A 112,620-nucleotide genomic window follows, 5' to 3' on the forward strand; every position below is an offset into this window, starting at 1 on the left:
CGGGCTTTTCCCTTCGGTCTTGCGTTTCCGACTCTATCAGACCGTTTCCCGATCCGATTTCCTCGGTGCTTTCCAGGTTTCCGCTTCCGCGTTTCTCTTTCCGGCGGTTCCGACTCTATCAGATCCTTTCGGGCCTGACTCCCAGTCAGCGGGTTTCGCCTTCGCGGCTGTTGGGCCGTTCGGACGAGTGAGACTTTAGCGGATTCCTCGGCCCTGAGCTAATCGGGGCCCTCGTCCTTTCGAACGCGGATTCCTCATTTCGCAAATACGCATGGCAATACGCACGAAGGCGCACGACGACGGGTCGTCGAATGCTGCTGAGTACCTGCGGAATGGCTGTCCGGGGACCAACCGAGGTCGGCTCTCACGTCGGACAACTCGGAGAACACTACGGACGAGGCCAGGGTGTGTCAACTCCCGCCCGGACCGAACCCCTGAGGCGTACCCTTGGCCCCATGATGACGCGTACGTACACCCAGCAGTGGTGGGCCGCCTGACGGCGGCCGGACTGACGTATGCGTTCAACGGCCGCCGCCTCGGCGGCCGTTCTTGTTTCTCCCTCCGGAGCTCCAGGGGGCGGCCCGCCGGGACGACGGTGTCGACCAGGAGCGGACGAGGAGTGGAGAAGAGATGACGCGGGTCTTCAGTGGGGTCAAGCCGACCGGGCATCTGACGCTGGGGAACTACCTGGGAGCCATGCGGCGGTGGGCCGACGTCGATCAGCACCGGGCGGACGCGCTGTTCTGTGTGGTGGACCTGCACGCCCTGACCGTCGAGCACGACCCCGCGCGCGTGCGGCGGCTGAGCCGGCAGGCGGCGACGCTGCTGCTGGCCACAGGGCTGGATCCCGAGCTGTGCACGGTCTTCGTACAGAGTCATGTGGACGAGCACGCGCGGCTGTCGTATCTGCTGGAGTGCGTGGCCACGGACGGTGAGATGCGGCGGATGGTCCAGTACAAGGAGAAGGCTGCGCGGGAGCGGGTGCGGGGCGGGAGCGTGCGGCTGTCCTTGCTGACGTATCCGGTGCTGATGGCGGCGGACATCCTGGCGTACGGGACCGACGAGGTGCCGGTGGGGGACGACCAGACTCAGCACGTGGAACTGGCGCGGGATCTCGCGGTGCGGTTCAACCAGCGGTACGGGCAGGCCTTCGTAGTGCCGCGGGCCACGCATCCCTCGGTGGCGGCCCGGGTCATGAATCTTCAGGACCCGGCTTCGAAGATGGGCAAGAGCGAGGACGTCGGGCCCGGGATCGTCTATCTGCTCGATGAACCGGACGTGGTGCGGCGCAAGGTGCTGCGGGCCGTCACGGACAGCGGGCGGGAGGTCGTCTACGACCGGGAGGAGCGGCCGGGGGTCGCGAATCTGCTGGACATCCTCGCGGCGTGCACGGGTGGGAACCCATCCGAGCTGAGCGGTGTATACGAGTCGTACGGGTCATTGAAGACGGACACCGCCGAGGCCGTGGTCGAGGTCCTCAGGCCCGTGCAGGAGAGGCACAAGGAGTTGTGCGCGGATCCTGGTTATGTGGAAGGAGTGCTGCGGGATGGTGCGGAACGTGCCAGGGCGATGGCCCGGCCGGTCGTGGATGCCGCGTATCGGGCGATCGGGCTGCTGCCGGCGGTCTCGGGGGCGGATATCGGGGTGACCGCCTAGGACCTGCGGGTGCCGCCCGTGGGGGGCGGCACCCGGAGTGGTCAGCTGTTGCCGGAGGCCAGCTCGCGGCTGCGGTCGCGGGCGGCTTCGAGGGCGGCGATGAGTGCGGCGCGGACGCCGTGGTTCTCCAGCTCGCGGATGGCGTTGATGGTCGTGCCCGCGGGGGAGGTGACGTTCTCGCGGAGCTTGACCGGGTGCTCGCCGCTGTCGCGGAGCATGATGGCGGCGCCGATCGCGGACTGGACGATGAGGTCGTGGGCCTTGTCGCGGGGCAGGCCCAGGAGGATGCCGGCGTCCGTCATGGCTTCGACCAGGTAGAAGAAGTAGGCCGGGCCGGAGCCGGAGAGGGCCGTGCAGGCGTCCTGCTGGGACTCGGGGACGCGGAGCGTCTTGCCGACGGCGCCGAAGATCTCCTCGGCGTGGGCGAGGTGCTCGGCGGTGGCGTGGCTGCCGGCGGAGATGACGGACATGGCCTCGTCGACGAGCGCGGGCGTGTTCGTCATGACGCGGACGACGGGGGTGCCCTCGGCGAGGCGCTCCTCGAAGAAGGAGGTGGGGATGCCCGCGGCGCCGCTGATGATCAGGCGGCCGGCGGGGATGTGCGGGGCGAGTTCGTCGAGGAGGGTGCCCATGTCCTGCGGCTTGACCGTGAGGATCAGGGTGTCGGCGTTCTTGGCGGCCTCGGCGTTGGTGACCGGGCTGACTCCGTGGCGGGTGCGGAGTTCCTCGGCCCGTTCCGGTCGGCGGGCGGTGACCAGGAGGTCGGCGGGGGCCCAGCCGCCTCGGATCATTCCGCTGAGCAGGGCCTCACCGATCTTGCCGGTGCCGAGGACTGCGACTTTCTGGGTCATGGCTGCGGGTGCCCTCCGGGGTGTGCGTCGTCCGGGGTTCATCCTCGCACCGGGGAGGGGTGCGGGGCGCGGCTGTCCGCTGGACGGGATGCGGAGGACGGGTGAGTGACGGGGGCGGGTGAGTGGCGGGCGGGTCGGTGAGGGGGGTCACTGGGTGCGGCGCCTGAGGGTGGCCGCTCCGAGGCCGAGGACGAGCAGGGCGCATCCGGCGACGATCAGGACGTCGCGGACGAACGTGGCGGTCATGTCGGTGTGCCTGAGGACCTCGTTCATGCCGTCGACGGCGTAGGACATGGGCAGGACGTCGGAGATGGCCTCCAGGACGGGGTGCATGTTGTCGCGCGGGGTGAACAGGCCGCAGAGGAGGAGCTGGGGGAAGATCACGGCCGGCATGAACTGGACGGCCTGGAACTCGGAGGCGGCGAAGGCCGAGACGAAGAGGCCGAGGGCGGTGCCGAGCAGGGCGTCGAGCAGGGCGACCAGGAGGAGCAGCCAGGGGCTGCCGATGACGTCGAGGCCGAGGAACCAGACGGCGAGGCCGGTGGCGAGGGCGGACTGGACGATCGCGAGGGCGCCGAAGGCGAGGGCGTAGCCGGCGATGAGGTCGCCCTTGCCGAGGGGCATGGCGAGGAGGCGTTCGAGGGTGCCGGAGGTGCGTTCGCGCAGGGTGGCGATGGAGGTGACCAGGAACATCGTGATCAGCGGGAAGATCCCGAGGAGGGAGGCGCCGATGGTGTCGAAGGTGCGCGGGCTGCCGTCGAAGACATAGCGGAGCAGGAACAGCATCACGCAGGGGATGAGGACCAGCAGGGCGATCGTGCGCGGGTCGTGGCGGAGCTGGCGCAGGACCCGGGCCGCGGTGGCGAGGGTGCGGGAGGCGTTGAGGGCGCCGGTGGGGACCGGGGTGGTGGTCGCGGCGGCCGGGGTGGTGGTCATCGGGTCGGCTCCTTGTGGCGTCCGGCTGCGGCTGCCTCGTCCACGAGGTGCAGGAAGGCGGCTTCGACGGTCTCGGAGGCGGTGCGGGTGCGCAGGGCGTCCGGGGTGTCGTCGGCGAGGATCTCGCCCTCGCGCATGAGGAGGAGGCGGTGGCAGCGCTCGGCCTCGTCCATGACGTGGGAGGAGATGAGGAGGGTGGCGCCGCGCTCGGCGGCGATGTCGTGGAAGAGCCGCCACAGGTCGCGGCGCAGGACGGGGTCGAGGCCGACGGTGGGTTCGTCGAGGACGAGGAGTTCGGGGGCGCCGAGGAGGGCCACGGCGAGGGAGACGCGGTTGCGCTGGCCGCCGGAGAGGTTGCCGGCGAGGGAGTCGGCGTGGCTCGTGAGGTCGACGTCGGCGATGACCCGGGTGACGTCGGTGTGGCGGCGGTCGGCGGCGGCGCGGCCGGGGGCGAGGATCGCGGCGAAGTAGGCGAGGTTCTGGCGGACGGTCAGGTCGTCGTAGACGGAGGGGGCTTGGGTGACGTAGCCGATGCGGGCGCGGAGGGCGGGGTGGCCCGCGGGGTGGCCGAGGACGTCGAGGGTGCCGGTGACCTTGGCCTGGGTGCCGACGATCGCGCGCATGAGCGTGGACTTGCCGCAGCCGGAGGGGCCGAGGAGGCCGGTGACCTGGCCGCGCGGGACGGTGAAGCCGATGCCGCGCAGGACGGTGCGGGGGCCGCGGGCGACGGTGAGGTTCTCGGCGTGGACGGCCGGACCGTCAGCGGTGTCAGGGGTGTGGGAGGCGTCGGGGTCGGGGTCCGCGTCCGGGTCCGGTTCGGGGAGCCGGGGCGAGTAATTCATCATGCGATGAATAATGCTCTCGCGGACAAAGGCCGTCAAGCGAGGTGCGCACGGCGGCGCAGGCGCGCGTCGGTGTGATCGGAAGGGTCCGGTCCGGTACCCGTGCCCCCGGATGCCTCCACCGGCGGCGGGAAGGGGCTGCGCGATCAACTTCCTTTCCTGACAATGGATTTCAGTGCCGTGTACTCCCCCGACGCGGCACCCCACGCATCTCCCGACCCGAACCACTCGGCCGGATGGGCCGGATGGGCCGGACCGACCGAATCCGTTCATGGCTTCACCTGCCGGAGGTGCTCCGCTCATGCGCTCTGTCGTGCCCAAGGACGATCTGCTCGCTTCTCTGGTCGTGTTCCTCGTCGCGCTGCCGCTGTGTGTGGGCGTGGCGATGGCGTCCGGTGTGCCGGCCGAGCTGGGGCTGGTGACCGGCATCGTCGGCGGGCTGGTCGCCGGGGCGCTGCCCGGCCGCAGCCTCCAGGTCAGCGGGCCGGCGGCCGGGCTGACGGTGCTGGTGTACGAGGCCGTGCACCGGTACGGGATCGAGGCCCTCGGGGTGCTGGTGCTCGCGGCCGGGCTGGTGCAGCTCGGGCTGGGTGCGCTGCGGCTCGGGCGGTGGCTCAGGGCCGTGTCGGTGGCGGTCGTGCACGGGATGCTCGCCGGGATCGGGCTGGTCCTGATCGCCGGTCAGGTGTACGCGCTGGGTGACGCGACCGCGCCCGGGGACGGGCTCGGGAAGCTCGCCGGGCTGGTGCGGCTGCCGGGGCTGCTGGACCCGGTCGCGTTGTCGGTGGGGGGTGCCACCCTGGTCGTCCTGCTGCTGTGGCCGCGGTGGCGGCGGGGGGCCCGGCTGGTGCCCGCGCCGCTGGTCGCGGTGGGTCTCGCGGCGGCGGTGACCGGGGTCTTCGGCCTGGAGGTGCGGCGGGTGGAGGTGCGCGGGCTGCTGGATGCCGTGCGGCTGCCGGAAGCGGCGGACGTCGGGCGGCTGGCGGACGTGGGCGTGCTGGGGACGGTGGTGGCGTTCGCGCTGATCGCGTCGGCCGAGTCGCTGTTCAGCGCGGCGGCGGTGGAGCGGCTGCACGACGGGCGGCGCACCGACTACGACCGTGAGCTGATGGCGCAGGGCGCGGGCAACACGGTGTGCGGGCTGCTGGGCGCGTTGCCGCTGACCGCGGTGATCGTGCTGAGCGCGGCTGGCGGTACCCCCTCCGGGGGAGTGCGGGCAGGAGCGCGGACGAAGGCGTCCCGGGTGCTGCACGGGGTGTGGCTGCTGCTCTTCACGGTGGTGGTGCCCGGGGCGCTCGGGGTGATCCCGGTGGCGGCGCTGGCCGCGCTGCTGGTGCACGCCGGGTGCAGGCTCGTGCCGGTGCGGGAGGTGCGGGTGCTGTGGCGCGGGCATCGCGGGGAGGTGGTCGTGCTGGCGGTGACGGCGGTGACGATCGTCGCCGGGAACCTGTTCGAGGGGGTGCTGGTCGGGTTGGCGCTGGCGGTGGCGAAGACCGCGTGGGACGCCAGCCATGTGCAGGTGGAGACGGAGGACCGGGGCGCGGCGGGGCTCGTCGTACGGGTGCTGGGGCATGCGACGTTCCTGCGGTTGCCGAAGCTGCTGGACGCGTTGGAGGCGTTGCCGCGGGACCGGGAGGTGCGGTTGGAGCTGGGCGGGCTGCGGCATCTGGACCATGCGTGCGCGGCGGCGCTGGAGGGGTGGGCCGCGAAGCGGGGTCAGGCGGTGATGGCGACCAGCAGCTCGACGTCGTAGATCTCCTCGACGGTTCCGTCCGGGAACGTCTCCAGCAGGTGGCGGCGCTCGTCGGTGAAGAAGACGTCGGCGCGTTCGGGGCCCGCGACCAGGAAGATCGAGTGGCTGGCGAGGTTGGCGAGGTGGGTGTCGAGGGGGACGTGGCGGCTCCAGCGGACCAGGCGGTGGGCGAAGTCGAGGGTGCCGGTGGGGTCGGCGAGGGCGGCGCGGGCGCCGTCGCCGTTCAGTTCGACGGTCGGCAGGCCCCCGAGGTCGCCGAAGCCCGCGGCGATACGGCGTGCCTGGTCGGCGATCCACGGCACGTCGAGCGGGGAGGTGTTCCACCACAGGGCCAGCGCGCCGCCGGTCCGCAGCACCCGCCGGGCCTCCGGGACGGCCCGGGCCGGGTCGGTCCAGTGCCAGGCCTGGGCGTAGGTGAGGACGTCGAGGGAGGCGGCGGCCAGCGGCAGGGCGTCGCCGGTGCCGCGCACGATCGGCAGGCCGGGGTGGCCGAGGCGGAACTGGGCGGCCATGCCGTCACCGGGCTCGACCGCGATCACGTCCGCGCCGCGTTCCTGGAGCAGGGCGGTCCCGATGCCCGTGCCCGCGCCCACGTCCGCGACGCGGGCGCCGGTGAGGGGGCGGCCCGCGAGTTCCTCGATCGCGTCGAAGAGGGCCGGCGGGTAGGAGGGGCGGTGCGCGGCGTACTCGGCCGCGGCGGAGTTGAAGGACTGGGCGCGGGAGGTGTGGATACAGGAGGTGCGCGAGACGGCCGTCATACGGCCATGGTGGCCGAGGTGGCCGCGGGGTGCGGTGAGATTTCGGTGAGAGCCGGCAGGGCCGCGAGGTCAGGAGGGGCGGCGGCGCTTCTTGGAGGGGTTGCCGGTGCGGCGGGCTCCGCGCTTCTCGTACTGGCGGACGGCGGTCTCGTACTCCTCGCGGCGCAGCTTCTCGCCCGGGGCCTCGGTGAGGGAGCGGAAGAAGTAGGCGAGCAGCGAGCCGACGAAGCCGATGGCCAGCAGGCCGCGCAGGGACGCCTGGCGGTCGGGGTCGGGCCGCTTGCCGAAGCCGTCCCAGGTGTGGCGGAAGGCGAGGGCGCTGCAGATCGCGAACATCACGACCATGAGGACGGTGACGAAGCTGCCGATGTCCGCGAGGGCGAGGCCCTGGTAGGCGAACCTGAGCACGAGGCACGCGGCCACGGCCGCCGCGAGGGAGCCCACGGAGGCGCCGACCCGGCGCAGCGGGTAGCGGCCGTCGTGGTGCAGCCAGGTCGTACCGAAGAAACGCAGGGGTTCGGGGCGGGGGCCCGCGACCGGATCCGGGGTGCCGTTCGTCTCGCTCACGCTTCGATTATGGCGGGCGGGTGGGCGCGGGCCCCTGCGAGGTCAGAAGGAGCAGCGCGGACGGATGTAGCCGTCGCTGCCCGTCTGGATGTACGCGTCCGAGACGAACTCGCCGTCGTCGATGTTGTCCCAGATGTTCGAGGTGCCGTAGGGACCGGTCACGGTGGTGCCGGGCGCCTGGCAGAAGATCGGCACCTGGGCCCCCGCGAGGAGGACCCGGACGATCGAGTAGCCGGTGCCGGGGCCGCTGCGGACGTTCAGCTGGTATCCCGGGGCCACCGGGTAGTAGCGGACCGACTCCGCCTGGGCGACCGGTGACAGGGCCAGGAGAAAGGCCCCGGTGGCAGCTGCGAGCAGAACGGACCTACGTCTCGGAGACGTCATGGGATTCCCCCGGTGTCGGGTGGGCAGGAAGCGGATCAGGCGCAGCGGGACGCGACGTATCCGTCGCTTCCGGTGAGCACGTAGGCGTCCGAGACGTACTGGCCGTCGTCGATGTTGTCCCAGATGTTCGACGTCCCGTACGGACCGGCGACCGACTGGCCCGGGGTCTGGCAGTAGATGGGGACCTTGGCGCCCTCGGGCAGGACGCGGACGACCCGGTAGCTGGTGCTGGGACCGCTGCGGACGTTCAGGCGGACGCCCGGGGCGACCGGGTAGTAGCGCACGCTCGCGGTCGCGGCGACCGCGGTGGTGACGCTCTCCGCCTCGGACACGCTCTCGACGTCCTCGGTGCGTTCAACAGACATGGAAAATCCCCCCGTTCGGATCCCATGAGCGCCTCCAGCGCCATGGGCCCCGTTGATTCCCTCAAAGCACGACATGAAACACATGTACGCAACTCGCGCAGGGACACTAGCAAGTCGCCTCTGTCTCGCACGGGTAATCGACTAGGCTCCGTGCGTCGCGCGCGCGGACGAACAGCACGGGGGTGGTCCCATGGCGCCACAGCGGAACACCGGAGCGGGCGCGGAAGCGGAACTTCCCGAGTACGCCGGTCACTACCGTCTGGAGTCCCGTCTGGGCTCCGGCGGCATGGGAGTCGTGCACCTCGCGCGGAGCACGTCCGGGATGAAGGTCGCGGTCAAGGTCGTACACGGCGAGTTCGCCAAGGATCCCGAGTTCAGGGGCCGGTTCCGGCAGGAGGTGGCCGCGGCACGAAGGGTCAGCGGCGCCTTCACCGCCTCGGTCGTCGACGCGGATCCGGAGGCGGAACGGCCCTGGATGGCCACGCTGTTCATCCCCGGACCGACGCTGGCCGATCATGTGAAGCGGAACGGGCCGATGGACCATGCCCAGTTGCGCCGTCTCATGGCCGGTCTGGCCGAGGCGCTGCGGGACATCCATCGGGTCGGTGTCGTGCACCGGGATCTGAAGCCGAGCAACGTGCTGCTCGCCGAGGACGGGCCGAAGGTCATCGACTTCGGGATCTCCCGGCCGAAGGACAGCGAACTCCGCACCGAGACCGGAAAGTTGATCGGCACGCCGCCGTTCATGGCGCCCGAGCAGTTCCGGCGCCCGCGCGAGGTGGGGCCCGCCGCCGACATCTTCGCGCTCGGGTCGGTCCTGGTGCACGCGGCCACCGGGCGTGGACCGTTCGACTCCGACAGCCCGTACATCGTGGCCTACCAGGTCGTCCACGACGAGCCCGACCTGACCGGCGTACCGGAGAATCTCGCGCCGCACATCGAGCGCTGCCTCGCCAAGGACCCGGAGGACCGGCCCACTCCGGACGAGTTGATGCGGGCGCTTCGGTCCGTGGCGGCCTCGTACGACACCCAGGCGTTCATACCCGCCCAGCGCACGGGCGACGACATCCTGCCGGAGCCGCCCGCCGCGGCCCCGCCACGGCGGTCCCGACCCCGCTTCGGCAAACGGTCCGCTCTGATCGCCGGGGCGGTCGCGCTGATCGCGGGAGGCGCGTTCGCCTCGGTCCAGGTGCTCGGCGACGACGAACCCGCCGCGGCGGGCTCCCGACCGGAGGCGACGTCGTCCGGGTTCACGCCCTGGCAAGCCCCCGCGGTGGCCGAGGGCGGAGGCACCCCGCAGTGTGCGTACGGCGCGGGAAAGCTGTTCTGCGCGCAGTCCGGTGTGCTCTACGCGCTCTCGCCGGCCGACGGCACCCTGCTGTGGCGGCACCCGGTCGCCGAGTCGCTCAGGAGTGAGCCCCCGGTCGTGGCGGGCGGACTCGTGCTGATCACCGCGGACGAGGAGAAGCGGGTCGAGGCACTCGACACCGGTTCGGGTGAGACCCGCTGGGAGCGGACCCTGCCCGCCCATCAGGCGATGGGGTACTCGGACGGCATGCTGCTGCTCGCCCACGCCGACGGCAGGATCACCGGCGTCGACGCACAGTCGGGCGACATCGAGTGGAGCAGCCGGATTCCGGGCCAACGTGCCCCGTATCTCGGCTCGTTCGCCGGGGACCGGCTGCTGTACGCGACGACGGTCTCCGACGACCAGTCGAGCACCGAGGTCTCCGCGGTGGACCCGGCATCGGGCGCGGTGCGGTGGGCGGCCCGGCTGAAGGGCTCTCTCCAGCCCGTAGGCTCCCACGGCGGATCCGTCTTCTTCCTCGCGGCCGGCAAGGCCTACGACGACACGGCCGCGGTGGTGCGCTACTCCCCGCGCTCCGAGAAGTCCCGCCGGGTGGCACTGCCCCTCCCGCGCCAGGCCGTTCACGCGTCCGTGGCGGGCGACCGGGTCTATCTGCTGGCCGTGGGCGGCTCGTTGGAGGTGATCGACCTGGGCACGGGCAAGCAGCTGTGGAATCTCGAGACGGCGGTGTTCCGCGGCTCGGTACCGGTCCGTTCCGGCGAACACGTGTACTTCAGCGCCCCCGACGGACGGCTGCTGGCCGTGTCCGCCGACGGCGGGAAGCTGCTGGGCCAGACCTCACCGCGGCTCGGTGCCGCTTCGGACCGGGTCGCGGGGTCGGTCCCCGAACCGCTGGTCGTCGGAGGCCGCGTCTACGCCACCGCCCCCGACGGCACCGTCTTCGCTCTCGACGCCCGCAGCCCCGCCGCCTGGTAAGGCCCGCAGCCCCGCCGCCTGGTGAGGCCCGTAGTGCCGAAGCCCGTTGCGGCCCGGTACGGCGAAAGGGGCCGCCCCCGTCGGGGCGGCCCCTTTCGGGTGTGTGGGTCAGCCGAGCTTGGAGACGTCCCGCACCGCGCCCTTGTCCGCGCTCGTCGCCATCGCCGCGTAGGCGCGCAGCGCTGCGGAGACCTTGCGTTCGCGGTTCTTGGGGGCGTAAACGCCGCCCAGGGCGGCCTCGCGGCGGGCCAGTTCGGCGTCGTCGACGAGGAGTTCGATCGTGCGGCCCGGGATGTCGATGCGGATGCGGTCGCCGTCCTCGACGAGGGCGATGGTGCCGCCGGCGGCGGCCTCCGGGGAGGCGTGGCCGATGGACAGGCCGGACGTGCCGCCGGAGAAGCGGCCGTCGGTGACCAGGGCGCAGCTCTTGCCGAGGCCGCGGCCCTTGAGGTACGAGGTCGGGTAGAGCATCTCCTGCATGCCGGGGCCGCCCTTGGGGCCCTCGTAGCGGATGACGACGACGTCGCCCTCCTTGACCTGCTGGGTCAGGATCTTCTGGACGGCCTCCTCCTGCGACTCGCAGACGACGGCCGGGCCCTCGAAGGTCCAGATGGACTCGTCGACGCCGGCCGTCTTCACGACGCAGCCGTCGACCGCCAGGTTGCCCTTGAGGACGGCGAGGCCGCCGTCCTTGGAGTACGCGTGTTCCGCGCTGCGGATGCAGCCGCCCTCGGCGTCCTGGTCCAGGGTGTCCCAGCGCTCGGACTGGGAGAACGCCTCGGCGGAGCGGACGCAGCCGGGGGCCGCGTGCCACAGTTCGACGGCCTCGGGCGAGGGGGAGCCGCCGCGCACGTCCCAGGTCTTGAGCCAGTCCGCCAGGGACGGGCTGTGCACGGAGTGGACGTCCTCCCGGAGCTGGCCCGCGCGGTGCAGTTCGCCGAGCAGGGCCGGGATGCCGCCGGCGCGGTGCACGTCCTCCATGTAGTACGTGCGGTTCTTCGCGACGTTCGGGGCGACCTTCGCGAGGCACGGCACCCGGCGCGAGACCTCGTTGATCTCGTCGAGGCCGAAGGGCACGCCCGCCTCCTGGGCGGCGGCCAGCAGGTGCAGGATCGTGTTGGTGGAGCCGCCCATGGCGATGTCGAGGGCCATGGCGTTCTCGAAGGCCGCGAAGGTGGCGACGTTGCGCGGCAGGACCGTCTCGTCGTCCTGCTCGTAGTAGCGGCGGGTGATGTCCATGACCGTGCGGGCGGCGTCCTCGTACAGGCCCTTGCGCGCGGTGTGCGTGGCGAGGACCGAGCCGTTGCCCGGCAGGGAGAGGCCGATGGCCTCGGTGAGGCAGTTCATCGAGTTGGCGGTGAACATGCCGGAACAGCTGCCGCAGGTCGGGCAGGCGTTCTCCTCGATGCGGAGGATGTCCTCGTCCGAGATCTTGTCGTTCACGGCGTCGGAGATCGCGTCGACCAGGTCGAGGGTGCGGACCGTGCCGTCGACGAGGGTGGCGCGGCCGGACTCCATGGGGCCGCCGGAGACGAAGACCGTCGGGATGTTCAGGCGCAGGGCCGCGTTGAGCATGCCCGGGGTGATCTTGTCGCAGTTGGAGATGCAGATCAGGGCGTCGGCGCAGTGGGCCTCGACCATGTACTCGACCGAGTCGGCGATCAGGTCGCGGGAGGGCAGGGAGTACAGCATGCCGCCGTGGCCCATCGCGATGCCGTCGTCGACGGCGATCGTGTTGAACTCGCGCGGGATGCCTCCGGCCTCGACGATCGCCTCGGAGACGATCCGGCCGACCGGCTGGAGGTGGGTGTGGCCCGGCACGAACTCGGTGAAGGAGTTCGCGACGGCGATGATCGGCTTTCGGCCGATGTCCGCGCCGGGTACACCGGAGGCGCGCATAAGGGCGCGGGCGCCCGCCATGTTGCGGCCGTGGGTGACTGTGCGGGACCTCAGCTCGGGCATCGTCGCTCGCTCCTTCAGACAGTTGTGGCTGCTATCGAGCGTACGCCCGTCATCCACAGGCCGGACAGGGTGTCCGGAATCCGGGACGCGCGTCTCGCGACCGGGCCGGCTGACGGACCCGGCGGGGCTCAGGGGTTCGTCAGGGTTCAGGGGTTCGTCAGGTGGCCCTGCACCACCGGTGCCACCCGCGCGACGATCTCCTCCGCGTCCGCCGACGCGATCGGCTCGATCTTGATGACGTACCGCAGCATCGCCACCCCGACCAGCTGCGCCGCCGCCAGCTCGGCCCGCAGCTCCGCGTCCGGTACGTCCAGCTCGGCGGCGACCCGGCGCATGAGCTGGGCGGAGATCAGCCGCCGGAAGACGCTCGCCGCGGCGTCGTTCGTCACCGCCGAGCGGACGACCGCGAGCAGCGGGGCCCGGCTCACGGGGTTCTCCCACAGGCCGAGGACGAAGCGGGTCATCCGCTCGCCGATCCCGTCGAGCGGCCCGTCGAAGGCCGCGTCGCGCACCTTCACGGCCGGGGCGAACACGACCTCCACGGCCGCCTCGAAGACCTGCTCCTTGGTGCCGAAGTAGTGGTGAACGAGCGCCGGGTCGACCCCGGCGGCCTTCGCGATGCCCCGCACGGACGTCTTGTCGTACCCGCGCTGGGAGAACTCCTCGCGGGCCGCGCCCAGGATGCGGTCCCGGGTGTCCGCGGACTCGCTGCGCGGGGGCCGCCCCCGGCGCCGGGAGGTGACGCCGGTCACGGCCGGGGCACCTTCAGCGCCGACGCGAGATGCAGCCGCGTGAAGGCCAGCGCCTCGGCGAGGTCGGCCTCACGTTCGGCGCTGGACATCGCGCGCCGGGTGTTGACCTCGATGACGACATGGCCGTCGAAGCCGGACAGCGCGAGGCGTTCGAGCAGCTCGGCGCAGGGCTGGGTGCCGCGGCCCGGGACGAGGTGCTCGTCCTTGGCCGAACCGCGCCCGTCGGCGAGATGGACGTGGCCGAGCCGGTCGCCCATGCGGTCGGCCATCTCCATCGCGTCGGTCCTGGAGGTCGCCGCGTGGCTGAGGTCGATCGTGAAGTGCCGGTAGTCGTCCTGCGTGACGTCCCAGTCGGGGGCGTAGGCGAGCATCTCGCGGTCGCGGTAGCGCCAGGGGTACATGTTCTCGACGGCGAACCGCACGTCCGTCTCGTTCGCCATCCGCCAGATCCCCTCGACGAAGTCGCGGGCGTACTGGCGCTGCCAGCGGAACGGCGGGTGGACGACGACCGTGGACGCGCCGAGCTTCTCGGCCGCGGCCTGGGCGCGCTGGAGCTTGACCCAGGGGTCCGTGGACCACACGCGCTGCGTGATGAGCAGGCAGGGCGCGTGGACCGCGAGGATGGGGACGCGGTGGTAGTCGGAGAGGCGGCGCAGTGCCTCCATGTCCTGGCTGACCGGGTCCGTCCACACCATGACCTCGACGCCGTCGTAGCCGAGGCGCGCGGCGATCTCGAAGGCCGTCGCGGTGGACTCCGGGTACACGGAGGCCGTCGAGAGGGCGACCTTCGCGTCCGGGATCCGTACGACTGGTTCTGCCACGGGGACAGGTTACGGCGTACGGACGGGGTGCTGCGGGGCGCCTATGCGCCGTTGTGGTGTTCGCCACGGGCGGGTGCGCGTACGTCCTCGCCGTTCACGCCCCCCGCACCGGCACCTCTCCCCGCGCCGTCGCCCGTGTCCCCACGCCGTCGCCATGTGCCCTCTACGCCGTCGCCATGTGGTCCAGGCGGCGCCATGTGCCCCTACGCCGTCGCCATGTGGTCCAGGCGGCGCAGGATGACGCCCTCGCGCAGCGCCCACGGGCAGATCTCCAGGTTCTCCACGCCGAAGAGGTCCATCGCGCCCTCGGCGACCAGGGCCCCCGCGAGGAGTTGGCTCGCGCGGCCGTCCGAGACGCCGGGCAGCTCGGAGCGCTGTGTCTCGGTCATCCCGGCGAGCCTCGGCACCCACGCCTCCAGCGACTCCCGCTTCAGCTCCCGCTGGACGTAGAGGCCCTCCGCGGAGCGCGCGGCACCCGCGATGCGGGCGAGCTGCTTGAAGGTCTTGGAGGTGGCGACGACGTGGTCGGGCGCCCCGAAGCGGCTGAACTCGCCGACCGTGCGGGCGATCTGGGCGCGGACGTGCCGCCGCAGGGCCCTTATCGCCTCGGGGTCGGGCGGGTCGCCCGGGAGCCAGCCGGCGGTGAGGCGGCCGGCGCCGAGCGGGAGGGAGACGGCCGCGTCGGGCTCCTCGTCCATGCCGTAGCCGATCTCCAGGGAGCCGCCGCCGATGTCGAGGACGAGGAGCTTCCCGGCCGACCAGCCGAACCAGCGGCGGGCCGCGAGGAAGGTGAGCCGGGCCTCCTCGGCGCCGGTGAGGACCTGGAGCTCGACGCCGGTCTCGGCCTGCACGCGCGCGAGGACGTCGTCGGCGTTGCTGGCCTCGCGCACGGCGGAGGTGGCGAACGGGAGCATCTCCTCGACGCCCTTGTCCTCGGCGGCCTGGAGGGCCTCCTGGACCACGGCGATCAGCTTGTCGACCCCTTCGGGGCCGATCGCCCCGCTCCCGTCGAGGAGTTGGGCGAGGCGCAGCTCCACCTTGTGCGAGTGCGCGGGCAGCGGGCGCGCGCCCGGGTGTGCGTCCACCACCAGCAGATGCACCGTGTTCGATCCCACGTCGAGGACACCGAGTCTCATGTACGGAACGCTACTGCCAGCGGAGCCGTACGCCGTCCCCGAGGCTGTCCTGGGCGCTTTACCCTTGACCCGTGCCAAAGACGAATAAGGCAAACCTCGATAAGGCGCCCAAGCCGGCCAAGGGCGCGACGGAGGCTGTCGACGCCTTGCAGGGGAAGTCGACGGTGATGACGGAGGTGGCGTCACCGAAGAAGTCGAAGAAGGCCCGGGCCGCGGACGAGAAGGGGCTCGACTTCGTCCGTGCGTGGGCGGAGTTCCCTGATCCCGCGGACGACGAGCAGGTCTTCCGGTGTGATCTGACATGGCTGACCTCTCGCTGGAACTGCATCTTCGGCAGCGGCTGCCAGGGCATCCGGGCGGGCCGGGCGGACGACGGGTGCTGCACGCTGGGCGCGCACTTCTCCGACGAGGACGACGAGAAGCGGGTCGCGGGCCACGTGGCGCGGCTCACGCCGGAGATCTGGCAGTTCCACGACGAGGGCACCGAGCACGGCTGGATCTCGGAGGACGAGGACGGCGAGCGCCAGACCCGTCCGTACAAGGGCTCCTGCATCTTCCAGAACCGCCCCGGTTTCGCCGGCGGCACGGGCTGCTCGCTGCACATCCTGGCCATCAAGGAGGGCCTGGAGCCGCTGGAGACGAAACCGGACGTCTGCTGGCAGCTGCCGGTGCGCCGGACGTACGAGTGGATCGACCGGCCGGACGACACCCGGGTCCTCCAGGTGTCCATCGGCGAGTACGACCGCCGCGGCTGGGGTCCGGGCGGCCACGACCTGCACTGGTGGTGCACCTCGGCGACGTCGGCGCACGGGGCGGGCGACCCGGTGTACGTGTCCTACCGCGCGGAGCTGGTCGAGCTGATGGGCAAGGCCGGGTACGACCGGCTGGTCGAGCTGTGCGAGCAGCGGCTGGCCTCCCAGCTGCCGCTGCTGGCACCTCATCCCGCGGACCCGGTGGCCTGACCGCCCCGCGGCTGTGCGCCGGTCACGACGAGGCCGGGCTCGGGTCGCCGCTGCCGGGCGGCGGCGAGCCCGCCGGGTCGGACGGGCTGTCGCTGGGGCTGCCCGAGGGCGGGTCGGACGGGCTGCCCGAGGGGGTCCCGCCGGGCGGGTCGCTCGGGGTGGGGTCCGTCGGGGTGGGTTCGGGGTCGGAGGGCGGCGGGTCGCCGGGGGTGGTCGGGCCGGGGTCGGTCGGGGTGCCGGTGGCGGTGCCGTAGCCCTCGATGGAGACGACGGCGCCGGCGGGTGCGATCGCCACCCGTGCGCTCCAGTAGCCGGACGGCTCGCGCAGGTGGTCGACGTACACCTTGATCGTCAACGTCTCGCCGGGGGCGAGGGTTCCGGCGGAGTGGCTGAGGTAGAGCCAGGACGCGCCGGTGGTCGCGGACCAGCGGACGGAGGCGTCGCCGGTGGCGGTGAGGGTGATGAGCGTGGTGTCGCCGCTGTGTCCGGCGCTCACCGCCAGATGGCCCGCGCCCTTGCGGCCCGCGCCGGTGACGCTGACGACCTCCACGGACACGTCGGCCTTGCCGCCCTCGGTGAAGCGGTCGCCGGGGCGGGTGCTGGCGTTGCCCGCGTTCTCGTACCCGCCGCCCGACTCGCCGTCCAGGGTGCCGGAGCCCTGCTCCTCGCCGGCGGAGGTCGCCCGGCCGTCGGCGCCCTCCGCCGTGGGGGTGGCCCGGTAGGCGGCCCACAGGGCGAGCACGGGCGCGGCGACGACGGTGGCGACGACGGTCGTCGTGACGGCACGCGCGCGGAGGCGGTCGCGGCGGGCCGCGCGGTCCTTGGGGTCCATCGGGAAGCCGCGCCGGTCGAAGCGGGGCGCGGTGGCCCGCGAGAAGGAGCCCATCGCCGTGCACAGCCCCGCGCGCGGGGCCTCCAGGACGGGCAGTTCGGCGGGGGTGACGGCGGCGCCGGGCCAGTGGCCGGGGACCGCGCGCTCGGCGGTGCGGCGGCAGCGCGGGCAGTCGTCCACGTGCCGGACCAGTTCACGGCGTACGGCGGAGCTGAGGACCATCTGGTGGTCGTCGGTGAGCCGGGCGACGCTCGGGCAGGTGCCGGTCTCGACGACGGCGAGCGCGGCACGCGTGCGTTCGACCTCGCAGGCGGCGGAGGCGAGCAGTTCGCGGGCGGCGGCCGGCTCCAGGCCGAGGACGGCGGCGACCTCGTGGGCGGCCAGCTGGTGGCGCACGGCGAGTTCGAGCGCCTCGCGCTGCTCGGGGGTGGTGCCGGCCGCCTCCGGCCAGGCCAGCAGGGCCAGTTCGCGGCGCCGCTCCTGCTGGGTGTGCTCGGGGACCGGCGGCTGCTGGGGGACGCCGGGCCGGCCCGCCGCGTGCGTGGCCTGACGTTTCTGCTTGGCCTCGGCGAGCTTGCGCAGGCAGGCCCAGCGGGCCAGCGCGTACAGCCAGGCCCGGCGGTCACCGGCCGCGTCCGGGCCGTTGCGGCGTTCGGCGAGGGCGAGGACGTCTCCGAGGGCGGCGGTGGCCGCGTCGTGGTCGCACAGCACGGACAGGCAGTAGGTGAACAGGCCGTCCAGATAGGCCTCGTAGCGTGCGGGAGGCCGTTGTGCGAGCGTGCGCGCGGCACCACGGTCACGCGCCTCCCGGTGCGCCCGGTGTGCGCCGGTGGTGCGGGTCGGGGTCTGCGGACTGCTGCTCTTCACTCGTGGACCGTAGGCCGCCCGCGTCGGCCCCTTCCCGCACCTTGAGGACATTTACTCCGTACGGGTGAAACGATCCCTCATAAGGGGACAGGAACGCCGGGCAGCCGCGCCCTGGGTGTGACGCGCACCTGTTCTGAGTAGCGGTACTCATGGCGTGGCCACAGCCCCGGCACAGACTTCGGACATGAGTCGAACGCGTGGGGGAAACCCGCTGAAGAGCGGGCTGTCGGTGGCACTGGCGGGGCTGTGCGCGATGGCGCTCGCCGGGTGCGGGACCGAGCGGGCCGGTGGCTCCGGGGCCGGGCCGGAGGCGTCCGCCGCGCCCCGCGCGCGGGCCGAGGCGGCCCGGCAGGCCGAGGAGTCCGGGAAGGGCGACGACGCCTCCGGGGGCTCGGAGTTCATCGCTTTCATGGAGCTCCTCAACGAGGTCGCCGAACCGTGCCTGCCCGACCTGCCCGCCCCGCCGCCCCCGGCCGCGCCGGAGGGGGAGGGCGCGCCGGAACCGGGGACCTTGGACCCGGAGGCGCTGGAGAAGGGACCGCGCGAGGCGCCCCTGCCGGAACTGCCCGCGCTCCCCGAGGAGCCTCCGCCCGGTGGCCCCGTGGACCCGCGCGCGGAGGCCGAGCTGAGCTCCGTCGAGGAGTGCGACGCCCGTCAGCACATCCGCCGCATCACCGCGGAGCTGGACGGTACGGCCGACCCGGCGCCCGGCGAGGTCGGCGCCGCCCTGCGCCGCCTCGGGTACATCGAGGAGCGGATCGAGGGGCCGCGGCGGTCGGGCGGGGGCGTCGCGTTCACCCTCGACCTGCGGCTCATGGGCGGCCGGTTGTGCCTGGACGGGACCGCCACCGCGGGCCGCACGGTCGTCGAGCCGTACGGCGCGGGCCCCGACGCCGACTGCTCCGGGGTCGCGCGGTAGCCGGGGCGGGGACACGTTGTCAGTGCGGGCGGCTACGGTTCTCGGCATGGCTGCCCGTACGAAGACCGCCAAGGACCGCCCCGCCTACCGCTGCACCGAGTGCGGCTGGCAGACGGCGAAGTGGCTCGGCCGCTGCCCCGAATGCCAGGCCTGGGGCACGGTCGAGGAATACGGCACGCCCGCCGTCCGCACCACGGCCCCGGGCCGGGTCACCCACTCCGCCGTGCCGATCGGCCAGGTCGACGGCCGGCAGGCCACCGCCCGCACCACCGGCGTGCCCGAACTGGACCGTGTCCTCGGCGGCGGTCTCGTCCCCGGCGCGGTCGTCCTCCTCGCGGGCGAACCCGGCGTCGGCAAGTCGACGCTGCTGCTGGACGTGGCGGCGAAGTCCGCGAGCGACGAGCACCGCACGCTGTACGTCACGGGCGAGGAGTCGGCGAGCCAGGTCCGGCTGCGCGCCGACCGCATCGGCGCCCTCGACGACCATCTGTACCTGGCCGCCGAGACCGACCTGTCCGCCGTGCTCGGTCACCTGGACGCGGTGAAGCCGTCCCTGCTGATCCTGGACTCGGTGCAGACGATCGCCTCCCCGGAGATCGACGGCGCCCCCGGCGGCATGGCGCAGGTGCGCGAGGTGGCGGGCGCGCTGATCCGCGCGTCGAAGGACCGGGGCATGTCCACCCTGCTGGTGGGCCATGTCACCAAGGACGGCGCGATCGCCGGCCCCCGTCTGCTGGAGCACCTGGTGGACGTCGTCCTGCACTTCGAGGGCGACCGGCACGCGCGCCTGCGCCTGGTCCGGGGCGTCAAGAACCGCTACGGGGCGACGGACGAGGTCGGCTGCTTCGAGCTGCACGACGAGGGCATCACGGGCCTCGCCGACCCGAGCGGACTTTTCCTGACGCGACGTGACGAACCGGTCCCGGGCACCTGTCTGACGGTGACCCTGGAGGGCCGCCGCCCCCTGGTGGCCGAGGTCCAGGCGCTCACCGTCGACTCGCAGATCCCCTCCCCGCGCCGGACGACGTCCGGTCTGGAGACCTCCCGGGTCTCGATGATGCTGGCCGTCCTCGAACAGCGGGGCCGGATCAGCGCCCTGGGCAAAAGGGACATCTACTCCGCGACGGTCGGCGGCGTGAAGCTGTCGGAACCGGCGGCGGACCTGGCCATCGCGCTCGCCCTGGCCTCCGCGGCCAGTGACACCCCGCTGCCCAAGAACCTCGTCGCGATCGGCGAAGTGGGCCTGGCGGGCGAGGTCAGACGGGTCACCGGAGTGCAGCGCAGACTGGCCGAGGCGCACCGGCTGGGCTTCACGCACGCGCTCGTCCCGGGCGACCCGGGCAAGGTCCCGGCGGGGATGAAGGTCCTGGAAGTCGCCGACATAGGAGACGCCCTGAGGGTCCTTCCGCGCTCGCGTCGCCGAGACGCCCCACGGGACGAGGAGGAGCGCCGGTAGACTTTGCCCTGGTCTCGCCCGTCCGTACGAACCGAAAGTACGAAACGGGAGCGTCCCAGAACCTGCGACCGGAGGAGTGCAGTGGCAGCCAACGACCGGGCAGCAGCTCCCGGAAAGTCCGGTGGGAGTGCCGGTTCCGATGGCCTGATGCGCGCCTCCCTGAGCGCCGTGGCACCGGGCACCGCCCTGCGGGACGGCCTGGAGCGGGTGCTCCGCGGCAACACCGGCGGTCTCATCGTCCTCGGCTCCGACAAGACCGTCGAGACGATGTGCACGGGCGGTTTCGTCCTGGACGTCGAGTTCTCGGCCACCCGTCTGCGCGAGCTGTGCAAGCTCGACGGCGGCATCGTCGTCTCGTCCGACCTGTCGAAGATCCTGCGCGCGGGCGTCCAGCTCGTGCCGGACCCGACGATCCCCACGGAGGAGACGGGCACCCGTCACCGCACCGCGGACCGGGTCTCCAAACAGGTCGGCTTCCCGGTGGTCTCCGTCTCCCAGTCGATGCGGCTGATCGCCCTGTACGTCGACGGCCAGCGCCGTGTCCTGGAGGACTCGGCGGCGATCCTGTCCCGGGCGAACCAGGCCCTGGCGACCCTGGAGCGCTACAAGCTCCGCCTGGACGAGGTCGCGGGAACGCTGTCGGCGCTGGAGATCGAGGACCTGGTGACGGTCCGCGACGTCTCCGCGGTGGCCCAGCGCCTGGAGATGGTCCGCCGGATCGCCACGGAGATCGCCGAGTACGTGGTCGAGCTGGGCACCGACGGCCGCCTGCTCGCCCTCCAGCTCGACGAGCTGATCGCCGGCGTGGAGCCCGAACGCGAGCTGGTCGTACGGGACTACGTCCCCGAGCCCACCGCGAAGCGTTCCCGCACGGTCGACGAGGCGCTGTACGAGCTGGACGCCCTCAGCCACGCCGAGCTCCTCGAACTCCCCACGGTCGCGCGCGCCTTGGGCTACACCGGTTCCCCGGAGGCGCTGGACTCCGCGGTCTCGCCGCGCGGCTTCCGGCTGCTGGCCAAGGTGCCCCGGCTGCCGGGCGCCATCATCGACCGCCTGGTGGAGCACTTCGGCGGCCTCCAGAAGCTGCTCGCGGCGAGCGTGGACGACCTCCAGACGGTGGACGGCGTCGGCGAGGCCCGCGCGCGCAGCGTCCGCGAGGGCCTGTCCCGGCTGGCGGAGAGCTCGATCCTGGAGCGCTACGTCTGACCCGCCCGGCGACCCGGCCCGGTGTCACACCGGGGCCGGTCCCCGCCCGGTCACCGGGTTCAGTCGCTCTCCAGCACGAACGACGTCTGCGCCTGGCCGAACCCGGGCGTGGCCAGCTCCACCAGATACGTGTCCGCACCCGCCGTACCGGCCGGGGGCGTCGCGCACTCGGGGGCGCTCGGCTTGCGGTCCCACTTCAGGGTGTAGGTGATGCTGTCGCCGGCGGGCACCTCGAAGAACAGGTTCCCGGCGGTCTTCGGGCAGTCGGCCGACGACCAGTACTCGTCGTCCTCGGCGGCCTGAGTGATCGTCACCACGGCGTTCTTGGGCCCGAGATCGACCTTGCAGGCGGCGCCGGAGGAGTTCGCGGCGGTGATCAGCAGGGTCGGCGTCTCTCCGGGCCCGTAGCCGTTGTGGAGGCTGCGGACCGTCAACTTGACCGCTCCGGGCGTGCAGTTGGCGAGACCGGACCCGGCGGGAACCGTGTCGCCCTGGCCGACGCCGCTGCCGGAACCGCCTCCGGCGGAACCGTCGGAGTCACCGGAGCCCGCGCCCGTACCGGACGTCGATCCGGAACCGTCGTCCGAACCGCCCGAGCCGGAGCCGTCGTCCGAGCCGGAGCCACTTGAGTCGCCTCCGCCGCCCGACTCGTCGCGTCCGCCCGGGGCTTGGCTGATCGCCGGGCCGGAACCCGAGGGACCGGGGGTGATGGAGGAGGCGGGATTCTTGCCGTTCGAACCGTCGGCGCCGTTCTTCCCGCCACCGCCGCCCGAGGTGACCACCCAGGCGATCAGCAGCGCCAACAGGGCGAGCACGGACAGCAGTACGACCCTCCGTCGCCAGTAGATGGAGGAGGGAAGCGGCCCGACCGGATTGCGCATAGATCCCACGGCGCAAACTGTACGAGAGATCGGCGCCCCGACTGCCCCTACCCGCCGCCACGGCGCCAACTTTTCCGGATCATCATCCCGGAAGCACCTTCCGCGGCCCGATTCCGGCCCGTGCGCCCGACGAGCCCCCCGTGTCCCCAGGGGCCCGGCCCGTGCACCCGAGGACTCCCCCTGAGGAGTGGCGCTCCCCCCGCGCGCCGGGTCGGGTCTGGCAGGATCGGACGGAAATGACTGCGCCCACGAAGTCCCCCGACCCCTCCCCGGCCGAGGCCCGGACCGCGTCCCCGGACGGAGCGTCCCCGGCCGGAGACCATCTGCACGCCCCCGTCATCGACTGGTTCGACGAACACGCCCGCGACCTGCCGTGGCGGCACGCCGAGGCCGGACCGTGGGGGGTGATGGTCAGCGAGTTCATGCTCCAGCAGACACCCGTCAACCGGGTCCTGCCGGTCTACGAGCAGTGGCTGGCGCGCTGGCCGCGCCCCGCCGACCTGGCCGCCGACGCACCCGGCGAGGCCGTGCGCGCCTGGGGCCGGCTCGGTTACCCGCGCCGCGCGCTGCGGCTGCACGGGGCGGCCGTGGCGATAACGGAACGGCACGGCGGCGACGTCCCCACCGACCACTCCCAGCTGCTCGCGCTGCCCGGCATCGGCGAGTACACGGCGGCGGCCGTCGCCTCCTTCGCGTACGGGCAGCGGCACGCGGTCCTCGACACCAACGTGCGGCGCGTCTTCGCGCGGGCGGTCAGCGGGGTGCGGTACCCGCCGAACGCCACCACCGCCGCCGAACGCAGGCTGGCCCGGACCCTGCTGCCCGAGGACGAGTCCACCGCCTCGCGCTGGGCCGCCGCCTCGATGGAACTCGGCGCGCTCGTGTGCACCGCCAAGAACGAGTCCTGCCACCGCTGCCCGATCGCCGCGCAGTGCGCCTGGCGCCTCGCGGGCAAGCCGGAGCACGAGGGCCCGCCGCGGCGCGGCCAGACGTACGCGGGTACGGACCGGCAGGTGCGCGGCAAGCTGCTCGCCGTCCTGCGCGAGGCGCACGCCCCGGTGCCGCAGGCCGCCCTGGACCGGGTGTGGCACGAGCCGGTGCAGCGGGCGCGCGCCCTGGACGGGCTCGTCGCGGACGGTCTCGTCGAGCCGCTGCCCGGCGCTCTGTATCGGCTGCCCCTGACCTGACCCAGGGGACATATCACCTCGAACCGGCGCAATTCGGTGCGCCGGTTCACCCCTTTCCTCCTTCCGTTACACAACCGACGGACAGCCGAGTGCCAGCCGCGCGCTGCTCCGCACAGCCCCGTGACAACCGCTCCGTAGCTTCATTGGCGTACCGCACACAGCGCGGGACGCAGACGACGGAGAACCGGCGAGGCCCATGACGGGCGGGCCGGAAACGGGGATGGAGGCGGTCGATCATGGCGCAGGGCGAGGTGGCCGAGGTGCTGGACTTCGAGGAGTACGTCCGCACCCGGCAGGACGCGCTGCTGCGCAGCGCCCGCCGTCTGGTCCCGGACCCCGTGGACGCCCAGGACCTGCTCCAGACCGCGCTGGCCCGGACGTACGGCCGCTGGGAGACCATCGAGGACAAGCGGCTCGCCGACGCCTATCTGCGCCGGGTCATGATCAACACGCGGACCGAGTGGTGGCGGGCGCGGAAGCTGGAGGAGGTCCCGACCGAGCAGCTCCCGGACGCCCGGGTCGAGGACGCCACCGAGCAGCACGCGGACCGCGCCCTTCTGATGGACGTCCTGAAGGTCCTCGCCCCCAAGCAGCGCAGTGTGGTCGTCCTGCGACACTGGGAGCAGATGTCCACGGAGGAGACGGCCGCCGCCCTCGGCATGTCGGCCGGAACGGTCAAGAGCACGCTGCACCGGGCGCTGGCACGGCTCCGCGAGGAGCTGGAGAACCGCGATCTGGACGCACGCGCGCTGGAGCGTGAGGAGCGGGAGCGTTGCACGGCGGCAGCCTGACCGACGACGAGGATCCCTCCTCCGGTCCGGGCACCTTCCAGGCGGCGATGACGGCGGTGGCCGTCCTCGTCGCCGTCGCCCTGCTCGTCTCCGCGTGCGCCACCGGCGGCACCGGCGCCCGCGACGAGGGCCCGGCGCGGGCCGAGACGGCGGCGTCGAGCGGCGCCGAGAAGGCGGCCGGAGCGTCCGTCCCCTCCCCCGACGCCTCCGTCTCCCTCAGCGATGCGGCACGGCTCGTCAAGGACGACCCCTCGGTCTCCGCCGAGGTCAAGAGCGACCTCCGGCCCTGCTCGGGCGACGACTACCCGGTGGACGTGACCTCCGGCGAGCTGACCGGCGGCTCCGCGCGGGACGTCGTCGTCAACGTCGTGACCTGCGGTGATCTCATCGGCATCGGCTCGTACGTGTACCGCCTGGTGGACGGCTCGTACGAGAATGTGTTCAAGGCCGAGGAGTCCCCGGTGTACGCGCAGATAGACCGCGGCGACCTGGTGGTGACCCGGCAGGTGTACAAGAGGGGCGATGCGGTGGCGAAGCCGTCCGGGGAGTACGTGATCACGTATCGCTGGACGTCGGATCGTTTCGTCAAGCGGTGGGACCAGTACAACGAGTACACCACCGGGCTCTCCGCCGAGGCGCCCTCGCCCGCGCCGAGCGCCTGAGCCGGGCGGGGTGAACCGATCGGGCCCCCGGGACCGATGAAGTCGAGACAGCCGGACAGGCACCACGAGGCCCGGACCGGCACCACGAGGACGAGGACAGAGAGCAGCGGGATGGCAGACCACACCCACGTTCTGTTCGTCGAGGACGACGACGTCATCCGCGAGGCCACCCAGCTCGCCCTGGAGCGGGACGGCTTCGCGGTCACCGCCATGCCCGACGGGCTGTCGGGCCTGGAGGCGTTCCGCGCGGACCGCCCCGACATCGCCCTGCTGGACGTGATGGTCCCGGGCCTGGACGGGGTGAGCCTGTGCCGCCGTATCCGGGACGAGTCGACCGTGCCGGTGATCATGCTGTCGGCGCGCGCCGACTCCATCGACGTGGTGCTGGGCCTGGAGGCGGGCGCGGACGACTACGTCACCAAGCCGTTCGACGGGGCCGTGCTGGTCGCCCGGATCCGCGCGGTGCTGCGCCGCTTCGGGCACGCGGGCGGCGGCGACCGCTCCGAGGCCGGCGGTCCGGGGGCCGGTGACGGGGTGCTGACCTTCGGCGAGCTGGAGATCGACACCGAGGGCATGGAGGTGCGCCGGGCCGGGCAGCCGGTGGCGCTCACCCCGACCGAGATGCGGCTGCTGCTGGAGTTCTCCTCCGCGCCGGGCACGGTCCTGTCCCGCGACAAGCTCCTGGAGCGGGTGTGGGACTACGGCTGGGGCGGCGACACCCGGGTGGTCGACGTCCATGTGCAGCGGCTGCGCACGAAGATCGGCCAGGACCGGATCGAGACGGTCCGTGGTTTCGGCTACAAGTTGAAGGCCTGAGCGGAGCGGACATGCGGGGGACTCTTCGACGTCTGCTCCCGGCGCGGCTGGAGCAGACGGGCATCCGGACCGGGCTGCGCTGGAAGCTCAGCGCGGCCATCGCCTTCGTGGGGGCACTGGTCGCGATCGCGCTGAGCCTGGTGGTGCACAACGCCGCCCGGGTCTCGATGCTGGACAACGCGCGCGACCTGGCGGACGACCGTATCCAGATCGCCCAGCGCAACTACGAGCAGATCGGCCGGGTGAACTTCCCCGGCGTCGACCTCAACGACGAGAACCTGCCGGCCGAGCTGCGCGACAAGGTCGACCACGGCCGCCGGGCCACCTTCGTGACCGACGAGCCGGGCGGCAGGCCGGACATCTGGGCCGCGGTGCCGCTCAAGGACGGGAGCGTGCTGTCCCTGCACACCGGGTTCACCGACCGCAGCACCGACATCCTCAACGACCTCGACCAGGCGCTGGTGATCGGCTCGATCGCGGTCGTCCTCGGCGGCAGCGCCCTCGGCGTCCTGATCGGCGGGCGGCTCTCCAGCCGGCTGCGCAAGGCGGCGACGGCGGCGGGGCAGGTCGCGAGCGGGGAGACGGACGTCCGGGTGCGGGACGCCATCGGCGGCGTCGTCCGGGACGAGACCGACGACCTGGCGACCGCCATGGACGCCATGACCGACGCGCTCCAGCAGCGCATCGAGGCCGAGCGCCGGGTCACCGCCGACATCGCGCACGAGCTGCGCACCCCGGTGACGGGCCTGCTGACGGCGGCGGAACTCCTGCCGCCCGGCCGCCCCACGGAACTGGTCCTGGACCGGGCGAAGGCCATGCGCACCCTGGTCGAGGACGTCCTGGAGGTCGCCCGGCTGGACAGCGCGTCCGAGCGGGCGGAGCTCCAGGACATCCTGCTCGGCGAGTTCGTGGCCCGGCGGGTGGCGGCGAAGGACCCGGACATCGAGGTGCGGATCGTCCACGAGTCGGAGGTCACGACCGACCCCCGGCGCCTGGAGCGCGTCCTGTTCAACCTCCTGGCCAACGCCGCCCGGCACGGCCGGCCGCCGATCGAGGTGACGGTCGAGGGCCGGGTCATCCGGGTCCGCGACCACGGTCCCGGTTTCCCCGACGACCTCCTCGCCGACGGTCCCAGCCGGTTCCGCACCGGGAGCGCCGACCGCGCCGGCCACGGTCACGGCCTCGGCCTGACCATCGCCGCCGGCCAGGCCCGCGTCCTAGGCGCCCGCCTCACCTTCCGCAACATCCGCGCGGCAGGAGCCCCTCCCCACCGCCCGGCCGAGGGCGCGGTGGCCGTCCTCTGGCTCCCGGAACACGCCCCGACGAACACGGGAAGCTACCCGATGATGCCGTGAGGCCAGGGCCTTCCTTCGCCCCCGCCGCCCGGTCCTGGCCCGGCGGCGGGTGCTTCTTTCAGCCCCGTCCGACGTTTGAGGACGAGGTCCGCAGGGCCGACAGCGGGGGTCCGAGGGCGGCAACCCCCAGGGACGGGAAGGGGCGGCGGGGGCGGGGGCGGGCAAAAAAGGCGAAGACCCCCGGGGCGGACACCAGCCGGGGGCCTTCGGTTCAGGGTGGGACGCGTCAGGGTGGGACGTGGCTCAGACGGGCTCGGCGACCTGCATCGGCGCAGCCGCCTCGTCATCGCCCTGCGGCCCCGCCCCCCGCAGCGCGACCTCCTTGACGAACACGGCCGCGACCAGCGCGAGCACCGCGACCACGGCCCCGAGCAGGAACGCGGAGTGCGTCCCCGCCGACACGGCGTACTGGTACGCCTCCCGCGCCGCCGCCGGCAGCTTCGCCAGGCTCGCCGCGTCCAGCTGGGCCGACTGCTCGGTGATCTTCGACCCCAGTGCCCCGGCCCGCTCGGACATGACGTCCTGGACCCGGTTGTTGAACAGGGCGCCCATGATGGCGACGCCGAAGGAGGACCCGAGGGTGCGGAAGAGCGTGGTGGACGAGGACGCGACGCCCATGTCCTTCATCTCGACGCTGTTCTGCGCGACCAGCATGGTGATCTGCATCAGGCAGCCCATGCCGAGACCGACGACGGCCATGAACACACCGGAGGTGAACCGCGAGGTCCCGGTGTCCATCGTGGACAGCAGGTACAGCCCGATGACCATCAGCACGCTGCCGACGACCGGGAAGACCTTGTACTTGCCGGTGTTGGTGGTGACCCGCCCGGCGACCATCGACGTCACGAGCATCGCGCCGAGCATCGGCAGGAGCAGCAGCCCGGAGTTGGTCGCGGACGCGCCCTGCACGGACTGCTGGTACAGCGGCAGGAAGAGCGTGGCGCCGAACATCACGAACCCGGTGATGAAGCCGATCAGCGACATCAGGGTGAAGTTGCGGCTGCGGAAGATGTGCAGCGGCACCACCGGCTCGGCGGCCTTGGTCTGCCAGAACACGAACCCGACGAGGGAGGCGACGCCGATGGCGGTGAGCTCCATGATCCGCGCGGAGGTCCAGGCGTACTCGGAGCCGCCCCAGGTGGTGACGAGGACGATCGAGGTGATGCCGACGGTGAGCAGACCGGCGCCGAGATAGTCGATGCGCGCCTTGGCCCGCTTCTTCGGCAGGTGCAGCACGGCGCTGATCGCGGCGAGCGCGACGACACCGAGCGGCAGGTTGATGTAGAAGGACCAGCGCCAGCCCCAGTTGTCGGTGATGGTGCCGCCGACCAGCGGTCCGCCGATCATCGCGAGCGCCATGACGCCGGCCATCATGCCCTGGTACTTGCCGCGCTCACGGGGCGGGATCAGGTCGCCGATGATCGCCATGACGCCGACCATCAGACCGCCGGCGCCGAGGCCCTGGACGGCCCGGAACCCGATGAGCTGGCCCATGTCCTGGGCCATGCCGCTGAGCGCGGACCCGATCAGGAAGATCACGATCGACGACATGAAGGCGCCCTTGCGCCCGTACATGTCACCGAGCTTGCCCCAGAGCGGGGTGGAGGCCGCGGTCGCCAGCGTGTACGCCGTGACGACCCACGACAGGTGTTCCAGTCCCCCGAGTTCGCCGACGATGGTCGGCATCGCGGTGCCGACGATCATGTTGTCGAGCATCGCCAGCATCATCGTGATCATCAGCGCGAGCAGGACGACCCGCACGCTCCGGGGCTGTTTGTCCTCGCCCACGTCGGCTTCCGCCCCCGTCCGCACTGCCTGTGTGTCCGCCATCACAATCCCCACTCCCCGGCCACTTACTTGCCGCCCGGCTAGTTGACTACACTTCGGGAAGGTAGACCCGTAACTAGCCGGGCGTCAAGTAAGTTTTGTTCAAAGCACAGGGGAGCACGAGGATGGGCGGCGACATGGACGGCACCAGGCAGCGGCGCCGCGGGAACACCCGCCAGCGCATCCAGGACGTGGCCCTCGAACTCTTCGCCGAGCAGGGCTACGAGAAGACGTCGTTGCGGGAGATCGCCGAGCGCCTCGACGTCACGAAGGCGGCGCTCTACTACCACTTCAAGACCAAGGAAGAGATCCTGGTCAGCATCTTCGACGATCTGACCCAGCCGATCCTCGACCTGATCGACTGGGGCAAGGGGCAGCCGCACACGCTGGAGACGAAGAAGGAGATCGTCCGGCGCTACAGCACGATCCTCGCGGACGCGACGCCGCTGTTCCGCTTCATGCAGGAGAACCAGGCGGCCGTACGGGAACTGCGCGTCGGCGAGACGTTCAAGGCACGGATGCAGGGTCTGCGCGAGATCATGGTCGACCCGGAGGCGGCACTCGTCGACCAGGTCCGGTACACCAGCGCGATCTTCACCCTGCATGCCGGGATGTTCTTCCTCCAGGAGGTCACCGGCTCCCCCGAGGAGAAGCGCGAGGCGGTCCTGGAAGTGGCGACGGACCTGGTCACCCAGGCCCATCGGGGCAGCGCCCGTCCTTAGACGGTCACGCTCAGACGGTCACACCCTTGGCGCGCAGGAACGCGACCGGGTCGACGGCCGAGCCGTAGTTGGCGGTCGTGCGGATCTCGAAGTGCAGGTGCGGGCCGCTGGAGTTGCCGGTGTTGCCGGACAGGGCTATCTGCTGACCGGTCTTGACGACCTGGCCGACCTTCACCTGGATCTTCGAGAGGTGGGCGTACTGGGAGTACGTCTTGTTGCCGTGCTTGATGACGATGGCGTTGCCGTACGCGGAGCCGTCACCGGCACCGTTGGAGCCCGCCTTCACGACGGTGCCGCCGTGCGCGGCGAACACCTTCGTGCCGCTGGACACGGCGAAGTCCTGGCCGCTGTGGGTGGACTGCCACATCGCGCCGGACTGCGCGAAGCCGGCGCTGAGCGTGTACTTCTTCACCGGGTCGACCCAGGAGGCGCTGCTCCCGGCGGCCGACGCGACCCCGGACCCCACGACGGCCGTGACGCCCAGACCGGCGGCCACCACGGCGGCACGGGTGCGGAGACGGGTCGTACGGGAAGAACGGGACGAGACGCGCTGGAACATCGGAACCTCGGGGTGATCGGGGACAGAGGCGGAACAGAAGGCCACCCGGCGCACGGTCGGCTGCCGGGTGGGCCATCCCTTGGTAACCCCCGGGTCCCGTATCGCCCAAACGTGTGATCTACGACGGAAGCTAGTACTTAAGCCTGAAACTTCCCGCTTCTTGACAGAGGCCCCATCTCGAACGAATCCACCCAAGACGGCGAAAGCCGCATCGAGGTTCCAGGGCAAAAGTCCTTTTTGCCCGCTTGGGCGTATCCACTACCCGCCCTAGTAGGGCCCGCGGGGCCTGTGCGTCATGTCACCGGGGGCGGAGATCGAGAACGGGCGCGATGTGACGGGGGCTACGCCGACGAGGGCCTCCAGGGCTCCGGAACCACCAGATGGACCGACCGCCGGCCTTCGGCCGCCCTTCCCAACTGCCCCCGCGTGTCCAGCCCTTGTCCGTGTGACGCACGTCTCTGGCCACCTACCACCCAGTAACCCTACGGTTCCTCTCCCGCCATCCACGCCGACGAGCATGCCCCCGACAACGGCAGCGCGAGGACGACCCGAGAGGACCCCCACACCCATGAGCAACCGACGCCCCTTGGCGCGCCGCCTGGCCGTCACCGCGGTATCCGCCACGGCACTCGCCGCACTGGCCACGCCGGCCCACGCCGCGAGCACCGAAGACGTCGACTACACCACCTGGCAGACGGACTGCCAGACCGTGATGGACCAGGCACTGCCGTACCTCCAGCAGCGGATCGCCGCCACGAAGCCGGGCGAGAAGCAGGCGATCGTCTTCGACATCGACAACACCACCCTGGAGACCGACTTCGGCTTCAGCTACCCGCAGCCCGCCAACCAGCCCGTCCTGGACGTCGCGCTGTACGCCCAGGAGCACGGGGTGGCCCTGTTCTTCGTGACGGCCCGCCCCGGCATCATCTACGCGGTCACCGACTACAACCTCGACCACGTCGGCTACGACGTCTCCGGCCTCTACGTCCGGAACTTCATCGACCTCTTCAAGGACGTCGCCGCCTACAAGACCGCCCAGCGCGTCGCCATCGAGAACAAGGGCTACACGATCATCGCGAACATCGGCAACAGCGCCACCGACCTCTCGGGCGGCCACGCCGAGAAGACGTACAAGCTGCCGGACTACGACGGCCAGCTCTCCTGATCGACCGGTCCGACCGGTCCAACCGGTCCAACCGGTCCAACCGCGGGTAATCTCAGCCCCGTTCGCACGATCACGGGGGTGAGTCGGATGGACCCGGCGGTACTCGGCAGCAAACTGGCGTCCGGCCTGATGGCCTCCCTGGTCCGGAAGCTCTTCGCGCCGGACGCCCCGGGCGCGGGCCTGGTCGACAGGCCCGTGCGCCTGAAGGCCCTGGTCTCCTTCCGCGGCGAGCGGCGCACGCTGGGCGAGAAGGAGGTCCGCACGCTGGCCCACCACCTGGTGCGGGCGGCGGCCTCCTCCCCCGGCGAACCCCCGTTCCCGCCCGACGAGGAGACCGCCGTCACCGACGCCCTCGCCGCCCGGCTGCTCGCCCTCGGCGACCTCGACATGGACGACGTCCAGGCCGTAGGGCTGGGCCACCTCGCACTCGCGCGGACCCTGCGCGACCGGTCACCGCGGGCCGACCTCTCCACCGACGCCGGCCACTTCCTCGACTCCGCCACCGAGTGGGCCTGCCTGCAGATCCTGGAGTTCTTCACCCGCCGGTCCACCTTCGTGGCCCGCACGCTCGTCGAGCAGACCCGCCACCAGGCCGAACTGATCGCGAAGACCGACGAGTTGCTGTCCCGCACACCCCGCCCGGGCACCGCGGACCGCGCCTTCGAGCAGCGCTATCTGCGCCATGTCGCCGACCGCCACAACCACATCACCATCTACGGCATCGACCTGCGCGACTCCCCCGACCGCTGGCCCCTGGAAGTGGCGTACCTGAGCCTGGAGGCGACGGCCACCGAGGAGCGCCTGCTCCCGGAGGAGGGCCTCACCGGCCCCCTGACCGTCCAACTCCCCGCCGAGGAAGCCCTCCTGACCCACGACAGGGTCCTGCTGCGCGGCGACGCGGGCTCCGGGAAGACGACCCTGGTCCAGTGGCTCGCGGTGACGGCGGCACGGGAGGGCACCCGCATCCCGTACGTCCTCCCCCTGCGCACCCTGATCCGCGCGGGCGCGCTCCCCGCCCCCGCGGCCTTCCTGCCGGCGGTGAGCTGCCCGCACACCCCGCCCGAGGGCTGGACCGAACGCGTGCTGGCCTCCGGCCGGGGCCTGATCCTCGTCGACGGCCTGGACGAGATCCCGGCGCCCGACCGCGCCCGCACCCGCGACTGGCTCGCCTCCCTCGTCCACGCGTTCCCCGGCAACCGCTGGCTGCTGACGTCCAGGCCGACGGCGGTACGCCCCGACTGGCTGGCCGCGGAGGGCTTCCAGGAACTGCTCCTGGCCCCGATGCGCCGCCCCGAGGTCGCCACGTTCGTCCACCGCTGGCACACGGCGGCGCGCGCACCGGAGCTGGAAGCACCCCTCCTGGACTCCCTGCGCACCAAACGCGACCTCGCCCGCCTCGCCACCAACCCCCTGATGTGCGGCCTGATCTGCGCCCTGCACCGCGAACGCCGCGGCTACCTCCCCACCGGCCGCAAGGAGCTGTACGACGCCGCCCTCACGATGCTGCTCGCCCGCCGGGACCGGGAGCGGGGCATGGAGACGGAGGTCGGCTTCGCCGAGGAGGCCCAGCTGGAGGTCCTCCAACGCCTCGCGTACGCGCTGGTGTTGAGCGGTCGCACGGAGATGGACGCCGAGACGGCCGAGTCCCTCGTGGACCGCTGCCTGCCGTCGCTCGCGGTGACGGCCGACGCGAGGACCGCCCTCCAGGCGCTCCTGCTCCGCAGCGGTCTGCTCCGCCAACCGGCCCACGGTGTCATCGACTTCGTCCACCGCACCTTCCAGGACTACCTGGGTGCCCGGTACGCGGTCGAGGAAGGCCACCTCGACGTCCTCCTCAGCCACGCCGACGACACCCAGTGGGAGGACGTCATCCGCCTGGCGGTGGCACATGCCCGGCCGCGCGAACGGGGCTCGCTGCTCCAGCGGCTGCTGGCCCGGGACACCCCCCGGCTGACCCTGCTGGCCCTGGCCTGCCTGGAGCACGTCACTGCACTGGACCCAGCGGTACGGGCGGAGGTCGAGTCCCAGGCGGCGGCACTGATCCCGCCGCGTTCGAAGGACGAGGCGAAGACCCTGGCCCAGGCGGGCCCATTGGTACTGGAGCTGCTACCCGGCCCGGAGGGCCTGACGGACGAGGAGGCCTTGGGCGTCACGGTCACCGCGTCGATCCTCGGCGGCGAGGAGCCAGCAGGCGCATTGGCGGTATTGCGGCGTTTCCGCGAGCACTCCGACTTCGACGTACGGCGTCAACTGGCGGGAACCTGGCATCGGTTCGACACCGAGGAGTACGCCACGGAGGTACTGGACCATCTGGACCGCGACGTTCTCTACCTCGTCTGCGAAACGGCCGAACAGCGCAGAGCCCTCACCAGAATGCGCCCTTGGCCCCGCCTGACCTTCCGAGGCCCGCACGCGATCCCGGACGTCCTCGCCTGTTTGCCCTCGCCGGAGGCCGTGAGGGCGCTCCACCTCCAAGGGAACCCGTTGCCAACCGACCCGAACGCACTGCGGTACCTGTCGGCGCTGCCCCTCACCCACTTCAGTTACGAGGGCCAAGCCTTGCCAGGAACCGACCTCACGTACGCACTGCCGATCGCCGCCTCCCTGGAATTTCTCAATCTGGGAAGCGACAGCATCTCCACCACCGGGCTGCAAGGCGTACAGCACTGGTCCCGCCTGCGCACACTCAGCCTCGGCCGGCTGACGATCGAGCTGACGGTCGCCGACTGGCAGGCAGTCAGTGAACTGCCGCAGCTGCGTTCCCTTCTCCTGAGCGTGAACGTCATCAGGGACTTCCCGCAGTCCATCGAAGCGATGCCCGAACTGCCCGGCATCAACGTCGTGCACATCTTCTACGTGAACGGCACCGAGGACCTGTCCGTACTCGCCACGCGGCTACCGGGACTGAACATGCTGCACCTGTCGGACCAGCATGGCGAGCCCCTTTCCACCGACCTCCACAGGCACCTCTTCCCGGACGTCGAGATCAACCCGGACACCCGTTGAACGACGGAAGGGGCCGGTGCCCAAAGGCACCGGCCCCTTCACCGCGCAATCCCCGAAGGGCTACGCGTCCTTGCTCAGATTCGTAGGCCCGCCCCCGCCGGCCGCCGACTCGATCGGCGGGACGTCCGGCAGTGCCGACTTCTCCTCGCCGCGGAAGGTGAACGTGGCGGTCTCGCCCTCACCCTCCGTGTCGACGACCACGATGTGACCGGGACGCAGCTCGCCGAAGAGGATCTTCTCCGACAGCGTGTCCTCGATCTCGCGCTGGATGGTGCGACGCAGCGGACGCGCACCCAGCACCGGGTCGTAACCCTTCTTGGACAGCAGTTCCTTCGCGGACTGGGAGAGCTCGATGCCCATGTCCCGGTCCTTCAGGCGCTCGTCCACCTTGCCGACCATCAGGTCGACGATCCGCAGGATGTCCTCCTGCGTCAGCTGCGGGAAGACGACCACGTCGTCGACGCGGTTGAGGAACTCGGGCCGGAAGTGCTGCTTGAGCTCGTCCGAGACCTTGTTCTTCATGCGCTCGTAGTTGGACTTCTTGTCACCGGAGGCCGCGAAGCCCAGGTTGAAGCCCTTGGAGATGTCCCGGGTGCCGAGGTTGGTCGTCATGATGATGACCGTGTTCTTGAAGTCCACGACCCGGCCCTGGGAGTCGGTCAGACGACCGTCCTCCAGGATCTGCAGCAGCGAGTTGAAGATGTCCGGGTGGGCCTTCTCGACCTCGTCGAAGAGGACGACGGAGAACGGCTTGCGACGGACCTTCTCGGTCAGCTGGCCGCCCTCTTCGTAGCCCACGTATCCGGGGGGCGAACCGAAGAGACGCGAGACCGTGTGCTTCTCGCTGAACTCCGACATGTCGAGGGAGATCAGCGCGTCCTCGTCACCGAAGAGGAACTCGGCGAGCGCCTTGGACAGCTCGGTCTTACCGACACCGGACGGGCCGGCGAAGATGAACGAGCCACCGGGACGCTTCGGGTCCTTCAGACCGGCACGCGTACGGCGGATCGCCTTCGACAGCGCCTTGACGGCGTCGACCTGGCCGATGACCCGCTTGTGGAGCTCGTCCTCCATGCGGAGGAGTCGCGAGGACTCTTCCTCGGTGAGCTTGAAGACGGGGATGCCGGTCGCGGTCGCGAGGACCTCGGCGATGAGCTCACCGTCGACCTCGGCGACGACGTCCATGTCGCCGGCCTTCCACTCCTTCTCGCGCTTGGCCTTCGCCGCCAGCAGCTGCTTCTCCTTGTCGCGGAGAGAGGCCGCCTTCTCGAAGTCCTGGGAGTCGATCGCCGACTCCTTGTCGCGGCGCACGCCCGCGATCTTCTCGTCGAACTCGCGGAGGTCCGGCGGCGCGGTCATCCGGCGGATGCGCATCCGGGAGCCCGCCTCGTCGATCAGGTCGATCGCCTTGTCGGGGAGGAAGCGGTCCGAGATGTACCGGTCGGCCAGGGTCGCGGCCTGGACGAGGGCCTCGTCCGTGATCGAGACACGGTGGTGGGCCTCGTAGCGGTCGCGCAGACCCTTGAGGATCTCGATGGTGTGCGGGAGCGAGGGCTCGGCGACCTGGATGGGCTGGAAGCGGCGCTCGAGGGCCGCGTCCTTCTCCAGGTGCTTGCGGTACTCGTCCAGCGTGGTGGCGCCGATGGTCTGCAGCTCACCGCGGGCCAGCATCGGCTTCAGGATCGAAGCGGCGTCGATGGCGCCCTCGGCGGCACCCGCACCGACCAGCGTGTGCAGCTCGTCGATGAACAGGATGATGTCGCCGCGGGTGCGGATCTCCTTGAGGACCTTCTTCAGGCGCTCCTCGAAGTCACCGCGGTAGCGGGAGCCGGCGACCAGCGCGCCGAGGTCCAGGGTGTAGAGGTGCTTGTCCTTGAGGGTCTCGGGCACCTCGCCCTTGACGATGGCCTGGGCGAGACCCTCGACGACGGCGGTCTTGCCGACACCGGGCTCACCGATCAGGACCGGGTTGTTCTTGGTGCGGCGGGACAGCACCTGCATGACCCGCTCGATCTCCTTCTCGCGCCCGATGACCGGGTCGAGCTTGGACTCACGAGCGGCCTGGGTGAGGTTCCGGCCGAACTGGTCGAGGACCAGGGACGTCGAGGGAGTGCCCTCGGCAGGCCCGCCGGCGGTGGCGGTCTCCTTGCCCTGGTAGCCCGACAGCAGCTGGATGACCTGCTGGCGGACACGGTTGAGATCGGCACCCAGCTTGACCAGGACCTGGGCGGCGACGCCCTCGCCCTCGCGGATCAGGCCGAGCAGGATGTGCTCCGTGCCGATGTAGTTGTGGCCGAGCTGAAGGGCCTCGCGGAGCGACAGCTCCAGGACCTTCTTGGCACGGGGGGTGAAGGGGATGTGCCCGGACGGGGCCTGCTGGCCCTGGCCGATGATCTCCTCCACCTGCTGGCGGACCGCCTCGAGCGAAATCCCGAGGCTCTCAAGGGCCTTGGCGGCGACACCCTCACCCTCGTGGATCAGGCCCAGGAGGATGTGCTCGGTGCCGATGTAGTTGTGGTTGAGCATCCGGGCTTCTTCCTGAGCCAGGACGACAACCCGCCGCGCGCGGTCGGTGAACCTCTCGAACATCGTTAATCGCTCCTCAGAGCGGTCAGGCAGTGGGGGGAACTTCCCCTCCCTGTCCTTCCGCAGCTTAGTCCCGCAAGCGGGGACCGCTCATTCCAACTGCCGACACCGTCGATGGCCTCCTGACCCGTGACGCCGACATCTGCTCCAACCTGATGGTGCGAGACGATGTTCCCGCAGGCCAGACAGTTACCCCTGTCTCCAGTACGCCGATGGCGAACGTGAGACGGCTCGGCCTGCGTGTCGCCCCCTCCCACTAGGGATGTCTTACCCGCTCGGACTGACAGTCCATGCCGTAGGCCCCCCGTCCCTCCGCTACGGGCGAACAACCTTGCGCCCCGTCACACCTCCGAACGCCCACCGGTTCGGCACTCTGCGCAATCACGAAGGGACTCAGCGTAACTCGCGGGCTCTTCGGGCGGTTGCACTTGGCATGGTTGCCACGGTCCCGCTCCCCCGCCGGCCGCTCGACGCGAGCGATCAGGTCCGCCGGTGGTACGAGAACGAGCTGGGCTGGCCGGTGGCGCCCGGCGGTCCGGGGGCATCGGTCCGGCTCGTGGTGGGCCGCCTCTTCGACGTCCTGGACGTGCCGGCCGAGGCGGGCGGGGCCGCGCTGCGCCATCTGGCGCCGGGCTCTCCGGTGGCCGTGCGGGGCGGGCGGATGCGGCTGCTGGTGGCCGCGGGCAGCGCGGAGGAGGTGCCCGGGGTCCTGGAGTGGCTGGAGTGGGGCCCGCTGGCCCTCGATCTCACGGTGCTCGGCGCGGGCGGTCTGATGGAGGCTCCCGCGCCTCCCTGGGCGGTGCCTGCCGGTGCCGGGCGGCCCGCCGGGGCCGTTCAGGGGGCCGCCGTATGGCTGCGGCCCCCCGGGCCGGGGTGCGAGGTCGAGGTCTCGCTGCCGACGCTGTCGGCGCTGGGGGGCGGTGGGGACGCCCCCGATCTCGTACGACTGCTGGACACAGTGGCGACGCGGTGTCACCGCATGCGGCTGCGGGAGTGTGCCTCCCGGCCGCGCTCGCTCCACTAGCCGACGGGTCGTGCTCAGGCGTTGGCCTTCTCGTATTCCTCGCGGATGGAGGCGGGAACACGGCCGCGGTCGTTGACCTCCAGGCCGTTCTCCTTGGCCCACGCGCGGATCTGCGCGGTGTCCTGGCTGCCGCCGGACGCGGCGCGCGCCTTTCCACGGCCACCCGAAGCGCGGCCTCCGGTGCGACGGCCACCCTTCACGTACGGCTCGAGAAGACCACGCAGCTTGTCCGCATTGGCGGTCGTGAGGTCGATCTCGTAGGTCTTGCCGTCCAGCGCGAACGTCACGGTCTCGTCCGCCTCGCCGCCGTCGAGGTCGTCGACAAGAAGGACCTGAACCTTCTGTGCCACCGGATTTCCTTTCATCGAAACTTTGAGGGCCTGGAGTCCGCGGCGTCCGCCGTTTCGCCGCCCCTTGTTATATGCAGTACTGCAGTACGTCGGAAAGCAAACCGCTTTTGCTGGGAAAACACAAACCCCTGGCGGAGACCGACTGGACACCCACAGCCGGGAAACATACGCGTTTCGGACATAGGGAACCTGGGCAGGGCCGTCGGGCGGAATAGCACATGACGATCACAGATGCAGAAGCATCCGACTGTTGCCCAAGGTGTTCGGTTTCACTCGTTCGAGACCGAGGAACTCCGCGACGCCCTCGTCATAGGAACGCAGCAGCTCCGCGTACACATCGGTGTCGACCGGCGTCTCACCGATCTCGACGAAGCCGTGCTTGGCGAAGAAGTCCACTTCGAAGGTCAGACAGAAAACCCGGCGAACGCCGAGCCAGCGCGCTGTGTGCAGCAACTTCTCCAGCAACTGATGACCGACACCGGCGCCCTTCAGTCCGGGCTTCACCGCGAGAGTGCGCACTTCCGCGAGGTCTTCCCACATGACGTGCAGTGCGCCGCAGCCGACGACCTCACCGTTGTCGTCGCGTTCGGCGACCCAGAACTCCTGGAGGGACTCGTAAAGCGTGACCGTCGCTTTGTCGAGCAGGATGCGGTCACCGACGTACGCGTCCAGGAGTCGGCGCACGGCCGGGACATCGCAGGTGCGGGCCCGTCGGACGGTGATGGCTTTCGCGGTGACTTCGGGACTCCGGGCCGGCGAGCTCTCTGCTGACATGTGCGGACGCTATCGCCCGTCGCCCTCCGGCATCGAATCCGGGGGGACATCAGGGGTTTCCGGTCCTTGGACGATGCGTACGGCGTCGCGCAGCGCCTGTCGCTGTTCGTCGCTCATCATCCCGAAGAAGGCGACGAGAGCGGCGGCGGGGTTGTCGCTCTGCGCCCAGGCGTCGTTCATCAGGGCCGCCGCGTAGGCGGGCCGGGTGGACACCGCCTCATATCGATAGGCGCGCCCTTCGGCCTCGCGGCGGACCCAGCCCTTCTGATGGAGATTGTCCAAAACGGTCATCACCGTGGTGTACGCGATGGACCGTTCCTGCTGAAGGTCTTCCAGGACTTCCCGAACGGTCACCGGGCGGTTCCACTTCCACACCCGCGTCATGACCGCGTCTTCGAGTTCTCCCAATGGGCGAGGCACAGCTCAGCACAATAGTGGGAGATCACTTCAACAGCGACAAAAAGGGCGTACGACTCGTGGAAAAAAGGTGAGTCGTACGCCGATGGTGCGGGCCCCGCGAAGTGCCGGGGCCGTCGTTCTCCAGCCGCCGGCCGGTCAGCCGTCGGTCGTGGCGGGGGCCTTCGGGCCGCCTTCCGCGCGCGCGAGGGCGGCGTCGACGACGGCGTCCTCCTTGGCCTTGTTGGCCCCGCCCTGGGTCTTCACGATCACGCGGATCACACCGATGAAGAACACGGCCATGACGACCGGGGGGAGCAGCGCGGAGACGTAGTCCATGCGGCAAGGGTAGCCACGGGGCCCGATACGTCCCGTACCCGCCCCCCGCGCGGGAGGGGCGGGTGACCGGCGCCGGCCCGCGCGGGGCGGCGTCAGCCCGCGGCGAGCTGCTGCGGCGGGCTCGGCTTGCGGCGCGGGAAGACCTCGCCGGGGGTGGGGATGGGGCGGCCGGGCTTCGGGGCGTCCGGTGCGGGCCGGGCGGGCTTGTCGGCGGGCTCCTTCTCGGGCGCCGTCGGCTGCGGCGGGCGTTCGGCCTCCCGGCCCGCCTCCCCGAGGCCCCCGGGAAGGGCCAGGAGGCGCGTACGGGACGCCGGGACGGCCGGGACGGCCCGCCGGGCCGCGGCGCTCGTTCCGCGCGCCAGACGGGCGCGTACGTCCTGTTCCGCCAGCGTCCAGCAGCGGTCCAGCAGCGCGGCGGCGACAGGATTGCCGCGCAGCGCCCTGAGGGCGGCCAGGTCGTCGGCGTCGGGGCGGTATCCGGCCCCCAGCGCCTCCTCCAGGAGGGTCAGGTAGCCGGCGGCGGTGCCGGGCAGGGCGGCGCGGTAGCGGGCGAGGTCGGCGACCAGGAAGGCGCGCAGCCGGGCCCCCTCGTGCACCGCCTCGTCGAGCGACTCGGCGAGCCGCAGGCAGTCCTGGACGTCTGCGGCCGAGGTCCGGCCGGGGTGGAGGGCGAGGGCGAGGGCGCGGCGGAGCACACGCAGCTCCTCCGCTCCGAACGCCATGCCGCCGCGGGATCCATAGGGCGTGGGCATGCGGCGACGATACGCACTAATCAGACAAATTCGACACCGTGGAGGAGCGTGGCGCGGCCGAACCACCCGGTTGCCGCCGTGGCCTGCCTGCCGGGCCGGCGGGCAGGCAGGCCGGGCGGGCCGGCGGGCAGGCAGGCCGGGCGGGCCGGCGGGCCGGGCCCGCTCCGCCGGCTACATCCGCGACACGTTGCGCTCGTAGACGAGCCGCAGGCCGATCAGCGTCAGCCAGGGCTCGTGCTCGTCGATCACCGAGGACTCCCCCAGCACCATGGGCGCCAGTCCGCCCGTCGCGATCACGGTCACCTCGGCAGGGTCGTCCGCGAGCTCGCGGGCCATCCGCCCGACCACCCCGTCGACCTGCCCGGCGAAGCCGTACACGATGCCCGACTGCATCGCCTCGACGGTGTTCTTCCCGATCACGCTGCGCGGCCGGGCCACCTCGATCTTCCGCAGCTGCGCCCCGCGCACCCCGAGCGCCTCCACGGAGATCTCGATGCCGGGCGCGATGACGCCGCCCACGTACTCCCCGCGCGCGGACACCGCGTCGAACGTCGTCGCCGTGCCGAAGTCGACGACGATCGCGGGCCCGCCGTAGAGCTCGACCGCGGCGACCGCGTTGATGATGCGGTCCGCGCCGACCTCCTTGGGGTTGTCCGTCAGGATCGGCACGCCCGTCTTCACACCGGGCTCGACGAGGACCGCCGGCACGTCGCCGTAGTAGCGCCGCGTCACCTCGCGCAGTTCGTGCAGCACGGACGGCACGGTCGCGCAGATCGCGATGCCGTCGATGCCGTCGCCCAGCTCCTCGCCGAGCAGCGGGTGCATGCCCATGAGGCCCTGGAGCAGGACGGCCAGTTCGTCGGCGGTGCGGCGGGCGTCCGTGGAGATGCGCCAGTGCTCGACGATCTCCTCGCCGTCGAACAGACCGAGGACGGTGTGCGTGTTCCCTACGTCGATCGTGAGCAGCATCGCTCTTACTCCGCCTCGCGCAGGTCCAGGCCGATGTCGAGGATCGGCGAGGAGTGGGTGAGGGCGCCTACGGCGAGGAAGTCGACGCCGGTGTCGGCGTACGCGCGCGCGTTGTCGAGCGTGAGCCGGCCGGAGGCCTCCAGGGCGGCGCGGCCGTCGACGATCGCCACCGCCTCCTCGCACTCGCCGGGCGTGAAGTTGTCGAGCAGGATCAGGTCCGCGCCCGCGTCCACGACCTCGCGCAGCTGGTGCAGGGTGTCGACCTCGACCTCGATCGGCACGTCCGGGAAGGCCTCCCGCACGGCCTTGAAGGCCTGGGCGACGCCGCCCGCGGCGACCACGTGGTTGTCCTTGACGAGCGCCGCGTCCGAGAGGGACATGCGGTGGTTGACGCCGCCGCCGCTGCGCACCGCGTACTTCTCCAGGGACCGCAGCCCCGGGGTCGTCTTGCGGGTGTCGCGCACGCGCGCCTTGGTGCCCTCCAGCGCGTCCGCCCACGCGCGCGTGGCCGTCGCGATGCCGGAGAGCCGGCACAGCAGGTTGAGCGCGCTGCGCTCCGCGGTGAGCAGGTCGCGCGTGCGCGTGGTGACCGACAGGAGCTTCTGCCCGGCCTCCACCCGGTCGCCGTCCTCGGCGTGCCGCTCGACCTCGAACTCGTCCTCGCAGACGACCGAGACGACCGCCTCGGCGACCCTGAGGCCGGTGACGACACCCGCCTCGCGGGCGACGAAGTCGGCGGTGGCGACGGCGTCCTCGGGGATGGTCGCGACGGTCGTCACGTCCACGCCGTTGTCGAGGTCCTCGGCGATGGCCACGTTGGCGATGTCCTCGACCTCGACGGGGTCGAGCCCCGCGTCGGCCAGGAGCTGGGCGAGCGCGGGGTCGAGCCCGCACTCCAGGTATTCCCCGCCGTCGTCCGCGCCACAGGCACAGCCGTCGCCGCAGCCGTCGGACGGGACAAGGGGAAGGTCGTCGGTGCTCACTGCTGTCACTGCTCCTGAGGGGACTGCCGGGTCGGGGGGAAGTCTGCGGTATCGGTGGTGCGCGCCGCGAGTGTGCGGTCGGGATTCAGCCGTACGACGATGTGGCGGCGCCAGGTGGTGTCGTCGCGGTCGGGTGCGTCCTCGCGCCAGTGGCAGCCCCGGGTCTCCTCGCGCCGCAGGGCCGCGTCGACCAGGACACGGGCCACGCACAGGAGGTTGGTGGCCTCCCAGGTGTCGACGCCGGGCTCGGCGGTCTTGCCGTGCTCGTCGAGGGTGTCACGGGCGTCGGCGTACAGCCGTTCGAGGGCGTCGGCGGCTCCGGAGAGCGAGCGTGCCGAGCGCAGGACGCCGGCGCCGCCGGTCATGGTCCGCTGGATCGCGAACCGGGCCTCGGGGGCGAGCAGGGGGTGCGCGGGCCGCTCCTGGTGCTCCACCGGTGCGGGCACGCGCGCGGGGAGGGCGCCGGCGGCGTGGCCCTCGGTGATGTCGGCGGCGATGCGCTCGGCGTAGACCAGGCCCTCCAGGAGGGAATTGGAGGCGAGCCGGTTCGCGCCGTGCACGCCGGTGCAGGCGACCTCGCCGCACGCGTACAGGCCGGGGACCGTCGTGCGGCCCAGGGAGTCGGTGCGCACGCCGCCGGAGGCGTAGTGGGCGGCCGGGGCGATCGGGATCGGCTCGGTGACCGGGTCGATGCCGTGGGTGCGGCAGGCGGCGAGGATCGTGGGGAAGCGGTGCTCCCACATGTCGGCGCCGAAGTGCCGGGCGTCGAGGAACATGTGCTCGGCGTCCTGCTCCTGCATGCGGCGCATGATGCCCTTGGCGACGATGTCCCGGGGGGCGAGTTCGGCCAGTTCGTGCCGGCCGAGCATGAAGCGCACGCCGTCGCCGTCGACCAGGTGGGCGCCCTCGCCGCGGACCGCCTCGGAGACGAGGGGCTGCTGGCCCTCGGCGTCGGCGCCGAGGAAGAGCACCGTGGGGTGGAACTGGACGAACTCCAGGTCGCTGACCTCGGCGCCCGCGCGCAGGGCGAGCGCCACGCCGTCGCCGGTCGACACGGACGGGTTGGTGGTCGCGGAGAACACCTGGCCCATGCCGCCGGTCGCGAGGACGACCGCGGGGGCGTGCACGGCGCCCACGCCGTCGTGCTGGCCCTCGCCCATGACGTGCAGGGTGACGCCCGCCGTCCGGCCTTCGGTGTCGGTCAGCAGGTCCAGGACGAGCGCGTTCTCGAAGGTGCGCAGGCCCCGCGCGTGGACCGCCTCGACGAGCGCCCGGGAGATCTCCGCTCCGGTGGCGTCGCCGCCCGCGTGGGCGATGCGCCGGCGGTGGTGGCCGCCCTCGCGGGTGAGCTCCAGGCCGCCTTCCTCGGACTCGTCGAAGTGGGCGCCGGTCTCGATGAGGCGGCGCACCGCGCCGGGGCCCTCGGTGACGAGGAGGCGGACGGCGTCCTCGTCGCACAGGCCCACGCCCGCCACCAGCGTGTCGTCGAGGTGCTGCTCGGGGGTGTCGCCCTCGCCGAGGGCGGCGGCGATGCCGCCCTGCGCCCAGCGCGTGGAGCCGTCGTCGAGGCTCGCCTTGGTCACGACGACGGTCCGCAGCCCGGCGGCCTCGCACCGCAGGGCGGCCGTGAGACCGGCGACCCCGGACCCGACGACGACCACGTCGGCGTCGATGGACCAGCCGGGTGCGGGGGCGTGGAGGCGGGGGTGGGCGCGCAGCGCTCCCGCTCCAGGGCGGTCGTGGGCGACGGGCGGGCGTATGCCTGTGGTGGTCACGAGGCGGCTCCGAAGGTGAGGGGGAGGTTGTCGATCAGCCGGGTCGCCCCGACCCGGGCGGCGACGGCGAGCACGGCCTCGCCGGTGAAGTCCTCGTCCACGTCACGGAAGTCGGACGGGTCGATCAGGGCGAGGTAGTCCAGTTCGAGCGGCGGTGTCAGCCGGGCCGCGTCGTCGAGGACCAGGCGGGCGGCGGCGCGGACGGCCGCGGGGGCGCCCGGGAGGGACTTGGCGACGGCGTGCGCGTCGGCGGCGGCGCGGGACTCCCCTATGGCGCTGAGCTGTTCGGCACGCGCGTGCGTGGCGGGCACCTCACGGGCGCGGGCGCGCAGCGCCTCCTGCGCGGCGTGCCGGTCGCGGCCCGCGAACAGCGCCTGGGACAGGGCGAGCGCGGTGGTCCGCTCCTTGGGCGAGAGGTAGCGGTTGCGGCTGGACAGGGCCAGTCCGTCCTCCTCGCGCACGGTCGGCACGGCGATGATCTCCATGCCGAAGTTCAGGTCGCGCACCATGCGGCGGATCAGGGCGAGCTGCTGGGCGTCCTTCTGGCCGAACAGGGCGGCGTCGGGCCGGGTGAGGTGCAGCAGCTTGGCGACGACGGTGAGGACGCCGTCAAAGTGGCCGGGGCGCGAGGCGCCTTCCAGGACCTCGCCCATGGGTCCCGCGGTGATCCGCACCTGGGGTTCGCCGCCGGGGTAGACCTCGTCGGCGGAGGGCGCGAACACCACGTCGGCGCCCGCCTGCTCGGCGATCTTCAGGTCCGCGTCGAGGGTGCGCGGGTAGCGGTCGAGGTCCTCGCCCGCGCCGAACTGGAGGGGGTTCACGAAGACCGTGACGACGACCTCGCCCCCGGGTCCCGCGAGTTCGCGGGCGGCGCGGATCAGGGTGGCATGGCCCTCGTGGAGGGCGCCCATGGTCATGACGACGGCACGGCGGCCGTCGGGCACGCGCGCGTGGAGCTCGGCGGCGGTGTGCAGCAAGGTGATCGTCATGCGTCGTCTCCCTCGGTGCCGCGGCTGTCCTCGCCGCCGGTGGCGAGGACGTCGAGGAGGTCCTCGGCGAGTTCGGGCTTGAGCAGTCCGTGGGCCAGGGCCCGGTCGGCGGTGGCGCGGGCCATCGCGAGATAGCCGGCGACGGTCTGCGGGGCGTGCTTGCGCAGCTCGGACACGTGCGCGGCGACCGTGCCCGCGTCGCCGCGCGCGACGGGTCCGGTCAGTGCCGCGTCGCCGGAGCGCAGGGCGTTGTCCAGGGCGGCGCCGAGGAGCGGGCCGAGCATCCGGTCGGGGGCGGCGACCCCGGCCTCGCGCAGCAGCTCCATGGACTGGGCGACGAGGGTGACCAGGTGGTTCGCGCCGAGCGCGAGCGCCGCGTGGTAGAGCGGGCGGCGCTCCTCGGCGATCCACTCGGGCTCGCCGCCCATCTCGATGACGAGCGCCTCGGCGGCCATCCGCAGCTCCTCGGGCGCGGTGACGCCGAAGGAGCAGCCGGCGAGCCGCTGGACGTCCACGGGCGTGCCGGTGAACGTCATCGCCGGGTGCAGGGCCAGCGGCAGGGCGCCCGCGCGCAGGGCGGGGTCCAGGACCTTCGCGCCGTACCGCCCGGAGGTGTGCACGAGGAGCTGGCCCGGACGGACGGCGCCGGTCTCGACGAGGCCCTGCACCAGGCCGGGCAGGGTGTCGTCCGGGACGGTCAGCAGGACCAGGTCGGCCCGCTGGAGCACCTCGGCGGGCGGGACGAGCGGGACGTCCGGGAGCATCGTCGCGGCCCGCCTGCGGGAGGCGTCGGAGACCCCGGAGACGGCCACCGGGCGGTGCCCGGCGAGCTGGAGGGACGCGGCGAGCGCGGGGCCCACCCGTCCGGCGCCGACGACGCCGACGGCGAGCCGCGCGGGACGGTCCCTGGGGTCTGGCTGTTGGCTTGTACTCACGCGACGGCGGCCTTCCCGTTCCAGTCCGCTCCGGGTACCGGACGATTTCTCGTCATGTTAACGCGATCGGTTCCGGGGGCGGTCGGTCGTCCACAGGCTGTGGGTGGGACCTGGGGGTGCGGCGGCACGGAAATCAGGGTGCTCTCGGGGTCGGCCGGGCGGCATCATCCCGGTCATGAGCGATACGGCTGAACAGAGCGACGAGCGGTCCCCGAAGGAGAAGGTGCGCGAACGGCGGCGTGCCGCGTTCCGGACGGCGGACCGGGTCCTGTCCCGCGGCGGCTTCACCGGCACCCTCGGGCAGCGGCTGGCGTCCCTCGCCGAGGCCGCGCCCTCGGTGTACGACCTGGACGAGCAGGCCGACATGTACGGCAACGGCGTGGTGGAGGCCCTGGAGGAGCGGGTCGCCGCCCTGCTGGGCACGGAGGCCGCCGCGTTCTTCCCGACGGGCACGATGGCCCAGCAGGTGGCCCTGCGCTGCTGGGCGGGCAGGACCGGCGACCCGACAGTCGCGCTGCACGCCCTGGCCCACCCCGAGGTGCACGAGCGGAACGCGTTCGGCCAGGTCAGCGGTCTGCGCACGGTCCGCCTCACGAGTGAGCCGCGGCTGCCCACCGCCGACGAGGTGCGCGACTTCGAGGAGCCCTTCGGCGCGCTGATGCTGGAGCTGCCCCTGCGGGAGGCCGGTTTCGTCCTGCCGTCCTGGGAGGAGCTGACCGAGCTCGTGGAGGCGGCGCACGAGCGTGACGCGGTGGTGCACTTCGACGGCGCCCGCCTGTGGGAGTCCACGGTCCACTTCGACCGCCCCCTGGACGAGATCGCGTCCCTGGCCGACAGCGTCTACGTGTCGTTCTACAAGTCGCTGGACGGCTTCGGCGGCGCGGCGCTCGCCGGTCCGAGGAGCCTGGTGGAGGAGGCGCGGACCTGGCGCCACCGGTACGGCGGGATGGTCTTCCAGCAGTTCCCCACCGCCCTGTCGGCGCTGGCGGGCCTGGAGCGCGAGCTTCCCCGGCTGCCGTCGTACGTGCGCCACGCGCGCGTGGTGGCCGCGGCCCTGCGCGAGGGGTTCACCGAGGCGGGCCTGCCGTGGGCCCGGGTGCACCCCGAGGAACCGCACACGCACGAGTTCCAGGTCTGGCTGCCCTACGACAGCGAGGTCCTGGCCGAGACGGCGGTGCGGCAGGCGGAGGAGACGGGCACGTTCCTGTTCGCGAACCCCTGGGACCGCGGCGGGCCGGGCCTGGGCGTCACCGAGGTCGTCGTCCGCGCGGCCGGCCTGGAGTGGACGGCCGAGGACGTGCGCGCGGCGGTGGCGGCCTTCGTGGCCCGGCTGCCGTAGCGGTTCAGGGGCGGATCAACCCCGGCGGACGGATCGCCCCGCCAGGCGGATCGGCGCCGCCAGGCGGATCGGCGCCGCCAGGCGGATCGGCGCCGCCAGGCGGATCGGCGCCGCCAGGCGGATCGGCGCCGCCAGGCGGATCGGCGCCGACGAGCGGACGGTTCGGCGGGCGGACGGTTCAGCGGGCCGGGCGGTTCAGCGGGCCGGGCGCAGGAGGCGGGCGAGCAGCCGCCGGATCCGCCCGTGGACCGGGCGTCCGGCGAGCACCGCGCGGAACTCCCGTTGCTCACGCCACTCGCGCACCACCTGCCAGTCCTGGGAGCCGGGCGCGGGCGGGGCGGGAACGCCCAGCCGCTGCGCACGGTAGGTGTCGAGGAGGTACTGCTGCGTGATGCTCATGACGGATCGCCTCTCGGGACGGGAGGTGGGTCGGGCTCCGCGGTTGCCCCGGTCCTTCCAGGCTGCGCCGGTCCGGCGCCGGCGTCGCGCCGATTGACGGGGGCCGTCAATCGGCGAAGGCGTTGTCGGTGGTGGGGTGCACCATGGGGACATGAGCGTGCGCATCGACATCGCGGGGCTGCGGCCGGAGAGGGTGACCGTCGTGCCCTCGCCCCTGGCCGAGCTCGGCATGGCGCTGCACGCGCTGGCGGAGCCCGGGCACCATCCGGGGCTCCAGGGCTGGGTGACGGGCGTGACCGCCGCTCTCGACCCGCAGCTCGCGGACCGGATGTGCGAGGCCGACTTCCTGTGGCGGTCGACGTTCTCGGACCTGTTCCTGCCGTTCGCGGGCATCCCCGGCGGCGCCGCGCTGCCCGGGGCGACGCTCGCCGAGGAACTGGACCAGCTCGACAAGCTGACGGACGAGCAGTTCGTGGACGCGGCGCTGGAGTTCTCCTGCGCGATGCCCTACGGGGAGGGGCCGAGCCCGCTGGTCGACGCCCGGGTGCGGCGGCGCGCGCTGGACCTGGCCGCCGGACGCGGACCGCAGCAGGAGCGGTTCAGCGAGCTGCTGCTGGCCGATCCGCCGCGGATCCGGGCCTGGCTGCGGCAGTTCCTCACGGACTGTGACGAGATGTTCTTCGCCGAGGCCTGGTCCCGGCTGCGCCCCCAGCTGGTGGCGGACGCCCGGCACAAGACGGACCTGCTGCGCCGCAAGGGCCTGGCCGAGGCGCTGGCCGCCGTGTCACCGGTGGTCACGCTGGACGGGGCCGCGCGGGAGATCACCGTCGACAAACTGACCGTGGGACGCACCGCCACGCAGGACGGCACCCTGCTCCTGATCCCGACCAGCGTCGGCTGGCCCCATCTGTCGGTCCTGTACCGGCGCGGCTGGCAGCCCGTGGTGCACTACCCGGTCGGCGCCCCGGAACTCACCCCGCCCGCCTCCGTGGAGCAGCTCGCCCTGCGCATGACCGCCCTGTCGCACCCCGTGCGGATGCGGATCTGCCGTCATCTGGCGCGCAGCGCCTACACGACCAGCGAGCTGGCGCAGGCGCACGGGATGACGGCCCCGGAGATATCCCGGCATCTGGGCGTGCTGAAGAAGGCGGGCCTGATCACCACGCGGCGCCGCGGCCGGTACGTGCAGCACCAGCTGGACATCGCCGTGGTGGCCCGGCTCGGCAGCGACTTCCTGGAGGGCGTCCTGCGCTGAGCACGGGCGCCGGCCCGGCGGCCGGCACGGGCTCGCCGCGGTCGTCAGCCGTGCCCTCCGGCCCGTACGAGCCCCGTCTCGTAGGCCAGCACGACCACCTGGACGCGGTCCCTGAGCCCCAGCTTGGTGAGGATGCGGCCCACATGGGTCTTCACGGTCGCCTCGGACAGCACCAGCCGGGCCGCGATCTCGCCGTTGGACAGGCCCTGCGCGACCAGCACCATGACCTCGCGCTCGCGGTCGGTGAGCCGCTCCAGCTCCTTGTGCCGCGGCTCCTTGCCCGCGCCGCTCGGCAGCATCGGCGCGAACCGGTCCAGCAGGCGGCGCGTGGTGGAGGGCGCGACGACCGCGTCGCCGCTGTGCACCGCGCGGATCGCGGCGAGCAGCTCGCCGGGTGGCACGTCCTTGAGCATGAAGCCGGACGCGCCCGCCTTCAGCCCCGAGAAGGCGTACTCGTCGAGGTCGAAGGTGGTCAGGATCAGCACCTTGGGCGGGTCGTCCTCCTGGCAGATGCGCCGGGTGGTCTCGACACCGTCCAGCTTCGGCATGCGCACGTCCATCAGGACGACGTCGACGGCGCTCCCGCGCAGCACCTGGAGCGCCTCGACGCCGTCGCCCGCCTCCGCGACGACCTCCATGTCCGGCTGTGCGGCCAGCACCATCCGGAACCCGGTGCGCAGCAGCACCTGGTCGTCGACGAGCATCACGCGGATCGTCATCGAGGGTCCTCTTCCGTCTCTCTTCGGGGGCTGGCTCTTGTGGTCGCTTCGCCGGGGGCGTGACAGGTGTCAACAGAGGGCGTGCGTCGATGTCAGTGCGCTGGTTTGAGCGGGAGCAGCGCACTGATACGGAATCCTCCGCCCGGACGCGGTCCCGCATCCAGAGTGCCGCCGACCATGCCGACCCGCTCCCGCATCCCGATGAGGCCGTGCCCCTGTCCGTCGGCGCCGCCGTCCTCGTACAGCTCGTGCGGCGCGCCCTTGCCGTCGTCCTCGACCAGCAGGCCGAGTCCGTCGTCGAAGTACACCAGCCGCACGCTCGCGCCCGTGTTGGGCCCCCCGTGCTTGCGGGTGTTGGTCAGGGCCTCCTGCACGATGCGGTACGCCGTGAGCTCGACGCCGCTGGGCAGCGGGCGCGGGGTGCCCTCCACCTTGAAGTCGACGGGCAGTCCCGAGGTGCGGCACTGCTCGATCAGGTCGTCGATCTGCTCGACGTCCGGCTGCGGGACGTACTCTCCGCCCTCCTGGTGCTCTCCGGTGCGCAGCACGCCCAGCAGGCGGCGCATCTCGGCGAGGGCCTGGCGGCCGGTGGAGGAGATGGTCTCCAGGGCCTTCTTGGCCTGGTCGGGCGCGGCATCCAGGACGTACGCGGCGCCGTCGGCCTGCACCACCATGACGGACACGTTGTGGGCGACCACGTCGTGCAGCTCGCGGGCGATCCGGGCGCGCTCGGCGGCCACCGCGACCTTCGCCTGCGCCTCGCGCTCCTTCTCCAGCCGGGCGGCGCGCTCCTCCAGCTGCGCGAAGTACGCGCGGCGGGTGCGGATCGAGTCGCCGAGCACCCAGGCGAGCGCGAACGGCACCGTCATGAAGACCGCCTTGGCGGCGTTGCCCAGCGCGCTGCCGTCCTGCGGCCAGCGCAGCTGCGCGACGAGCGCCGCGCCCAGCCCGACGGCCAGCGCGAGCCGGGAGGCCCAGCGGGAGCCCGTCGCGGCCACCGTGTAGACGATCACCAGCATCGCGAAGTCGGCGGCCATCGTCTGGACGTTCAGCACCAGCTGCGTGAGACCGATCCCGATCGTCAGCAGCAGCATCTTCTCCGGGACGCGCCGGCGCAGCGCGATCACCAGGCACAGCAGGAACGCGATCGGGACGACCAGCGCCGGGGAGTCGTTGCCCCGAACCGCCGACGTGGCGGTGCCGCTCAGCAGCGAGATCCCGAACAGGAAGACGGCCCAGAAGCTGTCGACCCCTGTCGGGTGCCTGCGGAGAAAGTCATAGAGGCGCTGCACGTGACCCAGCGTAGGGAAGCGTGATGTGTGCAGGGGTCAACCGGAGGACCGATCCATGCGCCCCCGGCGTACTCCCCAAGGTGGAGGCGGCGTTCCCCGGTGCGCCTACGCTGACCGCGTGAGGGACGACGTGACGGACGACGTGACGGACGGCATGAAGGACGACTGGAGCGGGTGGCGGGCCGCGGCCGAGGCCGCCCTGTACGGCCCTGAGGGCTTCTACCGCCGCCCCGAGGGACCGGCGGGCCACTTCCGGACGTCGGTGCACGCCTCGCCGCTCTACGCCGAGGCCGTGGCCGGGCTGCTGTGCCGTGTCGACGCGGCCCTGGGGCATCCGCCGGCGCTGGACTTCGTCGACATGGCCGCCGGACGGGGCGAACTGGTCACCGGGGTGCTCGCCGCGCTGCCCGAGGAGGTCGCGGCCCGCACGCGTGCGTGCGCCGTCGAACTCGCCTCCCGCCCACCCGGCCTCGACCACCGCATCGAGTGGCTGAGCGAGCCCCCGCGCGCGATCGACGGGCTGCTGTTCGCCAACGAGTGGCTGGACAACGTGCCGGTGGAGGTCGCCGAGGTGGACCGGGCGGGCGTGGCCCGCCGGGTGCTCGTGCGGCGCGACGGCACCGAGCTGCTCGGGGAGGCCGTCGCGGGCGCCGAGGCGGACTGGCTGGCGCGCTGGTGGCCGCTGCCGCCCGAGGAGGGGCTGCGGGCGGAGATCGGGCTGCCCCGGGACGAGGCGTGGGCGGACGCGGTCGCGACGGTCGCGCGGGGGCTCGCGGTGGCGGTCGACTACGCGCACTCCAGGGCCGCGCGCCCCCCGTTCGGCACGCTCACGGGCTTCCGCGGCGGGCGCGGGACGATGCCCGTGCCGGACGGCTCGTGCGACATCACGGCGCATGTGGCGCTGGACGCGTGCGCCCTGCCCGGCGGGCGCGTGCTGACCCAGCGCACCGCGCTGCACGCCCTGGGCGTGAGGGGCGCACGCCCCCCGCTCACCCTCGCGACCACGCACCCCGCCGCCTATGTGCGCGCCCTCGCGAGCGCGGGCGAGGCCGCCGAACTCACCGCGCCCGGCGGACTGGGCGACTTCGGCTGGCTGCTCCAGCCCGTGGCCCTCGCGGACGGGGCCGAGGCCCTCGGGGCGCTACTTGTCGATGTCCCCGACCACGAAGAACAGTGACCCCAGGATCGCCACCATGTCCGCGACCAGCGTCCCCGGCAGCAGCTCCACCAGCGCCTGGATGTTGTTGAACGACGCCGAGCGCAGCTTGAGCCGGTACGGGGTCTTCTCGCCCTTGCTGACGAGGTAGTAGCCGTTGATGCCGAGCGGGTTCTCGGTCCAGGCGTACGTGTGCCCCTCGGGCGCCTTCAGGACCTTGGGCAGCCGCTGGTTGATCGGCCCGGGCGGCAGGTCGGCGAGCCGGTCCAGGCAGGCGTCGGCGAGGTCGAGGGCGTTGTGCGCCTGCCCGAGGAGCACCTCGAAGCGGGCGAGGCAGTCGCCCTCGGTGCGGGTCACGACCTCCAGGGTGTCCTGAAGGTCCGCGTAGGCGAGGTACGGCTCGTCGCGGCGCAGGTCGAAGTCGACGCCGGAGGCGCGCGCGATGGGCCCGCTCACGCCGTACGCGTGCACGGCCTCCGGCGCGAGGGCGCCCACGCCCCGGGTGCGCCCCCGGAAGATCTCGTTGCCGAGGACCAGGTCGTCGTAGACGTCCATGCGCGAGCGCACGGCCGCGACGGCCTCCCGCGCGCGCGTGGTCCACCCGGCCGGGAGGTCCTCCTTGAGGCCGCCGACGCGGTTGAACATGTAGTGCATCCGGCCGCCGGAGACCTCCTCCATGACGTTCTGGAGGACCTCGCGCTCACGAAACGCGTAGAAGACCGGGGTGATGCCGCCGAGCTCCAGCGGATAGGAGCCCAGGAACATCAGGTGGTTGAGGACCCGGTTGAGCTCCGCGAGGAGCGTGCGGGTCCACACCGCGCGCGGGGGCACCTCCATGCCGAGCATGCGCTCGACGGCGAGGACCACGCCCAGTTCGTTGGAGAACGCCGACAGCCAGTCGTGGCGGTTGGCGAGCATGATGATCTGGCGGTAGTCGCGCGCCTCGAAGAGCTTCTCCGCGCCCCGGTGCATGTAGCCGATCACCGGCTCCGCGCGCGTGATGCGCTCGCCGTCCAGGACCAGCCGCAGGCGCAGCACCCCGTGCGTGGACGGGTGCTGGGGCCCGATGTTCAGCACCATGTCGGTGCTCTCCGCGGCGCCGCCGATACCGACCGTGGTCTCCGTCGTGGGAGTCATGCGCACAGTCTGTCGTACGTACGCTGGCCTCATGGAGACGGGGAGCGGGCTGGACACGGTGAGGGCACAGGGCGAGCCGGCGTGGACCGGGCTCCCCCCGCGGCTGCTGCGGATGCGGCGGCTGCTGCTGGTGGTGTGGCTGGGGCTGCTCGCCGTGGGGCTGGCCCTGCTGCTCGGGCTGCTCGCCGGCCCCGTGTGGGCCGCGTTCGCGCTGCTGCCGCTCGCGCTCCTCGCCTGGGGCTGGGTGATGCTGGGCCGCAACTGGGCCTCCTGGCGCTACGCCGAGCGCGCCGACGACCTGCTGATCAGCCGGGGCGTGCTGTGGCGCGAGGAGACCGTCGTGCCGTACGGGCGGATGCAGCTCGTCGAGGTCACCTCCGGGCCGGTGGAGCGCCACTTCGGGCTCTCCAGCGTCCAGTTGCACACGGCCGCCGCCGCGACCGACGCGACCATCCCCGGCCTCGACCCGGCCGAGGCGGAACGGCTGCGCGACCGGCTCACCGAGCTCGGCGAGGCCCGATCGGCCGGCCTGTGACGGCCCCGGGCGTCGACGGCGCGGTGCGCGAGAAGCCGCCCGTCACCGAGCACCGGCTGCACCCCGTGACACCGCTCAGGCGCGCGTGGGCGCCCGTCACCGTGATCATCGGCTGGGCGCTGCACGACCCGGACCAGGCGCAGCGGCAGCTGACACGGCTGACGACCACGACCCTGCTCCTCGCGCTCGCCGTCCTCGTCCCGGCCGCCGCCCTCTACGGCTTCCTCACCTGGTGGTACACGCACTTCGCGGTCACCGAGAGCGAACTGCGCATCCGTACCGGCCTGGTGTTCCGGCGCACCGCGCACATCCGTCTCGAACGCATCCAGGCGATCGACGTCACCCAGCCGCTCCTCGCGCGCGTGGCGGGCGTCGCGAAGCTGAAACTCGACGTCATAGGCACCGACAAGAAGGACGAGCTGGCCTTCCTCGGGGAGCGCGAGGCGCGTGCGCTGCGCGCGGAACTCCTGGCGCGCGCCGCCGGGTTCGCGCCTGAGACGGCGCACGAAGTCGGCGAAGCACCGGCGCGCGAGCTGCTGCGCACGCCCCCCGGTGACCTCGCGATCGCCGTCGTGCTGACCGGCGCCACCTGGGGCACGCTGGCCGCCGCCCTCGTCGTCCCCGCGCTGCTCTGGTTCGCCACCCACAGCGTGTGGACGGTCCTCGCGACCGGTCTCCCCCTGCTGGGCGCCGCGGGCGCGAGCAGCGTGGGCCGGTTCGTCGGCGAGTACGACTGGACGGTGGGCGAGTCGCCCGACGGACTGCGCATCGACCACGGGCTCCTGGACCGCACCCACGAGACGGTGCCCCCGGGACGCGTGCAGACCGTGCGGATCGTGGAGCCGCTGCTGTGGCGGCGGCGCGGCTGGGTGCGGGTCGAGCTGGACGTGGCCGGATCGTCCAACTCGGTCCTGGTGCCGGTCGCGCCGCGCGAGGTCGCCGAGGCGGTCGTCGCGCGCGTGCTGCCCGGGGTGACGGTGCCGCCCGCCGCGGCCCTGTCCCGGCCGCCTCGCCGGGCCGGCCGGTGCGTGCCCCTGTGGTGGCGCGGCTACGGACTCGCCGTCACCGACGCGGTGTTCGCCGCCCGGCACGGGCTGCTGCGCCGCAGTCTCGCGCTCGTCCCGCACGCGAAGGTCCAGAGCGTACGGCTGCGTCAGGGGCCCTGGCAGCGGCTGTGGCGGCTCGCCGAGGTCCATGTGGACACGGGGGCCAACAAGACCGTCACGGCCCGTCTGAGGGACGCCGAGGAGGCGGCGGCGCTGCTGCGGGCCCAGTCCGAGCGCTCGCGCACCGGCCGACGGGACGCGCTGCCCGACCGGTGGATGGCCTGAACGGTGGATGGCCTGAGCGGCGCGCCGCGGTTCCGGGGGACGGGGCGCTCCCGGTTCAGGAGACGGCGCTGCGCAGGCCCTTGAGGTCGATCTGCTCCGTCTCGTCGTGCTCGGTCAGGTCGATGACCTGACCCACACCGCGGGACGCCTCGTCGACCGGCTTGAAGCGGCCCTCCGCCTCGGCCTTGTGCAGCGCGAGCGCCTCCTGGCCGACGACGTCGGCAAGGTCCTCGTTCTGCACGGCCTCCATCGCGGCGGACTCCGTCGCGCCGGACTCCTTCTGCGTGCCGAAGAAGTCGAATCCGCCCTCGACCGCCGGACGCCGCACGGGCGCGGCCGGTACGACGGCCACCGCGGTCGGCGCCACGAAGTGGCCGGAGGGCTGGCGCGCGGGCTGGGCCGGCTTCGCCGTCGTGGTGGTACCGGCGGCCGCGCGCTCGTGCTCGTGCTCGTCGACCGCCCCGGGCTTCCCCTGGACGTCATCCTCCCGCGCGGCCTCCGGGGCGCCGTCACCGGAAGCGGGCGCGGAAGCGGAAGCGGAAACGGACGGGAGCGCGGACACGCTCGCGGAGGACGGGGCGTCGGCGGTGCCGGGCGCCTCGACGACCTCGGCGGCGACCGGGCCGGCCTGGGCCGGGATGTCCTTCACGGGGGCGTCGCCCCGGGGACCGCCGCCGCCACCGTCCGGAGAGCCGTCGTCCTTCGGGGAACCGTCGTCCTCGGGCGTCTCCTCGGCGGAAGCCCCGTCGGATGGCACGCCGGAAGTCTCCTCGGCGGAAGCCTCGTCGGCGGGATCGTCGTCCCGGGAAGCCTCGCTCTCGGCGGCCTCGGCGGTCTCGACGACCTCATCGGGCTCGTCACCGGGCCCGTCCAGCTCCTCGACCACCTCGGCGTCACCGTCGCGGGCCTCGTCCTCGCCGGCTCCGGCGCCCTCGGCCTTCTCGTCCAGCCGCGACAGCGCCGCCTTCGCACGCAGGAACAGCTTCGAACCCTCCGGCGAGAAGATGGCCGGAGTCTCCTCGTCCGAGGCAGCCACAGCCTCGGAATCGGAGTCTGATGCGGAGTCGGATGCGGAGTCCGCATCGGAGTCGGACCCGGGGGTCTCGCCCTCGGACTCGCCCTCGGACTCGGCGGCCACGGTCTCCGTCTCGTCCTCGACGAGGTCGTCGTCCTCGTCGACCGACCCCGGCCCCGGCGGCAGCTCGTGTGCCGGAGCCGCCTCTATCTCCAGCAGACGGCGGCCTTCGAGAGCGGTGGCCCGCTCGGTCTCGGCGGTGGCGTACCGGCGCAGCAGGGCCGCGTGTTCGTTGCGCAGACCGGCGAGTTCACCGCGCTTGGCCCGCAGACGCTGCTCCAGCTTGCCGCGCAGCTCGCGCGACTCCTCCAGGTCGGTCTCCAGTTCGGCGACCCGCTCCTCGAAGCGCCACTCGTCGCTCGCCCGCGCGCGCGTGAGGTCGGCGACCTGCTTGCCGGCCTGCGCGTCCCAACGGCGCATGACGAACGCACCGGTGACCGCCGTCACGGCGGCGACCGCGGCCAGCCCGCGCAACAACGTGGCCTGCGAGAACACCCAGGGCGCGAGAGCGCACACAGCGGAGACGCCAGCGACCGACGACGGGGGCAGCAGCCGGTGCAGAGGCGGGGAATGGCGGTGACGTCCACGTGGCATGGCCAGAAACTTACCGCGCGTAGGCGAATCGTGGTGCCCCGGGCCGTAAAAACGCAGCCATACCGAAGCCTTCACGCGACATCAGGAATCAGACCCGCCACAGAATTCGACAAGAGGAAGCGCGCACAACGGCGGCGCGCATGCGTGACCGCCCCCGGAAATCGGCACACAAGATCATTTGTCGTCCGCCGCCGAACCCCCGTCACCGAGCCTCGCGCTCATCCACTCCAGCGCCGCCGGAATCTCCCGTCGCCAGGTGTTGAAGTTGTGTCCGCCGCTTTCCAGGACGATCGACGAGATACGGGTGCGCCCGGTCGCCTTCACCTCCGCTATGAACTTCAGCGTGTCCTTGTAGTTCGACTCGCCGACCTTGCTGCTGGTGACGAGCAGTGAAGTGTCGGGCGCGGGACGGTGCTTGACGTACCAGCGCAGGTCGGCGCGGTGACGCAGGTCCTCGTCGCCGTGGAAGAGATCGCCGGTGGTGGGGTCCCGGGGCGCGTCGTAGTACGCGGAAAGGCCCGCGCCCGCGGCGTACACATCGGGATGGTGCAGGGCGAGCTTCAGTGCGCAGTAACCGCCCGTGGAATCACCGATGACACCCCAGCCGCCGGGCTCACGGGCCACCCTGTAGTGCTTCTCGACGGCTTCGGGAAGATCCTTGGCGAAGAACGACTCGCTCTGCGGTCCACCGGGAATGTCGACGCACTCCGTGTCGCGCGGCGGCGCCACCGTGGGCCGCAGCATCACCAGGATCATCGGCTGCATACGGCCCTTCCCGGCGAGGTCGGCCGCGGTGCGCGGGTAGTGGAGTTTGTCGACCAGTGCCTGCGCGGTGCCGGGATATCCGGTGAGGACCACGGCGGCGGGGAACGTACGCGTGCGGTACTGCGGCTGGAAGTACTCCGGGGGCAGATAGACGAACGCGGAGGTCGAGATCCGCGTCGTGCGGCCGGCGATGTCGACCTGCTGGATCTGCCCCTGCGTCCGGGGCGGCGCGGTGCCCGAGTCCCTGACCCGCCGGACGTCCGTCACCTCGACAGGGCTGCCGTGCGCGGAATGGTCGACGACGAAGCCCTGTTGGTCCTCCTGGCCGAACAGATCGGCCCAGCTCGCGTAGAACCCGAAGGCCTGGTTGGCACCGAGACCAAACGCCACGAACAGCGCCGTCTGGGTGGCGAGCAGCATTCCCACGCGCCCGCCGACGGCCCGCCAGCCGCGTCGCGCGAGGCGCGGCCACAGCCACACCGTGCCGATGAACAGCAGCACGGCCGCCGTGATCGCCAGCACCAGCACGTTGTTGTCCGTAAGACCCATGGCCTGCTTCCTGCCTGTGTTCTCTCCCCGCGCCGGAGCGCCGCCCGCGGATCTTCGCGAGGGCTTGTCCGGCCCTTTTCCCGGCCTTTGAACCGGCTTTGGGGAAGTGAGTGAACCTCTCTCCCCGAGACACCGTCCTAGAGGGCGCAATGTCGCCGGATGCCCGAATCGGGTCCGGATCCAAGGTCTCTCGCGGAACTACGGGATGCGATGTCTGTCAGGACAGATGTGGAAATGTCGGGTGGGGTTCCTGGCCGCTCGCGTGGAGCGCGGCGCGTGCCGCGCGGTCCGCGCCCCGAGGCCGTCCCCGTCCTGGTCGCCAGGGCCTGCGCGGTCGTAGGTCTCCTGGACATCGCCGCGGGTGTGTTCCCGCGCTTCCGTCACAGCCGTATGCACACCCTCGCGGAGGTGCTGCCGGGCGCCCTCGGCCCCTTCGCGGCGGCGCTCTCGCTGAGCGTGGGCGTGCTGCTGCTCCTGCTCGCCCACGGGCTCAGGCGCCGCAAGCGGCGGGCCTGGCGGGCCGCCGTCGCCCTGCTGCCGGCCGGCGCGGTCGCCCAGCTCACGTACCGGCACTCGCTGGTGGGCGTGCTCATCTCGCTCGCCCTCCTGGCGCCGCTGCTGATCCACCGCGACCAGTTCAAGGCACTGCCCGATCCGCGCAGCAGGTGGCGCGCGCTCGCCAACTTCGTCCTCATGGGCGCCGGTTCCCTCGTCCTCGGGCTGGTCATCGTCAGCGTCCACCCGAAGACGCTCGTCGGCGACCCGAGCCTGGCCGACCGGATCACCCACGTCCTGTACGGCCTCGTCGGCTTCGAGGGGCCCGTCGACTACCACGGGACCACCTCCTGGACCGTCGCCTTCTCCCTGGGCGCCCTCGGGCTGCTCACCGCCGTCACCACGATCTACCTGGCCCTGCGCCCCGAGCACCCCGCCGCGAGCCTCACCGAGGACGACGAGAACCGGCTGCGCGTCCTCCTGGAGCGGCACGGCGGGCGCGACTCGCTCGGCCACTTCGCGCTGCGCCGCGACAAGGCCGTCGTCTTCTCGCCCAGCGGCAAGGCGGCGGTGACGTACCGCGTCGTCTCCGGCGTGATGCTGGCCAGCGGCGACCCCATCGGCGACGTCGAGGCCTGGCCCGGCGCCATCGAGCGCTTCATGGACGAGGCCCGCGCCCACTCCTGGACACCCGCCGTCATGGGCTGCTCCGAGACCGGCGGCGAGGTGTGGACCCGCGAGACCGGCCTGGACGCCCTCGAACTGGGCGACGAGGCGGTGGTGGACGTCGCGGATTTCTCCCTGGCCGGACGCGCGATGCGCAACGTGCGCCAGATGGTCAAGCGCATCGAGCGGGCCGGCTACGAGACCCGCGTACGGCGCGTCCGTGACCTCGGGGACGCCGAGCTGCGGCGCGTACGGCAGGCCGCGGAGGACTGGCGCGGCACCGACACCGAACGCGGCTTCTCCATGGCGCTGGGCCGTATCGGTGACGCCTTCGACGGCGACTGCCTGATCGCCACCGCCCACAAGGCCGACGAACAGCCCGGCCCCTACGGCGACCTCAAGGCCGTCCTGCACTTCGTGCCCTGGGGCGACGACGGCGTCTCGCTCGACCTGATGCGCCGCGACCGCTCCGCCGACCCCGGCATGAACGAACTCCTCATCGTCGCGGCCCTCCAGGCGGCGCCGAAGCTCGGCATCGCGCGCGTGTCGCTGAACTTCGCCATGTTCCGCTCGGCCCTGGCGCGCGGCGAGAAGATCGGCGCGGGCCCGGTCCTGCGCGCCTGGCGCGGCCTGCTGGTGTTCCTCTCCCGCTGGTTCCAGATCGAGTCCCTGTACAAGTTCAACGCGAAGTTCCAGCCCCGCTGGGAGCCCCGCTTCGTCGTCTACCGCGCCTCCGCCGACCTGCCCCGCATCGGCTTCGCCGCCATGCAGGCCGAGGGCTTCGTCACCCTCGCCCTGCCCCTGCCCCGCTTCCTGCGCCGCCGCGGGCCCGCCGCACGCGCGTGCGCGCACGTGGTGGGCGAGGCGGACGTCCGCGCGGCCTGATCGCCACGCCCCGGACAGGCGGGAGCGGGAGCTCCGACCCCAGCCCCGGGGCTCCCGCTCGCGCCGCACCCGACCGCACGGCGTGCGGGTCCCCGGCGGGGCCTAGGCTGAACGTATGAGCAAGCAGAGCGGACGCGGGTACGTCACCGGGCTTCCGGAGTGGGACCGCTGCGCGGTCATGGGAGTCGTGAACGTCACCCCGGACTCCTTCTCCGACGGAGGCCGCTGGTTCGACACGACGGCCGCCGTCAAGCACGGCCTCGCCCTGGTCGCGGAGGGCGCCGACCTGGTCGACGTGGGCGGCGAGTCCACCCGCCCGGGCGCCACCCGGGTCGACGAGGACGAGGAGCTCAAGCGGGTCGTCCCCGTGGTCCGGGGGCTGGCCGCCGAGGGCGTGACGATCTCCGTCGACACCATGCGCGCTTCGGTCGCCGCGCAGGCCCTCGCCGCCGGCGCCTCGCTCGTCAACGACGTCAGCGGCGGCCTCGCCGACCCCGCGATGGTCCCGGTCGTCGCCGACGCGGGCGCCCCCTTCGTCGTCATGCACTGGCGGGGCTTCCTGGAGGGCGGCAACGTCAAGGGCGTCTACGCCGACGTCGTCACCGAGGTCGTCGACGAGCTCCACGCGCGCGTGGAGGCCGTCCTGGAGGGCGGCGTCGCCCCCGACCGCATCGTCGTCGACCCCGGCCTCGGGTTCTCCAAGGACGCCGAGCACGACCTCGTGCTCCTCGCCCACCTCGACCGCCTGCTCGGCCTCGGCCACCCGCTGCTCGTCGCCGCCTCCCGCAAGAGGTTCCTCGGCCGCGTCCTGGCCAGCGACCCCGCGGCGGCTCCCCCGCCTGCGCGCGAGCGCGACGCCGCGACGGCCGCCGTCTCCGCGCTCGCGGCGCACGCCGGCGCCTGGGCGGTGCGCGTGCACGAGGTGCGCGCGACGGCGGACGCGGTACGGGTCGCCCGCGCCGTGGAAGGGGCTCGCACCGCCGAGGGAGCGCGCCCGGCCGAAGGGGCGCGCTCAGCCGGCCGCACGCCGGAGGGCGATGCCTCATGAGCGCCCCCCACACCGACGTCGAGCAGGTGGAGGCCGCCAACACCGCCTTCTACGACGCTCTGGAGCGCGGCGACTTCGAGGACCTGTCCTCGCTGTGGCTGTCCCCCTCCGACCTCGGCGTCGACGAGGAGTACCACGACCCCGCCGACACCGGCGTGATCTCCTGCGTGCACCCCGGCTGGCCGGCCCTCACCGGCCGCGGCGAGGTCCTCAGGTCGTACGCGCTGATCATGGCGAACACGGACTACATCCAGTTCTTCCTGACTGACGTGCACGTCTCCGTCACCGGCGACACCGCTCTCGTGAACTGCACCGAGAACATCCTCAGCGGCGGTCCGGCCGCCGAGGGCGAGGAGGGTCCCGGGCCGCTCGTCGGCCAGCTGGTCGTCGCCACGAACGTGTTCCGGCGCACCGACTCCGGCTGGAAGCTCTGGTCCCATCACGCCTCTCCCGTACTGGCCGAGACCGATGAGGACGAAGGGGACGAATCACCCTCCTGAGCGGCGGAGCGCCCGCCATCGGCACCAAGGACCGGCGGCACGTGGTTGGAATCACGAACCGGGGGTAGGGGCGGCTACCTACCCGTGAGCCGCCGGGTTCCCCGGGGGAAACACCCGGTGAATCCTCCTGGCCCAGGGCCCGGCCGCGTCCTCGTGGCCCGGTCCTGTCCGTGCTCGCAGGTAGATTCGTTCGTGGCCGGAGTACCGCCCGCACACGGTACGGACCGGCCGTCACCGACGATTGCAGGAGTGATTCGCGTGGATCGTGTCGCGCTGCGCGGCCTGAAGGCCCGTGGGCACCACGGCGTGTTCCCCGAGGAACGCGAAGAGGGACAGACCTTCGTCGTGGACCTCGTCCTCGGCCTGGACACCCGGCCGGCGGCCGCCGACGACGACCTGGCGAAGACCGCGCACTACGGCATCGTGGCGGAGGAGGTCGTGGCCGTCGTCCAGGGCGAGCCGGTGAACCTCATCGAGACCCTCGCCGAGCGCATCGCCCAGACCTGTCTGAAGCACGAGGGGGTCGAGGAGGTCGAGGTCTGCGTCCACAAACCGGACGCGCCGATCACGGTCCCCTTCGACGACGTCACGATCACCATCACCCGGAGCCGAGCATGAGCGCGTCCTTCGCCGCGGGTCCCAGCGACCCGACCGTACAGCCGGTGCCCGCCTCCGTCGTGCAGCAGGTCGACGCCGCGGACACCACCCTCCACAACCCCCAGCGCGCCGTGATCGCCCTCGGCTCCAACCTCGGCAACCGGCTGGAGACCCTCCAGGGCGCCATCGACGCCCTGGAGGACACCCCGGGCGTCCGCGTGAAGGCGGTCTCCCCCGTCTACGAGACCGAGCCGTGGGGCGTCGAACCCGACAGCCAGCCCTCGTACTTCAACGCGGTCGTCGTGGTGAAGACGACGCTCCCCCCGTCCTCCCTCCTGGAGCGGGCGCACGCCGTCGAGGAGGCCTTCCACCGGGTCCGCGAAGAGCACTGGGGCGCCCGCACCCTCGACGTCGACATCGTCGCCTACGCCGACGTCGTCTCCGCCGACCCGCATCTCACGCTGCCTCACCCGCGCGCGCACCAGCGGGCCTTCGTCCTCGTCCCGTGGCACGACGTGGACCCCCAGGCCCAGCTGCCCGGCCACGGCCCGGTGGCCGGCCTCCTGACGGCGCTGGCCGACGACGGCGTGACGCCCCGCGCCGACCTGGAACTCCGGCTGCCGGAATAGTCGTTAAGGTCAGCACAGGGCCGCCGTCCGGCGGAGTCCGGGGGAGCTGAAGGGTCACCGTGAGAGAGCTGCGCATCAGGCTGCTGGCCGGCGTCTTCGTCGTCGCCGGAGTCCTGTCCTGGGCGGGCGCCCGCCTGTGGAACTCGATCGGGACCCTCCCCAGCGTCCCTCTGGCCGCCCCCATCGTCCTGGCCCTGATCGCGGTGGTCCTGCTGGCCACCGCGCTCTCCCTGCGCGCCCGGCTGCGGGCCCAGCGCGAGCGCCGCCCCGGAGCCAAGGGCGTCGACCCGCTGATGGCCGCCCGCGCCGTCGTCTTCGGCCAGGCCAGCGCCCTGGTCGCCGCCCTCGTCTCCGGCATGTACGGCGGCACGGGCGTCTTCCTGCTCGGCTCCCTCGACGACTCCGCCCGCCGCGACCAGGCCATCTACGCCGGCTTCTCCGTCCTCGCCGGCATCGCGGTGATAGTCGCCGCGATCTTCCTGGAACGTGTCTGCCGCCTCCCGGAGGACGACGACCACAACACGGGCGCGGCCTCGGCGGCCTGAGCCGCCGGACGCGTCAGCGGGCCATGATGAGGCTCATCGCCTCGTTGCGGGTCGCCGCGTCCCGCAGCTGCCCGCGCACCGCCGAGGTGAGGGTCTTCGCGCCCGGCTTGCGGATGCCGCGCATCGACATGCACATGTGCTCGCACTCCACGACGACGATCACCCCGCGCGGCTCCAGGATCTCCATCAGGGAGTCCGCGATCTGCGTGGTGAGTCGTTCCTGCACCTGCGGCCGACGGGCATAGACGTCCACCAGCCGGGCCAGCTTGGACAGTCCGGTGATCTTGCCGGTCACGGACGGGATGTACCCGACATGGGCGACCCCGCGGAACGGCACCAGATGGTGTTCGCAGGTCGAGTACACCTCGATGTCCTTCACCAGCACCATCTCGTCGTGGCCCAGGTCGAACGTCGTCGTCAGGACGTCCTCCGGGCGCTGCCACAGGCCCGCGAAGATCTCGCGGTACGCCCGCGCCACCCGCGACGGCGTCTCCCGCAGGCCCTCACGGTCGGGGTCCTCCCCCACCGCGATGAGCAGTTCGCGTACGGCGTTCTCGGCGCGCTTCTCGTCGAACTCGCCGATGGTGCCCTGGCCGTCCAGGGTCACGGGATCGGTCATCTGGGGTGCCTCGTTCCTAGGTGTTCAGCCAAGTCGGCATAAAAACGCCGCGCCCCCCAGGCTAAATCCTGGGGGGCGCGGCATCCATTCCGGGCCAGATGCGGCCAATGAGGTCAGCTCTCGGAGCGGTCCTCGGGGGCCGGCTCGGTCACGGGGGCGGAGTCCGTGGCCGTGACCTTGGCGGTGCTGATCGCCGGGGTGGAGCCGTTGGCGCCGTTCGTCAGGGCGAGCTCCTTGGGGGAGAGCACCGGCGGACGGGTGGACGGCGTACGGCGCGAGGAGCCGGTCCAGGCCGGGCGGGCCGGACGCTTGACGATGGCGGAGAAGACCTCGGCGATCTCCTCCTTGCCCAGCGTCTCCTTCTCCAGCAGCTGCAGGACGAGGTTGTCGAGGACGTCGCGGTTCTCGACCAGGATCTCCCAGGCCTCGTTGTGCGCGTTCTCGATGAGCTTCTTGACTTCCTCGTCCACCAGGGCCGCGACCTCTTCCGAGTAGTCGCGCTGGTGCGCCATCTCACGGCCGAGGAACGGCTCGGTGTTGTCGCCGCCGAACTTGATGGCGCCGAGACGCTCCGTCATGCCGTACTGGGTGACCATCGCGCGGGCCGTGGTGGTGGCCTTCTCGATGTCGTTCGCGGCGCCCGTGGTCGGGTCGTGGAAGACCAGTTCCTCGGCGGCGCGTCCGCCCAGCATGTAGGCGAGCTGGTCGAGCATCTCGTTGCGGGTCGTGGAGTACTTGTCCTCGTCCGGGAGCACCATCGTGTAGCCGAGCGCGCGGCCACGGCTCAGGATGGTGATCTTGTGCACCGGGTCGGAGTTGGGAGAGGCCGCCGCGACCAGGGCGTGTCCGCCCTCGTGGTACGCGGTGATCTTCTTCTCCTTGTCGGACATGATCCGGGTCCGCTTCTGCGGGCCCGCCACGACGCGGTCGATGGCCTCGTCCAGCATGTGGTTGTCGATGAGCTTCTTGTCCGAGCGGGCGGTGAGCAGCGCGGCCTCGTTGAGGACGTTGCTCAGGTCCGCGCCGGTGAAGCCCGGGGTGCGGCGGGCGACGGCCGACAGGTCGACATCCGGCGCGACCGGCTTGCCCTTCTGGTGGACCTTGAGGATCTCCAGACGGCCCTGCATGTCCGGGCGGTCGACCGCGATCTGGCGGTCGAAGCGGCCGGGGCGCAGGAGGGCCGGGTCGAGGATGTCGGGTCGGTTCGTGGCGGCGATCAGGATGACGCCGCCCTTCACGTCGAAGCCGTCCATCTCGACGAGCAGCTGGTTCAGGGTCTGCTCGCGCTCGTCGTGACCGCCGCCGAGGCCGGCGCCGCGGTGGCGGCCGACCGCGTCGATCTCGTCGACGAAGACGATCGCCGGGGCGTTCGCCTTGGCCTGCTCGAAGAGGTCACGGACCCGGGAGGCACCGACACCGACGAACATCTCGACGAAGTCGGAACCGGAGATCGAGTAGAACGGCACGCCCGCCTCGCCCGCCACGGCGCGCGCGAGCAGGGTCTTGCCGGTTCCGGGCGGACCGTAGAGCAGGACGCCCTTGGGGATCTTGGCGCCGACGGCCTGGAACTTCGCCGGCTCCTGGAGGAACTCCTTGATCTCGTGGAGTTCCTCGACCGCCTCGTCCGACCCGGCGACGTCCGCGAAGGTCGTCTTGGGGGTGTCCTTGGTGATGAGCTTCGCCTTGGACTTCCCGAAGTTCATGACCCGGGAGCCGCCGCCCTGCATCTGGTTCATCAGGAACAGGAAGACGACGACGATCAGGACGAAGGGGAGGAGCGAGAGCAGGATCGAGACGAAGGCGTTCTGCTTCGTCGGGGAGACGGTGTACCCGTCGGGGATCTGCTTCTGCTCGAACTTGCTCTGGAGGCTGCTGGCCAGGGTCACGCCCTGGTCGCCGATGTAGCTCGCCTGGATCTTCGAGCTGCCGTCGACCTTCTCGCCGTCCTTGAGCTGCACCTTGATGGTGTTCTCGTCGCCGGTGGTGAGCTTGGCCGACTCGACCTTGTTCTCATTGATCGCTTGGACGACCTGGCCGGTGTCCACCGTCTTGTAGCCGCCGGACGAGCCGACGACCTGCATCAACACGACCACGGCAAGGACGGCCAGCACGATCCACATGACTGGCCCACGGAAGTATCGCTTCACGTCCATCCATACGGAGCGATGTCGCCCCGTCCCTCCTGCCATAGTGAGTTTGATAAGACAGTTCTTCTGACGGTACCCCAGCTTCGTCGCCGAAAGCCGCACAGGACGGCCGACGAACCGGCTGCGAACCCGTCTGCATGCTCCAACGGCGCGGTGCCCGCCGGGGTTCCCGATCTTCCTACGGCACTGGGCCCTTCGGGTCAGCCGCCGTAGACGTGGGGCGCGAGCGTACCGACGAACGGGAGGTTCCGGTACTTCTCGGCGTAGTCGAGGCCGTAGCCCACGACGAACTCGTTGGGGATGTCGAAGCCGACCCACTCGACGTCGATGGCGACCTTGGCGGCGTCCGGCTTGCGCAGCAGGGTGCAGATCTTCAGGGTCTCGGGCTCACGGGAGCCGAGGTTGTTGATCAGCCAGGACAGGGTCAGCCCGGAGTCGATGATGTCCTCGACGATCAGGACGTGCCTGCCCTTGATGTCGGTGTCGAGGTCCTTGAGGATCCGCACCACGCCGGAGGACTGGGTGCCCGCGCCGTAGGAGGACACGGCCATCCAGTCCATGGTGACGGGGGTGGACAGTGCCCGGGCGAGGTCGGCCATGACCATCACCGCGCCCTTGAGGACGCCGACGATCAGCAGGTCCTTGCCCGCGTACTCCGCGTCGATCTTCGCGGCCAGCTCCACCAGCTTCGCGTCGATCTCTTCTTTGGTGATGAGTACCTTCTCGAGGTCGGCACCCATGTCGTTCGCGTCCACCCGCATCACTTTCGGTCGTCCCACCGGCTGTCCGTCGCCCCGCGGACGGGGGCACGGGTTCAGCCTTGCCGAATCACCAGTCTGCCACCCTGGCGCTGGGCGACGACCTTGCCCGGGAGATTGATGGCCCCCTGGCCGCGCCAGCCGGTGATCAGCCGGTCCACTTCCTCGATGTGGCGGGCGAACAGCGAGCCGGCCGGAGCGCCCGCGTCGATGGCGGCGCGGCGCAGCACCCGGCGGCGTACGGCGGGCGGCAGCGCGTAGAGCTTGGCGCACTCCAGGAGGCCGGCGGCGTCGGTGACGGCGGTGGCGGCCTGGCCGGCCCAGGCGTCGAGGGCGTCGGCATCGTCCCGGGAGAGCTGGGCCGTACGGGCGAGCGCCTCGACGACTCCTTTGCCGAGCGCCTTCTCCAGGGCGGGCAGTCCTTCGTGACGCAGCCGGGAGCGGGTGTAGGCCGGGTCGGCGTTGTGCGGGTCGTCCCAGACGGGCAGCGCCTGGACCATGCAGGCCTTGCGGGCGGTCTGCCGGTCGAGCTGGAGGAAGGGGCGGCGGTAGCGGCGGGCGGCCCCCGGGCCGCCGGAGACGGCGGCCATGCCCGACAGGGAGCGGATGCCGGAGCCGCGGGCGAGCCCGAGCAGGACCGTCTCGGCCTGGTCGTCGCGGGTGTGGCCGAGCAGGACGGCGGTGGCGCCGTGGCGCTGGGCGACGGCGTCGAGGGCGGCGTAGCGGGCGTCGCGCGCGGCGGCTTCGGGGCCGCCCTGGCGGCCGACCGTGACGGCCACGGACTCGACGGGGTCGAGGCCGATGTCCCGCAGGCGCAGGGCGACTTCGTCGGCGCGCAGATCGGAGCCGGGCTGCAGGCCGTGGTCGACGGTGACGCCGCCGGCGCGGATGGCGAGTTTGGGGGCCTCGAAGGCGAGGGCGGAGGCGAGGGCCATGGAGTCGGCGCCGCCGGAGCAGGCCACGAGCACGAGCGGTGTCGGCGGGCGCTCGTGCGGGGAGGCGGAGGGATCGTCGGGGGAGCTGGTGTGTTCGCTGAGGATGTCGTGGAGGACGCGGCGGACCGCCAGGCGTATCGCCGCGACCGCAGGATGGGGACCCATGTCCGGTTCCCTTCATGAAGTTTTCGGGGGGTGATCCCGAGTTCGGTCACGCAGAGTGTGTAGATGGTGACAGAACCGGGCCGTTCCCCGAGCATTGCACGGCTCCTGAGGGCTCACGGTCCCTCGGACGGGTGATTGAAGGGGCGTTCGCCTGCCTTCGGCCCGTTTCCTCCACCAGCGGAGCGCCGGGGGCGCGGCGAACGCCCCCGTTCACGATCCGGTCGTGCCGTTCACGATTCGGTCTTCCGGTGCACCCGCGCGACCCAGTCCGCCGGTTTGGCGATCTCCGACTTGGTGGGGAGCGTGTTGGGCGAGGTCCACACCCGGTTGAAGCCGTCCATGCCGACCTGGTCGACGACGGCCCGCACGAAGCGTTCGCCGTCGCGGTACTGCCTCAGTTTGGCATCCAGACCCAGCAGCTTGCGCAAGGCAATGTCCAGCCGGGAGGCGCCCTTGGCGCGGCGCTGCTGGAACTTCTCGCGGATCTCGGAGACGGTCGGCACGACCTCGGGGCCCACGCCGTCCATCACGAAGTCGGCGTGACCCTCCAGGAGGGACATCACGGCGGTGAGGCGGCCGAGGATCTCCCGCTGGGCCGGGGTCTGCACGATCTCGACGAAGGAGCGCCCGCCGTCGTCCTCCTCGCCCTCGGGCCGGCCGCCCGCCAGGGACTGCGCGGCCTCCCGGACCCGTTCCAGGACGGTCATGGGGTCGACCTCGGTCTCCCCCAGGAACGACTGGATCTCGCCCTCCAGGTGGTCCCGCAGCCAGGGCACCGCCGTGAACTGGGTGCGGTGGGTCTCCTCGTGCAGGCACACCCAGAGGCGGAAGTCGTGCGGCTGCACGTCGAGTTCGCGCTCCACGTGGACGATGTTCGGCGCGACGAGCAGCAGCCGTCCGCCGCCGTTCGGCGCGTCCGGGGGTCCGCCTGCGGGGAGTTCGCGGGTGGCGGGGGCGAACGTCTCGTACTGGCCGAGGACGCGGGAGGACAGGAAGGACAGCAGCATGCCCAGTTCGACGCCGGTGACCTTGCCGCCGACGGCGCCGAGGACCGCGCCGCCGGGGGTGTTGCCGCGCCGTTCCTGCATCTTGTCGAGGAGGGGTCCGAGGAGTTCCCGGAAGCCCGCGACGTTCGCCCGCACCCAGCCGGGGCGGTCGACGACCAGGACCGGGGTGTCGTGGATCTCGTCGCCACCCATCCGGGTGAATCCGCGGACGTGTTCCTCGGAGGCCTTGGCGTGCCGGCGCAGCTCGGCGACGACGGCCCGGGCCTCGTCACGGCTCACCTCGGGGCCCGGCCGGACCAGCCGGGTCGCGGTCGCCACCGCGAGGTTCCAGTCGACCATCTCCGCACCACCGATGCTCGTCATGCGTCAACCGTACGTGAGGCGCCCCTTTTGGGGCAGGCCGCGGAGAACCGCGGGGGCGGCGGCCGTCACCCGCAGCCGCATCCCGCGAGGGCCGTCGCCGTCCGGTCCAGCGCCGACTGCGCGGCGTTCCGGTCGGTCGTGCCCGACGCGAGGAAGGCGAAGGCGAGCAGGTGCCCGTCCCGGTCGACGACCGTTCCGGCCAGCGAGTTCACTCCGGTGAGGGTGCCCGTCTTGGCGCGTACGACACCGGCGGCGCCGTCGGTGTAACGGCTCGTCAGGGTGCCGGTGAAGCCGGCGACCGGGAGGCCGGTGAGGACGGACCGGAGTTCGGGGTGGGCGGGGTCGGCGGCCTTGACCAGCAGGGAGGTCAGCAGGTTCGCGGTCAGCCTGTCGTCGCGGTCGAGGCCGCTGCCGTCCGCGAAGTCGACGCCGGTGAGCGGCAGTCCGAGCTTCTTGAGCTGTGCGCGGATCGCGTCGCCGCCGCCCGCGAAGTCGGCCCGTGCGCCGGTGGCGACGGCGGTCTGGCGGGCGAGGTGCTCGGCGATGTCGTTGTCGCTGTTGGTCAGCATGCGCTCGACGAGCGTGGTCAGCGGCGGGGAGGAGACCTCGGCGAGGGTCTCGGCGCGGCCGGTCGCCTTGGAGGGGCCCGGGGAGGTCGTGGTGACGCCCTCGGCCTTGAGGAGGGCGGCGAACTGCTCCGCGGCGTCCTCGGCGGGCTCGGTGGAGCGGACGGCGGTACCGCTGGTGGAGTCGTCGGTGCGGGCCTCGTCGGTCATCAGGGCGCTGACGGGGGCGAGGTTGGGGTCGGCTCCGATCGGGTGGATCTCGGAACCGGAGTAGAGGGTCGTGTCGTAGGAGAGGGTCACCTCGCGCAGGCCGGCCTTCTTCAGGGCGGCGGCGGTCTCGGTGGCCAGCTCGCGCAGGCTCGCCCAGCCCTCGGCGTCCTCGCGGGCGGTGAGGGTGGGGTCGCCGCCGCCGACGAGGACGAGTTCGCGGGTGTCGGGTTCCAGGGCCGCGCGGGTGGTGAGGCGGTGGTCGGGGCCCATGGCCGTCAGGGCGGCGACGGCGGTGGCGATCTTCGTGGTCGAGGCGGGGGTGAGGGCGGTGCCCGTACCGGTGCCGTAGAGGCGCTTGCCGGTGGTGATGTCGACGACGGAGGCGCCGCGGCCGGTGCCGAGCGCGGGGTCCTTCAGGAGCGGGGCGAGGAGGCCGGCCAGGGCCTGGGAGTCCGGCGCGGACTTCACCGTGTTGGCGGCGCCGCCGAGGCCGGCGAGGACCGAGGAGGCGCTCGGGGCGGGCTCGGGCTCCCCTTGAGCCGTGCCGGAGGTGCCGGTTCCGCCGCCGTGATCTGTGCCACCCGCGTGCTCCAGGGCGACGGCCCGGTCCCGCTCGGCCGTACGCTGACCCGAGGAGTCCCAGGGCCCGGCGGCGGTGACCACCACGGCGGTCAGTGCCACACCGGCGGTGGCCGCGCCCGCGGCGAACTGCTGGGTCTTGACCGACAACAGACGCTTGACCTGCGGTTTCGTGGCGTTCGCGGCTCGTGCGAGCTGAGGGCGTACGGCGGCCAGGCGCGGTCGTACGGCGTTCGCGAGCCGCGTCACATACGGTCTCGCGGCCCGCCAAGGCCTCAGTTCAGGCACGACCACCAGCCCCTTTCGCGATCACACACCTGCGTGAGGGACACTTAACCACCAGAACTATGTGCTGATCATGGAGGAGCCACCGGTGGAGTTCGACGTCACGATCGAGATTCCGAAGGGTTCGCGGAACAAGTACGAGGTGGACCACGAGACCGGTCGGATCCGCCTGGACCGTCGACTCTTCACCTCGACCGCCTACCCGACCGACTACGGCTTCGTCGAGAACACTCTCGGCGAGGACGGCGACCCGCTGGACGCACTCGTCATCCTGGACGAGCCGACGTTCCCGGGCTGCCTCATCAAGTGCCGTGCGATCGGCATGTTCCGGATGACGGACGAGGCCGGCGGCGACGACAAGCTGCTGTGCGTCCCGGCGACGGACCCGCGCCAGGAGCACCTGCGCGACATCCACCACGTCTCCGAGTTCGACCGCCTGGAGATCCAGCACTTCTTCGAGGTCTACAAGGACCTGGAGCCCGGCAAGTCCGTCGAGGGCGCCAACTGGGTCGGCCGCGTGGACGCCGAGCTGGAGATCGAGCGCTCGTACAAGCGTCTGAAGGAGAGCGGCGGCCACTGAGCCCCGCCTTCGCCGACGGGCCGTACGCACACGCGTGCGGCCCGTTGGCATGCCTGCGCATACTGAGGTTTCCGGAAGGTGTCGTTCAGGGAGCGTTGCGTCAGTGACGGAGGCGGAGGACCGCAAGCCGCAGTCGGACGAGGCGAGGAGTGTCTACGACCCCGAGATCACGTCCGAGTTCGCGATTCCCGACGGGCTGGCCGTGCCGAAGGGCGGCGTGGCCGTCGAGTCGGAGACGTCGTCGGAGTTCGCCGTGCCGGAGGGGTTCCAGGCACCCGGGGGGCCGGCGGTGGAGCCGGAGGGATCGGCGTTCAACACTCCGCGCACCTACAGCGCCAGACAGGCCCCGCCCGCGTTCACCCCGGCGGCCGGGGTGCCCGTCGTCTCGCTGACCAAGGACGTGCCCTGGCAGGACCGGATGCGCACGATGCTGCGCATGCCGGTGGCCGAGCGGCCCGCGCCCGAGCCGGTGCACAAGGAGGGCGAGAGCGGCCCCGCCGTGCCGCGCGTGCTCGACCTGACCCTGCGTATCGGTGAGCTGCTGCTGGCGGGCGGCGAGGGCGCGGAGGACGTGGAGGCGGCGATGTTCGCCGTCTGCCGCTCCTACGGCCTGGACCGCTGCGAGCCCAACGTCACCTTCACGCTGCTGTCGATCTCCTACCAGCCCTCGCTGGTCGACGACCCGGTGACGGCCTCGCGGACCGTACGGCGGCGCGGCACCGACTACACCCGGCTCGCGGCCGTCTACCAGCTGGTCGACGACCTCAGCGACGACGAGACCGCGATCTCCCTGGAGGAGGCCTACCGGCGGCTCGCCGAGATCCGCCGCAACCGGCACCCCTACCCCGGCTGGGTGCTGACCGCGGCGGGCGGGCTGCTGGCGGGGGCGGCGTCGGTGCTCGTCGGCGGTGACGTGATCGTGTTCGTGGCCGCGGCGCTCGGCGCGATGCTCGGCGACCGGCTGGCGTGGCTGTGCGCGGGGCGCGGGCTGCCGGAGTTCTACCAGTTCACGGTCGCGGCGATGCCTCCCGCGGCGATCGGTGTCGCGCTGACGCTGACCCATGTCGACGTGAAGGCGTCCGCGGTCGTCACCGGTGGGCTGTTCGCGCTGCTGCCGGGGCGGGCGCTGGTCGCGGGCGTCCAGGACGGACTGACCGGCTTCTACATCACCGCGTCCGCGCGCCTGCTGGAGGTCATGTACCTCTTCGTCGGGATCGTGGTGGGGGTGCTGCTGGTCCTGTACTTCGGCGTGCAGCTGGGCGCCGATCTCAACCCGGACGTCGCGCTGGGCTCCGTGCAGCGGCCGTACTGGCAGATCGCCGCGTCGATGCTGCTGTCGCTGACGTTCGCCGTGCTGCTCCAGCAGGAGCGGTCGACCGTGCTGGCGGTGACGCTCAACGGGGGTGTCGCGTGGAGCGTGTACGGCGCGATGCACTACGTGGGCGAGATCTCGCCGGTCGCCTCCACGGCCGTCGCGGCGGGGCTGGTGGGGCTGTTCGGGCAGATGCTGTCGCGGTACCGGTTCGCCTCCGCGCTGCCCTACACGACCGCGGCGATCGGTCCGCTGCTGCCCGGTTCGGCGACGTACTTCGGGCTGCTGTCCATCGCGCAGAACGAGGTGGACAAGGGGCTGGTGTCGCTGGCCACGGCGGCGTCCCTGGCCATGGCCATCGCGATCGGGGTGAACCTCGGGTCGGAGATCTCCCGGCTGTTCCTGCGGGTGCCCGGCGGGGCTTCGGCCGCGGGGCGGCGGGCGGCCAAGCGGACGCGGGGGTTCTAGGGCACACACGCCCCAGAACCCGCCGCCCCTCGTCAGGGGCGGTTCAGCGGCCCTGGTTGTACGGGTACTGCTGCTGGTTGTCGTAACCCTGCGGGTACTGCTGCGCGTAGGGCTGCTGGGCCTGCGGCTGCTGACCGTAGTGCTGCTGGTCGTAGTGCTGCTGGTCGTAGCCGCCGTACTGCTGCCGGCCGCCCTGGTCGCCGTACGGGTCGGGGTCGGTCGGCTCGATGCGGCGCAGCTGGGTGGTGGCGTCGTCCATCGGCGGGGGCTGGTAGGCCTGCGGCTGGGGGGCCGCGGCGGCGGCCTTCTTCTTCTTGGAGCGCTCGCGCAGGTACTCGATGAGGATCGGGACGACGGAGACGAAGACGATGAGGACGAGGATCGCCTCGACGTTCTTGTTGATGACCTCGATCTGGCCGAGCCAGTAGCCGGCGACGGTGACGCCGGTGCCCCAGGCGATGCCGCCGATCACGTTGTACGTGAGGAACGTGCGGTACTTCATCCGGCCCGCGCCCGCCACGATCGGGGCGAACGTCCGGACGATGGGCACGAAGCGGGCCAGGACGATCGCCTTGGGGCCGTACTTCTCCATGAACTCGTGCGCCTTCTCCAGGTTCTCCTGCTTGAAGAGCTTGGAGTTGGGGCGGCTGAAGAGCTTGGGCCCGAAGAACTTGCCGATCATGTAGCCGACCTGGTCACCGAGGACGGCGGCGAGCACGATCAGGGTGCAGACCAGCCACAGCGGCTGGCTGATGAAGTTCCCCTCGGCCACGAACAGACCCGCCGTGAACAGCAGGGAGTCGCCGGGCAGAAACGCGAACAGACCCGATTCGGCGAAGACGATCAGCAGGATGCCGGGGAGGCTGAACGTCTCGATCAGATAGTCGGGGCTGAGCCACTCGGGGGCGAGCGCGAGCGTCGTGGTCACGGGACTGTGGCTCCAGGGGCTGGGGGACTGGCAGAGGGCTGGCTGCCCAAAGTATCAACGCAGCCCTCGTGACCCAGGTTCCATGGGCCCGCACAGGATGCGCTGTGGGCTCCCCGGGAGAATGCTGTGAGCCATGGGTATCGACGAATACGGCGGTGGGCAGGGGCCCCAGCCCGATGTGCTCGTGGTGACCACCAACGACGTACCCGGCTACCGGGTCGATCAGGTGCTGGGTGAGGTCTTCGGGTTGACGGTGCGCTCCCGGCATCTGGGGAGTCAGATCGGGGCGGGGCTCAAGTCGATGATCGGCGGTGAGCTCAGGGGCCTCACCAAGACGCTCGTGCAGACCCGCAACCAGGCCATGGAACGGCTGGTCGAGCAGGCACGGGCGCGCGGCGCGAACGGGGTCCTGGCGTTCCGCTTCGACGTGACGGAGGCGGCCGACGTGGGGACGGAGGTGTGCGCCTACGGGACGGCGGTGATCCTGACCCGGGAGTGAGCCCGGGCCAGGCATCGCCGGAGGTCCCTCACGAGGTGTGCCGGGCCGCGTTCGCGTCGATCGCGGCCCGCAGGTGCTCGGCGAGGCCGGGGCGCATGGCGTCGTAGAACGCCTTGAAGCGTTCGTCGGCGACGTACATCTCGCCCAGGCAGCGGTGCATCTCGTGGGGGCACTCGTAGTACCAGTGGCAGATGTGCCGCCGGTGTTCCTCGGCCAGGTCCAGGGCCGCCTCGTCGGTCGGCCGCGCGCCCGCCTCCATCAGCGCGCCGTAGCGCTCGCCCCAGTCGGCCACCTCGGCCTGGACGCGCTGCCAGTCCTCCTTGGTGTAGCGGGCGGCGCGGCGCTGGGACTCGGCGTAGGCCTCGGTGCCGCCCCAGCGGCGCTCGGCCTCCTCGGCGTACTGCTCGGGGTCCTTGTCGCCGAAGACCTCGAAGCGTTCCTGCGGTGTCAGGTCGATCCCCATCGTGCGTGCCTCCATGGCCTGTTCGACGGCCGCCGCCATCTTGGTGAGCCGGTCGATCCGGGCGGTCAGCAGGTCGTGCTGCCGGCGCAGGTGGACGCGCGGGTCGGTGTCCGGATCGTCGAGCAGGGCGGCGACCTCGTCGAGCGGGAAGCCGAGCTCCCGGTAGAACAGGATCTGCTGGAGCCGGTCGAGGTCGGCGTCGCTGTAGCGCCGGTGCCCCGCGCGGCTGCGCCCGCCCGGCACGAGCAGACCGATCTCGTCGTAGTGGTGCAGCGTGCGCACCGTCACGGCGGCGAAACCGGCGACCTGTCCCACGGAGTAGCTCACTTCGTCCGCTCCCTTCTCGGTACGCGCTCCACAGTGCGTCCTCACGCCACGTGAGGTGCAAGCCCGTTTCCCTCGCCGGGTTCTCCGGGCACCCTCAGGGTGTAGCGCACCTTTTGTCCGCTTATCGTGAGCCCGTGGCCCAGGACACCGCGCAGCCCGCTGCGCCCTCCACCCCGGCGCGCGCCCTGCTGCCGCTGATCCTCCCCGCCGTCGCGGTGGGGGTGGGCGCGAGTCTGCTGTTCCTCGGGGTGAGCTCGGCGGCCGAGGCGCTCCAGGACGTGCTGTGGCGGAACCTGCCGGACGCGCTCGGCGTGGGCCGGTACTCGGTGCTGTGGACGGTCGTGATGCTCACCGCCACCGGGGTCGCCGTCGGCCTCGTGGTGTGGAAGGTGCCCGGGCACGCCGGGCCCGATCCGGCCACCACCGGGCTCGACGCCCCCGTCCTGCCGCCCGTCGTCCTGCCCGGGCTGGTGCTGGCGACCGCGCTGATGCTGGCCGGCGGGCCCAGTCTCGGCCCCGAGAACCCGATCATCGCCGTCAACGTGGGCCTCGCGTTCTGGCTGGGCCGCCGGCTGGTCCCCCGGGCGCCGGGCGTGCTGTGGCCGGCGCTGGCGGAGGCGGCGACCATCGGCGCCCTGTTCGGCACGCCCGTCGCGGCGGCGCTGGTGATCTCCGAGGCGCTCGCCGGGAAGCAGCTCAAGGGGCCGCTGTGGGACAGCGTCTTCGCGCCGCTCGCCGCCGCCGCGACGGGTGCGCTGACGACCACCCTGGTGGCCCACCCGAGCTTCGATCTGCATCTGCCCTCGTTCGGGCGGCCCGGCTGGGGCGATCTGCTGGCCTCGCTGGTGATCGCCTCGGCGGCGGCGCTGCTCGGGATGGCCGCGGTGCGGGCCTTCCCGTACGTCCACGGCGCGTTCGCCCGTCTCGGGCATCCGATGCTCGTGCTGCCGGCGGGCGGGCTGGTGCTGGGGCTGCTGGGTGCGCTGGGCGGGCATCTGACGCTGTTCAAGGGGCTGGAGGAGGTCGGGGAGATCGCCGCCGATCCGGACGGCTGGTCGGCCGGCGAGTTCGCCACCATGACGGTGGTGAAACTGGCCGCGCTGCTCGTCGCCGCGTCCTGCGGTTTCCGGGGCGGGCGGATCTTTCCCGCGGTGTTCGTCGGCGCGGCCTTCGGGCTGTGCGCGCACGCCCTCGTCCCCGGCGTCCATCCTTCCGTCGGTGTCGCCGCCGGGGTGCTGGGCATGCTCCTCGCCGTCACCCGGCAGGGCTGGATCAGCCTGTTCACGGCCGCCGTGCTCGTGGCCTCCCCCTCGATCATCGCCCTGCTCTGCTTCGCCTCCCTGCCCGCCTGGCTGCTGGTGACCGGCCGTCCCCAGATGCAGCTGCGCGACGACGGAACCCCGGTCCGCTGACCACCCCTCCCAGGAGAACGCCCATGCCGCTCCACAAAGGTCCCGACAAGCCCGACGAGCGCCCGATGTCCGTCAACCCCTTCTTCGGGGAGACGAACCCGGTCGGCGGCATGGCCGAGGCGCCGCCCAAGCACCGGCTGCCGGACACTCCCCTGCCGCCGTCGACCGCCTATCAGCTCGTGCGCGACGAGCTGATGCTGGACGGCAACTCCCGGCTCAATCTCGCCACCTTCGTCACCACCTGGATGGAGCCGCAGGCCGGTGTGCTGATGGGCGAGTGCCGCGACAAGAACATGATCGACAAGGACGAGTACCCGCGCACCGCCGAGCTGGAGCGACGCTGTGTGGCGATGCTCGCCGACCTGTGGAACGCGCCCGACCCCTCGGCCGCCGTCGGCTGTTCGACCACCGGGTCCAGCGAGGCCTGCATGCTCGCCGGGATGGCCCTCAAGCGGCGCTGGGCGCAGCGCAACGCGGACCGCTACCCCGCGCACGACGTACGGCCCAATCTCGTCATGGGCGTCAACGTCCAGGTCTGCTGGGAGAAGTTCTGCAACTTCTGGGAGGTGGAGGCCCGGCTGGTGCCGATGGAGGGCGACCGCTTCCATCTCGACCCGCAGGCCGCCGCCGAACTGTGCGACGAGAACACCATCGGGGTCGTCGGCATCCTCGGCTCCACCTTCGACGGCTCCTACGAGCCGGTCGCCGACCTGTGCGCGGCCCTCGACGCGGTCCAGGAGCGCACCGGCCTCGACATCCCCGTGCATGTCGACGGGGCCTCCGGCGGGATGGTCGCGCCCTTCCTCGACGAGGACCTCGTCTGGGACTTCCGGCTGCCGCGCGTCACCTCCATCAACACCTCGGGGCACAAGTACGGCCTCGTCTACCCCGGGGTCGGCTGGGCGCTGTGGCGGGACAAGGAGGCGCTGCCGGAGGAGCTGGTGTTCCGCGTGAACTACCTGGGCGGCGACATGCCCACCTTCGCGCTGAACTTCTCCCGGCCGGGGGCGCAGGTCGTCGCGCAGTACTACACGTTCCTGCGGCTGGGCCGCGAGGGCTACCGGGCCGTCCAGCAGTCCACCCGGGACGTCGCCATGGGTCTGGCCGAACGCGTCGAGGCCCTCGGCGACTTCCGGCTGCTGACCCGGGGCGACCAGCTGCCCGTCTTCGCGTTCACCACCGGACCTGACGTGACGGCCTACGACGTCTTCGACGTGTCCCGGCGGCTGCGCGAGAGCGGCTGGCTCGTCCCGGCGTACACCTTCCCGCCCCACCGCGAGGACCTGTCCGTCGTACGGGTCGTCTGCCGCAACGGCTTCTCCTCCGACCTCGCCGAACTCTTCCTCGACGACCTGGCCCGCCTGCTGCCCGAACTCCGCCGCCAGCAGCACCCGGCGATCCGCGACAAGAGCGCGGCGACGGGCTTCCACCACTGAGGGCGAGCGCCGACTGACGGTGCGCCGCGCGAGCACCGGTGGTGCTGCCGCGCGGGGGTCGGGTGCGTGCGGGTGCGGGTGCGGGGCGTGCGGGTGCGGGGCGAGGAGGGGGCGGCGGGGCCGGTCAGCCGCTGCCGCGGCGGGCGGCCCGGTGGGGGCGCCCGCCGGTCGCGGGCGGGGCGACGGCCATGGGCGCGGGGCGCCGCGGAGCGTGCGGATGGCGGCGGCGCGCGAGGCCGCCGCCGGCGCACCGAGCACCACGACCACAACCACAGCCACAGCCACAGCCACAGCCACGAGCAGGGCGGCCACCGCCCTCTCCACGACCCTCGATCCCGCCACCCCCGGCCTCCCCCGTCGCACCGCTCGTCGCTGCGCGCCGCACCGACACCTCTGGTACACCGCTCACCGCCCGAGGGTTCCCACTCCGCCACGACGACTTCTTTCGGCCACGGCCCCGGTCACTGCTCCTGCCGCCGGAAGCGCCGCTCCGATCTACCGGTCCAACGCCCCGAAGCGGCGTACCGCCAAGGGGAAGAAGACCGCCAGCAGGGCCAACGGCCAGGCCAGGGCCGCCCAGGTGTGGCCGGGTTCGCCGCCGGGGCCGCCCAGGAGGTGGCGTACGGCCGTCGCCGTCTGGGACATGGGGTTCCAGTCGACGACCGTGCCGAGCCAGCCCGGCATGGAGTCCGGGGTGGCGAAGGCGTTGGAGAGGAAGCCGACGGGCCAGACGAGGATCTGCACGGCCTGGACGAGTTCGGGTCTCCCGGCGACCAGGGCGAGTTCGATGCCGATCCAGAGCATCGCGAACCGGAAGAGCAGCAGCAGTCCCATCGCGCCCAGGAACGCGCCCGCCGACCCGTGCGTCCGCCAGCCCAGCGCGTACCCGACGCCGACGAGGACCGCGAGGCCGACCGCCGACTGGAGCATGTCGGCGGCCGAACGCCCCACCAGGACGGCCCCGTTGGCCATGGGCATCGAGCGGAAGCGGTCGATGACGCCCTTGTCGAGGTCCCGGGTGACGTTGAGCATCGTGCCCTCCAGGCCGAAGGCCATGGTGAGCGCGAGCATGCCGGGGACCAGGTAGTCGAGGTACTCGCCGGTGATCCCCCGGCCGCCGCCGACGAGGTAGCCGAACATCAGCAGCAGCATCACGGGGAAGACCAGGCCCACGATCAGCTGCACCGGCTGCCGCGCCCAGTGGGCGAGTTCACGCCGGGTCATGGTCCAGCAGTCGGTCACCGCGTACGCCGTACTCATGCCGACTCCCTCTCGACGCGGTCGGTCCGGCTCCCGCCGGTCAGTTTCAGGAACACCTCGTCCAGCGTGGGCCGCCGCAGCGCCACGTCCTCCGCCTCGATCCCGGCCTCCTCCAGTGCGCGCACGACCCCGGTCAGGGCCGCCATCCGGTCGGTGACCGGTGCGCTGAGCAGCCGCCGGTCGGGGTCGACGGAGACGTCCGTGACCGGCAGCAGGGCGACCGCGGCGCCCAGTTGGCCGGCCTCGCGCAGCACGACGTCGATGCGGTCGCCGCCCACGGCGCCCTTGAGCGCGTCCGGGGTGTCGTCGGCGATGACGCGTCCGGCGTCCACGACGGCGATCCGGTCGGCGAGCTGATCGGCCTCCTCCAGGTACTGGGTGGTGAGCAGGACCGTCGTACCGCCGCCGACCAGGGAGCGGACGGAGCTCCACACCTCGGCGCGTCCGCGCGGGTCGAGGCCGGTGGTCGGTTCGTCGAGGAACAGCACCTCCGGTTCGGTGATCAGGGACGCCGCGAGGTCGAGCCGGCGCCGCATGCCTCCGCTGTAGGCGCGGACCGGTTTGCGGCCGGTGTCCGCCAGGTCGAAGCGCGCGAGCAGTTCGCCGGCACGCGCGCGTGCCCGGCGGGCGCCCAGATGGTGGAGGCGGCCGAACATCTCCAGGTTCTGGTGTCCGCCGAGCTCCTCGTCCAGGGCCGCGTGCTGGCCGAGGAGCCCGATCCGGAAGCGGACCTCGCGGGCCTGCCGTACGACGTCGTGGCCCGCCACCTCGACCCGGCCCGCGTCGGGGCGCAGCAGGGTGGACAGGACGCGGACCAGGGTTGTCTTGCCCGCCCCATTGGGGCCGAGCACTCCGTGGACGGTGCCGCGCGCGACCCGCAGGTCGAGGCCGTCCAGTGCGGGTGTGTCGCCGTAGGTCTTGCGTGCGCCTTCGACGGTGATCGCCGTGTCGGCCACTGACACTCCTCCGTTAGTCAAACTTGACTACTGGCTCGAAGTTAACGCCGCCGGGGTCTTTAGTCAAACTTGATTAGCTTGCTCGGCCGACGTGACTCGCTCGGTCGACCTGGCTCAGCGGGCGTCGCCGGGGTGCCGCTCCCCGGTCGCGTAGGGGTTCTCCTGGTCGTCGGTGAGGATGCCGACGAAGGGCTCGCCCTCTCCCGCGAAGGTGTAGGCACCGCCCTCGATCCGGGCGATGAGCCCCTCGGTCCACTCGGCCTCCGCGTCGGCCGTGTGGATCCAGAGGTTCATGATCTCGCCGATGTGGCCGAGCTGCTCCGGGCCGTCGGCCGGCACGTAGTGCTCGGTGACGGACGAGCGCCACTGCTCGATGCCCCGGATGCGCTCCTTCAGCAGCGCCACCGCCTCGGCGCGGGGCAGCTCGACCATGAAGCCGATGGCGGCCGACTTCATGTCCATCTTCTGGTCGTAGGAGGTCAGCGCCTCGCGCACCAGCCGGAAGCACTCCTCGACGCCGGCCTCGGTGATCTCGTACTCCGTGCGCGGCGGGCCGCCGGCCGTGGAGGGCGCGACCTCGTGCGCGATCAGCAGGCCCTGCTTCGCCATCTGCTTGAGCGCGTGGTAGATCGAGCCGGGCTTGGCGTTGGACCACTCGTGCGCGCCCCAGTACTCCAGGTCGTTGCGGACCTGGTAGCCGTGGGCCCGCCCGTGCTGGCGGACCGCGCCGAGCACGAGGAGACGGATCGCTGACATGGGCCCAGCGTAGGGCCCTTGACGTCGGCCCCCGCCCGTGCCCCGCCCCCGGACCCCGGCCTTCGCCCGCGCCCTGCCTGCGGGCGTCAGCCCCAGCTCGCGCCCTGCTCCTTGGCGACCAGCTCGAACGCGGTGGCGCCGTCCAGGGACTCGCGGACGATGTCGGCGTGGCCCGCGTGCCGGGCGAACTCCCGGATCAGGTGCAGACAGAGCCAGCGCACCGAGACCCGGCCCTCCGGCGGGAACCAGGGCTGGTCCGGCAGCGGGAAGGTGTCGTCGAGGCTCGGCACGGCCCGGACGTACGCCTCGGTCTCGGCGGCGACCTTCTCCCAGTACGCGAGCTGGGAGGCGACGGTCTCGCCGTCGACGAGCAGGAAGGTCTCGTGCCAGTTCGTCTCGTCCCGCTGGATGGCCGGCGGCTCCTGCTTCGCCCGGGCCAGCCAGCCCTGCTCGACCTCGGCGACATGCTTGAGCAGCCCGGACAGGGACAGATCGCTCGCGCTGGGCTTGCTCGCCGCCTGCTCCTCGGTCAGTCCGAGCAGGGCGCGCCGGATGCCGCCGCGCTGCTCCTCGATGAACGCGAGCAGTGCTCCGCGCTCGTCGCCCTGGGCCTCCGCGGGAACGTGAGTGACCATGACCGGCCGCCTTTCGTCGGTTCTCCTGCCAGGGTCTCCCCCTGACACCGACGAAGCTACGGGCCATCGAGGTCAGATCCTGTCCTCAATGGCCCGTGGCGACGAACGGTCCCGGTACGGGACGGCGACCGGACGACTAGAAGGGGAAGCCGCTGCGCCCGTGCTGCACGGAGATCCACTTCAGCGTGGTGAACGCGTCGAGCATGGTCTCGCCGTTGAGGCGGCCGACGCCCGAGCTCTTCTCGCCGCCGAAGGGCACGATCGGCTCGTCGTGGACGGTGCCGTCGTTGACGTGGAACATGCCGGTGTCGATCTGCTTGGCGAAGCCGACGCCGCGCTCGACATCAGCGGTGTGGACGGCGCCGCTGAGCCCGTACGGGGTGTCGTTGACCAGGCGTACGGCCTCCTCCTCGCCGTCGAAGGTGAGCAGGAAGGCGACCGGGCCGAAGACCTCCTGGCGCAGCAGCGCGGAGTCGGCGGGGAGGCCGGCGAGGACCGAGGGGGCGACCAGGTTCTCGCGGGTCTCGCCGTGCACCAGGGCGGTGGCGCCCTCGGCGACGGCCTGCTCGACGGTGGCCGAAAGCGACTCCGCCTGCGAGGAGTTGATGACCGGGCCGATGATCGTCGTCGGGTCCTTGGGGTCGCCCACCTTCAGCGACTTGACCTTGGCGACGAACTTCTCGGTGAACTCGTCCGCGATCGAGCGGTCCACGAGCACCCGGTTCGCGGCCATGCAGACCTGGCCCTGGTGGACGTACCGGCTGAAGACGGCGGCGTCGACGGCGTAGTCGATGTCGGCGTCGTCGAGGACCACGATCGCGCTGTTGCCGCCGAGTTCGAGGACCGCGCGCTTGAACTGCGAGGCGCAGACCGTGGCGACGTGGCGGCCGACCTTGTCGGAGCCGGTGAAGGAGATGACCTTCGGGATCGGGTGCTCCAGGAACGCGTCGCCGATCTCCGCGATGTCGGTGATGACGACGTTGAGCAGACCGGCCGGCAGGCCCGCGTCCTCGAAGATCTTCGCGATCAGGGAGCCACCGGTGATCGGGGTGTTCTGGTGCGGCTTGAGGACCACGCCGTTGCCCAGCGCCAGCGCCGGGGCGACCGACTTGAGCGAGAGCAGGAACGGGAAGTTGAAGGGGCTGATCACGCCCACGACACCGACCGGCACGCGGTAGACGCGGTTCTCCTTGCCGTCGATCGGCGAGGGGATGATCCGGCCCTCGGGGGCCAGCGCCAGATGGATCGCCTCGCGCAGGAACTCCTTGGCGAGGTGCAGTTCGAAACCGGCCTTGACGTGGGTGCCGCCGAGTTCGGCGATGATCACCTCGGTGATCTCGGCCTGGCGCTCCTCGATCAGCCGCAGCGCCTTCTCGAACACCGCGCGGCGCGCGTAGGGGTTGGTCTCGGCCCACTTCTTCTGGGCGCGGGCGGCGGCCTGGAAGGCGGTGTCGACCTCTTCGACCGTGGCTATGGTGATCGAGGCCAGCTTCTCGCCGTCGTACGGGTTGAAGTCGATGATGTCCCAGGAGCCGCTGCCCTGGCGCCACTCACCGTCGATGTACTGCTGGGCCAGGTCGGTGAAGTACGACGACATGTGATCCCCAAATCACTAGCGAACGCGATCGCTTGCAGGCCCGCGACCGATGTCACGACCTGATCACGCGTCATCGTACTGGCGTGATAAGCGAGTTGGGGACAGAGGGCGAACTTATGGGGAGAACTTCAGGAGGAACGGGGGAGCTTCAGGAGAGCTGGAGGAGGCCCCGCAGCAGATCACGGCTCTCGTCGGTGCCGAGGCTGTCCCGCTGGAGCTCGCCCAGCGCCTTCTCGTACTGGGCCACGTCCTCGCGCTTGTCCAGATAGAGCGCGGAGGTGAGCTGCTCCATGTAGACGACGTCCGAGAGGTCGGTGTCGGGGAAGCTGAGGACGGCGAAGGCGCCGGACTCCCCCGAGTGGCCGCCGAAGCTGAACGGCATGACCTGGAGCCGGATGTTGGCGCGCTCCGACATCTCGATGAGGTGCTGGAGCTGGCCGCGCATCACCTCGCGGTCGCCGTACGGCCGGCGCAGGGCGGCCTCGTCGAGCACGATGTGGAAGTCGGGGGCGTTCTCGGAGACGAGGTACTTCTGCCGCTCCAGCCGCACCGCGACGCGCTTCTCGACCTCGGACTCGCTCGCGCCCTTCATGCCGCGGCGCACGACCGCGCGGGCGTACTGCTCGGTCTGGAGCAGACCGTGCACGAACTGGACCTCGTAGGCGCGGATGAGGGACGCGGCGCCCTCCAGGCCGACGTACGTCGGGAACCAGCTCGGCAGGACGTCCGAGTAACTGTGCCACCAGCCCGCCACGTTGGCCTCCCGGGCCAGGGAGAGAAGGGAGGCGCGCTCCTGCTCGTCCGTGATCCCGTACAGCGTCAGCAGGTCCTCGACGTCCCTCGTCTTGAAGCTCACCCGGCCCAGCTCCATCCGGCTGATCTTCGACTCCGAGGCGCGGATCGAGTAGCCCGCGGCCTCCCGGGTGATCCCGCGCGCCTCTCGCAGCCGCCTGAGTTGCGAGCCGAGCAGCATGCGCCGCACCACCGATCCGGGCTCTCCCGCGCTCACGTTCGTCAGCCTCCCCAACCGTCTTCCGGGGCCGAAGTCTGCCACTAAAACACTTCGAGCTGTACTCGTCCGATTACAGAGATGGAAAGAAGCCAAAGATTCCACACAGGAGATGAGGAGGAGAAGGCAAGAGCGAGGAGGAAGTTGGCGGAAAAAATAACCAACAAGCGGTACGGGAGCGTCCAATTCGGTCACGTGCACGTGCATCTGCACCTTGCATCTGCACCGCTCATCCGAAACCATGGTCCCGCGCAACCGCTGCATCGCAACGACCGCGAGTTCCCGGGAGTGCCTCGCATGGGGATGAATGGATCGACCATGCTCGAGCCGTTACGGCAGGGCCTTCCACCACTGGACCCCACCGCCGTGTCCAACGCCGCCTCCTGCGCCCTTCCCGCCCGCTACGAAGCGGTGCGCGAGGCAAGGAAGTTCACCCGCAGAACGCTCGACCAGTGGGACATAGGCGACCGCTTCGACGACGTCTGTCTGGTGGTCTCCGAACTGGTCACCAACGCCCTGCGGCACGGACTGCCGGCGGACGGCGTCCGCGTGCCCGAGCAGAACGGGTGCGCGCGCCAGGACGGCCAGGTCCCGCCGGTGCGGCTGCATCTGATGCGCTGGACCGAGCGACTGGTGTGCGCGGTGCGCGATCCCAGCCACGACAGCCCCCTGCCGCAGGAGTCGGACGACTTCTCCGCGGAGTCGGGGCGCGGTCTGTTCCTGGTGGACTCCTTCGCCGACAGCTGGGGCTGGCACCCGCTGGCGGGCACGCTCAACGGCAAGGTCGTCTGGGCGCTGTTCCGGCTCCAGTTGAGGGAGTCCTCGGAGTGAGGGACCGCGGCGTTTTTCCGCGCCGCGGTTCTACGCGCGTCGCCGGGACCCTTCACGGCGTCCCGGCGCGACTCACCCCGCTATCAGATGGTCGAACTCCCCGTCCTTGACGCCGAGGAGCATCGCCTCGATCTCCGCGCGCGTGTAGACGAGGGCCGGGCCGTCGGGGAAGCGCGAATTGCGCACGGCAACGCCTCCGTCGGGCAGCCGCGCGAACTCCACGCAGGAACCCTGGGAGTTGCTGTGCCTGCTCTTCTGCCAGACCACCCCGAGCAGCTCTGCGGCAGCCATGCCGTTGTGCACGTCCAGGCCGTTGTACACGTCCAGGTCCACAGGTCGCTCCCCGGTGGTGCGGTGGCCGTTGGGGCCATAGATGCAGTGGTCAACTGGTCCGGATCATAGCTCTGTTCACGTGCAGATGCATGAGCAGATGCACGTGCACGCGGGGTGTTCCCATGGTTACAGATGTGACGTACGGGGTACTACAAACGTTCCAGCGCGCCGGCGGGCGCCCGCGTCACCTGTGTCCGCCGACCGCCGTCCATGATCGCGTGCCGCGAACCGGGCGGGGTCGCCGGGTCCGAACCCCTCGTGTACTAGGAACAGACGCGCATCGCGCCCTTCCTGTTCCAGCTTCCCCGTGATCGTCCCCTCAGTCCGGTCGGCGGGGTGCCGGTCATGTGACGGAACCCGGGACAGACAGGTGATCCCCCGCGCGTCGAGCGCGGGGGATCACCTGTCCACCGTCCGCCGCCGGGCTCCGCCCGGCGTCACTTGCCGCTGCTGTAGGGCAGGAGCGCCATCTCCCTCGCGTTCTTGACCGCGCGGGCGAGCTGCCGCTGCTGCCGGGCACTGACCCGGGTGACACGGCGGCTGCGGATCTTCCCCCGGTCCGAGACGAACCTCCGCAGCAGGTCGGTGTCCTTGTAGTCGATGTACGTGATCCCGGCCGCGTCCAGCGGGTTGGGCCGGTCCTTGGCGGGCTTGCGTTCGGGCTTGCGGGGCATGGGCGGGTCAGACCTCCAGAAGGGTGTCGAACGCGGGCGGCAGCCGCTTCCAGGCCTCGCGGCCCGCGGCGTACTCCGCGTCGGTCAACAGGCAGGACTCCAGCAGGCGTTCGAGTCCGTCGCGGTCCAGGGCGGGCGAGGTGAACACGAGGTGCTGGCAGCAGTCGCCGTGCTCCGCGTGCCAGTCGAGGGCGGCGGCGGCCCGGCGCACCGGCGGGACCATGTCCCAGGCGGCGTCCGGCAGGGAGGCCAGCCACGGCCCGGCGCTCTCCACGCACAGCGCCCCGCCGGCCGCGTCCCAGTGCAGCAGCGTGTCCGGCCGGTCGGCCAGCCAGAACCGCCCGCGGCTGCGCGCCGCCGCGCACGTGATGTCCTCCAGCGCCTCGTACAGCCGCTCCGGGTGGAACGGCCGTCTGCGGTTCCAGACGAGGGTGGCGACACCGTGGGCGTCCGCCTCGGCGGGCAGCAGCGCGCACGCGGGATGCTGCGCCGCCGCGGCGGCCTCCACGTCGAACCCGGCGAACGCCTCGCGGACCAGGGGGGACGAGGCGGGACCGGCCCCCTCGATCGGCACCTGCCGGGCCGTGGGGTGGAGCTGGGTCAGCAGCTCGTGGTCCTCCTCGTCCGCTTCCGGGGAGTCGGCGAGGGCGAGGGCAGGGGCGTATTCGAGCTGCCGGGCGAAGGTGTCGGCGACGGTGCGCTGGTCGGTGGCGGCGGCGGCGAGGCCGCGGTCGGCGAGGTCGTCGCCGTTGCCCAGGCAGGGCAGGACGAGGGCCGGATCGACGGCGGTGATCACGCCGGTGAGGGTGAGCCCGCCCGCGACGACGACCTCGGCCATCGCCTTGGGCTCGACGGAGTCCCAGAGTTCGACGATCGCGAGCGGGGTCGTCCCGCCGTCGGCGAGGCGGCGCAGCTCCGGGACCAGGTCCTCGCGCAGCGCGCAGCACGCGCAGTCGTCGACCAGCGGCGTCTCGCCCGCGTCGAGGACCCCGGAGGCGTCGCGGACGGTGCGGACGACCGTGCCGGCGGCGGCCGTCGCCAGGTCGTGGTGGAGCGCGACGCTCCCGGGGACGTCGGCGAGCAGCCGGGCCACGGCCGCCCGGCGGGCGTCGGCGTGCAGCCCGCCGACGATCACGACCGAGAGCATCAGCCCCGCTCCCCGGGCCGGCCGTAGCGGCGCTCGAAGCGTTCCACGCGGCCCGCGGTGTCCAGGACGCGCGCGGTGCCCGTGTAGAAGGGGTGGCTGACGTTCGAGATCTCGACGTCGACGACCGGGTAGGTGCGGCCGTCCTCCCACTCGATCGTCTTCTCGCTCGTCATCGTCGAGCGGGTCAGGAAGGCGTACTGCGCGGCGCGGTCGCGGAAGACGACCGGGCCGTAGGCGGGGTGGATGCCCTCGCGCATGGCTCAGCGCTCCTCTCGGAAGTCGACGTGCCGGCCGGCGACCGGGTCGTACTTGCGCAGGGTCAGGCGGTCCGGGTCGTTGCGGCGGTTCTTGCGGGTGACGTAGGTGAAGCCGGTGCCGGCCGTGGACCGGAGCTTGACGACCGGGCGGAGTTCGTTGCGTGCCATGCCGTGTATCTTACTGAAAATGAATTCCATTTACACAAGCGCTTCGAGAGAGGTACGTCACCTGTGTCCGCCCACTGCATGCTGACCGGAGCCCGCCCCGGCTTCGGCAACCGCATCTCGCACTCGCACCGGCGCACCTCGCGCCGCTTCGACCCCAACATCCAGTCCAAGCGCTACTGGCTGCCCGGCGAGGGCCGGTACGTACGGCTGCGGCTGAGCACCAAGGGGATCAGGACCGTCGACGCGATCGGCGTCGAGGCGGCCGTCGCGCGCATCCGCGCCCGCGGAGTGAGGATCTGATGGCCAAGAAGAGCAAGATCGCGAAGAACGACGCCCGGCGCGGGATCGTCGCCCGGTACGCCGAGCGGCGCGCGGAGCTGAAGGAGATCATCCGCCGCCCCGCGTCGACGGAGTCCGAACGGCTCGCCGCCCAGCGGGAGTTGCGGCGCCAGCCGCGGGACGCGAGCGCCACCCGGGTACGCAACCGGGACCAGGTGGACGGCCGTCCGCGCGGCTACTTCCGGACCTTCGGGCTGTCCCGGGTGGGGCTCCGGGAGCAGGCGCACGCCGGGTACCTTCCGGGGGTCCGCAAGTCGTCCTGGTAGCTTGCTGCGGTCGTCGCGGCCAGGGGCCGACCACAGCAGAGCGAGCTAGGGAGCTTCCATGACTTCGGCTTCGGTTCCGGCTTCGGCTTCGGCTTCGGCGAACCTCCGGCGCGTTGCCATGGCCGCGTCCCTGGCTCTCGCGGGGGCGCTCGCGCTCGGCGCGTGCAGTGCGGACGACGGTTCCGACTCCGACGACTCCACGCCGAGCGCGAGCGCGTCCGCCAGTGCCTCCGGCAGTGCGTCGGCCTCCGCGTCCGCCTCCGACGACCTCGCGGGCAGCTGGCTGGCGACGACCGACGGCAAGGCCGTCGTCCTCGTCGTCAACGGCACCCAGGCGGCGGTGTTCACCACCGGCGGGACGACGTGCAGCGGGACGGCGGGCGAGGAGTCCGGCATGGAGATGATCCACCTCACCTGCACGGACGGCAGTGACGACCGGGCCACCGGGATGGTCGACTCCGTCGGCGCCGAGACCCTGAAGGTGACCTGGGAGGGCGGTCTCGGCCAGGAGACCTACACCAAGGCGGAGGGCGGGCAGCTTCCGTCGGGGCTGCCCACGGCGGGTCTCGGCTGAGCCGTAGCCTTCTTCAGCCCTTGTGCTCCTTCACCACCCGCACCGCCACCCGTACCCAAGGATCTCCATGCGCGTCCTGCCCCTCGCCGCCACCGTGCTCGTCGCGGCCCTGACCCTCACCGCCTGCTCCGACGACGGGGACGGCGCCGGCGACGCCGGGAAGACGGCGAAGAACGAGAAAGCCGCCTGCTCCCTGGGCGAGTTGACCGTCCAGGTCGGACCCGCCAACGCCGCCCCGGCCGCCGGGGACAGCGGCAACCTGCCGATCACGCTCACCAACGACAGCGGCGCCGCCTGCACGATCGAGGGCCTGCCGTCCGTCACCCTCGGCACGACCGCGGTGGCGGCGGACCCGTCCGCCAAGGCCGGCACGACCACCCTCACCAAGGGCGCCACGACCTCCTTCGCCGTCTCCTACGTCCGGGGCGAGCAGGGCGGCGACGGGAGCCTCGCCGTGACGGAAGGGACGTTCGGTCTGCCGGGGTCGGACGAGACGCACGGCTTCACGTGGTCCTACGGCGAGATCGCGTCGAAGAGCGACGGGAAGACACCGGACGCCTCGGTGACCGGGTTCCAGCAGACCGGCGACTGAGAAAGATCTCCTCGCACGGCAACCTCACGGCGGGCGGCGGCGACTTGGTGGCAGATGGACGCGAGAGCCATCGGACACCGAACGAAAGCTGTGGCATGAGTACAGAGAGAACCCCGCTCTCCGGGCACCGCCGCCGAACCGGGCGCCGGCGTGCCGTCCTGATCGGCGCACTGGCCACCTCGCTGGTCGGCGGAGCCGTCGTCGGCGGCGTGCTGATGACGGCCTCCGCCGCCGTGCCGGGCGCGGGCACCTACCGGCTGGTCAACGCGGACGGCACCTGTCTCCAGGCACCGTCCACCGCGGACGGCGTCCAGCTGGCGCTGGCGGCCTGCGACGGCGGCCGCGACCAGACCTGGCAACTGGCCTCCTCCGACGACGGGTTCACGGTGACGTCCGCCGCCTCGGGGCTGTGCGCCGGGGTCAAGGGGGACTCCACGTCCGCGGGCAAGGCCGTGCAGCAGCAGACCTGCGACGAGGGCGCCGCGCAGAACTGGCGGGTCGCCGCGAACGGTGACACGTTTCACCTGACGAACGCGAACAGCGCCAAGTGCCTGAGCGTCAAGTCGGCCCTGGCACAGCAGAATTCCTGCGACAACAACGCCGCGAAGAGCTGGACGCTGGAGACGGCGAGCGGCGCTTCCGCCTCGCCTTCGGCGTCCGCGTCGGCGTCGGCGTCCGCCACCAAGTCCGCCTCGGCGACGGCTTCGGCGTCCGCGTCGGCCACCAAGTCGGCCTCCGCGTCCGCCTCTTCGTCCGCGTCGGCCTCCGCGTCGGCGTCCGCCACCTCGACGTCCGGCGGCACGACCTTCGCGTCCTGGCCCACGGCCACCGGCGAGCAGGCCGTCTCCGAGACCATCGAGGTCAGCGGCACCTACGACGGTTCCCTCAAGCGGTTCTACGGCTCGGGCGACCTGGGCGGCGACGGCCAGGACGAGGGCCAGGACCCGATCTTCAAGCTCGCCGACGGCGCGGTCCTGAAGAACGTGATCCTCGGCTCCCCGGCCGCCGACGGCGTCCACTGCTCCGGCAGCTGCACGCTGCAGAACGTGTGGTGGGAGGACGTCGGCGAGGACGCCGCCACCTTCAAGGGCAAGTCCGCCTCGGCGACCTACCTGGTCGACGGCGGCGGCGCGCGCAAGGCGGACGACAAGGTCTTCCAGCACAACGGCGCCGGCACCCTGACCATCAAGGGCTTCCAGGTCTCCGACTTCGGCAAGCTCTACCGCTCGTGCGGCAACTGCTCGACGCAGTACACCCGGCACGTGGTGGTCAGCGACGTGCTGGTCACCAGCCCCGGCAAGGTCGTCGTCGGCATCAACTCCAACTACGGTGACACGGCCACGCTGTCCGGGCTGACCGTGGTGGGCGACAGCGACAAGGACATCACCGTCTGCGAGCGCTTCAAGGGCAACAGCAGCGGAGCCGAGCCGACCGAACTCGGCAGCGGCCCCGACGGCACGAACTGCCTCTACAGCGAGTCGGACGTGACGTACCAGTAGGTCCGGGGCCTCGCCTACGGGAGGCGGGGGCGGCCGGCCACCTGGGCCCGCTCCGCCGCCTCCGCGCCCTCCACCCAGCCCGCCTCGTCGGTCACGCCGCGCAGGCGGGTTGTCGTGGTCTCGGGGAACATGCGGTCCACGCGGTCGGTGACCGCGACCTCGCGGGTGGCCAGGACCGGGAGCAGGTCGTCGGCGACCTGGGTCCCGGCGGCGGCGCGCAGCCGGGTGCCGACGCGGTGGGCGTAGGCGGCGAGGAAGGACTGGCGGAAGGTCTTGGTGCGCTTGCGGCCGCCCTTGCGCTGGGCCGCCTCGGCCTTCGTCATCGCGGTCGTGGCCTGGACGAGCAGTGAGGTGTAGAGGAGTTCCACCGCCTCCAGGTCGGCCTCGAACCCGACCACCGTGGAGAAGGCGAAGGGTTCGTTCCACACCGCCCGGCAGTGGTTGGCCGTGGCCACCGCGTCCAGCAGCACCGCCTTGGCCTGCTCGTAGGGCGGCTCGACGCCGATCCGGCAGGCGCCCGGGGTGTCGTGCGTGGGCGCCTGGGCGTCCAGCAGCGCCTCGTCGACGCTGTGCCGGGCCATCAGTTCCTGCGCCTTGGCGGTGAGCGCCTCCGCCTCCTCCGGGTAGCCGGTCGCCTCCGCCTTGGCGAGCAGGGCGCGGATCCGGGTGAGCATGCGGGACTCCGGCCGGGGATGCCGGGTGGCGGCGGGCCTGTCCGGTGATTCCAGCGGTTCCAGCGTCGGCAGGCGCAGCAGCAGGCGGTACAGCTCCAGTACGGCGGTGGCGTGCGAGAAGCGGTCCTGCCGCGCCCCCTCCGCGGGCAGTGCGGCGAGCTGCTCCGTCCAGCGCCGGCCCCGCGCGCGGTCGTCCGGCGCCTGGGCGCGGACGAGGGCGGCGGCCAGCCGTACGTGCACGTCGTCCAGTTCGCGCCGCACCAGTCGTACGACGTCGGCGGGCTGCCAGCCGCGGCGCCAGGCGGTGGCGACGAACTCGCGTCCCCGGCGGTCGAGTTCGGCGTCGGCGTCCTGGTCGGCGGCGAGCAGGGAGGCGGCCGTGTCGAGGGCGGTGTCGTCGTCGGCGTAGAGGGCGGCCCGGAAGGCGCGGTCGACGGTGCTGTCCGTACTGCTGGTGGTCACGCCTCGATCGTCGCACCTCGTGCGGGGCGGGGGGCGGGCGCCCGCACCAGGTGTCAACTTCGGGTTGACAGTGCAGGGGTGTCAACCTAAGGTTGACACATGTCGACGAACCCGAACGTCACGTCATCCGTACGCCTCGACGACCTCATCGCGGCGATCAAGAAGGTCCACCCCGAGCCCCTCGACCAGCTTCAGGACGCGGTGATCGCCGCCGATCACCTCGGCGACGTCGCCGACCACCTGATCGGCCACTTCGTGGACCAGGCCCGCCGTTCGGGCGCCTCCTGGACGGAGATCGGCAAGAGCATGGGGGTCACCCGGCAGGCCGCGCAGAAGCGGTTCGTGCCCAAGGAGGGCACGGACCCGGGCTCCGCCCAGGACTTCAGCCGCTACACCCCGCGGGCCCGCAACACGGTGATGGCCGCGCACAACGAGGCCGTCGCCGCCCGCAACGCCGAGGGCCGCCCCGAGCACCTCGTCCTCGGGCTCCTGGCCGAACCGGAGGGCCTCGCCGCGAAGGCGATCACCTCCCAGGGCGTCCTCCTGGACACCGTGCGCCAGGCGGCCGGCGCCGCCCTGCCCCCGGCCGCCGAGAACGCCCCCGACCTGGTGCCCTACGGCTCCGACGCCAAGAAGGTCCTGGAACTCACCTTCCGCGAGGCCCTGCGCCTGGGCCACAACTACGTCGGCACCGAGCACATCCTGCTGGCCCTGCTGGAGTTCGAGAACGGCGAGGGCGTCCTGGCGGAGCTCGGCATCACCAAGGAGGCCACGGAGTCCCGGATCGCCGAGATGCTCAGCGCGATCACCGGCTAGGGCCCGGCCGGAGGCCGATGTCAGACCCTCCTGCGAGACTCGCGGACATGACCGACCGCTGGGCGCTCGCGCCGGCCGAGGACGGGGGCGTGGAGCTCGCCGCCCTCGGCCCGGACGGGCTGCCCGCCGGACCGGTCCTGCGGGAGGGCGACCTCGCCGAGGCCGTACGCCGCAGGCCCGAGGTCACGCGCTGGGTGTGGCGCTCGACCTCCGAGGTCTACCCGCGCCTGCTCGCCGCGGGCGTGCGCGTGGAGCGGTGCTACGACATCGAGGACGCGGAGCTGCTCCTCCTCGGCCACGAGGGCCGGTACGGACGCCCCCGCTCGGCCGCCGCCGCCCTGGCCCGGCTGCGCGGCACCGCCGAACCGCCCGACCCGCCGCTGCGCTCCGCGGCGCCCGGTTCCCAGTCCTCCCTCTTCGAACCGCAGGCCGCGCACCTCCCGCTCACCGACCTCCTCGCCGTCTACGCCGGGCAGCAGCGCCGCCAGGACGCCACCGCGCACCCCGACCGGATGCGGCTGCTGATCACCGCGGAGTCGGCCGGGATGCTGGTCGCCGCCGAGATGAACCGCGCGGGCCTGCCCTGGAGCGCCGACGTCCACCGCGCGGTGCTCCACGAACTGCTGGGCGAGCGGTACGCGGGCGGCGGCGAACCCCGCCGTCTCGCCGAACTCGCGGACGACGTGTCCGCCGCCTTCGGCCGCCGGGTGCGGCCCGATCTGCCCGCCGACGTCGTCAAGGCGTTCGCGCAGGCCGGGATCAAGGTCGCCTCCACCCGCCGCTGGGAGCTGGAGTCCGTCGACCATCCGGCCGTGAAGCCGCTGATCGAGTACAAGAAGCTGTACCGCATCTGGGTCGCCCACGGCTGGTCCTGGCTCCAGGACTGGGTGCGCGAGGGCCGCTTCCGCCCGGAGTTCCTCTGCCACGGCACGGTCACCGGGCGCTGGGTCACCAACGGCGGGGGCGCGTTGCAGATCCCCAAGGTGATACGGCGGGCCGTCGTCGCCGACCCCGGCTGGCGGCTCGTCGTCGCCGACGCCGACCAGATGGAACCCCGGGTCCTGGCGGCCGTCTCCCGCGACCCCGGGCTGATGGAGGTCGCCGGACGCGAGAGCGACCTGTACCAGTCCGTCTCCGACCGCGCCTTCTCCGGCGACCGCGACCAGGCCAAGCTCGCCGTCCTCGGCGCGGTCTACGGCCAGACCTCGGGCGACGGCCTGAAGAACCTCGCCGCGCTGCGCCGCCGCTTCCCCAAGGCGGTCGCCTACGTCGACGAGGCCGCCCGCGCGGGCGAGGAGGGACGCCTCGTACGGACCTGGCTGGGCCGCACCTGCCCGCCCGCCGCGGGCAGCGGGGACGACGGCTCCGAGGAGGGCGGCATGCCCCAGGAGGACGGCGCCGACCGGCAGTGGGTGCCGGGGTACGCGTCCACCGACGCCCGCGCGCGGGGCCGCTTCGCCCGCAACTTCGTCGTCCAGGGCAGCGCCGCCGACTGGACCCTGCTGCTGCTCGCCGCGCTGCGCCGCTCCTGCGCGGGGATGGCCGCCGAACTGGTCTTCTTCCAGCACGACGAAGTGATCGTGCACTGCCCCGAGGAGGAGGCCGAGCGGGTCGTCGCCGCCATCCGCGACGCGTCGGCCCTCGCCGCCCGGCTCACCTTCGGCGACACCCCGGTACGGATGCCGTTCACGACGTCGGTGGTGGAGTGCTACGCGGACGCCAAGTGAACGGGGCCGCCCGGCCGGGACGCCCGGGTGACCGGCGTCCGGGTCAGGCCTCCAGCAGCGCGCGCAGCTCGTCGACGACCGACCTCTTGTCCGTCCCCTCCAGCGCGGACAGCGCGACGCGCCACTGGGCGCGGGCCTCCTCCGTGCGGCCCCGGGCGTGCAGCAGCAGGCCGTGCTGGTGGCGGGCGAGACCGCCGACGTAGCCGTCGGCGCGGGCGTCGGCGCGGCGCAGCAGTTCGGCGCACTCGCCCTCGGCGCGTTCCGTGCGGCCGAACAGCCCGAGGGCACGGACCAGGCCGAGCCGGGACTGGGACTCGCCGTGCCAGTCGCCGTGGCCGCCGAGGATGCGCCGGCTCTCCTCGAAGTGCGGCAGGGCGGCGGCCGGTTCACCGAGGGTGAGGTGGGCGTAGCCGATGTTGCAGTGCGCCGCGTGCTGCACGATGACGTTGCCGATCTCCACGCCGATGGCGAGCGAGCGGCGGTGCTGCCCGATCGCGGCCCGCGGGTCGGTGTGCTCGTACAGGTTGCCGAGATGGCCGTACGTCACGGCCTCGCCCCACGGGTCGTCCAGTTCCCGGGACAGCTCCAGGCTGCGGCACAGGGCGTCCTCGGACTCGGCGTAGCGGCCCAGGTTCTCCAGCAGCAGGCCCCGGTTGCTGAGGGCGCGGCGGACGCGGGAGCGGGCACCGAGCCGCTGCCACCGCTCCAGGGCCCGGTCGTTGAGGGCGAGGGCCTCGCCCTGACGGCCGGTGAGGAAGTGCAGACCGGCCAGGTCGCCCAGCGCGTACGCCTCGGCGACCTCGTCCCCGAGCCGTCGCGCGACCCGCAGCGCGGCCTGGCCGAGGACCTCCATCTCGGCGACCCGGCCGCTGCGCTGGAGCCCGGGGAAGAGCAGCCGCAGCAGGGTGGAGAGGTGCGCGGCGGTCCGGTCGTCGGCGGTGTCGGCGTACCGCTCGGCGAGCGCCACGATGTTGTCCAGCTCCGACCCGATCCAGGCGAAGGCGTCCTCGGCACGGGCGAACGCCGGCACCGACAGCACGTGCGCGGTGTGCTCCGGCGGCTGCGCGGGCGTCGGGCGGCGGCGGTCGTCCTGGTCCACACCCGGTTCGACGATCGCGGTGAGGGTGCGCTCGGCCACCGCCGTGTACCAGCGCACGGCGGTCCGGGCGATGTGGCCGGCGTGCCGGGCGTCGGCCAGTTCCCGGGCGAAGTCGCGGACCAGGTCGTGCGGGACGTACCGGCCGTACCCGCACTCCTCGATGAGCGCCACGTCGACGAGCCGGTCCAGCGCCGCCTCCGCGCCCGCGCCGTCGCTGCCCAGGAGCCGGGCGATCAGCGGGGCACCGTAGGCCGGCAGGTCGACGGCGCCCAGGCGGCGCAGGGCGAGGGCGGCGTCGCGGTCGGTGCGGCGGCCCGAGGCGGCGAGCGCGTCGTGGGCGACGGCCAGGGAGCGGCGCACCGACAGGTCGTCGTACTCCAGATGCGCCAACCGGTCCTCGGTGGCGGCCAGTTGGTCGGCGAGCACGTCCGGGGTGAGCGCCCGGCGCGCGGCCAGCCGGGCGGCGACGATCCGGAGGGCGAGCGGGAGCCGTCCGGTGAGGTCGACGAGCGGGTGGCCGGCGTCGATGCGGTCGGCGTCGCCGGGGGCGTCGGAGTCGCCGCGGCCGGACACCGCGCGCAGCAGCTCCGCGCTCTCGTCCGCCGAGAGCGGGGCCAGCGGGAAGCGGCGGGCACCGTCGAGGGCGGTCAGCGGGGAGCGGCTGGTGACGATCACCGCGCAGCCGCTGCCGGCGGGGAGCAGCGGCCGTACCTGGGCGGCGTTCGCGGCGTCGTCGAGGACCATCAGCGTGCGGGTCGGCGCGAGCAGGGAGCGCAGCAACGCGGCGGCGGCGTCGGGGTGTTCGGGGATGGAGCGCGGGTCGGCGCCCACGTCCCGCAGCAGCGCGGCGAGTGCCTGGCCCGGGGTGAGCGGGGTCATCCCCGGGGTCGCGCCGTGCAGGTTGACGTACAGCTGCCCGTCCGGGAAGCCGTCGCGCAGGGCGTGCGCGGTGTGCAGGGCCAGCGCGCTCTTGCCGACGCCCGCCATGCCGCTGAGGACGGCGACGGGGCTGAGGTCACCGTCCGCGAGCACGTGCCGCAGGTCGGCGAGGGTCGTGGCGCGGCCGGTGAAGTGCGGCGGGGGCGGCGGGAGCTGGGCGGGTCGCGGAGGCGGGGCCGCGACCGGCTCCGGGGCCTCCTCCGCCGCGCCCCGCAGCACCTCGGCGTGCGCCTCCCGCACCCCCTCCCCCGGCTCCACCCCGAGCTCCTCCACCAGCCGGGTGCGCAGGTCGCGGTGGACGGCGAGGGCCTCCGCCCGCCGCCCGGTGCGGTGCAGGGCGAGCATCAGCTGCCGGTGGAACGCCTCCCGCAGCGGATACCCGGCCGCCAGCGCCGTCAGCTCCGGTACGAGCGCGTCGGGCCGGGGACCGCCGAGGGCGAGTCCGGCGTCGTGGCGCCACTCCAGGAGCAGCAGCCGGGCCTCGCGCAGCCGCTGGACGAAGGCGTAGCCGCCCAGCTCGGAGGTGAGGCCGCCGAGCGGGGTGCCGCGCCACAGCGCGAGCGCCGCCGCGCAGGCGCGCAGCGTGCCCGCCCAGTCCCGCGCCGCGTGCGCGGACCGCGCCTCGGCGACCAGGGTGTCGAACACGTGCACGTCCAGCTCGCCGTGCTCGACCCGCAGCAGATAACCGGGCGGTACGGCGCGCAGCCGCTCGGAGTCGTCGAGGAGGCGGCGCAGCCGGGTGACGTGATTGTGCAGGGACGCCTGCGCCGAGGCGGGCGGGGCGGCGCCCCACAGCGCGTCCTTGAGGGTCTCGACCGAGACGGTGCGGCCCGCGTCCAGCAGCAGCGCGGCCAGCAGCGCGCGCACCTTGGGGCTCTGGACGACCCGGACCGTGTCCCTGTCCCCGACGCCGTGCCCGGCGTCGTACAGGACCGGCGGTCCCAGCAGTCCGAACCGCAGCTCGCACCGCTCCACGCCGAACCCACTGCCTTCCCGGCGCGGCCGTGTCAGCCGCGCTCCTCGACGGGATCTCACCGCGTATGGCGGGATTCCGCCCTCCGTACGACGGTTTCCCGCCACCCACTGTCGACGGGATTCCCGCCGGAACCCGCTACCGTACCGGCCGACGCACGACTTCGCTCGCTGAGTTCACGCCATTCGACCGGGCGCGCCACGAAGATCCATTGGCCACATGTTGGCGATCCGTTGGCGCCACCTGATGTGATCACATCATCGGACCCGGCCCGAGGGTGCGCGCGTACATCGCGTCGCTCGGGGGAGTGTCGCCGTCGCGGCCGGGTCCGGGAACGTCACCGCCGCCCGCTCGCGGCCACCGTTCTCAGATGACCGGCGGGCGCCCGAGGCGGGTGAGCCGCCACACGGTCCGCCAGCGCATCGGCCGCCGCCGCCCCGCTGGCTTCCGCACCCCCTCCGCGAACCCGCCGAACCAGGCGCGCAGCCCGGCCCTCGAACGGATCCGCACCAGCGTGAGCAGCGTCCACACGCCCAGGTGGACCGGGATCAGCGGCCACGGCAGCCGGCGGCGCGCCAGCCAGACCCGGTTGCGGGCGTTGACCCGGTAGTACACGGCGTGCCGGGCGGGCGAGGTCTTCGGGTGCTGGAGCAGCAGCTCGGGGGCGTACAGGATGCGCCAGCCCGCGTCGGCCGCCCGCCACGCGAGGTCGGTCTCCTCGTGCGCGAAGAAGAACCGGGCGGGCCAGTCGCCGATCGCGTCCAGCATCGCCGACCGCAAGGCGTGCCCGCCGCCGAGGAAGCCGGTGACGTATCCGCCGCGCAGCGGGTCGGAGGCGCCGATCCTCGGCACGTGCCGCTGCTGGGTCTCGCCGTGCTCGTCGGCGATCCGGAACCCGACGATGCCGAGGCGCTCGTCGGCAGCGAACAGCTCGGCCACCCGGCGCAGCACTCCGGGGTCCACGAGCAGGCCGTCGTCGTCCAGCTCGACCACCACGTCGACGTCCCCGAACTCGCGCAGCCGGGCCAGGGCGACATTGCGTCCGCCGGGGCAGCCGAGGTTCTCGTCCGTCTCCAGGACGGTCACCTCGCCCGGCAGCGGCAGCCGCCCGGCGAACTCCGGCAGCCGGCAGCCGTTGCCCACGATCACGATCCGGGCCGGCGCGAGGTCCTGCTTGGCGACGGACTCCAGCAGCGCGTCCACCTCGACGGGCCGGTTCCCCATGGTCACCACCGCGACGGCGACCCTGAGCCCGTCCTCCATGACCTCACCCCATCCTGGCCGGAAAGCCACCGCCAGGATGCTATCCGTTCACCCCGGCACCTCCCCGGTCCCCTTGCCGGTAACTGACAGAGTCCGTACCGGCACTTGGAACTCGGCCGGGGCGAGCTGCTGGGATGGGGTGAGCCGGCCCGTGCCGGCCCGTGCCGCCCAGTCACCGGATCGCCCCTTTGGAGAGGACTCATGACGGTCACCGAACTCTTCCGCGATGCGCGGGATTTCCTGCTGGATCACCGTGAGGACCATGCCGCGGCCTGTGCGGGGTTCGTGTGGCCCCGGCCCGCGGAGTTCAACTGGGCGCTGGACTGGGTTCGACGTCATCGCCGAGGGCAATGACCGCACGGCGCTGCACATCCTCGAGGAGGACGGCACCGAGGTCCGCGTCTCCTTCGCGGAGATGGCCGAGCGCTCGAACCGGGTGGCGAACTGGCTGCGGGCGCGGGGCGTGGCGGCCGGGGACCGGGTCCTGGTGATGCTGGGCAATCAGGTGGAGTTGTGGGAGACGGCGCTGGCGGCGATGAAGCTGCGGGCGGTCGTGATCCCGGCGACGCCGTTGCTGGGTCCGGGGGATCTGCGGGACCGGGTGGAGCGCGGGCAGGTGGCGCATGTGCTGGTGCGGGCGCAGGACACGGGCAAGTTCGATGAGGTGCCCGGGGGTTACACGCGGATCGCGGTCGGGGGCGGGGCGGGCAGTGGCTGGTTGCGGTTCGAGGACTCGGCCGGGGCGTCTTCGGTGTTCGCCGCGGACAGGGTGACGGGTGCGGATGATCCGTTGATGCTGTATTTCACGTCGGGGACGACGTCGCGGCCCAAGCTGGTGGAGCACACGCATGTGTCGTATCCGGTGGGGCATCTGGCGACGATGTACTCGGGGCAGATGCAGCCGCCAGTTGACGGGCACGGCGGACTCCTCGGAGGCGGACCACACCCCGAACGCCTGCTGCCCGCTGGCCGACAGCCCCCGCTCGGCCACGAACCGCCGGGCCACGCCCACCGAGTGCTCGCCCACCTTGGGGATGCTCAGCGGGTCGAGCACCCAGGCCTGCGCCAGGGTGGTCGTCCGGAGCTGACGCGCCAAGGACTGCCGGAGCGCGGTCCAGTCCCAGGTGGAGGCGCTGATGAAGTGGTGCAGCCGCTGCTCGGTCCCCTCACCGCCGGCCCACCGGGCCACGTTCCGGATCGACTTGCGCCCCTCGGCGGTGACGAGCCCCCGCACGTACTCCTCGGCCTGCTGCTCCCGCACGAACCCCGCCATCGCAACCTCCCCGTCGACCCGGCCGTCCGCCGGCGCGCTTCCACCATCCGCGCGCGGCCCCCCGGCCGGGGAGGTGCACCGCCAACCCACTTCCCCCGCAAAACGGTGCCCCGCCCACCACCCCCACCCCCGAACGGCCCCCGCTCGCCCCCACCGAAGCCCCCCCGGGTGTGACGGGACCACCACCCCCCGGACACGACAAAAAACCCCAGGCCGGATGAGATCCGACCTGGGGTCCGAAAAGAGCCGCCTTCGGGATTCGAACCCGAGACCTACGCATTACGAGTGCGTTGCTCTGGCCATCTGAGCTAAGGCGGCGCGCTGTCCACACCATGGTGCGATCAGCAACGTCGGTAAGTCTACACAGTTTCCGAGGGTGCTCCGAACCGGCCCCGGGGAGGTCACCACCGGGGCCGGCGGTACCGCTACGAGCAGCGCTTTCCCTTGCCCGGCGGGGTCCCGCGGAGCAGATACGCGTCGATCGCGGAGTCCACGCAGCTGCTGCCGCGCCCGTACGCGGTGTGGCCGTCGCCCTCGTAGGTGAGCAGGCGGGCGGAGGAGAGCTGGGAGGCGAGGGCGCGGGCCCAGCGGTAGGGGGTGGCGGGGTCGCGGGTGGTGCCGACGACGACGATCGGCGCGGCCCCCTTCGCGGTGATCCGGTGCGGCTCACCCGTCGCCCTGACCGGCCAGTACGCGCAGTTCAGCGACGCCCAGGCGAGGCCCTCGCCGAAGACGGGCGACGCCTTCTCGAAGGACGGCAGCGCCTCGCGCACCTCGTCCGGCGTGGAGAAGGCGGCGGGCAGGTCGAGGCAGTTCACGGCGGCGTTGGCGAACATCAGGTTCGAGTAGCGGGCGTCGGCGTCGCGCTCGTAGTAGCTGTCGGAGAGGAAGAGGAGGCCGGCGCCGTCGTTCTCCTTGATCGCCGAGGTCAGCGCCTCCCGCAGCTGCGCCCACGCGCCCTCGTCGTACATCGCCGCAATCACGCCGGTGGTGGCGAGCGCCTCGCCGAGCTTGCGGCCGTCGGCGTCCCCGGCCGGGATGGGCCGGGCGTCGAGCCGGCCGAAGAAGGCCTTGAGCCGGGGGCCCACCTGGTCCGCCTTCGTCCCCAGCGGGCAGTCGCTCTGCTGCACGCAGTCCCGCGCGAAGGACTGGAACGCCGTCTCGAAGCCGGCCGTCTGGTCCAGGTTCAGCCGCCGGGCCGGCAGCGAGGGGTCCATCGCGCCGTCCAGGACGAGCCGCCCGACCCGGTCGGGGAACAGTCCCGCGTACGTCGCCCCGAGCAGCGTCCCGTACGAGGCACCCACGTACGTGAGGGTCCGGTCGCCGAGCGCCGCCCGCACGATGTCCATGTCGCGCGCCGCCTCGACGGTCGACACATGGCGCAGGAGCTCCGGCGCGTCGGCGCCGCACCCCTCGGCGAACTGCCGGTAGGCGTCGACGAGTTCGCCGACCTCGCCCTCGTCGTCGGGCGTGGTGTCCGTCTGCGTGTACGCGTCCATGGCACGTCCGCCGAGGCACTCGACGGGCTCGCTGCGGGCGACGCCGCGCGGGTCGACGGCCACCATGTCGTACCGGGCCCGCACCTCGGCCGGGTAGCCGATCCCGGCGTACGCCTGGAGGTAGCCGACCGCCGAGCCGCCCGGTCCGCCCGGGTTCACCAGCAGCGACCCGATCCGCTCCCCCGGCCCCGTCGCCTTCTTCCGCGAGACGGCCAGCCGTACATCACCGCCGTCTGGCTCGTCGTAGTCGAGCGGTGCTTTCAGCGTCGCGCACTGGAAGCCGGGCACCCCGCAGCTGCGCCAGTTCGGCTTCTGCGCGTAGTACGAGGCGAGGGAGGACGGAGTCGCCTTCGGCAGCGCGGCCAGCGCCGCCGCGTCCGTCGTCGAACTCGCGGACCCGCTCGCCGTGGAGCACGCCGTCACGAGCAGCGCCGCGACGCCGAGAAGGGCTCCGCCGGCGGTACGGGTACGCCGGTGACGGGGCGGGCCGGTCGGGTCCGCCGGACGGGGAGTGCGCCTGAAGTACATCAGCCGAGCGTAACCGCGCGCATACGATCCGTAGCAATCCGTAGGGATTGCGGCTCGTACGAGGGACTCCGTCAACTCCCGTTGATCACGGATCACGGATCACGGATCAGGATCACCGGGACCCAATCCGCCGGTACGGCGTTCAGCCCGCTCTCAGTGCCATCGTCATCGCCTCGACCGCCAGCAGCGGCGCCACGTTGCGGTCGAGCGCGTCGCGGCAGGCGGCGATCGCCTCGATGCGGCGCAGTGTGGCCTCCGGGGAGCCGCCGCGGGCCAGCCGCTCCAGGGTGTCCTCGGCGTCGGCGTTGGCGAGGGCGACGCGGGAGCCGAGCTGGAGGGCGAGGACGTCACGGTAGAAGCCGGTGAGGTCGGTGAGGGCGACGTCGAGGCTGTCGCGCTGGGTCCGGGTGCGTCTGCGCTTCTGCTTGTCCTCCAGGTCCTTCATCACCCCGGCCGTGCCGCGCGGCATGCGCCCGCCCTGGACCGCGCCGAGCGCCGCCTTCAGCTCCTCGGTCTCCTTGCCGTCCCGCTCCTCGGCGAGCAGCTTGGCGTCCTCGGCGGCGGCGTCGACGAGTTCCTGCGCGGCCTTGAGCGCCCCGCCGATGTCCTCGACGCGCAGCGGCAGCTTCAGCACGGCGGCCCTGCGCTCGCGCGCGGAGGGGTCCGTGGCCAGGCGCCTGGCCCGGTCGACGTGGCCCTGCGTGGCGCGGGCGACGGAGTGGGCGACGGCGGGCTCGATGCCGTCCCGCCGGACGAGGAGGTCGGCGACGGCGTCCACGGACGGGGTGCGCAGGTTCAGGTGACGGCAGCGCGAGCGGATCGTGGGCAGCACGTCCTCGATGGAGGGCGCGCACAGCAGCCACACCGTGCGCGGGGCGGGCTCCTCCACGGCCTTCAGGACCGCGTTGGCCGACTTCTCGTTGAGTCGCTCGGCGTCCTCCACGAGGATCACCTGCCAGCGGCCGGTCGCCGGGGACGTGAACGACTTGCGGACGGTGTCGCGCATGTCGTCCGCGAGGATCTGCGTGCCCACGGCGGCGACGGTGGTGACGTCCGCGTGGGTGCCGACCAGCGCCGTGTGGCAGCCGTCGCAGAAGCCGCAGCCGGGGATCCCGCCGAGCGCGCGATCCGGGCTCACGCACTGGAGCGCGGCGGCGAAGGCCCGCGCGGCCTGCGTCCGGCCCGCTCCGGGCGGGCCGGTGAACAGCCAGGCGTGCGTCATCTTCGACGCCTCGGGCGGCGGCGCGCCCGTCGCGGCGGCGGTGACGAACGCGTCGGCGTCCCGGGCGGCGGCCCCGAGCTGCTCGCTCACCTTCTCCTGGCCGACGAGGTCGTCCCAGACGGTCATGCGGTGCGCCGCCCTTCCCTCTTCGTCACGGTGGTGGTCACGGGATCCATTGTGGGGGCACCCACTGACAACGGGGCCCGGGCCGCGAACGGCCCGAACCCCGTCACTCTCTCAGGAACTGCTCAGCTCACTCTCTCAGGAACCGCTCAGCTCACTTCCTCAGGAACCGCTCAGCCCCGGCGTCCGCGGCCCCGTCGGCCGCCTCCGCGCCCGTCCCCGAACTCCTCGCCGTCGCGCGGGCCGAGCAGTTCGTCCGCCAGCGACGGCAGGTCGTCCAGCGGGGTCTCCTCCGCCCAGTCCGGCCGCGGCCTGCGCCGGGGCGTCCCGGCCTCGTCGACCTGGGGCATCTCGCGCGTACGGTCCTCGGCGTCCGGGCCCGACCGCTCGCCGCGCCCGCCGCGCTCACCGCGCTCCTCACGTTCCTCGCGTTCCTCGCGGAAGAAGCCGGGCGGCACCCGGTCGGTGGGCTTCTCCCCGGCGACGGGCGGCAGTACGGCCGTCTCCTCGGCGTCGGCGGGCGCGTCGGTGACCGGCGGGAGCACCGCCGTCTCGTCCGCGGCACCCACCGCGGGCAGCACGGCCGTCTCGTCGGCGGCACCGGCGGGCGGGGCCGGCGGCACGGGCAGCTCGGTGGTCACCTCGTTGTCGGAGGGCGCGCGCTCCGGCGTCCGCCCGGCGGGCTTCTCGTCCCGCACCGGACGCAGCACCGTCGTCTCGTCGGCCGAACGCCCCGGCAGGTCCTGCGGCTTGACCACCGGCGTGGGCACGGTCGCCGTCACGTCCGCCCCGGGCGAGGACTCGGGCGCGGTCGTCGCCCGCGGTCCAACCTCGGCCGCGGTGGCCGCGCGCTCGGCGAGCCGACGCGCCTCCTCCGCGCGCAGCAGCGCCTCCTCGGCCTTGCGCTGCTTCTCGGCGCGGCGCTCGTCGGCCTCGGCGCGCAGCCGGGCCTCGTCCTCGGCCTGCTTGCGACGGCGCTCCTCGTCCGCCTTGCGGCGGGTCTCCGCCTCGGCGCGGGCCTTCTCCTCGGCGAGGAGACGGGCCTGCTCCTCCTCCGCGCGGCGCCGCGCCTCCTCGGCGCGCCGCCGGGCCTCCTCCGCCTGGCGTTCGGCCTCGCGGCGCTGCGCCTCCTCCAGCTCGCGGCGCTTGCGCTCCTCCTCCTCCAGGCGCAGCCGCTCCAGCTGCTCCTGGCGCTCGCGCTCCAGCCGCTCTTCCTCGGCCTTGCGCGCGGCCTCCTCCTCGGCCTTGCGGCGCGCTTCCTCCTCGGCCTTGCGGCGGGCCTCCTCCTGCTCCCGGATCTCCTGCTCGGAGAGCGGCAGCAGCAGGTCGAGGCGGTGCCGGACGACGGTGGTGACGGCCTCGGGCTCCTGGCCCGCGTCGACCACCAGGTAGCGGCCGGGGTCGGCGGCGGCCAGCGTCAGGAAGCCGGAGCGCACGCGCGCGTGGAACTCCGCGGGCTCCGACTCCAGGCGGTCCGGCGCCTCGGTGAACCGCTCGCGGGCGACCTCGGGGGAGACGTCCAGGAGGACCGTCAGATGGGGCACGAGGCCGTTGGTCGCCCACCGGTTGATGCGGGCGATCTCGGTCGGCGACAGGTCGCGGCCCGCGCCCTGGTAGGCGACCGAGGAGTCGATGTACCGGTCGGAGATGACGACCGCGCCGCGCTCCAGCGCGGGCCGTACGACCGTGTCCACGTGCTCGGCGCGGTCCGCCGAGTACAGCAGCGCCTCCGCGCGGTGCGACAGCCCGGCCGAGGAGACGTCGAGAAGTATCGACCGCAGCCGCTTGCCGACGGGCGTGGCGCCCGGCTCGCGGGTGACGACGACCTCGTGGCCCTTGGCCCTGATCCACTCGGCGAGGGCCTCGGCCTGGGTCGACTTGCCGGCGCCGTCGCCGCCTTCCAGGGCGATGAAGAAGCCGTTGGCCGCGGGCGCGGTCACCGGGTCGTCGCCGCCGAGCAACGCGTCCCGCAGGTCCTGGCGCAGCGGCACCCCGGACCGGTCGTCGACCTTGGCGAGCACCAGCGCGGCGACGGGCAGCAGCAGCGCGCCGACGAGCATCAGGGTGAACGCGGCGCCACCGTGCGCGAAGACGAACTTGCCGCTCTCCAGGCGGTGCGGGCCGATCAGCGCGGCCACCAGCGGCGCGAGCAGCGCACCGAGGGCCACGAACACCCGTACGACGGCGTGCAGATGCTCGGTGGTGCGCGGGCGGCGGTGGTCCTCGGTCTCCTGGTCGAGCAGCGCGTGCCCGGTGTTGGCGGCGACACCCGCGCCGGCCCCGGCGAGGGCGACGATCAGGACGACGGTGGAGACGTCCGGCACCAGACCGGCGGCCAGCAGCGCGATGCCGGTGAAGGCGATCGCGAGCGCGAGCAGCCGGCGGCGCGAGAGGGCGACGAGCACCTTGGGCGCCGTCCGGATGCCGACGACGACACCGCCGGTCAGCGCGAGCACGAGCAGGCCGTACGTCACCGGCCCGCCGCCCAGGTCCTTGGCGTGCAGCACGGACACGGCGACGGCCGCGGCGACCGACCCGGCGACGGCGGCGCAGGCGAGCACGAGCAGCGGGAGCACACCGGTGCGGCCCTTGTCCTCGCCGCTGCCGGTCCGGGGGCGGCGCAGCCCCTCCAGGGGCGACCGCGCGCGCGGGGTGCGGGTGCCGGGCAGTTCGAGGAAGGTCAGCACGGACAGGGACGCGGCGAACAGTCCGGCCGCGACGTACGAGCCGAGGGCGGCCTGGTGGACGGCGAACCAGTCGATCCCGGCGCCCAGCAGGTTGTTGACGAGCCCGGCCGCGACCAGCCCGGCGGCGGCCAGCGGGATCGCCGCGAAGCCGGTGCGCAGCGAGAGCCGGCGCAGCGCGTCGAGGTGGTCGGGCAGCGGGCGGACCGTGGCGCCCTCCGGCGGCGGGGCGGGCAGCAGGGCGGGCGCGGCGCTCTCGCGGCACACCGTCCAGAAGCGCTCGGCGACGCCGGTGACGAAGACGGTGACGAGGAGGACGGCCAGCGCGTTCTCGGGCGTCCAGTCGATCCACAGCGGCGCGATGATCAGCAGCGCGGCGCGCACGCCGTCCGCGCCGACCATCGTCCAGCGGCGGTCCAGGGGACCGTCCTGCGAGGTGAGCGAGGTCAGCGGGCCGAGGAGGACCGCCCCGAAGAGCAGGGTGGCCAGAACCCGTACCCCGAAGACGGTCGCCACTGCGAACGCCACGCCTCGGTAGCCGCCCCCGAAGGAGCCCTGGGAGATGGCCGCCTGGAGGGCGAGGAGGACCAGCACCAGCAGTGCCAGGGCGTCACCCACACCGCCCACGAGCTGTGCGCTCCACAGCCGCTTGAGCTGCGGCTGGCGCAACAGGGCGCGGACGGCGCGCTCACGGGAGTCCGCCACAAGGGCGTCGTCGGGGGCCGGGTGGGGGCCCGTCGGCTGCTCTGCTCGCGTCATGCTTTCAGCCTATCGGGCGGTACCGACAGCCCGGGGCCTCCGTCCGAACGTGCGCACGCCCCGACACCAAACCGATGCCGGGGCGTTCGCAATGCGAAGCCGATGTGAGGGAACGGCGTGGACCCGCTCCCCGCGCGACCGGACGTTCCCGGCCACCGCCGGCCGGTCCTCGGCCGCGCGGCGGCCAGTCCTCGGCCGCGCGGCGGTCAGTCCTCGGCCGCTGCCTTGGAGGCCGCCGTCTTCTTCGCCGCCGTCTTCGTGGCGGTCGTCTTCTTGGCCGCGGTCGTCGTCTTCTTCGCCGCGGTCTTCTTGGCGGCCGTCTTCTTCGCCGGGGCCGCCTTCTTCGCGGTGGCCTTCTTGGCCGGGGCCTTCTTCGCCGTCTTCTTGGCGGGGGCCTTGGCGCGCTTCTCGGCGAGCAGCTCGTAGCCGCGCTCCGGGGTGATCGTCTCGACGCTGTCGCCGGAGCGCAGGGTCGCGTTGGTCTCCCCGTCGGTGACGTACGGCCCGAAGCGGCCGTCCTTGACCACGACCGGCTTCTCGCTGACCGGGTCGGTGCCCAGCTCCTTCAGCGGCGGCTTGGCGGCGGCCCGCCCGCGCTGCTTGGGCTGGGCGTAGATCGCCAGCGCCTCTTCGAGGGTGATCGTGAAGAGCTGGTCCTCGGCGGTGAGCGACCGGGAGTCCGTGCCCTTCTTCAGGTACGGCCCGTAGCGCCCGTTCTGCGCGGTGATCTCCTGGCCCTCGTCGTCGGCGCCGACGACCCGCGGCAGCGACATCAGCTTGAGCGCGTCCTCCAGGGTCACCGTGTCCAGCGCCATCGACTTGAACAGCGAGGCCGTCCGCGGCTTCACGGCGTTCTTGCCGGTCTTCGGGGTGCCCTCGGGGAGCACCTCGGTGACGTAGGGGCCGTAGCGGCCGTCCTTGGCGATGATCTGGTGGCCGCTCACCGGGTCGGCGCCCAGTTCGAAGTCGCCGCTCGGCTTGGCGAGCAGTTCCTCGGCGAGCTCGACGGAGAGCTCGTCGGGGGCGAGGTCCTCCGGCACGTCCGCGCGCTGGTGGTTCTCGGAGTCCTTCTCGCCGCGCTCGATGTACGGGCCGTAGCGCCCGACGCGCAGGACGATGTCGTTGCCCACCGGGAACGAGGACACCTCGCGCGCGTCGATCGCGCCCAGGTCGGTCACCAGTTCCTTGAGGCCGCCGAGGTGGTCCCCGTCGCCGTTGCCGGCGTCGGCCGCGCCGCCGCTGCCGTTGGACGTGCCCTCGCCGAAGTAGAACCGCTTCAGCCACGGCACGGACTGGGCCTCGCCGCGCGCGATGGCGTCGAGGTCGTCCTCCATCTTGGCGGTGAAGTCGTAGTCGACGAGCCGCCCGAAGTGCTTCTCCAGGAGGTTGACCACGGCGAAGGACAGGAAGGACGGGACGAGTGCCGTGCCCTTCTTGAAGACGTAGCCGCGGTCGAGGATCGTGCCGATGATCGACGCGTACGTCGAGGGGCGGCCGATCTCGCGCTCTTCGAGCTCCTTGACGAGGCTGGCCTCGGTGTAGCGGGCCGGGGGCTTGGTGGCGTGCCCGTCGACCGTGATCTCCTCGGCGGTCAGCCGGTCGCCCTCGGCGACCTGGGGCAGCCGGCGCTCGCGGTCGTCCAGCTCGGCGTTCGGGTCGTCGGCGCCCTCGACGTAGGCCTTGAGGAAGCCGTGGAAGGTGATCGTCTTGCCGGAGGCGCTGAACTCGACGTCCCGGCCGTCGACGGCGGTGCCGCCGATCTTCACGGTGACGCTGTTGCCGGTGGCGTCCTTCATCTGGGAGGCGACGGTGCGCTTCCAGATCAGCTCGTACAGCTTGAACTGGTCGCCGGTCAGCCCGGTCTCCGCGGGGGTGCGGAAACGATCACCCGACGGGCGGATCGCCTCGTGCGCCTCCTGCGCGTTCTTGACCTTCCCGGCGTACGTGCGCGGCGCGGACGGCAGGTACTCGGCGCCGTAGAGCTGGGTGACCTGCGCGCGGGCGGCCTTCACGGCGGTCTCGCTGAGCGTCGTGGAGTCCGTACGCATATAGGTGATGAAGCCGTTCTCGTACAGCTTCTGCGCGACCTGCATGGTCGCCTTCGCGCCGAAGCCGAGCTTGCGGCTGGCCTCCTGCTGGAGGGTCGTCGTACGGAACGGGGCGTACGGCGAGCGGCGGTACGGCTTGGACTCGACCGAGCGGACCGCGAACTGCGTCTGCTCCAGGGCGGCGGCCAGCGCGCGGGCGTTCGCCTCGTCGAGGTGGAGGGTGTTCGCGCCCTTGATCCGGCCGAGGGAGTCGAAGTCACGGCCCTGCGCGACGCGCCTGCCGTCGACGGTCTGGAGGCGGGCGACCAGCGACGACGGGTCGGAGGAGTCCCCCGCGCGGCCGGTCGCGAAGGTCCCCGTCAGGTCCCAGTACTCGGCGGAGCGGAAGGCGATGCGCTCGCGTTCACGCTCGACGACGAGCCGGGTGGCCACGGACTGGACGCGGCCCGCCGACAGCCGCGGCATGACCTTCTTCCACAGGACCGGCGAGACCTCGTAGCCGTAGAGACGGTCGAGGATGCGGCGGGTCTCCTGGGCGTCGACCAGCTTCTGGTTGAGCTCGCGCGGGTTGGCGACGGCGGCCTGGATCGCGGCCTTGGTGATCTCGTGGAAGACCATCCGCTTGACCGGGACCTTGGGCTTGAGCACTTCCTGGAGGTGCCACGCGATGGCCTCGCCCTCGCGGTCCTCATCGGTGGCGAGGAAGAGTTCGTCGGACTCCTTGAGGAGGTCCTTGAGCTTCTTGACCTGGGCCCGCTTGTCGGCGTTGACCACATAGATCGGCTCGAAGTCGTGTTCGACGTCCACGCCGAGCCGGCGCACCTCACCGGTGTACTTCTCCGGCACCTCGGCGGCGCCGTTGGGGAGGTCGCGGATGTGCCCGACGCTCGCCTCGACGACGTAACCAGGACCGAGGTAGCCCTTGATGGTCTTCGCCTTGGCAGGCGACTCGACGATGACGAGTCGGCGGCCGCCCTTTGCGGTCTCGCTGGTCGGGGACAACTTCGCTCTTCTCTCCGGTCGACGCTGGGCCTCCCCGGGCTCCGCAAGGTCGCCCGGGGTCGGGTACTGGTGACGCTGCGGAGTGTGACGGTACATCCCGCCCCCGTGTCAAACGGGAAAAGCCCGCAACGGCCACTCGAACGGTAACCCGACTACCGCCATTCCTGCCGCCCGGAGTACCCACCAGCCATTTCGAGCCTTTGCGGAGGGTGGCCTCCCAATTACCGGGACCTCGGCCTTTTCATGATCCCTTCAGATCACCGGAGCCGGGTGAAACACCATGCGCCGACCACGAGTGCGGTGAGCGCGGCGAGACCCGCGAGGGTCGCCGATGCGACCGGGCTCACACCGTGCGCGACGGGCTCGCGGCGCTGGAGACGGACCACCGTCCACGTCAGCAGCCCGGCTCCGAACAGCGCGAACACGACCCCCGCGAAGATCGCCGGCCCAGTCTCCATGGCTCCCCGTGCCCCTTTTCTCCGGTCCGTGTCAGCCCAGCCCCGGGAGGTTGACACGCGCGGGCGGCGGCCAGGCGAACCCGAGGTGAACGCGGGGCCGACACGCCGACGGGCCCAGGGGGCGCGGGAGGCCGCGCCCCGGCTCACACGGCGCCGGGCGCGGGTATCTTTCCGGTCGTCTTGCCGTTGTCGGCCCTGCCCACGGTGCACACGGCCTTGTTGAACCCCGCGTTCCAGTCGTCCTCGTCGGCCACCCAGCCGAACACGGACCGCTCCGAACCCGGCGCCCAGGCCGACTCGAATTTGTTGCGGCACAGCTTGGTCGCGTTGTCGGTGCCTTTCTCGTAACCCATGTCACCGGGCGCCTGGACCACTCCCACAACCTGGTCCGTATGCGGATTCACGCAGTCGGTGAGCGGAGCGTTGTAACTGTCCTCCAGTTCTTCGTAGACCCAGCAGTCACCGACACTCATCTGTCCCACCCAAAGATCCACACCGTCGTCACGGAACCGGCCGACTTCACCGCCGATCGCGGCATGGCGGCCCAGTACGAGACATGCCGTACCGCTGTTCGCCGCGGTGAAGCCCTCCTTGGTCGGTACGACGGCGTAGACGGCCGCGTCAGGGAGCGCCTCGGCGACCTCGCGCGCCTGGTTCGCGCACCGCGCGGGACCCTGTGTGCTCGCGTCGGCGTAGTCGGTGGCCGTGTCGACGGCGACGACCTGCCCGTCCGGCCAGTCCTCCGTGCAGCTCACCACGCCGAGGTTCGGCACCGACTCGAACTCGGCCCCCGACCACACGGCCTGGACGCAGTCCCCGGCCCGCAACGGCTCGCTGAGGCCCACGACATCGCCGTACGGCAGCACGGGCCCGGTCGGGGGCGCGGAGCTCTTGGGCACGCCGGAGGTGGGCGGCTTCTTCGCGGTGGTGTCCTCGTTCCCGCCGTCGCCGCCGCTCAGCGACACGGCGAGCCAGGTGCCGCCCGCGACGACGAGCACGGCGGCCACGACCAGCGCCACGATCGCGAGGCGCCGCCGGTCCCGCGAGGGCGGCGGGGGACCGCCCCCGGGCATGCCGGTGCCGTAGGTGCCGTAGGGGCTCCCGGCGTACGGCGTCGGGCCGCCGCTCGCGTACGGGCCCTGCGCGTAGGGGTTGCCGGGGTCGGCGGAGTGCTGGGCCGCGGGCGGCTGCCGCCAGGGGTCGTACGCCGCCGAGGGCGTCCCCGGGGCCCCGGCGGGCGTGAGCGGGCCGGGGCCGGGCGGCGCCGCGCCCGGGGTGTGCGGGGTCTGCGGGGTGTGGGGCGTCAGCGGCGCGCCCGGCGGCGTGTGCGGGGTGCGGGACGGCGTCGCGCCCGGGGTGTGCGACGGCGCGAACCCGTCCGGCGGCGGCCCGAAGCCCGGCGTCCGTGCCGCGCCGGCCCCGCTCGGGGTCGGCGGGGAGGGCGGGGGCCACGCGG

Annotated in this window: 100 protein-coding genes, 1 tRNA gene and 3 pseudogenes (1 of these 104 only partly in view); 42 read left to right on the forward strand and 62 right to left on the reverse strand. The window is 72.2% G+C overall.

The features are described from left to right. Positions 1 to 630 precede the first annotated feature (630 nt). Positions 631 to 1,656: a tryptophan--tRNA ligase gene (gene trpS, locus ACIPSE_RS13660; protein WP_401661758.1), complete on the forward strand. Its 1,026-nt coding sequence runs from the start codon at positions 631 to 633 to the stop codon at positions 1,654 to 1,656. Positions 1,657 to 1,697: 41 nt separating this feature from the next. Here the strand turns inward: trpS and proC are convergent, their stop codons facing one another. The 3 genes from proC to ACIPSE_RS13675 form a co-directional block, all read right to left on the reverse strand. After that, the gene (gene proC / locus ACIPSE_RS13665) at positions 1,698 to 2,507 is read right to left on the reverse strand and encodes a pyrroline-5-carboxylate reductase (RefSeq protein ID WP_401661760.1); all 810 of its coding nucleotides are present in this window, start codon (positions 2,505 to 2,507) and stop codon (positions 1,698 to 1,700) included. A gap of 147 nt (positions 2,508 to 2,654) precedes the next feature. Next, complete coding sequence (locus tag ACIPSE_RS13670) at positions 2,655 to 3,443, reverse strand: ABC transporter permease (protein WP_401661763.1); 789 nt, start codon at positions 3,441 to 3,443, stop codon at positions 2,655 to 2,657. Further along, positions 3,440 to 4,288: an ABC transporter ATP-binding protein gene (locus ACIPSE_RS13675; RefSeq protein WP_401661765.1), complete on the reverse strand. Its 849-nt coding sequence runs from the start codon at positions 4,286 to 4,288 to the stop codon at positions 3,440 to 3,442. The genes ACIPSE_RS13670 and ACIPSE_RS13675 overlap by 4 nt, the downstream gene beginning before the upstream one ends. A 298-nt stretch (positions 4,289 to 4,586) precedes the next feature. Between ACIPSE_RS13675 and ACIPSE_RS13680 the strand changes: the two genes are divergently transcribed. After that, positions 4,587 to 6,038 (forward strand): SulP family inorganic anion transporter, encoded by a 1,452-nt coding sequence (locus tag ACIPSE_RS13680; protein ID WP_401661768.1) that lies wholly within the window; start codon positions 4,587 to 4,589, stop codon positions 6,036 to 6,038. Here ACIPSE_RS13680 and ACIPSE_RS13685 read toward each other — a convergent pair. The 4 genes from ACIPSE_RS13685 to ACIPSE_RS13700 form a co-directional block, all read right to left on the reverse strand. Continuing rightward, entirely contained in the window at positions 6,002 to 6,796 is a 795-nt protein-coding gene (locus ACIPSE_RS13685; RefSeq protein ID WP_401661771.1) for a class I SAM-dependent methyltransferase, read from the reverse strand. The two genes, ACIPSE_RS13680 and ACIPSE_RS13685, sit on opposite strands and share 37 nt — an antisense overlap. 69 nt (positions 6,797 to 6,865) lie before the next feature. Further along, positions 6,866 to 7,363, reverse strand: a complete 498-nt coding sequence (locus tag ACIPSE_RS13690) for an EamA/RhaT family transporter (protein WP_401661774.1) — start codon at positions 7,361 to 7,363, stop codon at positions 6,866 to 6,868. Between the two features lie 42 nt (positions 7,364 to 7,405). Continuing rightward, positions 7,406 to 7,747, reverse strand: a complete 342-nt coding sequence (locus ACIPSE_RS13695) for a hypothetical protein (RefSeq protein ID WP_401661777.1) — start codon at positions 7,745 to 7,747, stop codon at positions 7,406 to 7,408. A gap of 35 nt (positions 7,748 to 7,782) precedes the next feature. Continuing rightward, positions 7,783 to 8,112, reverse strand: coding sequence for an SH3 domain-containing protein (locus tag ACIPSE_RS13700; protein ID WP_401661779.1), 330 nt, complete (start codon positions 8,110 to 8,112; stop codon positions 7,783 to 7,785). Between the two features lie 190 nt (positions 8,113 to 8,302). Between ACIPSE_RS13700 and ACIPSE_RS13705 the strand changes: the two genes are divergently transcribed. Next, positions 8,303 to 10,396, forward strand: a complete 2,094-nt coding sequence (locus ACIPSE_RS13705) for a PQQ-binding-like beta-propeller repeat protein (protein WP_401661782.1) — start codon at positions 8,303 to 8,305, stop codon at positions 10,394 to 10,396. A gap of 108 nt (positions 10,397 to 10,504) precedes the next feature. Here the strand turns inward: ACIPSE_RS13705 and ilvD are convergent, their stop codons facing one another. The 4 genes from ilvD to ACIPSE_RS13725 all read right to left on the reverse strand — a co-directional run bounded on the left by ilvD (position 10,505) and on the right by ACIPSE_RS13725 (position 15,067). Then, the gene (ilvD, locus tag ACIPSE_RS13710; RefSeq protein WP_401661785.1) at positions 10,505 to 12,358 is read right to left on the reverse strand and encodes a dihydroxy-acid dehydratase; all 1,854 of its coding nucleotides are present in this window, start codon (positions 12,356 to 12,358) and stop codon (positions 10,505 to 10,507) included. A 146-nt stretch (positions 12,359 to 12,504) separates the two neighbouring features. Then, positions 12,505 to 13,110, reverse strand: coding sequence for a TetR family transcriptional regulator (locus tag ACIPSE_RS13715; protein WP_401661788.1), 606 nt, complete (start codon positions 13,108 to 13,110; stop codon positions 12,505 to 12,507). Next, positions 13,107 to 13,931, reverse strand: coding sequence for a sugar phosphate isomerase/epimerase family protein (locus ACIPSE_RS13720; RefSeq protein ID WP_401661791.1), 825 nt, complete (start codon positions 13,929 to 13,931; stop codon positions 13,107 to 13,109). Before ACIPSE_RS13720 ends, ACIPSE_RS13715 begins: the two co-directional genes overlap by 4 nt. A 203-nt stretch (positions 13,932 to 14,134) precedes the next feature. Then, positions 14,135 to 15,067 (reverse strand): Ppx/GppA family phosphatase, encoded by a 933-nt coding sequence (locus ACIPSE_RS13725; RefSeq protein ID WP_401661794.1) that lies wholly within the window; start codon positions 15,065 to 15,067, stop codon positions 14,135 to 14,137. A gap of 71 nt (positions 15,068 to 15,138) precedes the next feature. Here ACIPSE_RS13725 and ACIPSE_RS13730 point away from each other — a divergent pair, with 71 nt between their 5' ends. Beyond that, positions 15,139 to 16,029, forward strand: a complete 891-nt coding sequence (locus tag ACIPSE_RS13730; RefSeq protein ID WP_401661797.1) for a hypothetical protein — start codon at positions 15,139 to 15,141, stop codon at positions 16,027 to 16,029. A 22-nt stretch (positions 16,030 to 16,051) separates the two neighbouring features. On the opposite strand, the gene ACIPSE_RS13735 is transcribed toward ACIPSE_RS13730, so the two are convergent. Beyond that, positions 16,052 to 17,728 carry a hypothetical protein gene (locus ACIPSE_RS13735; protein WP_401661799.1) on the reverse strand — a complete coding sequence of 559 codons (1,677 nt, stop codon included), beginning with the start codon at positions 17,726 to 17,728 and terminating at the stop codon, positions 16,052 to 16,054. A 184-nt stretch (positions 17,729 to 17,912) separates the two neighbouring features. On the opposite strand from ACIPSE_RS13735, the gene ACIPSE_RS13740 reads away from it, so the two are divergent. The 3 genes from ACIPSE_RS13740 to disA all read left to right on the forward strand — a co-directional run bounded on the left by ACIPSE_RS13740 (position 17,913) and on the right by disA (position 21,309). Further along, a complete protein-coding gene (locus tag ACIPSE_RS13740; RefSeq protein WP_401661802.1) occupies positions 17,913 to 18,647 on the forward strand; it encodes a hypothetical protein in 735 nt (244 codons plus the stop codon). Between the two features lie 46 nt (positions 18,648 to 18,693). After that, complete coding sequence (gene radA / locus ACIPSE_RS13745; RefSeq protein WP_401661804.1) at positions 18,694 to 20,103, forward strand: DNA repair protein RadA; 1,410 nt, start codon at positions 18,694 to 18,696, stop codon at positions 20,101 to 20,103. Between the two features lie 81 nt (positions 20,104 to 20,184). After that, positions 20,185 to 21,309, forward strand: a complete 1,125-nt coding sequence (gene disA, locus ACIPSE_RS13750; protein ID WP_401661807.1) for a DNA integrity scanning diadenylate cyclase DisA — start codon at positions 20,185 to 20,187, stop codon at positions 21,307 to 21,309. A 59-nt stretch (positions 21,310 to 21,368) separates the two neighbouring features. On the opposite strand, the gene ACIPSE_RS13755 is transcribed toward disA, so the two are convergent. Beyond that, a complete protein-coding gene (locus ACIPSE_RS13755; protein WP_401661810.1) occupies positions 21,369 to 22,199 on the reverse strand; it encodes a hypothetical protein in 831 nt (276 codons plus the stop codon). 227 nt (positions 22,200 to 22,426) lie between these two features. On the opposite strand from ACIPSE_RS13755, the gene ACIPSE_RS13760 reads away from it, so the two are divergent. The 5 genes from ACIPSE_RS13760 to cseC all read left to right on the forward strand — a co-directional run bounded on the left by ACIPSE_RS13760 (position 22,427) and on the right by cseC (position 27,001). Then, positions 22,427 to 23,377: an A/G-specific adenine glycosylase gene (locus ACIPSE_RS13760; RefSeq protein ID WP_401661813.1), complete on the forward strand. Its 951-nt coding sequence runs from the start codon at positions 22,427 to 22,429 to the stop codon at positions 23,375 to 23,377. A 236-nt stretch (positions 23,378 to 23,613) separates the two neighbouring features. Next, a complete protein-coding gene (locus ACIPSE_RS13765) occupies positions 23,614 to 24,168 on the forward strand; it encodes a SigE family RNA polymerase sigma factor (protein ID WP_401661816.1) in 555 nt (184 codons plus the stop codon). Between the two features lie 47 nt (positions 24,169 to 24,215). Further along, positions 24,216 to 24,830, forward strand: a complete 615-nt coding sequence (locus ACIPSE_RS13770) for a hypothetical protein (protein WP_401663071.1) — start codon at positions 24,216 to 24,218, stop codon at positions 24,828 to 24,830. Between the two features lie 111 nt (positions 24,831 to 24,941). Further along, on the forward strand, positions 24,942 to 25,646 hold the full coding sequence (gene cseB, locus ACIPSE_RS13775; protein ID WP_401661819.1) for a two-component system response regulator CseB: 705 nt from the start codon (positions 24,942 to 24,944) through the stop codon (positions 25,644 to 25,646). An 11-nt stretch (positions 25,647 to 25,657) separates the two neighbouring features. After that, on the forward strand, positions 25,658 to 27,001 hold the full coding sequence (gene cseC, locus ACIPSE_RS13780; protein WP_401661822.1) for a two-component system sensor histidine kinase CseC: 1,344 nt from the start codon (positions 25,658 to 25,660) through the stop codon (positions 26,999 to 27,001). 243 nt (positions 27,002 to 27,244) lie between these two features. Here the strand turns inward: cseC and ACIPSE_RS13785 are convergent, their stop codons facing one another. Next, the gene (locus ACIPSE_RS13785) at positions 27,245 to 28,831 is read right to left on the reverse strand and encodes an MDR family MFS transporter (protein WP_401661824.1); all 1,587 of its coding nucleotides are present in this window, start codon (positions 28,829 to 28,831) and stop codon (positions 27,245 to 27,247) included. A gap of 122 nt (positions 28,832 to 28,953) precedes the next feature. On the opposite strand from ACIPSE_RS13785, the gene ACIPSE_RS13790 reads away from it, so the two are divergent. Next, positions 28,954 to 29,550, forward strand: coding sequence for a TetR/AcrR family transcriptional regulator (locus ACIPSE_RS13790; RefSeq protein ID WP_401661828.1), 597 nt, complete (start codon positions 28,954 to 28,956; stop codon positions 29,548 to 29,550). Between the two features lie 10 nt (positions 29,551 to 29,560). Here the strand turns inward: ACIPSE_RS13790 and ACIPSE_RS13795 are convergent, their stop codons facing one another. Beyond that, a complete protein-coding gene (locus ACIPSE_RS13795; protein WP_401661831.1) occupies positions 29,561 to 30,109 on the reverse strand; it encodes a M23 family metallopeptidase in 549 nt (182 codons plus the stop codon). A 568-nt stretch (positions 30,110 to 30,677) separates the two neighbouring features. On the opposite strand from ACIPSE_RS13795, the gene ACIPSE_RS13800 reads away from it, so the two are divergent. Both ACIPSE_RS13800 and ACIPSE_RS13805 read left to right on the forward strand, forming a co-directional pair. Beyond that, the gene (locus tag ACIPSE_RS13800; RefSeq protein WP_401661834.1) at positions 30,678 to 31,274 is read left to right on the forward strand and encodes an HAD family acid phosphatase; all 597 of its coding nucleotides are present in this window, start codon (positions 30,678 to 30,680) and stop codon (positions 31,272 to 31,274) included. 87 nt (positions 31,275 to 31,361) lie between these two features. Next, on the forward strand, positions 31,362 to 34,280 hold the full coding sequence (locus ACIPSE_RS13805; protein ID WP_401661837.1) for an NACHT domain-containing protein: 2,919 nt from the start codon (positions 31,362 to 31,364) through the stop codon (positions 34,278 to 34,280). Positions 34,281 to 34,340: 60 nt separating this feature from the next. Here ACIPSE_RS13805 and ACIPSE_RS13810 read toward each other — a convergent pair whose 3' ends face one another. After that, positions 34,341 to 36,869 carry an ATP-dependent Clp protease ATP-binding subunit gene (locus ACIPSE_RS13810; RefSeq protein WP_401661839.1) on the reverse strand — a complete coding sequence of 843 codons (2,529 nt, stop codon included), beginning with the start codon at positions 36,867 to 36,869 and terminating at the stop codon, positions 34,341 to 34,343. A 430-nt stretch (positions 36,870 to 37,299) separates the two neighbouring features. Between ACIPSE_RS13810 and ACIPSE_RS13815 the strand changes: the two genes are divergently transcribed. Further along, positions 37,300 to 37,890, forward strand: a complete 591-nt coding sequence (locus ACIPSE_RS13815; protein WP_401661842.1) for an SCO3374 family protein — start codon at positions 37,300 to 37,302, stop codon at positions 37,888 to 37,890. 14 nt (positions 37,891 to 37,904) lie between these two features. On the opposite strand, the gene ACIPSE_RS13820 is transcribed toward ACIPSE_RS13815, so the two are convergent. The 10 genes from ACIPSE_RS13820 to ACIPSE_RS13865 all read right to left on the reverse strand — a co-directional run bounded on the left by ACIPSE_RS13820 (position 37,905) and on the right by ACIPSE_RS13865 (position 46,152). Next, a complete protein-coding gene (locus ACIPSE_RS13820) occupies positions 37,905 to 38,240 on the reverse strand; it encodes an Lsr2 family protein (protein WP_401661845.1) in 336 nt (111 codons plus the stop codon). A gap of 225 nt (positions 38,241 to 38,465) precedes the next feature. Continuing rightward, a complete protein-coding gene (locus ACIPSE_RS13825; protein WP_401661848.1) occupies positions 38,466 to 39,014 on the reverse strand; it encodes an amino-acid N-acetyltransferase in 549 nt (182 codons plus the stop codon). 9 nt (positions 39,015 to 39,023) lie between these two features. Beyond that, positions 39,024 to 39,434 carry a BlaI/MecI/CopY family transcriptional regulator gene (locus ACIPSE_RS13830; RefSeq protein ID WP_401661851.1) on the reverse strand — a complete coding sequence of 137 codons (411 nt, stop codon included), beginning with the start codon at positions 39,432 to 39,434 and terminating at the stop codon, positions 39,024 to 39,026. Between the two features lie 135 nt (positions 39,435 to 39,569). Beyond that, a complete protein-coding gene (locus ACIPSE_RS13835) occupies positions 39,570 to 39,749 on the reverse strand; it encodes a hypothetical protein (protein WP_401661853.1) in 180 nt (59 codons plus the stop codon). Positions 39,750 to 39,841: 92 nt separating this feature from the next. Next, positions 39,842 to 40,471, reverse strand: a complete 630-nt coding sequence (locus ACIPSE_RS13840) for a hypothetical protein (RefSeq protein WP_401663073.1) — start codon at positions 40,469 to 40,471, stop codon at positions 39,842 to 39,844. A gap of 201 nt (positions 40,472 to 40,672) precedes the next feature. After that, positions 40,673 to 41,470 (reverse strand): type III pantothenate kinase, encoded by a 798-nt coding sequence (locus ACIPSE_RS13845; protein ID WP_401661856.1) that lies wholly within the window; start codon positions 41,468 to 41,470, stop codon positions 40,673 to 40,675. Positions 41,471 to 41,475: 5 nt separating this feature from the next. After that, complete coding sequence (gene nadC / locus ACIPSE_RS13850; RefSeq protein WP_401661859.1) at positions 41,476 to 42,453, reverse strand: carboxylating nicotinate-nucleotide diphosphorylase; 978 nt, start codon at positions 42,451 to 42,453, stop codon at positions 41,476 to 41,478. 5 nt (positions 42,454 to 42,458) lie between these two features. Further along, positions 42,459 to 44,171 carry an L-aspartate oxidase gene (locus ACIPSE_RS13855; RefSeq protein ID WP_401663075.1) on the reverse strand — a complete coding sequence of 571 codons (1,713 nt, stop codon included), beginning with the start codon at positions 44,169 to 44,171 and terminating at the stop codon, positions 42,459 to 42,461. Between the two features lie 53 nt (positions 44,172 to 44,224). After that, a complete protein-coding gene (gene panC, locus ACIPSE_RS13860) occupies positions 44,225 to 45,217 on the reverse strand; it encodes a pantoate--beta-alanine ligase (protein WP_401661861.1) in 993 nt (330 codons plus the stop codon). Then, positions 45,214 to 46,152 carry a Rossmann-like and DUF2520 domain-containing protein gene (locus ACIPSE_RS13865; protein ID WP_401661863.1) on the reverse strand — a complete coding sequence of 313 codons (939 nt, stop codon included), beginning with the start codon at positions 46,150 to 46,152 and terminating at the stop codon, positions 45,214 to 45,216. The genes panC and ACIPSE_RS13865 overlap by 4 nt, the downstream gene beginning before the upstream one ends. 175 nt (positions 46,153 to 46,327) lie before the next feature. Here ACIPSE_RS13865 and ACIPSE_RS13870 point away from each other — a divergent pair, with 175 nt between their 5' ends. Further along, positions 46,328 to 47,491, forward strand: a complete 1,164-nt coding sequence (locus ACIPSE_RS13870; protein WP_401661866.1) for a threonine aldolase family protein — start codon at positions 46,328 to 46,330, stop codon at positions 47,489 to 47,491. Between the two features lie 195 nt (positions 47,492 to 47,686). On the opposite strand, the gene ACIPSE_RS13875 is transcribed toward ACIPSE_RS13870, so the two are convergent. Next, on the reverse strand, positions 47,687 to 47,890 hold the full coding sequence (locus ACIPSE_RS13875; protein WP_401661869.1) for a hypothetical protein: 204 nt from the start codon (positions 47,888 to 47,890) through the stop codon (positions 47,687 to 47,689). Positions 47,891 to 48,041: 151 nt separating this feature from the next. Here ACIPSE_RS13875 and ACIPSE_RS13880 point away from each other — a divergent pair, with 151 nt between their 5' ends. Continuing rightward, positions 48,042 to 49,145 (forward strand): DUF5937 family protein, encoded by a 1,104-nt coding sequence (locus ACIPSE_RS13880; protein WP_401661872.1) that lies wholly within the window; start codon positions 48,042 to 48,044, stop codon positions 49,143 to 49,145. Between the two features lie 44 nt (positions 49,146 to 49,189). Here ACIPSE_RS13880 and ACIPSE_RS13885 read toward each other — a convergent pair whose 3' ends face one another. Together ACIPSE_RS13885 and ACIPSE_RS13890 are read right to left on the reverse strand one after the other, a co-directional pair. Next, on the reverse strand, positions 49,190 to 49,864 hold the full coding sequence (locus tag ACIPSE_RS13885) for a response regulator (protein WP_401661875.1): 675 nt from the start codon (positions 49,862 to 49,864) through the stop codon (positions 49,190 to 49,192). Positions 49,865 to 49,956: 92 nt separating this feature from the next. Further along, on the reverse strand, positions 49,957 to 51,156 hold the full coding sequence (locus ACIPSE_RS13890; protein WP_401661877.1) for a sensor histidine kinase: 1,200 nt from the start codon (positions 51,154 to 51,156) through the stop codon (positions 49,957 to 49,959). 154 nt (positions 51,157 to 51,310) lie between these two features. Here ACIPSE_RS13890 and ACIPSE_RS13895 point away from each other — a divergent pair, with 154 nt between their 5' ends. Continuing rightward, complete coding sequence (locus ACIPSE_RS13895) at positions 51,311 to 52,333, forward strand: SAM-dependent methyltransferase (RefSeq protein ID WP_401663077.1); 1,023 nt, start codon at positions 51,311 to 51,313, stop codon at positions 52,331 to 52,333. Here the strand turns inward: ACIPSE_RS13895 and ACIPSE_RS13900 are convergent. After that, on the reverse strand, positions 52,298 to 53,449 hold the full coding sequence (locus ACIPSE_RS13900; RefSeq protein ID WP_401661880.1) for an NADH-quinone oxidoreductase subunit D: 1,152 nt from the start codon (positions 53,447 to 53,449) through the stop codon (positions 52,298 to 52,300). The genes ACIPSE_RS13895 and ACIPSE_RS13900 overlap by 36 nt on opposite strands. Positions 53,450 to 53,480: 31 nt before the next feature. Here ACIPSE_RS13900 and ACIPSE_RS13905 point away from each other — a divergent pair, with 31 nt between their 5' ends. Next, positions 53,481 to 53,984 (forward strand): PH domain-containing protein, encoded by a 504-nt coding sequence (locus tag ACIPSE_RS13905; protein WP_401661882.1) that lies wholly within the window; start codon positions 53,481 to 53,483, stop codon positions 53,982 to 53,984. After that, positions 53,981 to 55,315 (forward strand): PH domain-containing protein, encoded by a 1,335-nt coding sequence (locus tag ACIPSE_RS13910; RefSeq protein ID WP_401661885.1) that lies wholly within the window; start codon positions 53,981 to 53,983, stop codon positions 55,313 to 55,315. Before ACIPSE_RS13905 ends, ACIPSE_RS13910 begins: the two co-directional genes overlap by 4 nt. A gap of 55 nt (positions 55,316 to 55,370) precedes the next feature. On the opposite strand, the gene ACIPSE_RS13915 is transcribed toward ACIPSE_RS13910, so the two are convergent. Further along, on the reverse strand, positions 55,371 to 56,984 hold the full coding sequence (locus ACIPSE_RS13915; protein WP_401661888.1) for a hypothetical protein: 1,614 nt from the start codon (positions 56,982 to 56,984) through the stop codon (positions 55,371 to 55,373). Positions 56,985 to 57,158: 174 nt separating this feature from the next. Beyond that, the gene (locus ACIPSE_RS13920; protein ID WP_401661891.1) at positions 57,159 to 58,298 is read right to left on the reverse strand and encodes an alpha/beta hydrolase; all 1,140 of its coding nucleotides are present in this window, start codon (positions 58,296 to 58,298) and stop codon (positions 57,159 to 57,161) included. Between the two features lie 234 nt (positions 58,299 to 58,532). On the opposite strand from ACIPSE_RS13920, the gene ACIPSE_RS13925 reads away from it, so the two are divergent. The 6 genes from ACIPSE_RS13925 to ACIPSE_RS13950 all read left to right on the forward strand — a co-directional run bounded on the left by ACIPSE_RS13925 (position 58,533) and on the right by ACIPSE_RS13950 (position 63,663). Beyond that, complete coding sequence (locus ACIPSE_RS13925; protein ID WP_401661893.1) at positions 58,533 to 60,344, forward strand: phosphatidylglycerol lysyltransferase domain-containing protein; 1,812 nt, start codon at positions 58,533 to 58,535, stop codon at positions 60,342 to 60,344. A gap of 115 nt (positions 60,345 to 60,459) precedes the next feature. Next, positions 60,460 to 61,392 carry a dihydropteroate synthase gene (folP, locus tag ACIPSE_RS13930; RefSeq protein ID WP_401661896.1) on the forward strand — a complete coding sequence of 311 codons (933 nt, stop codon included), beginning with the start codon at positions 60,460 to 60,462 and terminating at the stop codon, positions 61,390 to 61,392. After that, positions 61,389 to 61,892 carry a nuclear transport factor 2 family protein gene (locus ACIPSE_RS13935; protein ID WP_401661899.1) on the forward strand — a complete coding sequence of 168 codons (504 nt, stop codon included), beginning with the start codon at positions 61,389 to 61,391 and terminating at the stop codon, positions 61,890 to 61,892. The genes folP and ACIPSE_RS13935 overlap by 4 nt, the downstream gene beginning before the upstream one ends. Before the next feature lie 258 nt (positions 61,893 to 62,150). Continuing rightward, positions 62,151 to 62,510 carry a dihydroneopterin aldolase gene (gene folB / locus ACIPSE_RS13940; RefSeq protein ID WP_401661901.1) on the forward strand — a complete coding sequence of 120 codons (360 nt, stop codon included), beginning with the start codon at positions 62,151 to 62,153 and terminating at the stop codon, positions 62,508 to 62,510. Next, positions 62,507 to 63,118, forward strand: a complete 612-nt coding sequence (gene folK / locus ACIPSE_RS13945) for a 2-amino-4-hydroxy-6-hydroxymethyldihydropteridine diphosphokinase (protein ID WP_401661904.1) — start codon at positions 62,507 to 62,509, stop codon at positions 63,116 to 63,118. Before folB ends, folK begins: the two co-directional genes overlap by 4 nt. Positions 63,119 to 63,177: 59 nt before the next feature. Continuing rightward, positions 63,178 to 63,663 (forward strand): DUF3180 domain-containing protein, encoded by a 486-nt coding sequence (locus ACIPSE_RS13950; RefSeq protein ID WP_401661907.1) that lies wholly within the window; start codon positions 63,178 to 63,180, stop codon positions 63,661 to 63,663. Positions 63,664 to 63,676: 13 nt separating this feature from the next. Here the strand turns inward: ACIPSE_RS13950 and folE are convergent, their stop codons facing one another. The 6 genes from folE to dacB form a co-directional block, all read right to left on the reverse strand. Continuing rightward, entirely contained in the window at positions 63,677 to 64,282 is a 606-nt protein-coding gene (gene folE, locus ACIPSE_RS13955; RefSeq protein WP_401661909.1) for a GTP cyclohydrolase I FolE, read from the reverse strand. Between the two features lie 113 nt (positions 64,283 to 64,395). Beyond that, positions 64,396 to 66,435 carry an ATP-dependent zinc metalloprotease FtsH gene (gene ftsH, locus ACIPSE_RS13960; RefSeq protein ID WP_401661911.1) on the reverse strand — a complete coding sequence of 680 codons (2,040 nt, stop codon included), beginning with the start codon at positions 66,433 to 66,435 and terminating at the stop codon, positions 64,396 to 64,398. Positions 66,436 to 66,629: 194 nt separating this feature from the next. Further along, on the reverse strand, positions 66,630 to 67,190 hold the full coding sequence (hpt, locus tag ACIPSE_RS13965; RefSeq protein WP_401663079.1) for a hypoxanthine phosphoribosyltransferase: 561 nt from the start codon (positions 67,188 to 67,190) through the stop codon (positions 66,630 to 66,632). A gap of 53 nt (positions 67,191 to 67,243) precedes the next feature. Next, the gene (tilS, locus tag ACIPSE_RS13970) at positions 67,244 to 68,287 is read right to left on the reverse strand and encodes a tRNA lysidine(34) synthetase TilS (protein WP_401661913.1); all 1,044 of its coding nucleotides are present in this window, start codon (positions 68,285 to 68,287) and stop codon (positions 67,244 to 67,246) included. A gap of 230 nt (positions 68,288 to 68,517) precedes the next feature. Further along, positions 68,518 to 69,657: a zinc-dependent metalloprotease gene (locus ACIPSE_RS13975; protein WP_401661915.1), complete on the reverse strand. Its 1,140-nt coding sequence runs from the start codon at positions 69,655 to 69,657 to the stop codon at positions 68,518 to 68,520. Positions 69,658 to 69,722: 65 nt separating this feature from the next. Further along, complete coding sequence (gene dacB / locus ACIPSE_RS13980; protein ID WP_401661917.1) at positions 69,723 to 71,261, reverse strand: D-alanyl-D-alanine carboxypeptidase/D-alanyl-D-alanine-endopeptidase; 1,539 nt, start codon at positions 71,259 to 71,261, stop codon at positions 69,723 to 69,725. 124 nt (positions 71,262 to 71,385) lie between these two features. On the opposite strand from dacB, the gene ACIPSE_RS13985 reads away from it, so the two are divergent. Further along, positions 71,386 to 71,877, forward strand: coding sequence for an inorganic diphosphatase (locus tag ACIPSE_RS13985; RefSeq protein ID WP_401661920.1), 492 nt, complete (start codon positions 71,386 to 71,388; stop codon positions 71,875 to 71,877). Between the two features lie 103 nt (positions 71,878 to 71,980). Beyond that, positions 71,981 to 73,657: a threonine/serine exporter ThrE family protein gene (locus ACIPSE_RS13990; RefSeq protein ID WP_401661923.1), complete on the forward strand. Its 1,677-nt coding sequence runs from the start codon at positions 71,981 to 71,983 to the stop codon at positions 73,655 to 73,657. A gap of 43 nt (positions 73,658 to 73,700) precedes the next feature. Here ACIPSE_RS13990 and ACIPSE_RS13995 read toward each other — a convergent pair whose 3' ends face one another. Then, the gene (locus ACIPSE_RS13995) at positions 73,701 to 74,585 is read right to left on the reverse strand and encodes a DedA family protein (RefSeq protein WP_401661926.1); all 885 of its coding nucleotides are present in this window, start codon (positions 74,583 to 74,585) and stop codon (positions 73,701 to 73,703) included. Between the two features lie 133 nt (positions 74,586 to 74,718). Here ACIPSE_RS13995 and ACIPSE_RS14000 point away from each other — a divergent pair, with 133 nt between their 5' ends. After that, the gene (locus ACIPSE_RS14000) at positions 74,719 to 75,084 is read left to right on the forward strand and encodes a YbjQ family protein (protein WP_401661929.1); all 366 of its coding nucleotides are present in this window, start codon (positions 74,719 to 74,721) and stop codon (positions 75,082 to 75,084) included. Positions 75,085 to 75,112: 28 nt separating this feature from the next. On the opposite strand, the gene ACIPSE_RS14005 is transcribed toward ACIPSE_RS14000, so the two are convergent. Beyond that, on the reverse strand, positions 75,113 to 75,874 hold the full coding sequence (locus ACIPSE_RS14005) for a MerR family transcriptional regulator (protein ID WP_401661931.1): 762 nt from the start codon (positions 75,872 to 75,874) through the stop codon (positions 75,113 to 75,115). Between the two features lie 134 nt (positions 75,875 to 76,008). Between ACIPSE_RS14005 and ACIPSE_RS14010 the strand changes: the two genes are divergently transcribed. Together ACIPSE_RS14010 and ACIPSE_RS14015 are read left to right on the forward strand one after the other, a co-directional pair. Then, positions 76,009 to 77,286, forward strand: a complete 1,278-nt coding sequence (locus tag ACIPSE_RS14010) for an ion channel protein (RefSeq protein WP_401661933.1) — start codon at positions 76,009 to 76,011, stop codon at positions 77,284 to 77,286. 23 nt (positions 77,287 to 77,309) lie between these two features. Further along, positions 77,310 to 78,722, forward strand: a complete 1,413-nt coding sequence (locus ACIPSE_RS14015) for a glutamate decarboxylase (RefSeq protein WP_401661935.1) — start codon at positions 77,310 to 77,312, stop codon at positions 78,720 to 78,722. 495 nt (positions 78,723 to 79,217) lie between these two features. On the opposite strand, the gene ACIPSE_RS14020 is transcribed toward ACIPSE_RS14015, so the two are convergent. From ACIPSE_RS14020 to ACIPSE_RS14045, 6 genes are all read right to left on the reverse strand, one after another. After that, positions 79,218 to 79,982, reverse strand: a complete 765-nt coding sequence (locus ACIPSE_RS14020) for an ABC transporter permease (protein ID WP_401661938.1) — start codon at positions 79,980 to 79,982, stop codon at positions 79,218 to 79,220. Next, complete coding sequence (locus ACIPSE_RS14025) at positions 79,979 to 80,938, reverse strand: ATP-binding cassette domain-containing protein (protein WP_401661941.1); 960 nt, start codon at positions 80,936 to 80,938, stop codon at positions 79,979 to 79,981. Before ACIPSE_RS14025 ends, ACIPSE_RS14020 begins: the two co-directional genes overlap by 4 nt. Before the next feature lie 114 nt (positions 80,939 to 81,052). After that, positions 81,053 to 81,694, reverse strand: coding sequence for a PadR family transcriptional regulator (locus tag ACIPSE_RS14030; RefSeq protein WP_401661943.1), 642 nt, complete (start codon positions 81,692 to 81,694; stop codon positions 81,053 to 81,055). 86 nt (positions 81,695 to 81,780) lie between these two features. Then, on the reverse strand, positions 81,781 to 82,329 hold the full coding sequence (locus ACIPSE_RS14035) for a DinB family protein (protein WP_401661946.1): 549 nt from the start codon (positions 82,327 to 82,329) through the stop codon (positions 81,781 to 81,783). A gap of 136 nt (positions 82,330 to 82,465) precedes the next feature. Next, the gene (locus tag ACIPSE_RS14040) at positions 82,466 to 83,926 is read right to left on the reverse strand and encodes an aldehyde dehydrogenase family protein (protein ID WP_401661949.1); all 1,461 of its coding nucleotides are present in this window, start codon (positions 83,924 to 83,926) and stop codon (positions 82,466 to 82,468) included. Between the two features lie 148 nt (positions 83,927 to 84,074). Next, a complete protein-coding gene (locus tag ACIPSE_RS14045; protein ID WP_401663081.1) occupies positions 84,075 to 84,899 on the reverse strand; it encodes a helix-turn-helix domain-containing protein in 825 nt (274 codons plus the stop codon). Between the two features lie 354 nt (positions 84,900 to 85,253). Here ACIPSE_RS14045 and ACIPSE_RS14050 point away from each other — a divergent pair, with 354 nt between their 5' ends. Continuing rightward, positions 85,254 to 85,766 carry an ATP-binding protein gene (locus ACIPSE_RS14050; protein ID WP_401661952.1) on the forward strand — a complete coding sequence of 171 codons (513 nt, stop codon included), beginning with the start codon at positions 85,254 to 85,256 and terminating at the stop codon, positions 85,764 to 85,766. A 72-nt stretch (positions 85,767 to 85,838) separates the two neighbouring features. Here ACIPSE_RS14050 and ACIPSE_RS14055 read toward each other — a convergent pair whose 3' ends face one another. The 5 genes from ACIPSE_RS14055 to rpmG form a co-directional block, all read right to left on the reverse strand. Beyond that, complete coding sequence (locus ACIPSE_RS14055; RefSeq protein WP_401663083.1) at positions 85,839 to 86,057, reverse strand: DUF397 domain-containing protein; 219 nt, start codon at positions 86,055 to 86,057, stop codon at positions 85,839 to 85,841. A 479-nt stretch (positions 86,058 to 86,536) separates the two neighbouring features. Next, positions 86,537 to 86,773: a 30S ribosomal protein S18 gene (gene rpsR / locus ACIPSE_RS14060; protein WP_401661955.1), complete on the reverse strand. Its 237-nt coding sequence runs from the start codon at positions 86,771 to 86,773 to the stop codon at positions 86,537 to 86,539. Positions 86,774 to 86,780: 7 nt separating this feature from the next. Continuing rightward, positions 86,781 to 87,920 carry a CobW family GTP-binding protein gene (locus ACIPSE_RS14065; RefSeq protein WP_401661957.1) on the reverse strand — a complete coding sequence of 380 codons (1,140 nt, stop codon included), beginning with the start codon at positions 87,918 to 87,920 and terminating at the stop codon, positions 86,781 to 86,783. Then, positions 87,920 to 88,177, reverse strand: a complete 258-nt coding sequence (locus ACIPSE_RS14070; protein WP_401661960.1) for a type B 50S ribosomal protein L31 — start codon at positions 88,175 to 88,177, stop codon at positions 87,920 to 87,922. The genes ACIPSE_RS14065 and ACIPSE_RS14070 overlap by 1 nt, the downstream gene beginning before the upstream one ends. Positions 88,178 to 88,180: 3 nt before the next feature. Then, a complete protein-coding gene (gene rpmG, locus ACIPSE_RS14075) occupies positions 88,181 to 88,345 on the reverse strand; it encodes a 50S ribosomal protein L33 (protein WP_122616828.1) in 165 nt (54 codons plus the stop codon). A gap of 63 nt (positions 88,346 to 88,408) precedes the next feature. Here rpmG and rpmB point away from each other — a divergent pair, with 63 nt between their 5' ends. The 6 genes and pseudogenes from rpmB (at position 88,409) to ACIPSE_RS14105 (ending at position 91,615) form a co-directional block, all read left to right on the forward strand. Beyond that, positions 88,409 to 88,645, forward strand: a complete 237-nt coding sequence (gene rpmB, locus ACIPSE_RS14080; protein ID WP_401661963.1) for a 50S ribosomal protein L28 — start codon at positions 88,409 to 88,411, stop codon at positions 88,643 to 88,645. Continuing rightward, positions 88,645 to 88,950, forward strand: a complete 306-nt coding sequence (rpsN, locus tag ACIPSE_RS14085; protein ID WP_401661965.1) for a 30S ribosomal protein S14 — start codon at positions 88,645 to 88,647, stop codon at positions 88,948 to 88,950. The genes rpmB and rpsN overlap by 1 nt, the downstream gene beginning before the upstream one ends. Before the next feature lie 118 nt (positions 88,951 to 89,068). Further along, positions 89,069 to 89,524, forward strand: coding sequence for a hypothetical protein (locus tag ACIPSE_RS14090; RefSeq protein ID WP_401661968.1), 456 nt, complete (start codon positions 89,069 to 89,071; stop codon positions 89,522 to 89,524). Between the two features lie 67 nt (positions 89,525 to 89,591). Then, on the forward strand, positions 89,592 to 90,116 hold the full coding sequence (locus ACIPSE_RS14095; RefSeq protein ID WP_401661970.1) for a DUF4232 domain-containing protein: 525 nt from the start codon (positions 89,592 to 89,594) through the stop codon (positions 90,114 to 90,116). A 215-nt stretch (positions 90,117 to 90,331) separates the two neighbouring features. Next, positions 90,332 to 90,757, forward strand: a pseudogene (locus tag ACIPSE_RS14100) (RICIN domain-containing protein); the annotation flags it as partial. Next, a complete protein-coding gene (locus tag ACIPSE_RS14105) occupies positions 90,734 to 91,615 on the forward strand; it encodes a pectate lyase (protein WP_401663085.1) in 882 nt (293 codons plus the stop codon). The pseudogene ACIPSE_RS14100 and the gene ACIPSE_RS14105, both read left to right, overlap by 24 nt. A gap of 14 nt (positions 91,616 to 91,629) precedes the next feature. Here the strand turns inward: ACIPSE_RS14105 and ACIPSE_RS14110 are convergent, their stop codons facing one another. Further along, the gene (locus ACIPSE_RS14110; RefSeq protein ID WP_401661973.1) at positions 91,630 to 92,751 is read right to left on the reverse strand and encodes a DUF2786 domain-containing protein; all 1,122 of its coding nucleotides are present in this window, start codon (positions 92,749 to 92,751) and stop codon (positions 91,630 to 91,632) included. Positions 92,752 to 92,850: 99 nt separating this feature from the next. Here ACIPSE_RS14110 and ACIPSE_RS14115 point away from each other — a divergent pair, with 99 nt between their 5' ends. Together ACIPSE_RS14115 and ACIPSE_RS14120 are read left to right on the forward strand one after the other, a co-directional pair. Next, complete coding sequence (locus tag ACIPSE_RS14115) at positions 92,851 to 93,567, forward strand: Clp protease N-terminal domain-containing protein (protein WP_401661976.1); 717 nt, start codon at positions 92,851 to 92,853, stop codon at positions 93,565 to 93,567. Positions 93,568 to 93,614: 47 nt separating this feature from the next. Then, entirely contained in the window at positions 93,615 to 95,294 is a 1,680-nt protein-coding gene (locus tag ACIPSE_RS14120) for a bifunctional 3'-5' exonuclease/DNA polymerase (protein WP_401661979.1), read from the forward strand. A 43-nt stretch (positions 95,295 to 95,337) separates the two neighbouring features. Here ACIPSE_RS14120 and ACIPSE_RS14125 read toward each other — a convergent pair whose 3' ends face one another. Then, positions 95,338 to 98,307, reverse strand: a complete 2,970-nt coding sequence (locus tag ACIPSE_RS14125; RefSeq protein ID WP_401661982.1) for a BTAD domain-containing putative transcriptional regulator — start codon at positions 98,305 to 98,307, stop codon at positions 95,338 to 95,340. 364 nt (positions 98,308 to 98,671) lie between these two features. Then, on the reverse strand, positions 98,672 to 99,568 hold the full coding sequence (locus ACIPSE_RS14130; RefSeq protein WP_401663087.1) for a glycosyltransferase family 2 protein: 897 nt from the start codon (positions 99,566 to 99,568) through the stop codon (positions 98,672 to 98,674). A 201-nt stretch (positions 99,569 to 99,769) separates the two neighbouring features. On the opposite strand from ACIPSE_RS14130, the pseudogene ACIPSE_RS14135 reads away from it, so the two are divergent. Further along, positions 99,770 to 100,472 (forward strand): annotated as a pseudogene (locus ACIPSE_RS14135) (AMP-binding protein); the annotation flags it as partial. 15 nt (positions 100,473 to 100,487) lie between these two features. Here ACIPSE_RS14135 and ACIPSE_RS14140 read toward each other — a convergent pair. The 8 genes and pseudogenes from ACIPSE_RS14140 to ACIPSE_RS14175 all read right to left on the reverse strand — a co-directional run. Next, positions 100,488 to 100,841, reverse strand: a pseudogene (locus tag ACIPSE_RS14140) (transposase); the annotation flags it as partial. 244 nt (positions 100,842 to 101,085) lie between these two features. Further along, positions 101,086 to 101,159 (reverse strand) — tRNA-Thr (locus ACIPSE_RS14145). Positions 101,160 to 101,266: 107 nt separating this feature from the next. Further along, positions 101,267 to 102,868 (reverse strand): alpha/beta hydrolase, encoded by a 1,602-nt coding sequence (locus ACIPSE_RS14150; RefSeq protein ID WP_401661984.1) that lies wholly within the window; start codon positions 102,866 to 102,868, stop codon positions 101,267 to 101,269. 142 nt (positions 102,869 to 103,010) lie between these two features. Then, positions 103,011 to 104,216: a DNA polymerase III subunit delta' gene (locus ACIPSE_RS14155; RefSeq protein ID WP_401661986.1), complete on the reverse strand. Its 1,206-nt coding sequence runs from the start codon at positions 104,214 to 104,216 to the stop codon at positions 103,011 to 103,013. A gap of 170 nt (positions 104,217 to 104,386) precedes the next feature. Further along, complete coding sequence (gene tmk, locus ACIPSE_RS14160) at positions 104,387 to 107,656, reverse strand: dTMP kinase (RefSeq protein WP_401661988.1); 3,270 nt, start codon at positions 107,654 to 107,656, stop codon at positions 104,387 to 104,389. Between the two features lie 206 nt (positions 107,657 to 107,862). Continuing rightward, complete coding sequence (gene topA, locus ACIPSE_RS14165; protein ID WP_401661991.1) at positions 107,863 to 110,706, reverse strand: type I DNA topoisomerase; 2,844 nt, start codon at positions 110,704 to 110,706, stop codon at positions 107,863 to 107,865. Between the two features lie 257 nt (positions 110,707 to 110,963). Continuing rightward, positions 110,964 to 111,164, reverse strand: a complete 201-nt coding sequence (locus ACIPSE_RS14170; protein ID WP_401661993.1) for a hypothetical protein — start codon at positions 111,162 to 111,164, stop codon at positions 110,964 to 110,966. A gap of 143 nt (positions 111,165 to 111,307) precedes the next feature. Beyond that, positions 111,308 to 112,620, reverse strand: the 3' portion of a protein-coding gene (locus ACIPSE_RS14175) for a protein kinase (RefSeq protein ID WP_401661996.1). 913 nt of this gene lie beyond the right edge of the window; only the last 1,313 of its 2,226 coding nucleotides appear in the window; its start codon lies off the right edge, out of view; the stop codon is at positions 111,308 to 111,310.

Source organism: Streptomyces sp. NPDC090106, from assembly GCF_044747265.1.
Classification (GTDB): domain Bacteria; phylum Actinomycetota; class Actinomycetes; order Streptomycetales; family Streptomycetaceae; genus Streptomyces.

Bases quoted from the DNA above. Each gene is read 5' to 3' on its own strand.
- ACIPSE_RS13895 (WP_401663077.1), top strand. From the start codon at position 51,311: ATGAAGGACGACTGGAGCGGGTGGCGGGCCGCGGCCGAGGCCGCCCTG.
- proC (WP_401661760.1), bottom strand. From the start codon at position 2,507: ATGACCCAGAAAGTCGCAGTCCTCGGCACCGGCAAGATCGGTGAGGCC.
- ACIPSE_RS13785 (WP_401661824.1), bottom strand. From the start codon at position 28,831: ATGGCGGACACACAGGCAGTGCGGACGGGGGCGGAAGCCGACGTGGGC.
- ACIPSE_RS13825 (WP_401661848.1), bottom strand. From the start codon at position 39,014: ATGTCAGCAGAGAGCTCGCCGGCCCGGAGTCCCGAAGTCACCGCGAAA.
- ACIPSE_RS13800 (WP_401661834.1), top strand. From the start codon at position 30,678: ATGAGCAACCGACGCCCCTTGGCGCGCCGCCTGGCCGTCACCGCGGTA.
- radA (WP_401661804.1), top strand. From the start codon at position 18,694: ATGGCTGCCCGTACGAAGACCGCCAAGGACCGCCCCGCCTACCGCTGC.
- ACIPSE_RS14090 (WP_401661968.1), top strand. From the start codon at position 89,069: ATGGCCGCGTCCCTGGCTCTCGCGGGGGCGCTCGCGCTCGGCGCGTGC.
- folE (WP_401661909.1), bottom strand. From the start codon at position 64,282: ATGACCGATCCCGTGACCCTGGACGGCCAGGGCACCATCGGCGAGTTC.
- ACIPSE_RS13675 (WP_401661765.1), bottom strand. From the start codon at position 4,288: ATGATGAATTACTCGCCCCGGCTCCCCGAACCGGACCCGGACGCGGAC.
- folK (WP_401661904.1), top strand. From the start codon at position 62,507: ATGAGCGCGTCCTTCGCCGCGGGTCCCAGCGACCCGACCGTACAGCCG.
- ftsH (WP_401661911.1), bottom strand. From the start codon at position 66,435: ATGGACGTGAAGCGATACTTCCGTGGGCCAGTCATGTGGATCGTGCTG.
- ACIPSE_RS13725 (WP_401661794.1), bottom strand. From the start codon at position 15,067: ATGAGACTCGGTGTCCTCGACGTGGGATCGAACACGGTGCATCTGCTG.
- ACIPSE_RS13840 (WP_401663073.1), bottom strand. From the start codon at position 40,471: ATGGCGTTCGGAGCGGAGGAGCTGCGTGTGCTCCGCCGCGCCCTCGCC.
- ACIPSE_RS14045 (WP_401663081.1), bottom strand. From the start codon at position 84,899: ATGCTGCTCGGCTCGCAACTCAGGCGGCTGCGAGAGGCGCGCGGGATC.
- ACIPSE_RS14000 (WP_401661929.1), top strand. From the start codon at position 74,719: ATGGGTATCGACGAATACGGCGGTGGGCAGGGGCCCCAGCCCGATGTG.
- ACIPSE_RS14095 (WP_401661970.1), top strand. From the start codon at position 89,592: ATGCGCGTCCTGCCCCTCGCCGCCACCGTGCTCGTCGCGGCCCTGACC.
- ACIPSE_RS14035 (WP_401661946.1), bottom strand. From the start codon at position 82,329: ATGGTCACTCACGTTCCCGCGGAGGCCCAGGGCGACGAGCGCGGAGCA.
- ilvD (WP_401661785.1), bottom strand. From the start codon at position 12,358: ATGCCCGAGCTGAGGTCCCGCACAGTCACCCACGGCCGCAACATGGCG.
- ACIPSE_RS13900 (WP_401661880.1), bottom strand. From the start codon at position 53,449: ATGACTCCCACGACGGAGACCACGGTCGGTATCGGCGGCGCCGCGGAG.
- ACIPSE_RS13695 (WP_401661777.1), bottom strand. From the start codon at position 7,747: ATGACGTCTCCGAGACGTAGGTCCGTTCTGCTCGCAGCTGCCACCGGG.
- cseB (WP_401661819.1), top strand. From the start codon at position 24,942: ATGGCAGACCACACCCACGTTCTGTTCGTCGAGGACGACGACGTCATC.
- ACIPSE_RS13920 (WP_401661891.1), bottom strand. From the start codon at position 58,298: ATGGGTCTTACGGACAACAACGTGCTGGTGCTGGCGATCACGGCGGCC.
- ACIPSE_RS13670 (WP_401661763.1), bottom strand. From the start codon at position 3,443: ATGACCACCACCCCGGCCGCCGCGACCACCACCCCGGTCCCCACCGGC.
- rpsR (WP_401661955.1), bottom strand. From the start codon at position 86,773: ATGCCCCGCAAGCCCGAACGCAAGCCCGCCAAGGACCGGCCCAACCCG.
- ACIPSE_RS13740 (WP_401661802.1), top strand. From the start codon at position 17,913: ATGAGTCGAACGCGTGGGGGAAACCCGCTGAAGAGCGGGCTGTCGGTG.
- ACIPSE_RS13875 (WP_401661869.1), bottom strand. From the start codon at position 47,890: ATGAGCATCACGCAGCAGTACCTCCTCGACACCTACCGTGCGCAGCGG.
- rpsN (WP_401661965.1), top strand. From the start codon at position 88,645: ATGGCCAAGAAGAGCAAGATCGCGAAGAACGACGCCCGGCGCGGGATC.
- ACIPSE_RS13975 (WP_401661915.1), bottom strand. From the start codon at position 69,657: ATGACGAGCATCGGTGGTGCGGAGATGGTCGACTGGAACCTCGCGGTG.
- ACIPSE_RS14065 (WP_401661957.1), bottom strand. From the start codon at position 87,920: ATGCTCTCGGTCGTGATCGTCGGCGGGCTGCACGCCGACGCCCGCCGG.
- ACIPSE_RS13870 (WP_401661866.1), top strand. From the start codon at position 46,328: ATGAGCGATACGGCTGAACAGAGCGACGAGCGGTCCCCGAAGGAGAAG.
- ACIPSE_RS13905 (WP_401661882.1), top strand. From the start codon at position 53,481: ATGGAGACGGGGAGCGGGCTGGACACGGTGAGGGCACAGGGCGAGCCG.
- ACIPSE_RS13915 (WP_401661888.1), bottom strand. From the start codon at position 56,984: ATGCCACGTGGACGTCACCGCCATTCCCCGCCTCTGCACCGGCTGCTG.
- ACIPSE_RS13880 (WP_401661872.1), top strand. From the start codon at position 48,042: ATGAGCGTGCGCATCGACATCGCGGGGCTGCGGCCGGAGAGGGTGACC.
- ACIPSE_RS14170 (WP_401661993.1), bottom strand. From the start codon at position 111,164: ATGGAGACTGGGCCGGCGATCTTCGCGGGGGTCGTGTTCGCGCTGTTC.
- hpt (WP_401663079.1), bottom strand. From the start codon at position 67,190: ATGCGGGTGGACGCGAACGACATGGGTGCCGACCTCGAGAAGGTACTC.
- tmk (WP_401661988.1), bottom strand. From the start codon at position 107,656: ATGACGCGAGCAGAGCAGCCGACGGGCCCCCACCCGGCCCCCGACGAC.
- ACIPSE_RS13700 (WP_401661779.1), bottom strand. From the start codon at position 8,112: ATGTCTGTTGAACGCACCGAGGACGTCGAGAGCGTGTCCGAGGCGGAG.
- cseC (WP_401661822.1), top strand. From the start codon at position 25,658: ATGCGGGGGACTCTTCGACGTCTGCTCCCGGCGCGGCTGGAGCAGACG.
- ACIPSE_RS14150 (WP_401661984.1), bottom strand. From the start codon at position 102,868: ATGTACTTCAGGCGCACTCCCCGTCCGGCGGACCCGACCGGCCCGCCC.
- ACIPSE_RS14020 (WP_401661938.1), bottom strand. From the start codon at position 79,982: ATGAGTACGGCGTACGCGGTGACCGACTGCTGGACCATGACCCGGCGT.
- panC (WP_401661861.1), bottom strand. From the start codon at position 45,217: ATGACGATCACCTTGCTGCACACCGCCGCCGAGCTCCACGCGCGCGTG.
- ACIPSE_RS13685 (WP_401661771.1), bottom strand. From the start codon at position 6,796: ATGACGGCCGTCTCGCGCACCTCCTGTATCCACACCTCCCGCGCCCAG.
- ACIPSE_RS14055 (WP_401663083.1), bottom strand. From the start codon at position 86,057: ATGGCTGCCGCAGAGCTGCTCGGGGTGGTCTGGCAGAAGAGCAGGCAC.
- ACIPSE_RS14015 (WP_401661935.1), top strand. From the start codon at position 77,310: ATGCCGCTCCACAAAGGTCCCGACAAGCCCGACGAGCGCCCGATGTCC.
- ACIPSE_RS13935 (WP_401661899.1), top strand. From the start codon at position 61,389: ATGAGCGCCCCCCACACCGACGTCGAGCAGGTGGAGGCCGCCAACACC.
- ACIPSE_RS13795 (WP_401661831.1), bottom strand. From the start codon at position 30,109: ATGTTCCAGCGCGTCTCGTCCCGTTCTTCCCGTACGACCCGTCTCCGC.
- ACIPSE_RS14115 (WP_401661976.1), top strand. From the start codon at position 92,851: ATGTCGACGAACCCGAACGTCACGTCATCCGTACGCCTCGACGACCTC.
- ACIPSE_RS13885 (WP_401661875.1), bottom strand. From the start codon at position 49,864: ATGACGATCCGCGTGATGCTCGTCGACGACCAGGTGCTGCTGCGCACC.
- ACIPSE_RS13770 (WP_401663071.1), top strand. From the start codon at position 24,216: ATGACGGCGGTGGCCGTCCTCGTCGCCGTCGCCCTGCTCGTCTCCGCG.
- folP (WP_401661896.1), top strand. From the start codon at position 60,460: ATGAGCAAGCAGAGCGGACGCGGGTACGTCACCGGGCTTCCGGAGTGG.
- ACIPSE_RS13705 (WP_401661782.1), top strand. From the start codon at position 8,303: ATGGCGCCACAGCGGAACACCGGAGCGGGCGCGGAAGCGGAACTTCCC.
- ACIPSE_RS13680 (WP_401661768.1), top strand. From the start codon at position 4,587: ATGCGCTCTGTCGTGCCCAAGGACGATCTGCTCGCTTCTCTGGTCGTG.
- ACIPSE_RS13790 (WP_401661828.1), top strand. From the start codon at position 28,954: ATGGGCGGCGACATGGACGGCACCAGGCAGCGGCGCCGCGGGAACACC.
- ACIPSE_RS13815 (WP_401661842.1), top strand. From the start codon at position 37,300: ATGGTTGCCACGGTCCCGCTCCCCCGCCGGCCGCTCGACGCGAGCGAT.
- ACIPSE_RS13845 (WP_401661856.1), bottom strand. From the start codon at position 41,470: ATGCTGCTCACGATCGACGTAGGGAACACGCACACCGTCCTCGGTCTG.
- ACIPSE_RS14040 (WP_401661949.1), bottom strand. From the start codon at position 83,926: ATGTCGTCGTACTTCACCGACCTGGCCCAGCAGTACATCGACGGTGAG.
- trpS (WP_401661758.1), top strand. From the start codon at position 631: ATGACGCGGGTCTTCAGTGGGGTCAAGCCGACCGGGCATCTGACGCTG.
- ACIPSE_RS14050 (WP_401661952.1), top strand. From the start codon at position 85,254: ATGCTCGAGCCGTTACGGCAGGGCCTTCCACCACTGGACCCCACCGCC.
- ACIPSE_RS13805 (WP_401661837.1), top strand. From the start codon at position 31,362: ATGGACCCGGCGGTACTCGGCAGCAAACTGGCGTCCGGCCTGATGGCC.
- ACIPSE_RS14130 (WP_401663087.1), bottom strand. From the start codon at position 99,568: ATGGAGGACGGGCTCAGGGTCGCCGTCGCGGTGGTGACCATGGGGAAC.
- ACIPSE_RS13835 (WP_401661853.1), bottom strand. From the start codon at position 39,749: ATGGACTACGTCTCCGCGCTGCTCCCCCCGGTCGTCATGGCCGTGTTC.
- ACIPSE_RS14030 (WP_401661943.1), bottom strand. From the start codon at position 81,694: ATGTCAGCGATCCGTCTCCTCGTGCTCGGCGCGGTCCGCCAGCACGGG.
- ACIPSE_RS14155 (WP_401661986.1), bottom strand. From the start codon at position 104,216: ATGACCGTCTGGGACGACCTCGTCGGCCAGGAGAAGGTGAGCGAGCAG.
- tilS (WP_401661913.1), bottom strand. From the start codon at position 68,287: ATGGGTCCCCATCCTGCGGTCGCGGCGATACGCCTGGCGGTCCGCCGC.
- ACIPSE_RS13760 (WP_401661813.1), top strand. From the start codon at position 22,427: ATGACTGCGCCCACGAAGTCCCCCGACCCCTCCCCGGCCGAGGCCCGG.
- ACIPSE_RS13810 (WP_401661839.1), bottom strand. From the start codon at position 36,869: ATGTTCGAGAGGTTCACCGACCGCGCGCGGCGGGTTGTCGTCCTGGCT.
- ACIPSE_RS14120 (WP_401661979.1), top strand. From the start codon at position 93,615: ATGACCGACCGCTGGGCGCTCGCGCCGGCCGAGGACGGGGGCGTGGAG.
- ACIPSE_RS14070 (WP_401661960.1), bottom strand. From the start codon at position 88,177: ATGCGCGAGGGCATCCACCCCGCCTACGGCCCGGTCGTCTTCCGCGAC.
- rpmG (WP_122616828.1), bottom strand. From the start codon at position 88,345: ATGGCACGCAACGAACTCCGCCCGGTCGTCAAGCTCCGGTCCACGGCC.
- ACIPSE_RS13925 (WP_401661893.1), top strand. From the start codon at position 58,533: ATGTCGGGTGGGGTTCCTGGCCGCTCGCGTGGAGCGCGGCGCGTGCCG.
- ACIPSE_RS13765 (WP_401661816.1), top strand. From the start codon at position 23,614: ATGGCGCAGGGCGAGGTGGCCGAGGTGCTGGACTTCGAGGAGTACGTC.